Genomic DNA, 82,643 nt, shown 5'->3' with positions numbered 1-82,643 from the left:
CGCCCGCCGCCGGGGGGGTGGGGGGGGGGGGGCCGGCGCCCGGTGCCGTCCGGCCCCGGCCCGCCCCCCCCCCCCCCCCGGCGCCCCCCCGCCCCCCCCGCCCCCCCCCCCCCCCCCGGCGATGATCTGCGCGCGCGTTCGAGCGCCGCCAGCCGGCGCTCGAGCTCCGGCGGCACCGGGGCGCGCTGCCTCAGCACCCAGGGCAGACCCGCCGCCGCGTACCCGAAGGCGCGCACCGAGGCCGCGTCGCGCGGCACCGTGGCCATCAGGTGGGCGGTGCGCCGCAGGGCCGGCCGGAGCGGGCGGCGCAGCCAGGTGAACCAGAGCGTGTTGCGGATCCCCAGGACCCGGCGCGCCGTGCTGTCCCTGGCCGCCGACGCCTGGTGGTGGACCGTCAGGTCCGCGACGTAGCTCAGCCACCAGCCCTGCCGCAGCAGATCGGTGGCCAGGAGTTCCTCCTCGCCGCCCAGCCACAGACCGGGGTGGAAGCCGCCCGCCGCGCGGAAGGCGTCGGCGCGCAGCACGGTGGCGGCGGCGAGGAAGGAGCCGAGGGCCGGTCCCGGCAGGAAGTCCGGCCCGGACAGGGGCGACTCCCGCAGCTCCTCGACGACGGGGTCCTCGGCGCCGGACGGCTCGACGACGATCCGGGCCGTGACCCCGGCCAGACGCGGCCGCCCGTCGAGCAGGTCCGCCGCCCGCCGCAGGCTGCCCGGCTCCCACCAGGTGTCGTCGTCGCAGAACGCCACGTACGGCGTCCGGACCCGGCGCACCGCCAGATTGCGTCCGACCGCGCCCAGGTTCCTGCCCGGCTCCAGCAGCACGACCTCGGGGAAGTCACGCCGGACCGCCTCGGCCGTGCCGTCGCACGAGGCGTTGTCGGTGACGACCACCGAGGGCCGCTCCGGCAGCTCGCGCAGGCGGGCGAGGGTGCGCAGGAGCTCGGCGCGGCGGTTGTGGGTGATCACCACCACCGTGGTCCGGGCGTCCCGCCGCGCGTCCGCGCTCATGCCGGCCCGCCCTGCGGGCGGTCCCGGTCCAGCAGCCGGGCCGCCCGCTCCACCGCGGGAGGCAGGGGCCTGCGGCGCGCGAGGGCGGCGGGCAGGCGCACCGCCAGCTCCCCCAGGGCGCGCCGGGAGCCGGGCTCACCGGCGAGCGCGGCGGCCGTGAGGCCCGCGGTGGCGCGCAGGGCCACGGTGAGGGGGCGGCGCAGCCACAGGGTCAGCACCTCGTTGCGGCGGAACAGGTGCTGCCGTCCGTCACGCCCCCCGGGCGCCGGATGGTGGTGGGCCGTCAGCGTCGGCTCGTACGTCACGCCCCAGTCGGCGGCCGCGAGGTCGTAGGCGAGGAGGGTCTCCTCGCCGCCGAAGAAGAGCAGCGGGTGGTAGCCGCCCGCGCCGAGGAAGGCGTCCCGGCGCACCACGCACGCGCATCCCAGGAAACCGAGCACCGGACGGCCCGGCAGGTCGGGTTCGTCCGGCAGGGGAGAGGCGGCGAGCACGGCGTTCAGCGGGTCCTCCGCCCCCTCGGGGCCGACCAGGGTGCGGGCGGCCACCAGCCCCAGGCGGGGGTACGCGTCGAGCAGGTCCGCCGCCCGGCGCAGCGCGCCCGGCGTCCACCAGGAGTCGTCGTCGCTGAACGCGACGTACGGGGTGGCCGCCTGCCGCACGGCGAGGTTGCGGCCCACGGCGCCGGTGTTCCGCCGGGGGGTGAGGACGCGGGGGGCCGAGGGGTGGCGGCGTACGGCCTCGCAGGTCGCGTCGTCCGAGCCGTTGTCGACGACGATGACGGGCGGGCGCTCCGGCAGCGCGGTCAGGGCGTCCAGGGTCCGCAGGACTCCGGCACACCGGTTCCGGGTGATCACCGCGACGGTGACCCGGTCGTCCGGTGCCTCCCGGACGGGCTCGGCCGTGCGGACGGGGTCAGCGGACACGGGCCTCCTCCTCCCTCCGGGCGGTTCCGCCGGGGCGCAGCAGGGCCAGGGCCGCGGCGGTGGCCTCGTCGGTCCGGATGCGCAGGAGCAGCGGGTCGGGGACGTCGCCGTGCGGATCGCCGGGCGGTCCCGGTTTCCACAGGGCGACGTGCCGGGCGCGGCGGGGCGGACCCCACAGGCGCGGGGACACCGGCCCGAAGAGCGTCACGGACGGCGTGGCGTGGGCCACCGCGAGGTGCGCGAGCCCCGTGTCGCCGCTGACGACCAGCGCCGCGCCCGCCACCAGCGCCGACAGCGCGCCGAACGGCAGCCCGCCGCGCAGCGCGTCGCGCTCCGGCAGACCGGCCCGGCCGGCGACGTCCAGGACCAGCGCGTCCTCCTTCGGGCCCCCGGTGACCACGACCCGGCGCCCGCCGGCCCGCAGCTCCCGCACGAGGGCCGCGTAACGCTCGGCCGGCCAGCGGCGGGACGCGGACTCGGCCCCCGGGTGGACGACCACCGCTCCCGGCGCCGGGGAGGCCCCGGCCGGAGGGGGCAGCCGCACGTCGTCGGGGTCGGCGGCGATGCCGTGGGCCGCGAGGAGGCGGCACCAGCGCGCGCGTTCGTGCTCGTCCGGCCGCCAGGCGGGGGTCCCGGGGCCCGGCAGGGCGAAGGCCAGCAGCCGGCGGGGGGCGAGGGCGGCGAGCGCGTCACGGCTGGCCGGACCGTTGCCGTGGAGGTCGACGGCGAGGTCGGGCGGCGGTCCCGTCCAGTGGGCGAGCGACGGCACGCCCCGGTGCGGCGCCTCGGCCGGCAGGACGGTGTCCACGGTCGCGGTGGCGAGCGCGGCCTCGCGCAGGGCCGGGGGCAGCGCCAGCACGACCTCGTGACCGGGGAAGGCCCTGCGGACACCGCGCAGCGCGGGCACCCCGGCGAGCAGGTCGCCGAGGCCCAGCGCGCGCAGCACCAGCACGCGGGGCCGTCGCCGTACGGACGTCACCCGCGCTCCCGTCCGGGCGCCAGGCCGGCGGGCCGGGGCGCCCCCGCCGCCTTCTCGGCGATGCCGGTGGTGGAGCGGCCGTCCAGGTACGGGAACAGCACGACCTGCCCGCCCCAGCTCTCCACCAGGGGGGCCTCCGGCAGCCGTTCCAGCGCGTAGTCGCCGCCCTTCGCCCAGATGTGCGGGCGCAGCACGGAGAGCAGCCGTTCCGGGGTGTCCTCGTCGAACACGGCGACCGCGTCCACGCACTCCAGGGCGCGCAGCACCCGCAGCCGGTCCGCCACCGGGACCAACGGCCGTCCGGCGCCCTTGCGGCGGCGCACGGACGCGTCCGAGTTGACGCACACCACCAGACAGTCCCCGGTGCGGCGGGCGGCCTGGAGCAGGGCGACGTGACCGGCGTGCAGCAGGTCGAAGCAGCCGCCGGCGGCGACGACCGTGCCGCCCGCGGCCCGGACCCGGGCGGCGGTGCGCAGGGCGTCCCGCGTCGGGTCGCCGTCGGCCGGCGGGAGCGCGGCCGGGGCCGCCGCCGGGTCCGCGGCGAGCGCGCGGACGCCTCCCTCGGCGACGTACCGGGTCGCCGCGTGCACGGCTCCCCGGACGGCGGTCTCGGTGAGCTCGCCGTCCGCCAGCAGTCCGGCGGCCGCCGCGGCGAACCGGTCGCCGGCCCCGCAGGCGTCGCCCTCGGCGGTGACCGGCGACGGCACCAGCAGCGGGGTGTCGCCGTGCGACAGCAGGGCGCCCCGCCCGCCGAGGGTGACGGCCACCGAGGCCGCCCTCCAGGCCCGGACCAGCGTGTCGGCGTCGTGCGCCGCCGTCTGCAGCGGGCCGGCGTCCCCCGGCGGCTCGCCGCCGGCGAAGGTACGCGCCTCGCTCGCGGACGGGGTGACGAGCCGGACGCCGGGCACCGGCGTCTCCCCCCGCGGGTGCGGATCCCAGACGACGGGCACCCGCGCGGCCGCCGGCTCCAGCACCCCGCGCAGCACCTCGGCGGCGCCCCGGCCGTAGTCGGCGACCAGGACGGCACCGGCCTCGGCGACCGCCCGGCGTGCCTCGTCCGTCGCCTCCCGGGCCCGCCCCTCGCCCTCGTCCAGGCGCAGCAGGGGAGTGCCCTCCGCGAGGACGCGGGTCTTGCTGGACAGCGCGCCGGTCAGCGGCAGCCGCACCAGACGGACCCGGTCGGCCAGCAGCCCGGCGAGGCACGCGCTGGCCTCGTCGTCGCCGAGCGCGGTGACCAGGGTGACGGGCCTGCCGTCGGCCGCCGCGAGCGTGGCCGCCAGCGCGGCTCCTCCGGGCCGGGACACGCGCCGCGCCTCGCTGACGACCGGCACGGGCGCGTCGGGAGCCAGGCGCTCGGCCCGCCCGCACAGGTCGTGATCGAGCAGCGCGTCCCCCACGACGAGCAGCGGGGCCGGGGCGCTCATGCGCCGTCCCTGCCCGCCGGGGCCGTCCACCGGCCGGCGTGCGCCGGCCGCTCGACGGCCATGCGCCGTTCCACCCTGAGGTCGAAGGACTCGCAGAGCATGTGGACGGCGACGAGGTGCAGTTCCTGGACGGTGGCGGCCGTCGCCGCCGCCACGCACAGCGCCGCGTCCGCGGCCCCCGCCAGCGGGTTGGGCGCCGGACCGGTGAGGGCCCACACGGTCACCCCGAGACGGCCGGCCTCCTTCGCCGCGACGAGCAGGTTCTCGCTCGCGCCGCTGGTGGACAGCAGCACCAGGACGTCCCCGGCCCGGCCGTGCGCGGCGACCTGCCGGGCGAAGATGTCCTGGACGCCGTAGTCGTTGGCGATCGCGGTCGTGGAGGAGGTGTCGGCGTGCAGGGCGAGCGCGGAGAACGGCGGGCGGTCGTCGCGGTAGCGGCCGACCAGCTCGGCGCTCAGGTGCTGCGCCTGCGCGGCGCTGCCGCCGTTGCCCGCGACCAGCAGCCGGGCGCCCGCCCCGAGCCGGTCGGCGAGGCCGGTGCCCCACCGCCGCAGGACGGGGGAGGCGTACTCGCGGAAGTCCCCGAGCGCCTTCATCAGGTCGTCGCAGTGCGTTGCGTCGGTGACGGTCTTCATCGGACGACTCCCGAGAGCGAGGGGACACAGGACACCGCGCCGTAGACCCGGGTCACGCCGTCGGCGACGCGGTCCCAGGTGTAGCGGGCGAGGACGCGGCGCCGGCCGGCGGCGCCGTACCGGGCGAGCCGGGCCGGGTCGTCGAGGAGACCGCGGAGGGTGGCCGCGAGGTCGTGATCGTCGCCGTCGGGTGCGGCGGGCGGCACCAGGACGCCCGTGACGTCGTCCACGACGGTGTCGAGCTGCCCGCCGACGGCGGTGGCGACGACCGGCGCGCAGCAGGCCATCGCCTCGACCGGGACGATGCCGAAGGGCTCGTAACGGGGGAGGGACAGCACGAGGTCCGCGCCGGACATCAGCCGGGGCATCCGCGCGGGGTTCACCCCGCCCAGCAGCGTCACCCGGTCGGCGACCCCGCTCTCCTCGGCGATCGCGCGCAGCCGCTCGGCCTCCGGCTCGGCGCCCAGCAGGGCCCGCTCGGGCCCGCCCACGACGAGGAGTTCGGCGTCGGGCACCCCGGCCAGGGCGCGGATCGCCCGGTCGAAGCCCTTGCGCGGGACGAGCCGGCCGACCGAGAGCAGCCGGCGCGGCGCGGACGCGGACCGCCGGGCGCCGGCGACCGGCACGAACAGCGTCGGGTCCACCCCGCAGGGCACGACGGACACACGGTCGCGGGGCAGCCCCATGGCGACCAGCTCGCGCACCTCGTCCGCACAGGTGGCGATGATGCCGGCGCACTCGTGGCCCACCGCCGTCTCGATCGCGACGCGCTGCGGCGGACTGGTGTCGGCGGCGCCCTGGTACCGCTTCTTCACCGTGCCGAGCGCGTGGTACGTCTGCACCACGGGCACGCCCGGGGCGCGCGCCCCCGCCACCGCGGCCATCCCGGACATCCAGAAGTGCGCGTGCACCACGTCGGGCGGCTCCGCGGCCCACTCCCGCGCCAGCCACGCGCCGAACTCCGGGATGTACGGCAGGAGTTCGTCCTTGGGTATCGGAGTCGGCGGTCCGGCGGGCACATGCACCACCCGCACCCCGTCCGGTGTGGTGATCCGCTCCGGCAGCCCGGGGCCGTCACGGCGCGTGTACACCGTGACCTCGTGGCCCCGGCGGGCCAGCTGCCCGGCGAGTCGGGCCACGTACACGTTCTGCCCGCCCGCGTCCGGGCCGCCGAGCTCGGCCAGTGGGCTGGCGTGCTCGGAGACCATGGCGACGCGGCCGGCCGTCGGGTGGCTGGGGCTCATCGGGTGACCTCCTTGATCAGGCGCTCCCAGTCGTCCCGGAAACGCCGTTCTCCGTAGCGGGCCTGTACCGCGGCCCGGGCGGCCTCCCCCGTCGCGCGGGCGTGCGCCGGGTCCGCGGCGAAGCGGCGCACGGCGTCCTCCAGCACGTCGAACCGGTTGGAGACCACGCCTGCTCCCTCGGGCACCGCCTCGCGCACCTCGGTGGTGTCGAGAGCCACCACCGGCATGCCGAGGAACATGGCCTCCAGCAGGGAGAGGCCGAGCGACGTCCACCGGACCGGATGCAGGTAGAGGCGGCAGCGGGCCATCGCCGGGTGCAGGTCGCCCTGCGGCAGGTCCCGGCCGCGGCACCGGCCGGGCGGCAGTCCGAGGTGGTCCGCGAGTCCCTCCGTCCGCATGCCGAAGACGTCCAGCGGCAGCGTGCGGGCGAAGCCGGGCAGCAGGTCCGTCCCGGTCGTACGGCCGCGCCGCACGGGCTCGTTGACGACGACCGCGGCGCGCGGTTCCTCGCCCGTCCACAGGCGGCCGGGGTCGATGACGCCGTGTTCGATCACGGTGGTCGGGGCGCGGCCGTTGTCCCACATCAGCCGGTTGAAGTGGGTGACGTGCACGAGCGTGACGTCGGTGCGGTCGGCGAGGGGGTGGCGGGTGTCGACGGCCGACTCGTGCGGGCTGTTGTGCTCGACGTACACGGCGGGCACGTCGACGCCGGGCCGGCGCCCCGTCCACTCCCGCGCGAGTTCCAGCTCGTGCGGCCGCTGCAGCACCATCAGGTCGATCGCGGCCCCGCGCAGCTCGTCCGGGCCCGCCTCCCGCACCGTGCGCGGCCAGTCCCAGGTCCGGGCCCGCCCGAGCCCGTCGGGCCCCCGGTCGGGCGTCACCGGGACGAGGAAGGTGTGCGGGCCCTGGACGAACGACGTCAGCCACGAGCCGTGCACGTGCCAGACAAGGATGTTCATGCGCGCTCCTCGAGGAGTTTCCGCACCGCCTGCACCACGTCCTGGCCCGTGACCTCGCTCAGGCAGGGGTGTCCCGGAACGGGGCAGTTCCGTGCCCTGCTGTCCGCGCAGGGCGCCGTCTGGTCGCCGAGCAGCACGCCGGGCACGCCGTACGGCGCCCAGCGATCCGCCGGGACGACCGGCGCGAACAGGGACACGACCGGGGTGCCGACGGCCGCGGCCAGATGGGCGGGGCCGGTGTTGCCGCACACGACGACGTCGGCCGTGCGCAGGACGCCCGCCAGGGTGCGCGGTTCCGTCCTGCCGCCGAGGTCCACCGCCGTGCCGCCGCTCACCCGCCGGGTGAGGTCCGTCTCGCCGGGGCCACCGGTGACGACCACGCGGTGACCGGCGTCGGCGAGCAGCGCCACGGCCTCGGCGCAGCGTTCCGCGCCCCAGGCCCGGGCGGGCGCGCTGGCCCCGGGGTGGACGACGACGTACGGCCCGTTGCCGGTCAGCGCGACGGTGTCGGGCGGCGGCAGCACACGCAGCCGGCCGTCGTCCCCGGCGGGCGGGAGGAACCCCAGCGCGGCGGCCGTGTCGAGCGCCGCCTGCGCCTCGTGCCGGCCGGGCAGCCGCCGGTGCCGGACGTCGAGCAGGCTGCCGGGGTGGTCGACGCTCTCGGCGCCGATCCGCGCCACGCCGGCCAGCCGCAGCAGCAGGGCCGTGGGCAGGGGGCTCTGGTGGAACGACGTGAGGACGAGCGCGACGCCGAACGCGGCCTCCCGCAGCCGCCGCACCAGGTCCTCGACGTCGGCCTCCCGGACCGGGGGCGGGTCCACGCCCTCCCAGGGCGCCTCCCACACGATCACCTCGTCCACTCCGGGCAGCAGCCGGGCGGCGGGCTCCCCGCGCGGGCCGCACAGCATCGTCACCGAGGAGCAGTGCGCGGCGACCGCGCGGACGGCGGGCCCGGCGAGCAGCACGTCGCCGAAGCTGTCCAGGCGTACGACCAGGGCCCTCATGACCCGCCTCCCGGTGTCCGGGCGAGCACCAGGCGGACGGCCGTCGGCAGGTCGGGCGCGGTGAGCGGCGCCGACGCGACCTCCCGCGGCAGCGTCGCCGCGTTGGGCACCAGCACGCCCCGGGCGCCCGCCGCGCGGGCGGCGAGCACGTCGGCCGCGATGTCGCCGATCACCACGCAGTCCCGGGGAGCCACCCCCAGCCGCCGGGCCGCCTCGACCACGAGACCCGGCCGGGGTTTGCGGCACGCGCAGCCGTCGTCGGGCAGGTGCGGGCAGTACACCCAGGTGTCCAGCCCGCCGAGCACGGCGTCCGCCCGGTCGTTGACGGCCCGCACGTCGGCGTGCGTGAGCAGCCCGCGGCCGATGCCCGACTGGTTGCTGACCACACCGGTCGGGACGCCCGCGGCCCGCAGCAGGCCGAGGGCCTCCCCGGCCCCGGGCATCGGACGCACCCGGTCGGGGTCGCCGTTGTAGGGGACGTCCTCGACGAGGGTGCCGTCCCGGTCGAAGAGGACGGCGGCCACGGGGGTGGGGGCCCGGGACGCGGTGCCCGTGTCCGGGCGGTCCGCGTCCCGGCGCGCGGCGGCCGGGGCCGCGGCACGGGGGTGCACGGCCCGCCCCCGGGCGCCGCCGGCCGCCGCGGGGCGGCCCGTCGTGCGGGGCCTCACGGCCTGCCCCCCACCGGCAGCGCCCCGCGGTGCCGCGCCCGGCCCAGGAGCCAGTGGCCGACCGCGAGCGGGGGGATGAGGACGCTCGTGCCGAGCATGGTGGTGATCTCGTGCCGGGTCCGCGGGCCCGGGCGGATCCGGGCCAGGGCGAACTCGGCCGTGCCCAGCGTCCACAGGGCGCCGGCGACGCCGGCGGCGCGGCGGCGGCCGGCCAGCGCGCAGGCGGACGCGGTGAGCGCGGCGGCCGTCACCAGCACGTGCCGGGGGAGCCGCCCGCGGGGTGCTCCGGCGCGGGTCCACCAGTCGCGGCCGTGCAGCCGGTTCATCAGGGCGTCGTCGGCGTTGCCGCGCTGCGCCCGCACCGACACCCAGCGGTCGGCCGGGCGGACGGGGTGGCGGGTGGTGCGCCGGCCGCGGCGCAGGGTCCACCCGGCCCGGTGGACGCGCAGCGCCAGGTCGGCGTCCTCGCGGAAGGCCCGGCGGAACCGCTCGTCGAACCCCCCGACGTCGGCCAGCACGGCCGTGCGGTACGCCATGTCGGCGGTGGCCCAGGCGGCCTGCTCCAGCCCCGCCGTGCCCCGCTCCCAGTCGGTCGGCCTGCGGTGCGCGGGCAGGGGGACCGTCAGCCGGCCCTGGACGCCGGCGGTGGCCGTGCCGGCCGCGGCGAGGTCCTCCGCGAGGCGGCGGGACCAGTCGGGCAGCACCTGCACGTCGTCGTCGAGGAACACCGTCCACGGCGTGCCGACCGTGCGCCAGCCGGCGTTGCGGGCGGCGGCCGGACCCCGTCCGCCCGTGCGCAGGGTGCGGACCCGTCCGCGCAGCACACCGGCCGCCTCCAGCGGCAGCTCCCCGGAGGCGGTGGGGCGGTCGTCGACCACGACGACCTCCTCGGGCGGGTGGCCCACGGCCGCGGCCAGCGCGCGCAGGCAGCCGGCCAGGCAGGGGCGCCCGATCGTCGGCACGACGACGGAGTAGGCGGGGGCGGCCGGCGCGGCGGAGCCGTCCGTGCGGTCCGTCATGCGAACACCCTCTTCCGGCGGATCGCGAACGGTCCCAGCGCGAGCAGGTCCACGGGCGCGGACCCGAAGCACTCCAGGGCGTCGCGCGGGTCGTCGACCATCGGCCGGCCCGCGGTGTTGAGGCTGGTGTTGACCACCACCGGCAGTCCCGTGCGGCGCTCGAAACCGTCGATCATCCGTGCCACCAGCGGCTCGTCCGCCCGGTCCACGGTCTGGATCCGGGCCGTGCCGTCCACGTGGACGACGGCGGGGATCCGCTCCCGCCACGCCGCGGCGACCTCGTGCACGAACAGCATGTAGGGGCTGGGCAGCGGCCCGTCGAACAGGTCGGCGGCCCGCTCCGCCAGGACCATGGGGGCCACCGGGCGGAACTCCTCGCGCCCCTTCACGGCGTTGAGGCGTTCGAGGTTCTCGGCGCGGCCGGGATGGGCCAGCAGCGAGCGGTGGCCGAGGGCCCGGGGACCGTACTCGCTGCGGCCCTGGAACCAGGCCACCACACCGTCCCGGGCCAGCTCCTCGGCGACGGTCTCGGCGATGTCGTCGGGCTCCTCGTGGGGGACGGCGGCCCGCTCCAGCCACGCGCGCAGTTCGGCGTCGCTCCAGCCGCGGCCCAGGGCGGCGGTCGGCATGGCCTCCACCGTCTCCTTCTGGTGGGCGACGTGCAGCGCCGCGCCGAGCGCCGTGCCCGCGTCGCCGGCCGCCGGCTGCACCCAGACGTGCCCGAACGGTCCTTCCCGGTACAGGCGGGTGTTGGCCACGCAGTTGAGGGCCACCCCGCCCGCCAGCGTCAGGACGTCCTCACCGGTGCGCTCGTGCAGCCAGCGCACCAGAGCGAGCAGCACCTCCTCCAGACAGGCCTGCGCGCTGGCGGCCAGGTCGGCGTGGTCCCGGCTCCACGGGGCGCCCGCCGGACGCGGCGGCACCAGCGAGGACCAGGGGACGGGCCGGGCCCGGAAGCCGCCCCGGCCGTCCGCGCCGACGTGCTCGCGCAGCCGGTCGAGGAAGCGCGGCTCCCCGTGGGAGGCGAGGGCCATCACCTTGAACTCGTCGCTGCTGCGCAGGAATCCGAGGTGCTGGGTGAGGTCCTCGTAGAACAGTCCCATCGAGTCGGGCAGCGACTGCGAGGCGAGCACGGTGAGTTCCCGGTTCGCGTAGCGGCCGGCGAGGTGGGAGCCGCACTCGCCGCGCCCGTCGAGGACGAGGACGGCGCAGTCCGGGTGGGGGGAGGCCTGGCCGGCCGAGGCGGCGTGCGCGACGTGGTGGGGGACGAAGCGGACCTTGGCCGGGTCGAGTCCGGGCAGGGCCTCGGCGAGGAACTCGGGGGCGCGGCGCGCGTAGTCCTGGCGCAGGTGGTCCCAGGGGTCGTCCAGCCCCAGCCGCTCGGCCGGACGGGCGAGCCCGGGATCGTAGGAGTAGGCGACCGCGTCCAGCTCGGACGGGGCGAGCCCGGCCTGCTCCAGGCACCAGCGGGCGGACAGCTCGGGCAGTTCCCAGGCGGAGAAGGGGACGGGCCGCTTGCCGTGCTTACGGCGGCTGAAACGTTCCTCCTCCGTGGCCGCCACGATCCTGCCGTCCATGACGAGGGCGGCGGCGGGATCGTGGAAGAGGGCGTTGATTCCCAGAACGCGCATGCGGTGCCTCCGTGGGCGTGGTGGAAGACGGCTCAGTCCCGCGGTGCCGGCTCCCCGGTCGGCCGTGTCGCCGCGAAGTAGGCGATCGTGTGCTTGATCCCCTCCTCCCAGGGCACCCTGGGCGCCCACCCCAGCAGCTCCCGGGCGAGGGTGGTGTCCGGCCGGCGGCGCTGGGGATCGTCGACCGGGCGGTCGACGAACTCGATGCGTGAGGAGGAACCGGTCAGCTCCACCACCCGGCGCGCCACGTCACGGACCGCGACCTCGTCGCTGCCGCCGATGTTGACCGGCCGGACCGAGTGGCTCGCGGCCACCAGCAGGATCCCCTCCACCGTGTCGTCCACGTAGCACAGCGACCGCGTCTGACCGCCGTCGCCCGCCACGGTCAGGGGCTCGCCGGCCAGCGCCTGGCAGACGAAGGTCGGGACGGCCCGGCCGTCGTGGGCGCGCATCCGCGGCCCGTACGTGTTGAACAGCCGGACGATTCCGGCGTCGGTGCCCCTGGCCCGCACGTGGGCGGTCACCAGCGCCTCGGAGAACCGTTTTGCCTCGTCGTACACGCTGCGCGGCCCGACGGGGTTGACGTTGCCCCAGTAGTCCTCCCGCTGCGGATGCACCAGGGGGTCGCCGTAGACCTCCGACGTCGACGCCAGCAGCAGGCGTGCCCCGTCGCGCTCCGCGACGGACAGCATGTTCCGGGTGCCCAGACTGCCCACGTCGAGCGTCTCCAGGGGCAGCCGCAGGTAGTCGGCGGGGGAGGCGGGGCAGGCGAAGTGCAGGATCAGGTCGTACGGCCCGGTGAGGCGCCCCGGGCACTCGGGCGCCGACACGTCGCACTCGACGAAGCGGAACCCGGGGCGGCCCACGAGGTGGGCGATGTTCCGGTGTGAACCCGACACCAGGTTGTCCACGCAGTCGACTTCGGCACCCGAACTCAGCAGGCGCTCGCACAGGTGGCTGCCGAGGAAACCGGCGCCGCCGGTCACCACGGCGCGACGCCAGGGCGGACGGGGGATCGCTTCGGTCATGGGACACCCTTCAGCCGCACCCGGAAGCGCCGGGGAACGGCGCACGGGGCCCGGGGCGGCACGGGAGGCGGGGGAGACGGTCGAGGAGCAGGACGCCGGGACGCCGGAGACGGATCGCGCCGATCGCCGGCGCCGTCCCGGCCGGACCGCCGTGGTCCCGACGGCCCTGGCGTGGATTCCCGTACCAGTAGCTTTCACATCTTGATCCCCATTGTGCTCACGCACCGACGCACGCGCGACTCATGGGCCACGCCGGCCCCACGGGCGCCAGAGGTACCGCCGTTCCGGTGAGAACCGGTGTCGAGCCCGCGACGCGGGGCACTCGGGCCCCCGGCGGATCCGACCCGGAGCCGTCGTGCCCAGGCTGGAGGTGAAGGACATGGGTCATGGTGGGAACGTCATCGACGAACTGGTGACCGATCACCGCGAGGTCGAGGAGCTCTTCGGCAAGATCGAGGCGCTGCCGTCCGGACACGGGGACCGCAAGCTGTACGCGGACCAGGTCACGATCGAGCTGGTCCGGCACTCCGTGGCGGAGGAGGCCTACCTCTACCCGGCCGTGCGCGAGCACGTGTCCGGCGGGGACGCCCTGGCCGACAAGGAGCTGGAGGACCACGCCGAGGCCGAACAGATCATGAAGGACCTGGAGGGCTGCGAGGCGGGCGACGCCGAGTTCGACCGGTTGATCGGGATGCTGATGAGCGAGATCCGCGAGCACGTGGCCGACGAGGAGGACAACCTCTTCCCCCGGCTGCGGGCGGCGTGTCCCGCGGACGCCCTCGACGACCTGGGCGACAAGGTCCGCCAGGCCAAGAAGACGGCGCCGACGCGCCCCCACCCGTCCGCCCCGGACAAGCCGCCGGCCAACAAGCTGCTGGCGCCGGGCGTCGGCATGATCGACCGGATGCGGGACGCGCTGACCGGGCGCGGCAAGGAGAGCTGAGACCGGCCCCGAGCGTCCGCCGCCCGGGGCCGCCGCACAGGCGGCGGCCCCGGGCGGCGGGACGAGCAGGGGAGGCCTACTGCCGGTGGCGGGCCCGTCGGGCGGGCACGGGAGGCGGGTTCGTTCCCGGGGGAAGGCCCGTCGGCGCGTGCGGCAGCGCGGACCCGTCCCTGACGGCGGGCCCGTGGGCGGGCCGCCGGAGGGTGAGGGCCGGTCTTCGGCGACCGGCCCGTCGACGGGGGCCGGTCCGCGGCCCCCGGGAGGAAGGCCCGCCGTTCGCGGCGGGCCTTCCGCACGTCCGGGTGCCGGGCGGCTTGTGAGCAACCCCACGTGACCGGGCAAGTGCCCGAAGGGCCAAGGCGTTTGCGTTCCGCGGGGCGGTACCGCGGCGGGCGACTCCGCCGCCTCCGCCGCCCCGTCTGCCACGATGGTCCGCGCCGTGACCGATCAGGTGGAGTGACCGCGCAGCGCAGCCGGCGTCCCCCGGTTCCGCCGTTCCTGTGACCTTCGCTCGCCCCTGGGTACCGCACTGTGTCTTCTCCTCCTGCCTCCTCCCCGCCCCCTGCCCCGCACACCGCCGCGCCGCCCGACGCGGCGCGCCCTCCGGCCACCGCCGCCGTCGCCGGGAAGGCGTCCCGTTCGCCGTGGCGGTCCCTGAGGCACCGCAGCATGCGCTGGTGGTCCGCGGCGAACTTCCTGTCGAACGCCGGCACCTGGATGCAGCTCACCGTCCAGAACCTGCTCGTCCTGGAGATCACCGGCTCCGCCGCCGCGACCGGCCTGTCCATGTCGGTTCAGGCCGCCCCCGCCCTCTTCATGAGCATGCTGGGCGGCGCGGCCGTCGACCGCTGGCCGCTCAAGCTCACGGCCGCCGTCAGCCAGGCCCTCCTCGGCGCGGTCGCCTTCACCACGGCCGTGCTCGTCGCGCTGGACCGGCTCGACATGACGTCGCTGATGGTGCTGGCCGCCGTCACCGGCACGATCGCCACCGTGGACGGGCCGGCCTGCGCGCTGCTGGGCAACGACCTGGTGCCCGTGGAGGACGTGCCGTCCGCCATCGGCGTCGGCGCGCTGGTCCACAACGCGGGCCGGCTCGCCGGCGCGGCGCTGGCCGGCATCACGGTGGGCTTCCTCGGCACGGCCGCGGCGTACGCGGCGAACGGGCTCTCGTTCCTCTTCGTGACCGCGGTCATCCCGTTCCTGCGGCCGGCGCCCGGCGCGGCCCGGCGGGGCGGGGCGGGCGCACGGAGCGGGACGGGCAAGGACCCGGCGGGCAGGGCCGTGATCCCGCGGCAGCGCGACCGGCGTGCCGACCTGACCGTGCGGGAAGGCCTGGCCTACTTCGCGCGCCGGCCCCGTCTGGTGGCCCTCGCGGGCATCACCGGCGTCAGCGGCGTCTTCGGCCGGAACTACGGGCTCACCCTCGCGGTGCTCGTCACCGGACCGCTCGCCGGCGGACCGGGCGCCTTCGGCACCGTCTCCACGGTGCTCGCCGTCGGCGGCATCCTCGGCGCGGTCCTCGGCGCCCGGCTGCGCAAGCCCTCGGTCAGGGCCGTGGGCGCCCTGGCCGCCGCGGGTGCGCTGTTGCAGGTGGTGGCGGGCCTATCCCCGTCCCTGGCCATCCTGCTGGTCATGGTCCTCCCTATGGCCGTGGTGGAGTCCGTCTCGGACACCGCCGGCACGGCCGTCCTCCAGACCGACCCGCCCGCCCACCTGCGGGGACGCGTGCTCGGCGTGTGGAGCAGCATCGGCACGGTGTGGGGCCTGGGCGGCCCGCCCGTCCTCGGCCTCCTCATGGAGCTGGCCGGCGCCCGCGGCGCCCTCGTCACCGGCGGCCTGCTCGTCGCCGGCTCGATCGGCGCGGGCTTCCTCCTGCGCGCCCGCCGCACCCCCCGGCCGGTGCCCCTGCCGGCGCCGGGCAGGGAAGCGGCGGGGCGGGCGGCCCTGGAGACGGCCGCCTGAGGCCTCCGGCCGGGACGGGCGACCACGCGCGGACCGGCTGAACGGCCGAACGGCGGGGCGGTGGAGGCGACCGCCCCGCCGCGGAGCGCACGGGCTCACCGGCGCACACCGCGGGAGACGAGGACGCGGCGGACCCTCCACGGCCGCCGCGTCCCGGCCCGGTGCGTGACGACGCCCCGATCCCGGCGGGGCGGTGCGGACCCGTGCGACGGCGGGCGGGGCTCCGTCCTTCCCGTCCCGCGCCCCAGGACGTCGACCGGGGCGGGGCCGGAGTCCCCGCCGCTGCCGCTCCTCCGCGACCGTGAGCCCCGCCGCTGCCGCTCCTCCGCGACCGTGAGCCCCGCCGCTGCCGCTCCTCCGTGACCGTGAGCCCCGCCGCTGCCGCTCCTCCGTGACCGTGAGCCCCGCCGCTGCCGCTCCTCCGCGACCGTGAGCCCCGACGGTTCCGCCACGGAGCCGGGGACCCCTTCGCTCCGGCTCGCGCCGGGAACGGCTCGGCCGGGATCGCGCCGCCGCCCGCTCAGGCGATGAGGGCCTGCCCCGGTTCCAGCAGGGCCAGCAACTGGCCCTGGTGCAGCCCGGCCACGGGGGCGAGGAGGTCGGGGTGGCGGAGCAGGGCCGCGGCCTGGCGGTCGCGGGTGTCGGGGGCGACCAGACGGCGGAACTCCATCGGGATGCCGGTCGTGTGATCGCCGCCGTCCAGGCCGGCCACGGCCAGCGCGGCCAGCTCGGGGTCGGTGAGCAGACAGGCCGCCCAGCTCGCCACGACCTCGTCGACCCAGCTGCGCCAGGCCGCCTCGTCCGCCTCCACGTCGTCGCGTGTCTCCGCGCCGCTGATCCAGTCCAGCCGTGCCGAACCGCCGGGGCCGGCCATGCCGACCAGCGCCGCGTCCATCACGGTCGGGTAGCGCAGCCACGCCGCGACCGTGACCGCCTGGCGGGCCTGCACCTCGCACAGGGCGGAGGCCATCGCGCCGCCGGCGGCCGGGTAGGCCCGCGTCAGCCACTGGGCGGTCGCCGCGATGAGGGGGGAGAGGTCTGCGCGCACTGAGAGCCGTCCGAGCTGCGTACGGGGAAAGGGCCGGAGGGAAACGGTAGCCCGCGGTCCCCGCGGGGGGACATGGCCCGAACCCCACCGGCGGCGTGGCTTCGGCCACACGCGGTCCGGCCGACGGCCTCACCCGGCCGTCCCACGCGGCGGTCCCACCCCATGGGCCCCTCCGGTGTCCCACGGCGACGGCGCCCCCTGAACGAGGGTCCCCCCGGGCGACGGGCCCACCGGGCGGCCGTCCCCCTGAGCGGCGACCTCACCGAGTGGTCCCTCCCACGCCGCACGGCGACGACCCCACCGGGCGCGAACGGCGGTTCCTCCTCGACCGCCGGCAGTCCACCACCCCGGCCGGCTCCCCCTCCCCGGCCGGGGCACCGGGAGTCCCGCGCGCCCGGCGGCGGCACCCGTCCCGGCAGCCGCGCGAACCGGACCGGCCGGCTCGGCGAGGCCGTCCTCCGGTCCGTCCCGCCCCGGGCGCCGGGAAAGGCGCCCCCACTTCGGGCCGGAGTCGAGAAGAACGGGCTCGCGGGCCGTACCTGGTGGCACGAGGGGCCGCCCGCCCCCCGACCGCGCCACCGATACAAGGGACGTACCTCATGAACGCAACCGCTGCCATCGGCGTCACCGGCCTCGGCGTGATGGGCCGCAACCTCGCGCGCAACTTCGCCCGCAACGGCCACACCGTCGCCGTGCACAACCGCAGCGCGGGCCGCACGCGCGCGCTCGTGGAGGAGTTCGGGCACGAGGGCGCGTTCGTCCCCGCCGGGACGGCCGAGGAGTTCGTGGCCGCGCTGCAACGCCCCCGCCGCCTGATGATCATGGTGCAGGCCGGTGCGGTCACGGACGCCGTCATCGACGAGTTCGCCCCGCTGCTGGAGCCCGGCGACATGATCATCGACGGTGGCAACGCCCACTTCGCCGACACCCGCCGCCGCGAGGAGGCCCTGCGCGAGCGCGGCATCCACTTCGTCGGCGCCGGCGTCTCCGGCGGCGAGGAGGGCGCGCTGAACGGGCCGTCGATCATGGTGGGCGGCTCGGCCGAGTCGTACGCCGTGCTCGGCCCGATGTTCGAGTCCGTCAGCGCGCGGGTCGGCGGCGAGCCCTGCGCCGCCCATGTCGGCACCGACGGCGCCGGGCACTTCGTGAAGATGGTCCACAACGGCATCGAGTACGCCGACATGCAGCTCATCGCCGAGGCCTACGACCTGCTGCGCCAGGTCGCCGGCTACACCCCGGCGGAGATCGCGGGCATCTTCCGCACCTGGAACGAGGGGCGGCTCGGCTCCTACCTGATCGAGATCACCGCCGAGGTCCTCGGCCACACCGACGCGGCCACCGGCCTGCCGTTCGTCGACGTCGTGACGGACGCCGCCGGCCAGAAGGGCACCGGCCGCTGGACCGTGCAGACCGCCCTCGACCTGGCCTCCCCGGTCACCGCGATCGCGCAGGCCACCTTCGCCCGCGCCGCCTCCGGCCAGAGCGGCCTGCGGGCCGCCTACGCCGGACTGCCCGGCGGCACCACGCCCCCGCTCAGCCGCACGGAGGCCACCCGGTTCACCTCACAGGTCGAGCACGCCCTGTACGCCTCCAAGGTCATCGCCTACGACCAGGGCTGGAAGATGATCCAGGACGCGGCGGGCGAGTTCGGCTGGAAGATCGACCTGGGCGCGGTCGCCGCGATCTGGCGCGGCGGCTGCATCATCCGCGCCTCCTTCCTCGACCGCATCCGCACCGCGTACGCCGCCGACCCCGAGCTGGTCAGCCTGCTCGCCGAGGAGGAGTTCGCCGCGGAGATCGCCGAGGCGCAGGTGCCCTGGCGGGAGACCGTCGCCTCCGCCGCCCGCCGCGGCATCCCCGTGCCCGCGTTCTCCGCGGCCCTCGCCCACTACGACACCCTGCGCGCCGGCCGGCTGCCCGCCGCCCTCCTCCAGGGCCAGCGCGACTTCTTCGGCGCCCACACCTACGGCCGCACCGACCGTCCCGGCGCCTTCCACACCCACTGGGCGGAGCCGGGCCGGCCGGAGACGCCGTCGGCGTGAGGGGTCTCGTCCGGCCCGCCCCCGACCGGGCGGGCCGGACCGTCCGTCAGGCGCCGGGCGCCGGGTACGTCGGGTACTCCACGCCGGAGACGTGCTGGACGACCCGGACGACCTGGCAGGAGTAGCCGAACTCGTTGTCGTACCAGAGGTAGAGGATCGCGTTGTCGCCCTCGACCTTCAGCGCGCCGGCGTCGACGATCGAGGCGTGGCGCGAGCCGATGAAGTCGCTGGAGACCGCGTCCGGGGCGGTGATGAAGTCGATCTGGCGCTTCAGCGGAGAGGTCAGGGACACCTCACGCAGGTGGTCGACGACCTCCTCGCGGGTGGTCTCCCGGGCGAGCTGGAGGTTGAGGATCGCGATCGACACGTCCGGCACCGGCACCCGGATGGAGCTGCCGGTGATCCGCGCCTTGAGGTCGGGCAGCGCCTTGGCGACGGCGGAGGCCGCGCCGGTCTCGGTGATGACCATGTTCAGCGGCGCGGACCGGCCCCGGCGGTCGGACTTGTGGTAGTTGTCCAGCAGGTTCTGGTCGTTGGTGAACGAGTGGACGGTCTCCACGTGGCCGCGCAGCACGCCGTACTCGTCCGCCATCGCCTTCAGCGGCGGGACGATCGCGTTGGTGGTGCAGGACGCGCAGGACAGGATCCGCTCGTCCGGCTTGACGGTGTCGTGGTTGACGCCGTGGACGATGTTCGGGACGTCGCCCTTGCCCGGCGCGGTGAGGACGACCTTGTCGATGCCGGGCCGCAGGTGCTTGGAGAGCCCCTCGCGGTCGCGCCACTTGCCGGTGTTGTCGATGAGGATGGCGTCCTTGATGCCGTACGCCGTGTAGTCGACCTGCGTCGGGTCGTCGGCGTAGATCACCTTGATCTCGTTGCCGTTGGCGATGATCTTGTTGTTCGCCTCGTCGACCGTGATCGTGCCCTGGAACTGGCCGTGCACGGAGTCGCGGCGCAGCAGCGAGGCGCGCTTGACGAGGTCCTCGCAGGCCCGCCCGCCGCCGCCGCGCACCACGATGGCCCGCAGGCGCAGGCCGTTGCCGGAGCCGGACTTCTCGATGAGCAGGCGGGCGACCAGGCGGCCGATGCGGCCGAAGCCGTACAGCACGACGTCCCGCCCCTCACGGCGGTCGATCTTGTTCGCGCCGGTGGCGCCCGCGACGGCCTCGGCGGTGAAGTCCTCCACCGACAGGCCGCGGTCGTCGGCCCGGTAGGTCGCGGCCAGCATGCCGATGTCGATCTGGGAGGGGCCGAGGTCGAGGGCGGTCAGGGCCCGCAGGAAGGGCAGCGTCTCGGTGACCGAGAGCTCCTCGCCGGCGATCTGCCGGGCGAAGCGGTGGGCCTTCAGGATGCTGACCACCGACTTGTTCACCAGGGAGCGGCTGTGCAGCAGGACGGTGACGTCCCGCTCCCGGTGGAGCTTGCCGATCATCGGGATCATCGACTCCGCGATCTCCTCGCGGTTCTTCCAGTCGGTGAACGAGTCCTCGTTGACAGTCACAGGTATCTCTTTCGAGCTAGGTGGCGCTCATACGATAACCCCCTGCTCATTCGATCATTCAAGCGCCCACCTGTGCGGCGGTGGGAGGTCCGGGTCGGGGCCCGCCGTCCGGGTGAAGCGGGGGCTCAAGTGGCAAAGTGCCTAAGGGAGTTGAGGGCCGCGAGGGGTGTGGGCACCGGGCCGGGCCGGCTCCGGGCGCCGCGGAACGCCGCCGTCCGGGCCCGGCGGCCGGGGAAGGGCGCCGAAAGTCCGCGGACGTCGCCACCGTGCGAGGACTCCGCCGGTGCGGAAGGGGCGATACCAGCTCAGGATAGACGTGGCTGCCCTAGCATTGGCCCGTCACGGGAGCGGGGTCGGCCGTAGCTGCCGTGGCTGATCACGGAGGGAGTGCTGTGTCGAATCCTCGGCTGGGGGAACAGCTCTTGGCCGTCGGCCCGGCCCGGGCCGCCCGGCTCTGTCCCGCTGCGCACGGCAGCCCGGAAGCGCTCTGGGGCGACGTGGACCACCCCGTGCTGACGGAGGTGCTCAGGCAACTGCTGGAGCGGGAGAAGGACCGCGACCGGGTCGCGTTCTACGAGGACAGTCCCTGAGGTGACGCACGGTCCCCGAGGGGGAGCGGCGGCCGCGGCCGACGTGCACGCGTCCGCCCCGTGGCCGCACCGGTTGCTGGACGTACCCGCTCTCCGGCGCGCAGGCACCGCGCCGGTTCCCTTCCACCAGTTCGTGCTCAAGCTGCACAGCCGCTGCAACCTGCTGTGCGGCTACTGCTACGTGTACACCGCGGCCGACACGAGCTGGCGGCGGCGTCCGGCACGCGTGTCGGAGACCGTGCTGACCCGCAGCGCCGAGCGGATCGGCGAGCACGTGGCCGCCCACGGCCTGGACCGCATCCGCGTCGAGCTGCACGGGGGCGAGCCCCTGCTGGGCGGCGCCGACACGGCCCTGCGGCAGGCCGCCGCGGTACGGGCCGCGGTGCGCGCCGCCACCGGCCCCGGGTGCGAGATCCAGGTGAGCGTGCAGACGAACGGCACCCTGCTCACCGCGGACGTCGTCCGGCGGCTCGCGGCGGGCGGCATCCGGATCGGCGTCAGCCTCGACGGCGGCCGCCCCGAGCACAACAAGCGGCGCGTGGACCACGCGGGCCGCCCCTCCTGGGACGCCGCCACCCGCGGCCTCGCCGTCCTCGCCCGCCACCCCGAGGCGTACGCCGGCCTCCTGTGCACCATCGACCTCGGCCTCGACCCCGTCGAGGTCTACGACTCCCTGCTGGAGTTCCGCCCCGCCGCCCTCGACCTGCTCCTGCCGCACGCCAACTGGGCCTCGCCCCCACCCGGCAAGGGCCCCTCCAGCGCGGGCTCGACACCGTACGGGGAATGGCTCGCGCACGCCTTCGACCGGTGGTTCGACGGCGGCCGGTACCGGACCCGGATCCGCCTGTTCACCGAGATCATCGGGCTGCTGCTCGGCTTCCCCGGCGGCGCGGAGGCCGTCGGGCTGTCTCCGGTCGCCGCCGTCCTGGTGGAGACCGACGGCGTCATCGAACAGGTGGACTCGCTCAAGGCGGCCTACCAGGAAGCCCCCGCGACCGGAATGGACGTCTTCCGCCACAGCTTCGACGACGTGCTGGAACACCCCGGCATCGCCGCGCGGCAGCTGGGCGAGGCCGCGCTCTGCGACGAGTGCCGCGCCTGCCCGCTGGTCCGCGTCTGCGGCGGGGGCCACTACGCCCACCGGTACCGGCGGGGCAGCGGATTCCGCAACCCGTCGGTGTACTGCGCCGACCTCGACCTGCTGATCCGGCACATCGCCCGCAGGCTCGAACGCGTCCTGGGCGTGGACCCCCTGCTGTCCGGTTGAAGCCGTTCTGATTGCGGGCGAGTTGAAGCCGCGTCAAAATCTTGGTGTGAGCACCGTCGGGGGAACGGCCGTGGCAGAGGACGTCTGGCGCGCGCAGAGCAGCTGGTCGCAGGCGGCGAACCGGAGCAGGGCGGCGATCGACCGGGCCCGTGCGGTGACGCTCGCCTGCACGGTGGCCGCCGGTGTCCTCGGCGTGGCCGCCTCCCAACTCATGGACCCCTTGCCGGAGCTGGGGCGCACCCTCGCCTTCCTGGCGCTGCTCGCCGCCGGCGCCGCCCCGCTCGTCGCCCGTGGCGCCGCCCCCGACCGGGTGCGCGAGTGGACCCGGCTGCGCTCCGTCTCCGAGGAGCTCAAGCGCCATGCCTACGTCTACCTGGCCCGGGTGTCCCCCTACCGGGACCCGGCCGGCCGTGACGACGAACTCCTGCGCCGCACCGACGCGGTACAGGCCCAGGCGGCCGATCTCACGGCTCTCGTACGGCAGTTCACGCCCGTCGACCGTCCCCTGCCGCCCGTCGCCGACGCGGCCGACTACGTCACGGCCCGGCTGCGCGGCCAGCTCGAGGGCTACTACCGGCCCAAGGCCGACCAGATGGCCCGCCGCGCCCGCCGCGTCGACCGCTCGGGCATGGCCCTCGCGGCCCTGTCGGTGCTCCTCGGCGCGGTCGCCGGCGCCTTCGCCGCCGAGCAGGCCGCGGCCTGGATCCCCGTCGTCGCGGCCGTCTCGGCGTCGGTGGTCTCCCACGGAGCGTCCGCCCGCTACGTCGCCCTGCAGGTCGAGTACAGCACGACCGCCGGCGAGCTGGAACGCATCCTGCGCTGGTGGCAGCGGCTCGGCCCCGCCACCGACGAGGACGCCGACCGGCTGGCGCAACGCACCGAACACGTCGTCTCGGTGCAGAACGAGGGCTGGACGGCCAAGTGGACAGCGGACTGAAGGCGGGGCAAGGGTGGTCAAGGTGTTCATCAGCCACAGCACCAGCGAGGACCCGCGGACCGCGGAGTTGAGGGACGCCCTGGCCCGTGGCCTCGAGGACCGCAGCTACGACGTGCTGCTGGACGTCGACATCCGGCAGCCCGGCCGGCCCTGGCAACTGAAGCTCGCCCGGTTCCTGGGCGAGTGCGACGCCGCGCTGGTGCTGGTGAACGAGGACGCCCTCGACTCGTCCTGGGTGCGCCGCGAGACCAACATCCTGCACTGGCGCAAGACCCTCCACCCGGACATGGTCCTGATCACCGTCCTCGTCAACGACGTGACGTCGGGGCTGCTGAGGAAGTCCGAACTGCGCTACCTCGCGGACGACGACCTGGAACGGGCGACCAACCGGACGCCCGCGCAGGAGGCGCAGCGGCTGCTCGAGGGGTTCCCGGAGATCCGGGCCGCCGACGACGCCGTCAGCAAGTGGCTGTCGAACATCGGCATCCAGCTCAACCACATCCAGGACCCCTCCGTCTTCGGCCGGATGGCGTCCGCGCTGGGCCTTCCGCAGGAGGAGCTGGCCCTGCTCACCCCGGGGCTCGGCCACCTGTTCCTGGCCTCCCAGATGCTCGACACGCACAGCGTCGAGAGACTCGCCAACGCCGTCTCCGAGGCCTGGATGGGCGGCCTGGACCGCAGCCGCGCACGGCAGCTCGCGGACATGGTCCTGCCGGTGTGGATCGACCGGGACGAGGCCCGGCGCATCGTGCGCGAGACGGACGGCTCCACCCGGCGCGTCGTCCTGCTGAACGTGCACCACCCGGAGATCGGCGAGCAGTACCTGGCGCGCGCGTTCTGCGTCGACCTGACGAGGTACTTCGCCACGGGCGTCCCCGGCGAGGAGGACTCCGAGGGACCGCTCATCGAACAGTGCGAGAAGGCGGTGAAGTACTACGTCGGCCTGGACGAGTCCGACGAACTCGACCACCCCGACGAGCCCACCGAATCCGGCCGGTTCTTCCTGGTGCTGGACGCGCGCAAGTGCGACCTCGACATGGTGCACCGGGTCGTCGCCCACCTCCAGGGCAAGGTCCCCTGGCTGCACGTCCTGGTCGTCCCCGGCCGCAGGCCCGGCGCACGCGGGCACTGGCCCGGGAACCCCGACGAAGTGCTGGTTATCGACCCACCGTTCGGGCAGAACCATGAGACTCTGGTCAGGGGAGTCAAGCGGCGTCTGATCGATCGTCTGAACTCCAGGGGGGCGTGATGACGGACCACCGGATCACGGCGGGCGCGGGGGCCGACGCCACGACCGACGTCGAATGGCTCGACACGCCCGACCGCGGCGACGGCCGCGTCTACGTGATGCCGGAGGACCTGCGCTTCGCGGTGCGCGTCGCCCTCGCCACCGGCCGCCCGCTGCTCCTGCGCGGCATGCCGGGCTCCGGCAAGTCCTCCCTGGCACCGTACATCGCCGCCCAGATGCGCTGGCGCTACTACGAACACGTCGTCACCTACCGCACCCAGCCGCGCGACCTGCTGTGGAGCTTCGACAGCGTCCGGCGGCTGGCCGACGCCCAGGTCGCCGTGCGCCAGGGGGCGACGCCCGACGACGCCAGCTACGTCGAGCCCGGCGTCCTGTGGTGGGCACTCGCCCCCGGCTCCGCCCGCCGGCGCGGCAGGCCGGACGGCGCCGAGGTCACCGACCCCTGCCCGGACCCCTTCGAGGAGATCAACTCCACCCGCAGGCCCGACCGGGCCGTCGTCCTCATCGACGAGATCGACAAGGCCGACCCGGACGTGCCGAACAGCCTCCTGGTGCCGCTCGGCTCCCACCGGTTCACCGTCGCCGAGATCGGCCGGGAGATCCGCACCGAACGCCCGGCGGGGGACCGGGACGAGAGCGAGGAGGACCGCCGGGCCCGTCACCTCGTCGTCCTGACCACCAACGAGGAACGCGAACTCCCCCAGGCGCTGCTGCGCCGCTGCGTGGTGCACGTGCTCCCCGAACACGACCGCGCCATGCTGGTGCGGATCGCCGAGGAGCACATGGACCTGTGGCCCGGCGAGGTGACGGACGCCGACCGGGAACTCGCCGACGCGGTGGCCGGCGAACTCATGAAGGTCCGCCAGCACGCCGACAAGCAGGGCGTCCGCCGCCCCAGCACCGCCGAGTACCTCGACGCGCTGCTCGCCTGCCGCTCCCTGGGCATCCGCCCGGCCACCGACGAGTGGCAGCTGCTCACCCGGAACGTGCTGATCAAGCCCCAGCAGATGGCCGGAGACCGCACATGATGGGTGAGGCCTGGCTGGGCGACGTCGCCCGTGCCGCGCGCGCCCTCGACGCCCGCACCCCGGACGACTTCGCCCGGATCGCGGGACTGCTCGGCGTCGGAGGCGGCCCCGTGGACACCGCCGGACAGCCCGGCGCCCAGCAGGGCCGGGGACAGCCGGCCCGGCAGGCGGCCGCCCGGGAGGAACAGTCCGGACCGCGGCCCCCCGAACAGAACCCGCCCCTGTTCGAACGCCGTCCCACGCCCGCCGGGGCCGGCACGGTGACCGTCCTCGTCCCGGTCGAGCAGCAGACCCGCCACCCCACCCGCTGGACCACCGACACCCTGGCCCGCCCCCGCGGCCGCGACGAGGCCCGCACCCGCCTCCCGCACCTCCCGCTGCTCGCCCCGCGCTCCACGGCCGCGCTGCTCACCGTCCTGCTGGCCAGGATCACCCGGGACGGCGAACTCGACGTCGAACGGGCCACCGAGGAACTCGCCCGGGCCCGCCCGCTCACCGCCATCCCCCGGCTGCCCCTGCCGACCCTGCGCTACGGCGTGCAGATCCTCGCCGACACCTCCGCCGCCATGGAGCCCTTCGCCCGGGACGTCGAGGACGTCATCGGGCACGTACGGGCGCTCGCCGGCGTGGCCGGCACCCAGGTCCTGCGCTTCGCCGACGTACCGCTGCGCGGTGCCGGCCCCGGACCCCGGACCACCTGGCAGCGGCCCTACCGGCCACCGCGGCCCGGCGTGCGGGTGCTGATCCTCTCCGACCTCGGCGCCGGAGGGTCCGAGCTCAACCCCTGGCGCGCCACCGAGCAGGAATGGCGCACCACCATCGAGTCCGTCCAGCAGCGCGGCTGCGAGCCCGTCGCCCTGGTACCGCTGCCCGAGCGGCACTGGCCCGACTGGGCGGTCCGCAGCAGGCTGCCGATGGTGGCCTGGGACCGCGGCACCACCGTCGGCAAGGCGCTGGGGGCCAGGCGGTGAGCGTGCCCGCCGGGCCCGGCCGGGAACTGGCCGTGCTGCTGAGCATCGCGGCCCGCATCGAACCCGAACTGATGCGGGCCGTCCGGCTGCGGGCGGCCCGGGGCCTCGACGTCGCGGCCGAGGTCGACCTGTGGTTCGGCGATCTGGTCGAACACCGCGGCTTCGGGTTCGTCGTCCTGGACACCGGACTGCTGGCCGAACTGCGCGCGGAACTCGGCCGCCGGCTGCAGGGGGCGGCCGAGGACGACCCCATCCACCACCTCTGGCCCACCTTCCAGGAGGTGCGCGCCGGGCAGAGCCCCGCCATGATCGCCCAGGAGACGGCGACCTGGCAGGCGGTCAGCGGCGGGCGCGGGGCCGACCAGCGGATCGAGGAGTCCCTCCAGCCCGCCCTGCGGGCCCTGATCGAGGAGGGCCGCGAGGGCGTCGCCCGCTGGTTCCTCGGCGCCTGGGACAGCCTGCCCGAGCGGGTGCGGCGCTCCACCACCGCCTGGCAGCTGCTCACCCTCTCCGCGGTCAGGCTCGCCGAGGACCCGCCGAAGGCGCCGCGGCCCCAGCGCCTGGCGCTCTCCGACGTCGCCGTGATCGCCGAGGGGCTGCCCCGGGTGCCGCTGTACCTGCGGTGGGCCGAGCCCCGGCTGGTGGTCGGCGACAGCGCGCCGGGGCCGGACTCGTTCGCCATCACCGTGCCGGACACCGACCCGCGCGTCGTGGAGCTGGTCACCTCCACCTCGATCCGCACGATCCTCATCGAGCGCGACACGGCCGTCGAGGAGTGGGTCGGCCCGGAGAGCGGCTGGCTGAACACCGCCGACGGCGCGACGTACCTGCTGCCGGGCCCGCCGGTGACGGCACCCCGTCCCGGCTCGCCGGCGGAGACGACGGACTCGGCGGACCCGGCCGGCACCGGAGGGGCCGGAGGGGCAGAGGGGACCGGCCGGACGGAGGCGACGGAGGAGACCGGCGAGGCCGCGGGGGAGAGCGGCGGGGCCGCGGCCCCGGCCGGCCGGCCGGACACCGGCGCGGCCCCCGAGCACCTCCCGGCCACCGGCCACATCAGCATCTGCTACGCCGGCGAGAGCCGCTCCTGGGCGATGTGGACGGCGCGCCAGCTGGAGCGGGCCGGCCGCACCACCACCCTGCTGCACTGGGACACCGCCTCCCGCACCCCCATCGAGTCCCTCGGCGCGCTGCTCGCCGCCCCGGGGCAGGTCCTGCTCCTGGTCAACGAGCGCGCCCTGCGCCCCGACCTGCACACCGGCCGGGCCTGGTCCGAGGCGTTGCGCGTGATCGTGGGCCAGCACCGGGAGCGTTTCGCGGCCATCGTCCTGACGTCCGAGTCCCTCCCCGAGGGCACCGGCCTGCTGCGCCCGGTCGACGTCACCGGACTCGACGAGGAGGAGGCCCGGCGCGCGATCCTGGAACGGCTCGGCGTCCCGGCCGGCGACCCGCCCGCGGCCCCCGACGGCCCCCGCTTCCCCAACGAACCCCCCCAGGTCCTCGAGGCCCCCCGCCGCAACGGCTACTTCACCGGCCGCAAGAACGACCTGGAGGAGATCTCCGAACTGCTCGCCGAGTCCGGCCCCGCCGGGGCGCGGGTCGTCCTGCACGGCATCCCGGGCGTCGGCAAGAGCCAGCTGGCCACCGAGTACGCGCACCGCTACGGCGACGGCTACGACGTCGTCTGGTGGATCCGGTCCACCGAACGCAGCCGCGCCCGCGAGGAGTTCGCCTCGCTCGCCGTCCATCTGGAACTGGCCGCGGGCCGCGACGTCGGCGAGCGCATCCGCGCCGTGCACGCCGCGCTGCGCGAGCGCACCGGGCCCCGGCAGCGCTGGCTGCTGATCTTCGACGGCGCGGACGACGTCGCCGAGGTCCGCGACCTGCTCCCCGAGGGCCGCGGCGACGTGCTCATCACCAGCCTCACCCGGGACTGGGTCAGCCTGCTGGGCTTCCAGGAGTACACGGTCCGGCCCTTCACCAGGAACGAGAGCGTCGCCTTCATCCGCCGCCGGGTGCCCCGCGCCACCGCGGCGGAGGCGGAGCAGCTCGCCGAAGCCGTCCAGGACCTGCCCCTGGTCCTCGCCCAGACCACCGCATGGCTGGCCGCCAACACCGCCGAACCGGTCGCCGAGTACGTCGAGTCCCTCCAGCGGCAGTCCCCGGCCGAGCTGGCGGTGCGGACCGAGGCCGACTACCCCCAGGGCTTCGTGGTGTCCTGGGCGCACTTCCTGAACGCCCTGCGCGAACGCAATCCGGAGGCCGCGGACCTCATCGAGCTGATGGCGATGTTCTCCCCGGACGCGATCCCCGTCCAGCTCATCAACGCCGCGCCCCCCAGCGTCTTCCCGCCCGGCAGCCTCGCCGGCACGGTCTCCGACTCCACCCGGTGGGAGAACGCGCTCGAGGCCCTCGCCGACCTCACCGCGATCCACCTCAGCCACACCCAGGACCCCTCCCTGGAATACGGTGTCGAGTCGGCCCAGATGCACCGGCTCTACCACCGGTTCATCCGCGGCAACCTCGACGCCGGGACCAGGACGCGCCTGTCCGCCGCCGCCTGCGGCATCCTGGCGGCCGCCAACCCCCACCGCCCCACGGACCCGCGCGAGTGGCCGGCCTACGCCCGGCTCATCCCGCACCTGGACCACGCGGGCGCCCTGGAACGCGACGAGCCGAACGTGCGCACCCTGCTGCTGGACTGCGTCAACAACCTCCGGGTGCGCGGCGAGTACGACACCGGTCTGCGGCTGTGCCAGCAGGCGGTGGCCCAGTGGCGCGCCCGGTATCCGGGCACCGACCGGGACATGCTGGTCCTGGTGCACCAGCACGCCAACCTGCTGCGCCGCACGGGCCGTTACCGGGACGCGGAGGCCGTCGGCGCGGAGGTCGTGGACCTGCTGGCGGCCCGCGAGCCCGACGACCTCGAACTCCTGCGCGCCAAGGACGGCCTCGGCGGCACGCTGATGGCGCTGGGCCGTTTCTCGCGCGCGCGGGAGCTGTTCGAGGAGGTGTGGCACGGGCACGCGGCCCGCTTCGGCCGGCAGGGCGACCGCGCCCTGGAGGCGAAGAGCAACATGGCCCTCACCCTGGGCCTGCTCGGCCGCTACCAGGAATCCCTCGACCTGCACCGGGAGCTGTTCGACCTGCGCATCCGCCGCCATGGCGCCGACCACTTCGCCACGCTGTACTCGGGCCTGCACGTGGCGTGGATGACCCGGCTGCTCGGGCGCTACCGGGAGGCGCTCGCCCTGCAACAGCACAACGCCCGGCTGCACAGCCGCACCCTCGGCCCGCACCACCCGCAGACCCTGCGCGCCGAGCACAACCTCGCCCAGTGCCTGCGCCGGGACGGGCTGGTCGACGAGGCCGCGTCCCTCTTCACGAGCGTCCTCAAGCGCTCCGAGCAGCGCCGGGGCGAACTGCACCCGGAGACGCTGATGATGGCGGCCGACCGGGCCACCCTGATCCGCGCCGACAGCCCCCGCGAGGGACACGAGCTGGCCCGCACGGTCTACGACCGCTACCTGCGCCTGCTCGGCCCGGACCACCCCTACACGGCGGGCTCGCTGAGCAACTGGGCGCTGGCCCAGCAGGCCGACGGCGACGAGCGCGCCGAGGCGGAGGCCTCCGCGCAGACCGCCTGGCGGCTGATGACCCGCGCGGTCGGCGACGAGCACCCCTGGACGCTGGGCTGCCGGCTGAACCTCACCGCCATGCTCGCCCGCGCCGGGCGGGCCGAGGCGGCGCTCGCGCACGACGACGAGCTGACCGCCCTCGCGGCCCGGAGCCTGGGGACCCGGCACCCCCTCACCCTGGCCGGGGAGACCGCCCGCGCCCACGACCTGCGCGAGACGGGCCGCACCGACGAGGCGGAGGCCGTACGGCAGGAGACCGTCGCCCTGCTCCGGGACACCCTCGGACCACAGCACCCGCACACCCGGTCGGCGGAGGAGCTCCGGCGCCCGCACTGGGACTTCGAGCCGCAGCCCATCTGACCCGCACCCGTTCGCCCGACCCGCCCACCCCCTCCGAGCCGCAGCCCACCGACCCGCAAGGGCAGGAGACCAGCCGTATGGGAAACCTCAGCCAGCCGAGCGGCGAGCACGTCACCATCAGCTACGCCGGCTTCAACCGGCCGTGGGCGTCCTGGATCGCCCACCAGCTGCGGGCCCGCGGCCTGAAGGCGACGCCGGTGCGCTGGGACCCCCGCGTGGACGTGCCGTTCGAGTCCGAGTTCGGCGGTCTGCTCGCCGCCGAGGGCCGCATCCTGCTGGTGCTGGACAACTGGTACTTCAAGCTGGGGCCCATCCCGGAGGAGGACTGGCAGCGCGTCCTGACCGACCTGGTGCCGCCGCACGCCGGCCGCCTGGCCGCGGTCACCGTCGCCACCCAGGAGGTGCCCGGCTCCGTCGACCTGCTCAGCCCCGTCGACCTGCACGACCTGGACGAGCACGAGGCCGTGCGACGGCTGCTGCGCAGACTCTCCCTCGACCCGGCGCGGCCCGCCGTACCGCTGCCCACGGACGCCCCGCGGTTCCCGAACGAGCCGCCCGAGGTCCTCGACATCCCGCGCCGCAACCGGCGCTTCACCGGCCGGGACGCCGAGCTGGAACGCATCCACGGCCTGCTGACCGCGACCGGAGCCCAGGGCGAGGCCGCCACCACCCGGCTGGTGCTGTACGGCGGCACCGGCACCGGCAAGACGCAGATCGCCGCCGAGTACGCCCACCGCTTCGGCAACGACTACGACGTGGTCTGGTGGATCGACGCCACCCACCGCGCCAACGCCCGGGAACGCCTCGCCGCACTGGCCCCCCGCCTCGGCCTGCCCGTGGGCGAGCGCATCGGCGAGCGGATCCGGGCCGTGCAGGAGGCCCTGCGCTCCGACGCGCGCAGCCACCGCCGGCTGCTGATCTTCGACGGCGCCGACGACGCGCTCCAGCTGGCCGACCTGCTCCCGGACGACGGCCACGGCCACGTGCTGCTCACCTCGACCACCCGGGACTGGTCGGCCGTCCCCGGCATCCGGGAGATCGGCATCCGGTCGTTCTCCCGCGTGGAGAGCGTCGCCTTCGTCCGCCGCCGGGCGCCCCGGGTCACCCCCGGCGAGGCGGACGCCCTGGCCTCCGCCGTCCAGGACCTCCCCCTGCTGCTCGCGCAGACCGCCGCCTGGCTCGACGCCAACGACCTGCCGGTGGCGGAGTACATCCGGCAGCTGCACGACACCCCGCGGTCCGCGCGCATCCAGACCGAGGCGACCTACCCGAAGGGCTTCCAGACCGCCTGGTCGATCACCCTCGGCACGCTGCGCGAGCGGGACCCCAAGGCGGCGATGCTGCTGAACCTGCTGGCGTTCTTCTCACCCAACGAGATCCCCGTCCGCCTGCTCACCGAGGTCCACTACAAGGACCTCCACGACGACCTGGACGAACTCGTCCGCGACCCGCGCGCCTGGCACCTGGCCCTGCGCCGGCTGTCGGAGTACACCGCCGTACGCCTCGACTACCAGCAGGAACTGGCGGACAACCCGGAGGTCGAGCAGGTCCTCATGCACCGGCTCTACCACCGGTTCCTGCGCGAGCAACTCCCGGCCGACGAGGCGAAGCTGTACGCCGAGATGGCCTGCCAGGTGCTGATCAGCGCCGATCCGCGGCGGCCGGCCGACACCCGCGACTGGGCCCGCTACGCCCGGCTCATCCCGCACCTGGAGTTCGCCGGGGCCTTCGAGTCCAACCGGCCGGCCGTACAGGAACTGGTGCTCAACTGCGTCGAGTACCTGCGGGTGCGCGGCGAGTCCCGCAGCGGTCTGAAGCTCTGCGACGAGGTGCTCGCGCACTGGCAGCGACGCCTGGACCCCTCCCACGGCGCCCTGCTGTCCCTCTCCCACAAACGCGGCAACATCCTGCGCCAGGCCGGGCGTTACCACGAGGCCGAACAGCTGGGCCGGACCGTGGTGCGCCGGCTCGCCACCGACAAGCCGGCCGACCACCCCGACCTGCTGCGCGCCAAGGACGGCCTCGGCAGCACCCTGCTGGCGCTCGGTCAGTTCACCCAGGCCCGGGACCTGTTCACGGAGGCGGCGGCGCGCTTCGCCGAGCAGTTCGGCACCGAGGCCCCGCAGACCCTGGCCGCCCGGCACAACCTGGGCCTGGCGCTGATGCTCCTCGGCCGCTACTCCGAAGCCCGGGAGATCCACCGCGAGGTCCTCCAGATCCGCCAGCGCCGGCTGCGCTCCCGGCACATCCTCACCCTGCACTCCGGAGCGGTCTACGCACGCCTGATACGCCTGCTGGGGGACTACCCGGAGGCCACCTCGCGCCTGGAGCAGATCGTCCGCACCCTGCGCCAGATCTCCGACGAACGCCACCCGCAGTCCATCAGCGCCGACCACCAGCTCGGCCTGTGCCGCCGCCGGGCGGGCGCGTACGACGAGGCCAGGGACCGGCTGTCCTCCGCCGCCTTCCGCGCCGCGCAGGTGCTCGGCCCCCAGCACCCCGAGACGCTCGTCGCGGAGGCCGACTACGCGACCTTCCTGCGGGAGCACGGCGAGCTGGGCACGGCCCTGAAGTACGCCGAGTCCGTCGCCGAACGGTACGCGCGCCTGCTGGGCCGCGACCACCCGTACAGCATCGGCACCCGGGCCAACGTGGGCCTGGCCCTGGCGCACGCCGGCGACCGCGACGCGGCGCTGGACCACGCCGGGTCGGCGCACCGGGAGATGACCGCCGCGGTGGGCCGCGACCACCCCTGGACCCTGGGCTGCGCCCTGAACCTGAGCGCCGCGCGCAGCCGCGTCGACGACGTCGAAGGCGCCCACGGACTCAGCCACGACACCCTCATGCGCGCGGGCCGGGCCCTCGGGGCCCGGCACCCGCTCACCCTGTCGGCGAAGACGGCCCTCGCCGACGACCTGCGCGCCCTCGGGCGGGTCGGCCAGGCGGCGGGCTTCGAGGAGGACGCCGTACGGCGGCTCAGCGACACGCTCGGGCCCGAGCACCCGCACACCCGGGACGCACAGCGCCGGGTGCGGCCCTACTGGGACTTCGAACCGCAGCCGCTCTGAGCACGAGGCCGCCGCGAAGACCGCGGCGGAGCAGCCCGCATGCGCAACTATCTGGTGAAACCGGGGATTTGGCGCACAATGGGATCCGGGCACCGTCCGGTTCCGGAACGTCGCGATCCCCCAGGAGCCTGCTCATGAGCACAGGGCTGCCGTCGGCCCACCCCGGTCCCGTCTCCCTCGTCTACGCCGGCGTGAGCAACGGCTGGGCCCGGTGGATCTCCTGGGCGCTGACCCAGGAGGGCTGCGCCGTCCACGAGCTGCGCTGGTCGCCGTTGAGCCGGCTGCCGGAGGTCGGGGAGCTCCACGACTTCTTCAGCCGGCCCGGACGCGTCCTGCTGGTCCTCGACGACTGGTACCTGCGCTTCGACACCGGACGCAACCGGGAGTGGGCGCAGGTGCTGCACCAGGTGATGCCCGGACTGCGCGACCGGGTCGGGGCCGTCACCGTGACCACCCGCGCGCTGCCCGACGAGGCGGTGAGCCTCGGCGCGGTGACCCTGCGCGGAGTGGGCCCCGAGGAGGCCCGGCGCCGGGTGCTCGGCATGGTCGGCCTGGTCCCGCGCCGCCCCTACACCCGCCCGGGCGAGGGCCCCCGCTACCCCGAGGACCCGCCCGACGTGACCAACGCCCCGCGCCGCAACCCCCGCTTCACCGGCCGCGAGGACCTCCTGGACGAGGTGCACGAGGTCCTGACCTCGGGCGACGGCCAGGGCCGCCGGGTGCTGCTGCACGGCCCGCCCGGCGTCGGCAAGAGCCAGACCGCCACCGAGTACGCACGGCGGTTCGCCGGTGAGCACGACCTCATCTGGTGGGTGCCCTCCGCCACGCAGGCCGCCGCCCGCGAGGGCTTCGCGGCGCTGGCCCGGCTGGTCGGACTGGGCGAGGGCGACCAGCTCACGGGCCAGATCGAGGCGCTGCAGCGGGCGTTCGCGAGCGACGAGGGACGCTGGCTGGTGATCTTCGACGGGGCCGAGGACGTCGACGACATCGCCCCGCTGCTGCCCGAGGGCCGCGGCCAGGTCGTCATCACCGCGCAGACCGACGAGTGGACCCGGTACGGCGCCGTGGCCCGCGAACTCCCGCCCTTCGCACGGGAGGAGAGCGTCGCCTTCGCCTGCCGCCGGGCCCCGCAGATGAGCGAGCGGCAGGCCGGGGAACTCGCGGACGCCCTGGAGAACCTCCCGCTCCTCATCGACCAGAGCGCCGCCTGGATCGACGCCAACCCCGCCGCCGACATCACGCAGTACCTCAAGGCGCTGAAGAGGGGCGGCCCGCACGGCACGGGCCCGGCCCCGGAGGTACCGCCCGCCCACCGGCTGGTGTGGGCGCGGACCCTGCGCTCCCTGGAGGAGCGCTCACCCGCGGTGCACGCCCTGCTGTTGCTGCTGACGTTCTTCTCGCCCGACATGCTCCCGGTGCGGCTGCTGCGCTCGGCCCGCCCCAGCGGCCTGCCGCCGCACCTCGCCGGGCTGGTCACCGAACCCGGCGCCTGGGACGCGGCCCTGCTCACCATCTCCGAGCTGACGTCCATGCGGGTGGAGTACGACACGGACCCCCGGCAGGACTTCGTCAGCATCGTCTCGCTGCGGATGCACCGCAGCTTCCGCCGCTTCGTCCGCGCCGGTCTCACCCCCGAGACCGAGCGCCTCTACGCGGCGACCGCCGCCCGCGTCCTGGTCGACTCCGACCCCGGCGAGCCGGGCAACCCGGCGCACTGGCAGCGCTACGCCGAACTCCTGCCGCACCTCGACCCCTCGGGCGCGGCGGAGTCCGAGGACGGGGACGTGCGCCGGCTCCTGCTGAACTGCATCGAGTACCTGCGGGTGCGCGGCGAGTACCAGGACGGCCTGCAGGCGACCCGCCGCGTCCTGCGGTGCTGGCGGCGCACCTCGGGGGCGACCGAGCGCAGCGCCCTGATCGCCGCCGACCAGGAGGCCCGGATGCTCCGCGGCCTCGGCCGGTACGAGGAGGCGGAGGAGGCCGGCCGCGCCATGCTCACCCTCCTCGACTCCACCGGACTCACCGGCACCGAACTGCTGCGCGCCAAGGACGGACTCGGCGGCACCCTCATGGCCCGCGGCCGCTACGACGAGGCCCGCGCCCTCTACGAGGAGGCGGCGCGCAGCGCGGCCGAGCGCGGCGAGCGCTACGTGCCGCAGACCCTGCAGTTCCGCACCAACCTGGCCCTGGCCCTGGGCCTGCAGGGCCACTACGCGGAGTCCTGCGCCCTGCACCGCGAGGTCTACGACCGCCGGGTCGCGCTGCTCGGCTCGCGGGAGCGCCGCACCCTCCAGTCGGGCACGTACACCGCCCGGATGCTGCGGCTGCTGGGCAGGCTGCGCGAGGCCCGCAGCCTCCAGGAGTACAACGCGCACCTGCTGCGCCGCACCCTCGACGAGGACCACCGCCAGACGCTGCTGGCCGAGCACAACCTCGCCCTGTGCCTGCGCCGCGACGGCGACCTGGAGGCCGCCCGCGCACTGATGCGGGAGGGGCGCCGCCGGCTGATCCTGCTGTCCGGCGCCGACCACCCCGACGTCCTGCTGGTCTCCCTGGACTACGCGATGCTGCTGCGGGCCCTGGGCCGGCGGGACCGGGCGAGGGAACTGGTCGAGACGACCGCCGCGGCGTACGCGCACACCCTGGGGGAGCTGCACCCGTACGCGATCGGCGCGCGCAACAACTGCGCGATCCTGCTCCTGGACGACGGAGAGGCCGAGGCGGCGCGGGACCTGGCCGACCGGTCGATGCGGGAACTGGAGGCGGCGGTCGGCCGCGGCCATGTGTGGGCGCTGGGCTGCGCGATGAACTGTGCCTCGGCGACGGCGGTCGCGGGCGACCCGCAGGGGGCGGCGGACCTGGGCAGGGACGCGCTGGACCGGGCGGTCGCCGCGGTGGGCGCGGGCCACGTGCTGGCCGTCAACCTGGAGGCGGGGCTCGCCCAGGACCTGCGCCGGCTGGGCCGGACCGGGGAGGCGGACGAGCGGGAGCGCAGGGCTTTGGCGGCCCTGTCCGGCAGCCACGGCCAGGACCACCACCAGACCCACTACATGCGCTCCGGCGCCCGCCCCTACTGGGACTTCGAACCGCAGCCGATCTGACCCGCGCCCCGTCCCGGCCGCCGGCCGGGGCCGGCCGGGACGGGGCTGTCTCCGGACGGCGCCACGGCGCGGCTCTCTCCCGCAGGGCCGTCAGCCACCGGTACGCGCCCGCCCGTCGAGGGCGAGGCGCCGACGGGCGTCCGTCGGGCCGACGGACGGGTCCGCCGCCGAGACCGCCGGAACGCGCGGCCGAGCCCTTCCTCGCGGACCGCGTCCGAGCGGCACCGTCCGGTGCGGCCCGGTCCTGGCGTACCCGTCCAGCGCGTCCTCGTGCTGCGGCACCCGCGCGGGCGCGGACGACGACTCCCACGCCACGGCCCCGCGCCCCACGGCCCCGTACGTCCTCCCGCGGGGTGACCGGTCCGTGGCCGGCGATCCGCCGCCGGCACGGTTGAGCTTCCGTGAGCCCGGGTACGCGTGGCCGGACCGTGCCCGGACGGATCCCGTCCGGTCCGGACCGTCCGACCACCGCTACCTGGGGAGCTGCCATGGAGACGCCGGCCCACGACGCCAATACCACCCCCGCCGCGCAGGCGCTGGACGCGCTGGCCCACGACACCGGGGACTCGGCGGCGCTGGACACGCTCGCGCACTCCGACGTGCTCGTGCCCGTGCCCGACGACGCCACCGACGAGGACGTCACCAACCCCAGCACGCTGGCGCTGCCCGTGCTGGAGCAGCCCGGCGGCACGCCGGTGGTGCCCGTCTTCACCTCCGAGCCGGAGATGACCGACCTGCTGCCGGGCGTCTCGCGCTACCGCCTGGTGCCGCTCGGCGCCCTCGCCCACCAGTGGCCGGAAGGCGAGCTGTCGCTCTCCATCGACGCGGCAGGCGCCCACCCGCTGACGCTCACCTCGGAGGGGGTGCGCACCCTGCTGGCCCGGTGAACCGCTCCTGCGGCTGACGCGCGGCTCAGCCGCGCAGCATCCGCTCCAGCACCTCGCGCTGGAGCGGCCGCACCTCGCTGTGCAGCGCGCGGCCCTTGTCGGTGAGGGCGACCCACACCCCGCGCCGGTCCTCGGCGCACACGGAGCGCTCCACCAGGCCGTCCTTCTCCAGCCGGCCGATGAGCCGGGACAGCGCGCTCTGGCTGAGGTGCACCCGTTCCACGAGGTTCTGCACCCGGCAGTGTTCGCCCTCCCGGGGCGCCTCGGCGGCGAGGAGGTCGAGCACCTCGAAGTCGCTCGCGCCCAGGCCGTGCGGATGCAGTGCGCGGTCGATCTCGCACATCGTGCGCGCGTGCACGGACAGGATGTCCCGCCACCGCTCCTCGAGGCCCGCCCCGTCCGTCTTCGCTGCCATACCCGCACGGTAACACCGACGGCGCCGTTCGTTTACCGTGCAACTAGTGCAAGCGCACGCAGGTGTACACAGGTGCACGCGGATGTCGCACGGCGCGCACGTCGTCGGCGGACGGGCCGTGGCGGGCCCCGTGCCCCGCCCCCTGGAGCGGTCGTCCTCCGGGAAGCGGGGGCGCCGGTGGCGACATGCCGCGAGGGGCGACCGCTCGTAGCCTGAAGTGGACGTCCGGGTCCGTCGGCGTCCACGGGCGGTCGGTTCGTCCCGTGCCTCCGGCCGAACGGGGAGGTTGTCCCATGAGCGGGCGCTGGACGGCGCGACTGGCTCTGGCGGCGGCCGCGGCGGCCGTCCTGGTGCTGCTGGTCACCGCCGGATTCGCGAGCATCGTGCTCGTGGCGGTGGGGGCGGCCGGTCTGGCGCTCACGGCGGCCGGCGTCTGGTGGACGCTCACCCACGCGGGCTGGGTCAGGCCGGCGGCCGGGCTGCTGGCGGTGGCCGCGCCGGTCACCGTCCTGGTCCTCTACAGCCTCGCCGGACTGCTGTGGGTCGTCCTGGTCTCGCTGGCCCTGTGGGCGCTGGCCGTCTCCGCCGGCCGGGCCGCCCTGGCCGACGGCTCCGCACCCGGTATGCCGGAGCGCTCCGTGGGACGGGCCGCACGGCCCTTCCTGATCATGAACCCGCGCTCCGGGGGCGGCAAGGTGGGGAAGTTCCACCTCGCCGAGCGGGCCCGGGCCCTGGGGGCCGAGGTGGTCGTCCTGGACCCGGCCCACCGGCAGGACGTGGCCGAGCTGGCGCGCCGCGCCGTCCGGGACGGAGCCGACCTCCTCGGTGTCGCGGGCGGCGACGGCACACAGGCGCTGGTCGCCGGGGTGGCCGCCGAGCACGACGTGCCGTTCGTGGTGATCAGCGCCGGCACGCGCAACCACTTCGCCATGGACCTGGGCCTGGACCGGCAGGACCCCTCGACGTGTCTGGACGCGCTGACGGACGGTGTCGAGCTCCGTGTCGACCTCGGCCGGCTCCAGGCCGGGAAACCGGTCCCGGGGGACGAGGGGCGGGTCTTCGTCAACAACGCCTCGTTCGGCGTGTACGCGGCGGTGGTGCAGAGTCCCGCCTACCGCGACGACAAGGCCCGCACCACACTGGAGATGCTCCCCGGTCTGCTCACCCACCACAGCGGCGCGCGGCTGCACGTCCGTGCCGGTCCGCACACGCTGCACAGTCCCCAGGCCGTGCTGGTGAGCAACAATCCCTACCACCGGGGCGACTCGGCGGGCCTGGGCCGCCGGGACCGGCTCGACTCCGGCGAGCTGGGGGTCCTGGGCATCGAGGTGGACAGCGCCGCGGAGGCGACGGACCTGCTGCTGCGAGGGAAGCAGGGGCACGGACTGACCGCGGCCACCGCCGCGGAGGTCGTCGTCGACGCCGACGTCCCCGTCATCCCGGTCGGCGTCGACGGGGAGGCCCTGCTGCTGCCCACGCCGGTGCGCTGCCGCCTGGTGCCGGGGGCCCTGCGGGTGCGCGTGCCGCGGCACCGGCCCGGCGTCCCCCCGGCGCACCCGCCGGTGGACTGGCGCGGAGTACGGCGCCTGGCGCTGACGATGGGCCGGGCCGCGGCCGGCCGCGACACCGCCTGACCGGCGCTCGGAAGGCACCACGACAGGACACCGCGGAACGAGCGGGCGGGCGCCCCCAGGCGCGCCTGCCACACGCGCGCCTGCCACACGCGCGCCTCCGGCACGTGTGTCTGCCGCACGCGTGCCTCCGACACGCGCACCCCCGGCACGTGTGTCTGCCGCACGCGCGCCTCCGGCACGTGCCCCTGCCGCACGCGTGCCTCCCGCCCGCACGCCCCAGGCACCCGCACCTGTCGCAGCGCACCTCGCTCGGCGAGGGGCTCACTCGTCGGGAGCGGAGGGCGGGGCCGCTCCGTCGGCTCCGGGGACGCCGGACCACCCGGTGGGCGGGGGCGTCCACTCCGCTCCGGTGCGTTCACGGTAGGCGGCCACGGCGGCCTCCACGGTGGGGAAGAAGTGGCGCGGATCGATGGTGCGGGTGAGCCCGTACCGCTCGATCTTGCGCCGCACGGGGTCCTTGAGCTCGGCGAAGACCAGGTGGACGTGTTCGGCGTTCAGGGCCTGGTCGAGTTCCTGCAGCATGTCGGCGGCGGTGGTGTCCACGTCGGTCATCGGCTCGGCCGCGACGACGATCCACCGCGGGCGCGGTTCGCCGCTCGCCAGGCGCCGGACCGCGTCGCGGAAGGTCCGGGCGTTGGCGAAGAAGAGCGGGGCGTCGAACCGGTACATCACCAGACCGGGCAGGTGGTCGGCCCGCGGGTAGGAGCGCACGTCGTGGAACCCCTCCAGCCCGCTCACCCGTCCCAGCACCGTGCCGTACGGCCACCAGGCGCGCCGGAACACGTTGAGCACGGACAGGGCCACGGCGATCGCGATGCCCGCCAGGACGCCGAGCAGGGCCACGCCGACGAAGGCGGCGAGCGACAGCAGGAACTCCGTCCGGCGCTGCCGCCACAGCCGTACGCTCCCCGGCACGTCGGCCAGGGAGAGGGAGGCGGTGATGACGACGGCGGCGAGGGCGGGCTGGGGGAGGTCGCGGAACAGGCCCGGCGCCAGCACCAGCACGAGGAGGATCAGCGCGGCCCCCACGACCCCCGTGAGCTGGCTCTTCGCGCCGGCGCGCTCCGCCACCGCGGTACGGGAGCCGCTCGTGCTGACCGGGAAGCCCTGGAACAGTCCGGCCGCCAGGTTCGCGACGCCGACGCCCGCCATCTCCTGGTTGCCGCGCACCTCGTGACCCGTGCGGGCCGCGAAGGCCGAGGCGTTGGAGATCGTGTCCGCCAGGGAGACCAGCGCGATGCCCAGCGCACCGCCGAACAGCGGGGCCAGGTCGGAGAGCCGGACGTCGGGGATCGTGAACGGGGGGAAGCCCTGCGGCAGTTCGCCGACCAGGTCGACGCCGTGCTCGCCCAGGTCGAAGGCCGTGGCCGCGGCGATCGCCAGGACGACCATGACGAGCACCGCCGGAACCCCGGGCAGCAGCCGCTGCAGCACCAGGATCAGCACGATCCCGCCGCAGCCCACCGCGGCGGCGGCCGGCACCACCGACCCCCCGGCGAGTCCCCGGACGAGGCCGGCGCACTCGCCGAGCAGGCCGTCCGCGTCGACCTCGAACCCGAGGAGCTCGGGCAGCCGGCCGACCAGGATGGTCAGGGCCAGGCCGTTCATGTAGCCGATCATCGTCGGTCTGGAGATCAGGTCGGCGATGAAGCCCAGCTTCGCCGCCGAGCCCACGATCATGATCGCCGCCACCATGACCGCCAGGACCGAGGCCAGCGCGACGGCCCGGTCGGGATCGCCGTCCGCCGCCACCAGGGGCAGCACGGTGGCGGCGATCATCGGGCCCAGCGAGGAGTCCGGGCCCAGCACCAGGATCCGCGACGGCCCGCACACGGCGTAGCCGAGCAGACACAGGACGCTCGTGTACAGGCCGGTGATGGCGGGCAGCCCCGCCAGCTCGGCGTAGGCCATGCCCTGCGGCACCAGCAGCGTGGTCAGGACGACCCCGGCCACCAGGTCCTTGACCAGCCACTCGCGCCGGTAGGACACCAGGGCGCGGACCCCGGGGACGGCCCGGATCCCCGGGCGGATCCTCCGGCCCGGCGGGCCCGGGGCGCGCCCGTTCACCCGGCGCCCCCCGGCCGGCGGGCGGCGCGGGCCGGGCCGGCGGGGTGTTCGCCCACGCGTCGGACTCGCGGGGAGGGCGGCGCGGCGGCGGTCCGGCCGCCGGAGGGTGGAGGCGTGCGGTCGCCGGCGGTCACGGCCGTGCCGTTCCGCAACGGTCCGCGCCGGGCCGTTGCGGCCCCTTGCGTACGCATGCTCGACCGTACCGTACGCGCTCCCGCCCGGGCCGTCCCGGAGGGACGGCGCACCGGCCGGCGGGCCGTCACGTCGACTCGCGCCGCACCAGTTCCGTCGGCAGGATCACCGCGGCCGGGTCCTCGCCGCCTATCTGCGCGAGCAGCACCCGGACCATCTCGTTGCTGATGCGGTCCCAGGGCTGGCGGATGGTGGTGAGGGGCGGGCTGGCGGCGGTGGCCGCGGGGGAGTCGTCGAAGCCGCCCACCGCGACGTCCTCGGGGACGCGGCGGCCCGCCCGCCGGAGCGCCGCCAGGACGCCCTGGGCCATCAGGTCGGACGCGACGAACACCGCGTCCAGGTCCGGCGCCCGCGCCAGCAGCCGCTCGGCGCCCGCCTCTCCGCTGGCCCGGCTGTAGTCGCCGGAGACGACCAGCCGTTCGTCGTGCTCGACCCCCGCCTCGGCGAGCACCTCCCGGTAGCCGGCGAGCCGTTCCACCCCGCCCGGGGTGTCCGGCGGGCCGGTGACGACGCCGATCCGGCGGCGGCCGCGCTCCAGCAGGTGGCGCACCATGTCCCGGGCGCCGTCCCGGTCGTCGGCGGCCACGTAGCTCACCTTCGAACCGATCCCGATCGGCTTGCCGCACGCCACCAGCGGCACGCCCGCCTCGCGCAGCTCCTGGGCGATCGGGTCCCCGGAGTGGCTGGAGACCAGCAGCACCCCGTCCACGTGCCCCGCGGTGATGTACCGCGTGATGCGCCGGCGCTCGTCCTCGGTGCCGGCCAGCATCAGCAGCAGCGGGATGTCGTGCGCGGCCAGCGCCTGGGTGCAGCCCCGCAGCAGCACGTTGAAGTTGGGGTCCTCGAAGAACCGCTCCTGCGGCTCCGTCAGCAGGAAGCCGACGGAGTCGGAACGGCCCGTGATCAGGGAGCGGGCGTGCCGGTTCACGACGTAACCCGTCTTGCGGATGGCGGCGTTGACCGCCTCCTGGGCGGTGGGGCTGACGTAGTGGCCGCCGTTGAGCACGCGCGAGACGGTGCCCCGGGAGACACCCGCCTCACGCGCCACGTCGTGGATCGTCGGCGGTTTGCGCCGGCCCCCCGCACCATTGTTCATGGTCATGACTTTACGGCTCCGGACAGCAGGTCCAGGCTCCAGAAGCGCTGAATGACGAGGAACAGCGCGACCAGCGGGATCACCGCGAGGAACGCGCCGGTGATCACCAACGTGTACAGGGCCGGCTGGTTGGAGCCCTGCTCCAGCAACGTGAACAGACCGAGCGTGATCGGGAACCTCTCGTCGTCGCTGAGCATGATGTACGGCAGCAGGAAGTTGTTCCACACGGCCACGAACTGGAACAGGAACACCGTCACCAGTCCGGGGACCATCATCGGCAGCGCGATCCGGGTGAAGATCCGCCACTCGCCCGCCCCGTCCATCCGGCCGGCCTCCACCACGTCGCCCGGCACGGCCGCGGCCGCGTAGATGCGCGAGAGGTAGACACCGTACGGGGAGAGGATCTGCGGCAGCAGCACGGACCAGTAGGAGTCCGTGAGGTCGGCCTGCGCCAGCAGCAGGTACTGCGGGACGGCGAGGATGATCGGCGGCATCAGCACGCCCGCGAGCAGGACGTTGAACAGGGTCTCGCGGCCGCGGAAGCGGTAGGTCGCCAGCGCGTAGCCGCTGACCGCGGACACGCACGTCGACAGCAGGGCGCCGACGCCGGCGTAGAGGGCCGAGTTGCCCATCCACTTCCAGTAGACGCCGTCGCGGTAGGCGTTGAGGTCGCCGATGTTGTCGGCGAAACCGGTGCCCGGCAGGAACGTGAACGTCGAGAACAGCTCGCGTCCGGACTTGGTGGACGCGATCACCACCCACGCCACGGGCAGCAGGCAGTACAGCGCGCCCAGCAGCAGGGTGATCGTCGGGACGAGCGAGATCCGGCCGCGCAGCGGCGGGCGGCCCCGGTCGGCGCCCGTGGCGCCGGCCGCCGAAGGGGCCTTGCGGACGGCAAGAGAACTCATCGGGCTGCCTCCTGCTGGTGGCGACGGTTCGCGGCCCGCAGGAACCCGAAGGAGAGCAGCAGCGTGGCGAGCGCGATGATCACGGCCTGGGCGGCCGCCGCGTAGATGTCACCCGTGCCGAAGGCGTCCCGGTACACCTTCATCAGCGGACTCCACGTCGTGGACACGGAGTTGGTGAGCGGTTTCAGGGTGGTCGGCTCGTTGAACACCTGCAGCGTCGCGATGATCGAGAAGAAGAAGGTCAGCACCAGCGAGGGCGCCACCATCGGGATCTTGATCCGCAGGGCGATCTGCAGCGGGGTCGCGCCGTCCAGCCTGGCCGCCTCGTAGACCTCGGCCGGGATCGCCTGCAGCGAGGTGTAGATGACGATCATGTTGAAGCCGGTGCCGCCCCAGACGGCGATGTTGGACAGGGCGAGGTACAGCGGGCCGCCGTCCAGCAGGTCCGGCTGCGGCAGGCCCAGCTCGTCGAGCACGAAGTAGAAGGGGCTGACGTCCGGCAGGTACAGGAAGCCCCACAGCAGCGCGGCCACCACGCCGGGGACGGCGTACGGCAGGAAGATGGCGAGCCGGGTGAACGGGGCGAGCCGCACCTTCTCGGAGTCGAGCATCAGGGCGAACAGCAGGGCGAGGCCCAGCATCACCGGGACGACGATGCAGCCGTAGCCCAGCACGCGCAGCGCGCCGTCCAGCAGCTCGCTGTCGGTGAGGGCGGCCGTGTAGTTCTCCAGGCCGGCCCAGACCTCCTCGCGGGCGCCGGCGCCCAGGCCGAGCCCGGAGACCTTCACCTTGTGGAAGCTGAGCCAGACCGCGTAGCCGATGGGCAGCGCGAAGAACAGGGCGAAGAGGACCGTCGCCGGGACGAGGAAGGCGTACGGGGCCCCCTTGACCCCGTACGGCTTCCGGCGTGCGCTGGTCACTCGGCGACCTCGAAGCCCTGCTTCTTCATGTCGGCGACCGTGGCGGCCTGCATCGTGTCCAGGGCCGCGGTGAAGTCCGACTTGTTCTTCGCGGCGGCGCCGAAGGCGTCCTTGAAGGTCGTGTAGGCGACGTTCACGTTCGGGCCCCAGGCCGAGGGCGCCGTCGTCTTCGCGATCTCGGCGGCCGTGGTGTAGAAGTCCGCCTGGTGGGAGAAGTAGGCCGGCGGGGTGGTGAAGGCGCCGCTGAGCTGGGCGGAGGTGGAGGCCGGGTAGATGCCGCCCTCCTTGGCCAGCGCGTTGAGGGCGTCGCCGTCGGTGTTCAGCCAGGCGGCGAACTCGGCGGCGGCCTCCTTGTGCCGGGAGTCGGTGGTGACGGCGGTGGAGGAGCCGCCCCAGCTGCCGGTGACGTTCTCGCTCTGCGACCACTGGGGGAGCGGGGCCATGGCCCACTTGCCCGCGGTGTCCGGCGCGGCGGTGGTCAGGGTGCCCGGCGCCCACACGGCGGAGACCCAGGCGATCTGCTTGCCGGTGTTGAGCGCCTTGTTCCAGGCCGGGGTGTACATCGGCTGGTTGTCGATGGCGCCCTCCTCGACCAGGCCGCCCCAGAAGTCGGCGACCTTCTTGGTGGCCGCGTCGTTGATGCCGACCTTCCACTTGTCGCCGGAGGTGGTCCACCACCGGGCGCCGGCCTGCTGGGCGAGGCCCGCGAAGAGACCGGAGTCGTTGGCGGAGAAGGTGGTGAGGTCCAGGTCCGGGGCCTTCTTCTTGAGCGTGCGGGCGGTCTCGGCGAACTGCTCCCAGGTCACCGGGACCGTCAGGCCGTACTTCTTGAAGAGGTCCTCGCGGTAGTAGAACATCATCGGGCCGATGTCCTGCGGCACCGCGTAGACGGCGTCCGTGCCCAGCGTCGTCTGCTGCCAGACGCCGTCGGCGAACTTGCTCTTCGCGTCGCCGACGTCGCCGGCTATGTCCGCCAGCGCGTCGTTGCTGACCAGCGTCGGCAGCGCCTGGTACTCGGCCTGGACCAGGTCGGGCGCCTTGCCGGCCTTGTGGGCGGTGAGGATCTTGGTGACCAGCGTGTCGCCGGACGCCTGCTTCTTCACCGTGACGGTGATCTGCTCCTTCTTCCCCGGCCCCTTGTTCCACAGGTCGACGACCTTGTCCATGCCGGGCGCCCAGGTCCAGTACGTCAGCGAGACCGGACCCGACCGGGCCTCGCCGTCGTCGTCGGACGAGCCGCAGGCGGCGAGGGCGGTGCTGCCGAGCGTGACGGCGACGGCGGCGGCTGTGACCTTGGAGAGTCGACGGCGCTTCGCGTTGGGCATGGATTTCTCCCCTGACCTGGGTTCTCGCCCGCTGCGAGAACCTGCCATGCTTCTGTGAGCGTTCACAGTAGAGAAACATCCCGGACACTTGTCAATGGTTGTTGCTGTGCGGTTATGTTGGGCTCGCACCCCCGATGTTGTGTGTGCACGTTCCCAAATGATCGACCACACGGGAGACACCCATGCCGGACACCACCCCCAGGGGCCTCACCAGGCTCGCCTTCGGTGGGGACTACAACCCGGAGCAGTGGCCGGAGAGCGTCTGGCAGGAGGACGTCCGGCTGATGCGGGAGGCCGGCGTCACCATGGTGAGCGTCGGGATCTTCTCCTGGGCCCTCCTGGAACCGGCGCCCGGCGCGTACGACTTCGGCTGGCTCGACCGGGTCATCGACCTGCTGCACGAGAACGGCATCCGCGTCGACCTCGGCACCCCCACCGTGTGCCCGCCCGTCTGGTTCTACCGCGAGCACCCCGAGGCGCTGCCCGTCACCCCCGACGGCGTGCGCTACGAGTTCGGCTCCCGCGCCGCGATCTGCCACAGCAACGCCGACTACCGCGCGGCGGCGGCCGGCATCACCACACGGCTCGCCGAGCGCTACGGCGACCACCCGGCCCTGGCGATGTGGCACGTGCACAACGAGTACGGCGTCCCCGTCTCCGCCTGCTACTGCGACTCCTGCGCCGCCCACTTCCGCCGCTGGCTGGAGACCACCTACGGCACGGTCGACGCGGTCAACGCGGCCTGGGGCACCGCCTTCTGGGGCCAGCGCTACGCGAGCCTCGACGACGTCAACCCGCCGCGCACCAGCCCCACCGTGGGCAACCCGGGCCAGGCGCTCGACTACAAGCGGTTCGCCGACGCCACCATGCGCGAGAACTTCGTGAGGGAGCGGGACATCCTGCACCGCCTCGCGCCCGGCGTCCCGGTGACCACCAACTTCATGACGGCCCTCAGCCAGTGCGACTCCGTCGACTACTGGGCCTGGGGCCGCGAGGTCGACATCGTCACCAACGACCACTACCTGATCACCGACGGCCGCCGCACCCACGTCAACCTGGCGATGGCCGCCGACCTCACCCGCTCCGTGGCCGGCGGCGCGCCCTGGATCCTCCTGGAGCACTCCACCTCGGGCGTCAACTGGCAGCCCCGCAACCCCGCCAAGGCCCCCGGCCAGATGGCCCGCAACTCCCTCGCGCACGTCGCCCGCGGCTCCGAGGGCGCCATGTTCTTCCAGTGGCGGCAGTCCCGGCGCGGCGCCGAGAAGTTCCACTCGGCGATGGTCCCGCACGGTGGCACCGACACCCGGGTGTGGCGCGAGGTCGTCGAGCTGGGCGCCGCCCTGGACTCCCTCGCCGCCGTCCGCGGCACCCGCACCGAGGCCGACGTGGCCGTGCTCTGGGACTGGCACTCCTGGTGGGCGCAGAACCTCGCCTGGCGCCCCAGCGAGGACGCCGACCCGCGCGAGCGCGCCGACGCCTTCTACGAGGCCCTCTACGACCGCCACCTCACCGTCGACTTCGCCCACCCCGAGGCCGACCTGTCGACGTACCCGCTGGTCGTGGTGCCCGCCCTGTACCTGATGACCCGGGCGGCCGGGAACAACCTCCGGGAGTACGTGGAGAACGGCGGCACCCTCGTCGTGTCCTTCTTCTCCGGCATCGTCGACGAGCACGACGCCGTCCACGAGGGCGCCTACCCGGGCGCGCTGCGCGACGTCCTGGGCCTGACCGTCGAGGAGTTCTCGCCGCTGCTGCCGGGCGGGAGCGTGCGGCTCACCGGCCCGGACGGGACCGAGCTGAACGGCGACGTGTGGACGGAGTTCGTCGTGCCGCGCGGCGCCGAGACCGTGTGGACGTACGCCGACGGCCTCACCGCCGGCCACCCGGCCGTCACCCGCCACCGCCTCGGCGAGGGCACCGCCTGGTACGTCTCCACCCGCCTCGGCCACGAGGGCCTGGACGCCCTGCTCGGCCGGGCCGCCGAGGACGCGCGCCTGGCCCCGCGCGCCGGCCTGCCCCGGGACGTGGAGGTGGTGCGCCGCTCCGGCGAGACCGGCGACCACCTCTTCGTGATCAACCACACCGCCACCGACGCCAAGGTGCCGCTGGAGGGGCCCGGCACCGAGCTGCTGACGGGCGAACGCGCCGCCGGCCGCCTCGCGGTCCCGGCGGGTGCCGTCCGGGTCGTCCGACTCGACGGCTGAGCCGACTCCCCCTCCGCCCGTGGAGCCGCGAGCCGCGGGCGGAGGGGGCCCCTCACCCCGTGAGGGAACCGCACCCGGGTCCCTCGCTCCCCGTGAGGGCACCCCCATCCCCATCACGTCGAAGGGACGACGGACGACGATGTTCCATCCCAGACGCACCCTCAGAGCCCTGCTGGTCCCGCTCGCCGCGGGACTCGCCCTCACCGCCCTGCCCGCGCAGAGCGCCCGGGCGGCCGCCACGCTCACCAACGGCGGCTTCGAGTCCGACGGCACCGGCACCGCGACGCCGGCCGGCTGGTCCACCTACTCGGCGGCCGGCCAGAACTCCGCCTCCTTCACCGAGGCCGGCGGCCACGGCGGCAGCCTCCGCCTGACCCACTGGTCGTCCTCCGCCTACAAGGTCGAGACCTACCAGTACCTCTCCGGACTCACCAACGGCACCTACAAGCTCACCGCCTGGGTGCGCTCCGGCGGCGGCCAGAACTCCGCGTACATCGCGCTGAAGAACTGCGGCGGCGCCGAACAGCGCACCGACATCCCGGTGTCCGCGAGCGGCTGGATCAGGATCGTCACCTCCGTCGCGGTGACGAACAACCAGTGCACCGTCAGCGTCAACTCCGACGCGGGCGCCGGAAACTGGATCAACGTCGACGACCTGACCTTCACCCCGGGCTCGACGGGCCTGTCCGTCAAGGGCTCCGACGTGTCGTCGCTCGTCAAGAGCGAGGCCAAGGGCGGCGTCTACAAGAACGCCTCCGGCACCACGCAGGACGCGCTCGCCGTCCTCAAGAACGCGGGGCAGAACTACGCGCGCCTGAAGGTCTGGGTGAACCCCGCCGACGGCTACAACAACAAGACCCGCGTGCTGGCGGCGGCCAAGCGCGTCAAGGCGCAGGGCATGAAGCTGCTGGTCGACTTCCACTACTCGGACATCTGGGCCGACCCGGGCGCGCAGAGCGTGCCCTCCGCCTGGGCCGGACACTCCTACAGCCGGCTGAAGACGGACGTCTACACCCACACCTACGACGTCCTCGACGCCCTCGAGGCGCAGGGCACCACCGCCGACATGGTCCAGGTCGGCAACGAGATCAACGGCGGGATGCTGTGGCCGGCCGGCTCCACCGACAACTGGTCGCAGCTCGCGGGACTGCTCAACTCCGGCTACGCCGCGGTCAAGGCGGTCAACTCCGGTACGACCGTGGCGCTGCACCTCGCCAAGGGCGGTGACCTGTCCGGCACCCGCTGGTGGTTCGACAACGCCGTGGCCAACGGCGTGAAGTTCGACGCCATCGGCCTGTCGTACTACGGGTACTGGCACGGCACCCTCGCCGACTTCCAGACCACCCTCGACGACGCCGCCTCCCGCTACGCCAAGCCGGTCTTCGTCGCCGAGACGGCGTACCCCTTCCGGCTGGACAGCGAGGACGCGCACGAGAACATCATCGACCTCCCGGGCGAGCTGGTGTCCGGCTACCCGGCCACGGTCGCCGGCCAGACCCGGTGGATGAAGGACGTGGCGAGCATCGTCGAAGCCGTCCCGAACGGCCGCGGCCTCGGCGTCTTCTACTGGGAGTCCACCTGGACCGCCGTCACCGGCAACGGCTGGGACCCCACCGACGCCTCCTCGGGCAACGGCTGGGAGAACCAGGCCCTGTTCGGCTACGACGACCGGGCGCTCTCCTCGATGGCGTGGTTCGGCCACCGCTGACCCGACGGCACGGACCGGCCACCGCCGCACCGTGACCCCGTGACGGGGGCCCGGCCGCCTCCCCGCGGCCGGGCCCCCGCCCCTGTTCCGACAGCGGTGCCGAACTCGCCCGTACGGCAGGGGAGTTGCGATCCTGCCAACGGCGACCGAGCGCGGGACACGGCGGCCCCGGCTGCGCGAGAGTGGAACGGCGCGCCGAAGAGGAGGCCGGACGGAGGGACGACGATGCTGAGGGCTCCCGCCAGTGAGCGGCGGCTGGACATCCTGGAGTGGCTGAAGGAACCGGCCCGGCACTTCCCGCCGCAGCGCCACGGCGACCTCGCCGAGGACGGCGTCACCGCGGACGCCGTCGCGGCGAAGCTGGGCGTGCGCCGCGCGGTCGCGGACGCCCACCTGTCCCTCCTCGCCCGCCTCGGCCTGCTGCGCACCAGGCGGATCCGCCGCCGCACCTACTACCGGCGCGACGAGACGCGGATCGCCGAGGTGGCCCGGATGTTCGAGAAAGGGTGGTGGGAGGGGCGCCCGGGGGCCTGGTGACGCGCTGCGGAAACCTACGGCAAAGGATCACCGGCGGCCCGCACGGCCGGTCCGCCCGCCTGGCACGATGGCCGCTTCCGACAGGAAGGGCAGCACTTCATGGACCGACCCGCGGCTCTCGTCCCCCTCCGGTACGTCACCCTTCCCGACCGTGGACCCGAAGACGTCGTCGCCGACCCCCGAGGCCGTGTCCTGACCGGAGTGTCGGACGGACGGATCCTGCGCGTCGACGGCCTGGACGACCCGCCGACGGCCCGCGTCGAGCGGGTCGGCGAGATCGGCGGACGCCCGCTCGGCCTCGAACTCCTCCCGGACGGCGACCTGCTGGTGTGCGACGCCGACGGAGCGCTGCTGCGGCTCGACCCCGACGACGGCCGCGTCCGGGTGCTGGCCGAGTCGGCGGCGGGGGAGCGGCTGCGGTTCTGCAGCAACGTCGTCGCCCTGGACGACGGGACCGTCTACTTCACCGTCTCCAGCCGCGTCCACCCGCTGCGGGACTGGAGGGGGGACATCGTCGAGCACACCGGCACCGGACGCCTGCTGCGCCTCGCGCCCGGCGACCGGGAACCCGAAGTCGTCCTGGAAGGGCTCCGGTTCGCCAACGGGCTCGCGCCGAGCGCCGACGGGTCCTTCCTGATCGTCGCCGAGACCGGCGCCCGCCGCCTCACCCGCTTCCGGCTCACCGGACCCCACGCGGGGCGGGCCGAGCCGTTCGTCGAGAACCTGCCGGGCTTCCCGGACAACCTGTGGCGCGGCGCCCCCGACGGCCCCGTCTGGATCGCGCTCGCCGGACCCCGCGTCCCCCCGCTCGACCTCCTGCACCGCGCCGCCCCCGCCGTCCGCCGCCGCGCCGCCCGGCTCGCCCTGCGCGCCCCCTACCGTCCCCCGGGCGCCGTCGGGGTGCTCGCGGTCGACGACGAGGGCCGCGTCGTGCACCACCTCACCCGCCGCCGCTCCGGCTTCCGCATGGTCACCAGCGTCTGCGAGGCCCGCGGCCGGCTGGTCCTGGGCAGCCTGTGGGAGCGGGGCATCGCGGTCTGCGAGGCGCCCGGCACCGAATGATCCGGAGTTACCCTGTTGACCGGCCGTGATCACCGCCACCGCGCGGTCACGGGGGTCCAGGCAGGAAGACGCACGACATGACAGTCCCGCAGGCCAGGAGGCGACCCGGTGGCACGGGCCGGCTCCAGGAGGTGGCCGTGGTCGCCCTCGGCGGCGGCCTCGGCGCCGTCGCCCGCTACGCGGCCCTGCAGTGGTGGCCCGCGCGGGCCGGCGGTTTCCCGTGGACGACGTTCTGGGTGAACGTCGTCGGCTGCGCGGCCATCGGGCTGTTCCTGGTGCTGATCACCGAGGCGCTCACCGTCCACCGCCTCGTGCGCCCCTTCTTCGGCACCGGCGTCCTCGGCGGCTTCACCACCTTCTCGACGTACGCCGTCGACCTCCAGGGCCTGCTCGAGGCCGGCCACCCGCGCACGGCCCTGGCCTATCTCGCCGCGACCGTGCTCGCGGCGCTCACGGCGGTGTGGCTCGCGGCCACCGCGACCCGCCGCGTCCTGATCCGGAGGCATCGATGACGAGACCCACCGGCAACGCCCTGCGTCTGACCGTCCTCGTCGGCGAGAACGACACCTGGCACCACAGACCCCTCGCCACGGAGATCGTCCACCGTGCCCACGCGGCCGGTCTCGCCGGCGCCAGCGTCTTCCGCGGCGTCGAGGGCTTCGGCGCCTCCTCCCTGATCCACACCTCCCGGCTGCTCTCCCTCAGCGAGGACCTCCCCGTCGCCGTCGTGATCGTCGACACCGAGGAGCGCGTGCGGGCCTTCCTGCCCCAGCTCGACGAACTCGTCACCGACGGGCTCGTGACCCTCGACGCGTGCGAGGTGGTCCTGCCCCGGTCCCTCCTGCGCCCGGGCGAAGGCGGTCCCGCCGCCGGCCGCGCCGCGCACCGGGGCGGACCGGACGCGCAAGGTGAGAAGAAGGGTGAGAAGTCGTCGTGAACTGGCTGGTGGTCGTCGCCGGCGGCATGATCGGCGCCCCGCTGCGCTATCTCACCGACCGCGCGGTGCAGTCCCGGCACGACTCGCTCTTCCCCTGGGGCACCTTCGTGGTCAACGTGACCGGCTGCCTCGTCCTCGGCACCCTGACCGGGGCCGCCTCCGTCGCCCCCGACCTGCGGCTGTTCCTGGGGACCGGTCTGTGCGGGGCCCTGACCACGTACTCCACGTTCTCCTACGAGACCCTGCGGCTCGCCGAGACCGGTGCGGGACCGTACGCCCTCGCCAACGTCGCCGGGAGCGTGGTGGCCGGGCTCGGGGCGGCGTTCGCCGGCGTGTCCCTCGGCCAGGCCGTGTGGCCGTAGACGCGCCCGCTCCGCACCCGCGCCCGGCAGGACCGGGCCCCGCCCCGCGGCCCACCCGCAGAACTGTGCCGGAGGGCTGACCGGCGGCCGGGCGGAGCGGCCCGTCTCCGTCCCGTCGCCGGTCGCGCGCTTCCCGCCGCCGCCTTGACACCGCCCGCACGCCTGTCCGACCATCTCTTCCGTGCACCTGTCAGACAGCCAGACAGGTGGCCGGGCCCCGCGTCGCGTCAGCGCGCTGGAGGCGGTCCTGGGCCACCTCCGCGGCGCCATCGAGCGCGGCGAGTACGCCATCGGCGACAAGCTCCCCTCCGAGGCGGAGCTCTGCCGCACGCTCGAGGTGTCCCGGCCCGTCCTGCGGGAGGCCCTGCGCGCCCTGCAGACCATGGGCCTCACGGTCGCCAGGACCGGCAGGGGCACCTTCGTGATCGCGCACACCGTCGAGGACCCCACCTTCGGCGACTACGCGGCCGGCGACCTGCTGGAGGTGCGCCGCCACGTCGAGATCCCGGTCGCCGGCTACGCCGCCCGGCGCCGCACCCCGGAGAACCTCGACCACCTGACCCGTCTGCTCGACCGCATGGAACGGGAGACGGACACCACCGCGTGGGTCGCGATGGACACCCTCTTCCACCTGGCCGTCGCCGAGGCCGCCCAGAACCCGGTCTTCCGCCGGGTCATCGAGGAGATCCGCGACGCCCTGGCGCGTCAGTCCGCCTTCCTCAACGAACTGGGCGGACGCCGCGAGCAGTCCGACCGGGAGCACCGCGCCATCCTCGAGGCACTGACCGACGGATCCGAACACGACGCCGTGGAGGCCATGCGCCACCACCTCGACCGCGTCGAGACGGCCCTCACCGACATCGTGCGCCCGCCGCGCACGGACCTCCCCACGGAAGACGGACCCGGGACGTGAGCGAACAGCACGCCCCGGCCGGAGCCGGCGCACGAACCCGGCGCCGGTCCACGACAACCCACCAGTGATGCAGGCAGCGATGTACAGCAGTCCCCGTGCCCCCGCCGACGCCCCCGCGATCCGCGAACCCCTCCATGCCCCCGTCGCCCACCTCGTCCGCGGCGGGATGATCGAGGGCGTCCACCACGGCTCCGTCGTCGTGCTCGGCGCGGGGGGCGAGGCCGGCTTCCGGCTCGGTGACGTCGAGGCGGCCTTCTACCCGCGCTCGGCGCTCAAGCCCGTCCAGGCCGTCGCCATGGTGCGGGCCGGGCTCCCGCTCGACGGCGAGCTGCTCTCGCTCGCCGCCGCCAGCCACTCCGGCGAGGAACGCCACCTCGCCGGGACCCGGCGGATCCTCGAGCTGGCCGGTGTCACGGAGGACGACCTGCGGAACGTGCCGGACATGCCGTACGACCCGGTCGTCCGCGACGCGTGGGTCCGGGAGGGGCGCCCGCCCTCCCGTCTCGCGCAGAACTGCTCCGGCAAGCACGCGGCCATGCTGTACACCTGCGAGCTCAACGGCTGGTCCCTCGACGGCTACCTCCGCCCGGAGCACCCGCTCCAGCAGGCGATCGCCGGGACCGTCGAGGACCTCACCGGACAGCGGATCGCACGGGTCACCGTCGACGGGTGCGGCGCCCCGCTCTTCGCGGTCTCCCTGCACGGGCTCGCCCGGGCCGCCGCCCGCATCACCACCGCCGCGCCCGGCACGCCCGAGGCGCGGGTCGCGGACGCGATGCGCGACCACGCCGAGACGGCCTCCGGCTCCCGCCGGGACGTGGCCGCGCTGATGCGGGCGGTGCCCGGACTGCTCGCCAAGGACGGCTTCGAGGGCGTCGAGGTCGCCGCGCTGCCCGACGGCCGCGCGGTCGCCGTGAAGATCGCCGACGGCGCCGACCGGGCCCGCGTCCCGGTCACCGCGGCCGCCCTCGTCCTCGCCGGCGTCGACCCCGCCCTCCTCACCGCGTTCGCCGGCGAGCCCCTGCTCGGCGGCGGCGAACCGGTCGGCTCGGTCCGCCCGGCGAAGGCCCTCGACCCGGCCCTCGTGCCGGCCGGCGCGTAGGGCTCCGCGGGAGCGGCCGTGTCCGGGCCGTGGCGGCCGGCCGCGCCCGGACGAACGCGGCAACTCGGTGGCGGGCGCCGCGGCCCTGGACCGGTTCACGACGACGGGACCGTCGGTGTGCTGAACCCGGGCCCGCCGACATGCGGTCGAGGGCGAGGCGGCGCACCGGCGAAGATCCTCCGCATGTTCTCGCGCAGGCTCCGCCGCCCCCGGTCCCCCGAACTGCTCAAGGCCTGGGAGTGCCTCGACGCGGGCGACGTCCTCGCAGCGCTGCGCCAGTTGCGGAGGGCCTCCGAGCAGCCCCAGCCCCTCGCGGAGGTCGCCCTCGTGGCCGCCCGGGCCGCGGAGGCCGCCGGCTTCGACGACCTGCACCGGGCCGCCACCGCGCTGAGCGCACAGCCCGGCACGGCACGGACGCTCTACGACTACGGGTACGCGTGCGTGGAGCGCGGAGCGTCCCACCTCGCGATACCCGCGCTGCGCGAGGCGGTGCGCCTGGCGCCCGGCTCCCCGGCGGTCCTGCGCGAACTGGTCTCGGCGTACGAGGACGAGGGCCGGCACCGTGAGGCCGCCGACCTGCTGGCCGCGCGCGAGGGGAGCTTCTCCGAGTGGCCCGACCGCTACCTGCTGGTCTTCAACGCCGTCCTCGCGGGCGACCTGGAACTGGCCCGCCGCCACCACGCGCTGCTGCCGGCCCCGGACGACGACATGTGGCTGCCCGCCCGTGACCGCCAGAACCGGGTCCTGGAGCGCGCGGCGAGCGTCGAGGCGGTCAGCGCCCTGGACCGCGCCGACCTGCGCGGCTGGCAGTACGTCATGGGCGGTACCGTGCTGGGCACGCTCTCCCCGTACGGCTTCGGCCAGGGCACGACGGGCCGGTTCGCCTGCCTCCAGGACACCCACGACACCTGCCTGCAGGGTCTGCTCCGGCTGAAGGCGGTGCTCGACGCGGCGCAGACGCGCCCGCGTTCGGTGTCCCTGCTGCCCGAGCGCGGCAGCCGCATCCTGGGCCTGGCCGCCGCCGAGGTCCTCGGCCTGCCGGCGGAACCCTTCACGGCGGGGCGCCAGGACACGGTCGTGATCGCGTACGACCTGAACGGGATGCACCAGGTGGACGGAGGAGCGGAGATCGTCGGGCAGCTGTTCGACCGTGTCCCGGGGCAGGTGCTCCACGAGCACGCGAGCAACTGGACCGACACGCCCGCCGTCACGCCCGACAGCGTCGCACTGCTCCACCAGGCCGTGGTGGCGCCGTGGGGCGAGCGGATGCGGCACACCGCCGACGGCCGCGTGGAGCGCGACGAGCCCGACGGGCGGCCCGAGTCGGAGATCGCCGCGGAGATCGTGGCCGCCGACGCGACGCCGGACCGGGGCGACGGCGACACGCCCGCGGACCCCGTCGAGCGGCTCACGGACTTCGTCGCGGCCGTCCGCGGCACCTGGCTGCGGGGCGACCGTGCCCGGGTGAAGTCGTCCGGACCGGTCCCCGGTTCGCGCTTCTCCTGACCGGCCGGCGGTCACGCGCACGCGCCGGTCACGCGCAGACCGCCGCACGGAGGGCGGAGCGTCGCTCTCCGGCCACCCGGCGTCGCCACGCCGACGGAGCGTCGGCCATGGCTCTCCCCGTCGATCTCCGTCGTCCGCCGTGCTGGTCCGCGCCGGGCACCCGCGGGTGGCGGGCGCCCTGTACGCGGTGCTGTGCACGAGCGTGGTGCGGCTGTGGTTCGACGACGCGTCCGGCGTCGACGGTTTCCTGGGCGGCAACCTCTACCCGTGGATCACGCTCGGTCTGCTCGTCCGGCTGCCGACGGGTCAGCGCGGGGGGAAGCGGCGTCCCACGGCCCACAGCGCGAGCGCCACGACCGCGCCGCCCAGCAGGGCGGCGCCCGCGATGACGGCCGCCTCGGGCCAGCCGGGCAGCCCGCCGCCGGCGGTGGCCGAGACGGCGACGGGACCGGCGGCGGCCACCGGTGTCCCGGCGGGCCGCGGCCCTGACCGGGGCCCGCGCAGCGCGTCCAGCGAACCCACCGGGTCGACCCGGCCGGCGGCCTCGAAACCCCAGTCGAGCAGCGCGCGCGCCTCCTCGTAGACGGCGAGCCCGCCACCCTCCCGCGGGTTCATCACGGTCACGACGAGGGTGCGCCCGTCCCGCCGGGCGGCGGCGACGAGCGTGTGCCCGGCCTCGCTGGTGTAGCCGTTCTTGATGCCGATCAGCCCCGGGTACGGGTCGACGCCGTCCTTGCCGGTCAGCAGGCGGTTGGTGTTGACGATGGGGTACGGTCCGCCGTCCCGCCCGGGGAACCAGGCGCCCGCCGTCCCGCAGTAGCGCGCGAAGTCCGTGTTGCGCAGCCCCGCCCGCCCGAACACGGCCAGGTCGTACGCCGAGGACACCTGCCCCGGTGTGTCGTAGCCGTCCGGGGAGAGCACCCGGGTGTCGAGGGCGCCCAGCGACCGCGCCTTGGCCTGCATGCGGGCGGCCGTGGTGCGCCAGCCGCCGTTGAGGGCGGCCAGGACGTGCACGGCGTCGTTGCCGGAGCTGAGGAACACCCCGCGCCACAGGTCGGAGACCCGGTACGTCCGCCCCTCGACGACGCCGACCAGGCTGCTGCCGGCGCCGATGCCGGCCAGTTCCTCCCCGGCCACCCGGTGCTGGACGCCCCCGGGCAGGACGGGCAGCACCGTGAGGGCGAACAGGGTCTTGAGGGTGCTGGCGGGCGGCAGCCGGCGGTGCGCGTTCGACGCGGCGAGGACCTCGCCGGTGCGGGCGTCGGCCACCAGCCACGACCGCGCGGAGACGTCCGGCACCCTGGGGGCTCCGGCGTGCGGCCTGACCTGTGTACCGGGGCGGTACAGCAGCGCCGGCCGCGGCGTCGTCGCCCGCGGTTCGCCGGCCGCCCCGGGACTGCCGGGTTCCGCCACGGCGGGGCCGAGGACCAGGGCGCCCGCCACACACACGGCGCAGGCCGACAGCGCGACCCGGGGAGAGAATCCGATCGTCATACGGTCAACGTAGGAACGAATCGGGGCTTCCCCCGCCAGCCCGTGCCGGACATCTCGCGCGTGCACCCGGATGCCGCATGCCGCGTCACCCGGCGCCCCGGCGCCGCGCTCGTCTCCCGGCGCGACGGCCCGGACGACCGGGGCGGGCGGGACGAGCGCGGTGACGGAGCGGGCGCGGCGCCGGGGGTGACGGGGCGACCGGGCGGTTCAGGCGGCCGGGAGGGTCGGCAGGACGCGGCGCAGGAACGCGGCGTTGTCCGGCGTCCCGCGCATCCGCTCCAGGAGCGTCTCCAGGTTCGTCCGGCCGTCGCGGGTCCGCAGCGCGCGGCGCAGGCCGCGTACGGCGGTCAACTCGCCGGGCGACAGCAGGAGTTCCTCGCGACGGGTGCCCGAGGCGTCGATGTCGACGGCGGGGAAGACCCGGCGGGAGGCCGGTTCCCGGTCGAGGCGGAGCTCCATGTTGCCGGTGCTCTTCAGCTCCTCGAAGAAGAAGTCGTCGGCGCGGGAGCCGGTTTCGACCAGGGCGGTGGCGAGGACGGTGAGCGAGCCGCCCTCCTCGGCCGCCCGTGCGGCGCCGAAGAACCGCTTGGGGCCGATCAGCGCGGTCGCGTCGACACCGCCGCTGAGGGTGCGGCCCCCGGCGGCGGCCGCGTTGTTGTGGGCCCGGCACAGCCGGGTCAGCGAGTCGAGCAGGATCACGACGTCCTCGCCCGCCTCGACGAGCCGCTTGGCCCGCTCGACGACGAGTTCGGCGAGCGCGATGTGCTGCCGGGGCGACCGGTCGAAGGTGGAGGCGTACACCTCGCCGCGCACCGAACGCCGCATGTCGGTGACCTCCTCCGGACGTTCGTCGAGCAGCACCACCATCAGCCGGGCCTCTGGGTGGTTGCCGGCCACGGCGGCGGCGATCTGCTGGAGCAGGACGGTCTTGCCCGTCTTGGGCGGGGCGACGAGCAGCCCGCGCTGGCCCTTGCCGACGGGGGCGATCAGGTCGGTGAGGCGTCCGGCGAGACCGGCCGCCGGGTGTTCGAGGCGGAGCCGCTCGTGCGGGTGCAGGGGCGTGAGGTCGCGGAAGTGGCGGCGGCCGCCCAGTTCCTGCGGGGTGCGGCCGTCGACGCGGGTCACGTCGGTCAGCGCGTGCTGCGGGCCGCGGACCCCTTCGAGGAAGTCGCCCTTGCGCAGGCCGAGTCGGCGGATCAGCGCGGCCGGGACCGGGAGGTCGCCGGGGGAGGGCAGGCAGTGCTCGGCCCGCAGGTGTCCCTTCCCGCCGCCGTCGATGTCGAGGACACCGGTGACGAACCGGGCCGGGGGCTGCTGCCGGACAGGGGGGTGTGCGAGTGCGGTGGTCATGGTGGCCGGTCCTTTCGAGGACGGAGGCAGGGGACATGCGGAGGAAAGGGGGGAAGCCGCGAGGGGAGGGGCGTGGACGCACGCCTCCGACGGCGGGGAGCATCACCTCGGGCAGCGGGGATCCCTGCTCACGAGGGGTGCGGGGGAGCCGGTGCGCCGACCGGGAAGGGTGGGCGGAGCGGCGGAACGGAAGGAGAACCGGCATCGGCGCCCACAGCGGGGCGTGCACGGATGCTCCCGGGAGCGTAGCACCGGCCGCGCGGCCGTGGCCAGAGGATGCGCCCGGTTCCTGTCGGGACAACGCGGCGCGGCCCCCGTGCATTCCGCGCCGGCTCGCCCGGGGCGTCCTCGTGCCGCCGGGCGGGGCGGAGGGGACGGCCGCCCTCGGGCGCGAGGCGCTGAGGCGGTTCCCCGCCCACCCCGACGTCGCCGGGGCGCACGGCACCGGGGCGCACGGCACTTCGCGGCTCCGCGCGAGGGCCGGATCGCCTGGGGCCGGCCGCTGACGACGTCCGCGACCCGTGCCCGCGACGGTCACCGCGGCGGTGACGACCACCGCCGGCCGCGCTCTCCGGCCGGCCGTGCCTTCACCGCGCGGCGGACGGCGGAACTCCGCCCGCCGCGCCGGGGAGCCGGCGGACGGCCTGCTCGGCGGTCCGGCCCGCGCCCCGCCGGCTCCGGGCCGGCGCGTGCGCCGGCGAAGACGGCGCCGGATGTCCCCAGACCGTAACGATGCGTGACGACAAGGGACTTGACCGTCCACACTGCCTTATCTTCACACCATGTCCACGCCGCCTCAGTCTCCGCCGCCGGAGCAGCCGTCCGAACCGCCCGCGCAGCCGAGCGCGTACCCCTATCCGCATCCCCAGTCGCCGGGACCGGGCGGAACGGCCGCCTTCCCGCCGCCGGCCGCCCCGACCCCGCCGGGCGGTCAGAACTTCTACGCCACGCCCACCCTGGTGGGGCAGCCGGGTCCGGCCCAGGCGGCCGCGGGGCCGTACCACCAGCCGGGCGGGTACGGCCCCGTGGCCGCCCCGCCGGCCGGGGGCGGTGCCGGCGGAGCCGGGCGGGCGGTGCTGTGGGCCGTCGTCGGCGCGCTGGTGGCGTCCGCCGCCTGGGCGGCCGGCGTCTTCCTGATCGGCGGCCGGGGAGCCGACGCCGACCTGCGCGGCTACACGGCCCCGTCGAACCTCTGCAGCAGCGCGGACTACTCGTCGTTCAAGGACGAGTACCCGCAGGACGACGACTCCCCGACCCACAGCGAACTCGAGGACGCCGCCCTCGACGAGAGCTACTGCAACCTCGGTCTGGAGAAGTCGGGCTCGACCTACTCGGACGCCTACCTCTCGATCGAGGTGAGCCTGCACAAGAAGACGGACCCCGCACCCGAGTTCACGGCCAAGTGGAAGAACTACGCGCAGAGCCGCAAGGGTTACGACGTGGACACCGTCACGGGCATCGGCGACGAGGCCTACCTCGTCAGCGAGGACACCACCGACACCTCCGACAGCGGCTCCATGGACGTCACCCTGGCCGTACGGGACGGCTGGGTGACGTACACGATGAACTACAGCGTCTACCTCTCCTCGTACGACGAGGACGACACCTCGCCGAAGCTGGACGAGGTGACCGACTGGCTGAAGACGGACACCGGGGCCACCCTGAAGGAACTGCGCAGCTGACGCCCGCACGCCGGCGTCCCGCCGGGGGCGTTCCCGCGTCCCCGGCCGGGTCAGGCCGAGCGCGCCTCCGCCTCCTTCACGATCTCCTCGAACCGCGCCCCCATGGCCGCCGCCAGCGCCTGCGCCCCCGACAGCGGCCGCACCATCACGGTCAGCGCGTCGATCAGGCCGTCCTCGTCGACGTGGAGGAAGTCGCAGCCGGTCAGCTCCCGGTCGCCGACCCGCGCGGTGAACACCAGCGCGTGGTCGCGGCCGTCCGCGCCGGCCAGCTCCCGCTCGTAGCGGAAGTCCTCGAACACCTGGGACACGGCCCGCAGGATCGACGCGGTGATCGCCTTGCCCGGGTACGGCTTGAACACGACCGGACTGGTGAACACCACGTCCTCCGCCAGCAGGGCCTCCACGGCGTCGAGGTCGCCCGCCTCGACCGCCTCACGGAACGCGCGCATCCGATCACCTCATAGACAAATAATTGAATAGGTGTCGATGAGAATAATCATCGGCCCTTACCATGTCCACATGTCCCTCAAGTACGCCGTCCTGGCCGCCCTCCTGGAAGGCGAGGCCTCGGGCTACGAGCTGTCCAAGATCTTCGACGTCTCGCTCGCGAACTTCTGGCCCGCGACCCCGCAACAGCTCTACCGCGAGCTGGAGCGGCTGGCGCAGGACGGCCTGATCGAGGCGCGGGTCGTGCAGCAGGAACGCAGGCCCAACAAAAGGATGTTCACGCTCACCGGGGCCGGCCGCGAGGACCTGCGGGCCTTCGCCGCCGCCCCGCCCCGCCGGCCCACCGCCGTCCGCGACGAACTCCTCATCAAGGTCCAGGCGATGGACGGTGTGGACGCGGAGGTCACGCGCGCCCAGATCGAGGAGCGCATGACCTGGTCACGCGCGAAGCTGGCCCGCTACGAACGGGTGCGCGAGCGGCTCCTCGACGGCCGCAGCGAGGAGGAGTACCTGGCCGGGTCCGACCGGATCGGCCCCTATCTGACCCTGATGGGCGGCATCGGGTTCGAGGAGGAGAACGTGCGCTGGTGCCGGCGCGCCCTCGCGCTGCTGGAACGCCGTGCCGCGCTCACCCGGCAGGGATAGGGTGACGCGGATGTTCAGCCCCGAAGGCCCCACGCTGCGCGAACTCGCCGTCCAGGCGCTGTCGTCCGTCGAGCACGGCTACGACCTGCTCGCGCCGAAGTTCGACCACACGCCCTTCCGCACCTCCGACGCCGTCCTGGCCGCGGTCGTCTCGGCCCTGCGCCGCACCGGCCCGTACGATGACGGGCTCGACCTGTGCTGCGGCACCGGGGCGGGCGTGGACGTGCTGGCGACGGTGTGCCGGCGCGGTGTCACCGGGGTCGACTTCAGCGCGGGCATGCTCGACGTGGCCCGCGGGAGCACGCGCCCGGCGGGCCCGCGGGTGTCCTGGGTGCGCGCGGACGCCCGCGCCCTGCCGTTCACGGCCGCCTTCGACCTCGTCGTCAGCTTCGGCGCGTTCGGGCACTTCCTGCCCCGCGAACTGCCCGGTCTCTTCGCGCAGGTGCACCGGGTGCTGCGGCCGGGCGGCCGCTTCGTCTTCCCCGTGGGCGCCCCGCCCCGGCCGTCCTCCCGGGCCTTCTGGACGCTCCTCGGCTTCGACGCCGTGATGCGGGTGCGCAACGCCGTGTGGCGTCCGCCGTTCGTGATGTACTACCGGGCCTTCCGGCTCGGTGAGGTGCGCCGGGAACTGGAGCGCGCCGGGTTCCGCGTGGACCTGCGCGCCCTGCCCGAGTTCGGGACCAGGGACGACGGCAGCCCGCGCGCCCGCGTGGTCGAGGCGCGGCGCGTGAGCTGACCGTCCGGGCTCCCGGCGGGACCGGCCCGCCGGGAGCCCGGACGGAGCGCCGTGCGAGCCGTCAGAGCGCGGCGCTGCGCACCCGTCGTGCGGTGTCCCGGACGGCGTACGGGCCGTCCGCCGCCGGCAGGGTGAACGCGTAGACCAGTTCCTCCTGCCGCACGTCCGTCACCAGGTCGGTGATCTCCAGCGGCCGGGCGTACTGGTCGTGCACGCGGCGCGTCACCCGCAGCGAGCGGCCGCCGTCGCCGAGGGCGAGGGAGTCCCGCTGGTGCAGGGTCAGGCCGGCCCGGCGCATCCAGTCGTAGACGCGGCGCAGTCGGGGCGATCCGGTGGTGCCGGCGCGGTCGCGGTAGCGGGCGAGTTCCGGCACCTCGGCGAGGGCGACCGGGGAGAAGGACGTCACGGCCGTCCGCAGCCCGCGGCCGTCGGTCCCCGTGGACTCGTAGCGGTGGACGAGCGTCGGCCGGTGGGGAGCGAGCCCCAGCGCCTCGGCGTGCTCCGGCGGGGGCGGCTCCCAGCCGAGCGCGGCCCGGTCCACCGCCGTCGGGTCGTCCGACGCCCGGGCGCCCACGGGGAAGACGAGGAAGGACAGGGCGCCGGCCGGAGCCCCGGGCAGGGCCGCGTGCGTGCCCCGCCGGTCGGTCGCGACCAGGCCGTCCCGGCGCAGCACCTCCAGCGCCTGCCGGACGGTCACCCGGCTGACTCCGAAGTGCTCCGCCAACTGCCTTTCGCCGGGCAGGCGTTCACCGGGCGGGATGGTCCCGTCGCGCAGTTCGCCGAGCAACTCCTTCGCTATCCGCCAGTAGATGGGCCGTTCGTGGGGGGTGGTGCGGGCCATGCCGCGCGCCTCCTGGGGGTGCGTGCCGTGCGGGTTCGTGCGCCCCAGATCTAGCATTGGTCTAAACCACGAAGGAAGGGCGGGCGGTCCGATCGGCCGAAACCGGACCGCCCGGACGCCCCCTCACAGTGCGCTGTACACGGCCTCCACCAGCGCCATTTTGCGCGGGTCGTCCGCGATGCGGGGTCCCATCCGGTTCATCACGTATCCGAGGGACACCCCGGCCTCGGGATCGGCGAGTCCGCACGAGCCGCCGAAGCCGTCGTGCCCGAAAGCCCGCGGGTTGGGCCCGTAGGAGCCGTTCGGGCCGCTGAGCCACAGGCCCAGCCCGATCTCCGTCTCGTGCGCGAAGCCGGCGCCCAGCACCAGGTCGCGGCACCTGCCCTGGCCCTCGCGCACCCGCTCGGCCGCCTCGGCGGACAGCACGCGCCGGCCGGCGAACAGGCCCCGGCCGGCCAGGACGCCGTAGAGCGCGGCGACGGCCCGTGCGGTGCCGTGCCCGTTCGCGGCGGGGATCTCGGCGGCCCGCCACCCGGGAGAGTTGGCCGCGTCGGCGTCCGCCGCGGGGTTGGTCAGCGCGGCGATCGCGACGGGCGTCAACTGGCTGAGGACCGCGGCCTGTTCGCTGCTCGACGCGGCCGGCGGACGCACCAGCTCGGCGGCCCGCCCGGCCTCCTTCTCCGGCAGGCCGACGGTGAAGTCGATGCCGAGCGGACCCGTCACCTCCCGCTCCAGGAAGGCCCCGGGCAGCAGGCCCGTGACGCGCCGCACGACCTCCCCGACCAGGAAGCCGTACGTGAGCGCGTGGTAGCCGGACCGGGTGCCCGGCTCCCACCAGGGCTCCGTCGCCGCCAGGCGCGCCGTGGTCAGCTCCCAGTCGTAGAGCTGCTCCAGGCTGTGCGGTTCCCGCAGCCCGGACAGGCCGGCGCGATGGGACAGCAGGTGCCGCACGAGCACCCGCTCCTTGCCCGCCGCCGCGAACTCGGGCCAGTACGCGGCCACCGGCGCGTCGAGGTCGAGGAGACCCCGGTCGGCCAGGACGTGCGCGCACAGCGCCACCGGCCCCTTGGACGTCGACCACACGTTGACCAGCGTGTCCCGCTCCCACGCGCGCGTGCGCGCCGCGTCCGCCCAGCCGCCCCACAGATCGGCGACGGTCACGCCGTCGACGGTCACGGCCACCGCGGCGCCCAGCTCGCCGCGCTCCCGGAAGTTCTCCTCGAACGCGGTCCGCACCGCCGCGAAACGCTCGTCGCAGTGGCCGTGGACCTGTGGCACGTGCTCGGACATGGACCCTCCGTGATCCGCCGGAAGCCCGGACCGCGACGGTGCGGACCGGGCCCCCTGAACGTACCGACTGGTCGGACCGGAGGGAAGGCGGCGTCCGCGTCAGGCGTACGACCGCAGCCAGCGCACCTTCGCCGCCTCGTGGTACGGGCCGCCGCCCTCGTGGTCGTTGAAGTCGTACACCTCGATCGCCTTGTCGTCGCCCGCCCAGGCGTGGAAGGCGGCGAACACGGTCGACGGCGGGCAGGTCTGGTCCTCCAGGGCCACCGAGAAGAGTGCCGGGGCCGAGCCGCGCGCGGCGAAGTGCACGCCGTCGAAGTACGACAGGGTGTTCAGCACGTCCTGCGTGCGGCCGCGGTGCGTCTTGAGGAACAGCCCGATCTCCCGGTAGGGGTGACGGTCCGTCAGGGTCGCCGCGCGCGGGAAGTCGCACAGGAACGGCACGTCCGGGGCGACCGCGACCAGGTCCGGCACCAGGCCGCCCACGGCTATCGCGATGCCGCCGCCCTGGCTCGCGCCGAGCGCCACCGTGCGCGCCGCGTCGGTCAGCGGATGCGAGCGGGCCGCCTCGACGGCGCGCACCGCGTCCGTGAACACCCGGCGGTAGTAGTAGTTCTCGGGCGCGTCGATGCCCCGCGTCATGAAGCCCGGGAACGCCGGCGCGCCGCCCACCGGGTCGGCGGTGGCGCCGCCGCCGCCCCAGGCGCTGCCCTGGCCGCGGGTGTCCATGATGAAGTGCGCGCGGCCCGTCGACGCCCACAGCAGGTGCTCGTGCGGCAGCCCGCGCCCACCGCCGTAGCCGACGAACTCCACGACCAGGGGGAGCGGCTCCTCGGCCGCGGCGGGCAGGGTCAGCCAGGCCTTCACGGGGTGGCCGCCGAACCCGGCGAACGTCACGTCGTACACCCGCACCGTGGCCAGCCCCGTGTCGACGGGCTCGAAACGGGCGTCCAGGTCGTGCTCGCGGGCCTCCTGGAGGGTCTTGGACCAGAACGCGTCGAAATCCTCCGGCGCGGTGGACGCGCTGCGGTACGCGTGGAGCTCCTCGAGGGACAGGTCGAACAGGGCCATGGGCACCCGCCTTTTGTAAAGTGGCCGTACGAATGATCACACCGTACGTGCGCGGTGGGAGCGCCCGGAAGACCCCATGCCGGCCGCGTCCCGGCGGCCGCCCTCACGCCCGCCGCCGGCTCCACTCGGGACCCGTCCGCGCCCACTCCCGGTCCCACTCGTCCAGCCGGTGCCGCAGCGCCACCCGGCGGACCACCGCGTGCCCGAGCAGCACGGCCGCGGCCGTGCCGCCCGCCGCGGCCACGCCCATGGTCAGGGTGTGCTGCCACACCGCCGTGCCGTTCGCCGGCGGACCGACGCTCCGCCCCCGCGTGTCGAACCACACGTCCACCCGGTCACCGCGGTGCGTGCCCGCCGGAACCCGCGCCACGGCCGTCCTCGAGCCCTGCCCGGGCTCCGTCCAGCGCACGGCGACCCGGTACCACTCCTCCTGGCCGCCCTGCGCCGTCGGCAGGGCCTCCGGGGGCCGGCCGACGACCTCGGCCCGCACGTGCCGGCGGTCGGCCTGCTGTTCGGCCACCATCGCCCGCGCGTCGTCGTGGGCCCACTGCCCGGCGACGGCGCCCACCAGCGGGGCGACCACCAGCAGCAGCACCGCGACCACCACCGCGGTCCACGCCTCCACGACGTCCGACCGGCGCCGCAGCGGATTGCGCCGCCAGCGCCAGCCGCGCACCCGGATTCGCATGTCGCCCTCCTCGCGCCGTCACGCGGACGAGTGCCCCCATGGACGGAATACCCCCTTCCGGTGAGATCGCTCAGGGGGCCGGCATGCGAAAAGGGCCGGCGCGCGAAGGGGAGGCGTGCGCGGGGGAGGCACGCCGAGGGGCGGCGCGGCGGCTCCGGGACGCGGGGCCTGCGGTGCGGCAGGACCCGCGCGCGAACGTCAGCCGAACCGTTCGATCCGGATCCGGTCCACCGGCTGCCCCGCCGCCACCAGCAGCCGCGAGGCGTGCTCGGCGAAGGCGTTGGACCCGCACACGTACGCCTCCCAGCCGCCCGCGGGCGGCTCGGCGAGCAGCGGCGCCAGGTGTGCGGCGCCCAGCCGGCCCACGGGCACGCCCTCCGGCGCGGTCCGCGTGAAGACGGGCGTCGTCTCCGGCCCGTACTCGCGCGCGTAGATCAGCTCCTCGGGGCCGCGCGCCGAGACCAGCAGCCGCAGCGGCACGGCCAGGGCGCGCGACCGGTGGTGCCGGACCATCGACATCAGCGGCACGACCCCGGAGCCGGCGCCGATCAGCAGGGCCGGCCGGTCGCCGGGCCAGGCGAAGAAGCCGCTGAGCGGGCCGCGCACCTCGACCTCGTCACCGGGACGCGCGACGGTGTGGAACCAGCCGGAGACCTCACCGCCGTCCACGTGGTCCAGGGTCAGCTCGATGTGGCCCGAGTCGTCGGGCGGGGACGCGATCGAGTAGTGGCGCTGGGCCGTGTAGCCGTCCCCGGCGGTCAGCCGCAGCATCAGGTGCTGCCCGGGCAGGTGCCCCGCCCAGGCCGGCACCGCGAACCGGAAGGTGGCCGCCCGCGGTGTCTCGCGGCGGATCCCGGTCAGCGTGGCCGTCTGCCACACCGCCGCCGCCTGCTCGCTCACGGCGATGCGGCCCGGCACCGCGAAGCGGGTCGGGGGAGCGAAGGCCGGCGGAGGACCGGAGGCCGGCGGCGTGACGCCCGCCGGGGACGTGGAGGTCTCAGTCACCGGAGTACCGCTGCTCCTCCCAGGGGTTGCCGCGCGCGTGGTAGCCGTTGCGCTCCCAGAAGCCGGGCTCGTCGTGGTCGAGGAGGCGCAGGCCCGCGATCCACTTGGCGCTCTTCCAGAAGTACAGGTGGGGCACCAGCAGTCGCGCCGGACCGCCGTGCTCGGCGGTCAGCGGCTCGCCGTCGTACCGGAAGGCGATCCAGGCGCGTCCGCCGGTCAGGTCGGCGAGCGGCAGACCGGTGGTGTACCCGGTGTGCGCGTAGGCGACGACGTGGGTGGCGGTCGCCCGCGGCCGGACCGCGTCCAGGAAGGCGTCCAGCGACACGCCGCCGAACCGCACCCCGAACTTCGACCAGCCGGTCACGCAGTGGATGTCGCCCTCGTAGGCGGCGGAGGGCAGGGCGTGCGCCTCGTCCCAGGTCCAGGTGCGGGGCGCCTCGACCAGTCCGTCGATCCGGAAGGTCCAGTCGGCGGGCGCCAGCGCGGGCGTGACCTCCGCGGAGAGGACGGGCCAGTCGTCGCCCGCGTCGTACTGGCCCGGGGGCAGCCCCGGGTTGTGGACGCGGGGGCGCCCGGTGAAGCCTCGGGTGACGTTCATGCGGCTCCGGCGTGACGATCGGCGGTGGTGTGCTCCGTCCACCGTACGCGCCGTCCGGCGGTGCCCCGGCCCCGGCCTCCCCACGATCGTTAAGCCCGTATGAACTCTCCCGGCTCCCGGGAACAACGCCCCGCCGCCGCCCCTTGCACCAGTCGTCCCGGATCCGGCGGTCCCGCGGTCACCGCAGGTCAGCGGTGCGGCGGTGCGGGGTCCGGCGAAGGAGCGAAGGAGAGTGAGCAATGCCGAAGGCGTACGTCTTCACGCGGTACGGCGGCCCGGAGACCGAGGCGCTCGTCGACGTGGACCGGCCACGTCCCGGGCCCGGTGAGGTGCTCGTCGCGGTGCGCGCGGCGGGCGTGAACCCCGTCGACTGGAAGCAGCGCACGGGCTACCGGCGCCCCGGCGAGACCGGTGAGCGCGTCTTCCCCTCCGTCCTCGGCAACGAGGTGGCGGGCGTCGTCGAGGAGACCGGCCCGGACGTCACCGGCTTCGCGCCCGGCGACGAGGTGTTCGGCACCGCGGTCGCCGGCGGCTACGCCGAGTACGCCCTCCTGGCGGCCGGCGTCACCGCGCCCAAGCCGGCCGCCCTGACCTTCGCCGACGCCGCGACCCTGCCGGTGGCCGCCGCGACCGCCTACGACGGCGTCCACCAGCTCGACCTGCCCGCCGGGGCGACCCTGCTGGTCACCGGCGCCGGCGGCGGTGTCGGCGTGGCGGCCGTGCAGATCGCCCGCGCGGCGGGACTGCGGGTCGTGGGCGTCGCGAGCGACGGGAAGAAGGAGCTCGTGGAGTCGCTGGGCGCCGTGCACGTCTCCTCCGGGCCGGGCTGGGCGGAGCGCGCCCGCCGCGCCGCTCCCGACGGCGTCGACGGCGTCTACGACCTCGTGGGCGGCGAGGTCCTGCGGGAGGCCGCCGTCCTGGTGGACGACCGGGGGAAGCTGATCACCGCCGGTGCTCCGGCGGAGGAGGCGGAGCGCCTCGGCGGCGCCCGCGTGGCCCGGGCCCGTGACGCGGCCGTCCTGCGCGCGGTGGCCGGCCTCGTCGTCCGCGGCGACCTCGACCCGCACGTCACCCGCACCTACCCGCTGGACCGGGCCGGCGAGGCCCTGCGCGAGGTCGAGGCCGGCCATGCCCGGGGCAAGATCGTGATCGAGATCGGAGCGGCGGAATGAGCCACGGGACGTCGGAGTCCGGACGCGCGGCGGAGCCGCAGGCCGGGCCGGGGGGAGTGCCGGGGCCCAGGCGCAGGGCCGGGGCCGCGCCGGAGGCGGCGGCCGGGGCGCGGCACGTCCTGGACAATCCCGCCCTCGCCTCCCTCGCCGGGCCGCACGCGCACTTCGCCGAGCGTCGTGGCCGCGTGCTGCGCTATCCCGTCGACGTCTCCCCGTGGCTGGCCCTGCCCGACGAGCCGGACGCCGAGGACTGGGCCGACCTGGCGGCGCTCGCCGGGCCGGGCGCGGAGGTGCCGCTGCCGGGGTTCCGGGGCGAGGTCCCGGCCGGCTGGGAGATCACCTCCCGGGTCGAAGGCGTGCAGTTCGTCGACGACGGGCTGGCCGCCGCGCCGGATCCCGAGGCGGTCCGTCTCGGCCCCGCCGACGTCCCCGAGATGCTCGACCTGGTCGCCCGCACCCGGCCCGGCCCCTTCGAGCCCCGCACCATCGAACTCGGCACCTACCTCGGCATCCGCCGCGAGGGCGCTCTCGTCGCCATGGCCGGTGAGCGGCTCCACCCACCCGGCTGGACCGAGATCAGCGCCGTCTGCACCGACCCCGCCTTCCGCGGCGAGGGCCTCGCCACCCGGCTGGTCCTCGCCGTCGCGCACGGCGTCCGCGCCCGGGGCGAGACCCCCTTCCTGCACACCGGCGCCGGCAACACCGGCGCCATCCGCCTCTACGAGTCCCTGGGATTCCGGCTGCGCCGCAGGACGGCGTTCCTGGCGGCCCGGGTGCCGGAGCGGCTGGGGGAGGGGCGGGAGGCGGTGCCGGTGCCGTGAACGGGGCGCCCGACCGGTCCGGGCGGGCGCGGCACCGCCCGGCCGTCCGGTGACCCCGTGCCGGACGGACCACCGCCGTCCGGCGGGTCCGGGCGGATGCCGTGCTCCTGTCGCCGTCCGCCGTCCGCCGTCCGCCGTCCGCGCACCGGGACCCGGCGGGCCGGCGCGGCGGGCGGCTCCGCGGGCGACGGGGGCGCGGGACGACGCCGGCTACGACGGTTCCGTCGCCGCCGCGTTGTACCGCACCAGGTACTCCGCGAACCGCTCCAGGTCCTCCCCGGACCACCGCGCCAGCCGCTCCCGGAAGGCGGCGCGGCGGCTCTCGGTGACCTGGGCGAGGATGCGGCGGCCGGCGTCGGTGAGGTGCAGGACCTGCACGCGGTGGTCCTCGGGGTCCTGGCGCCGTTCGATCAGGCCGGCCCGCTGCAGGGCGGCCACCTGGCGGCTGACGGTGGACTTGTCCAGCGCGTAGTGCGCGGCCAGGTCGGTCACCCGGCACGTGCCGCTTCCCTCGAGATGCCCCAGCAGGGTGTACGACACCAGTGACAGCTCGGGATGCAGCCGGCCCGCCGAGGCGCGGGCGCGCCGCGCGAACACCGTCATCTCGCGCTGGATGGTCTCCACGGCCTGCGCCGGTTCCACGGGCCCTCCCTCACTCTCCTGGTTGTACCGTACAACCACCAGGGGGGAAGCGGCCCGAACGGCTTCCCCGTCCGGCCGTTGGGATAAGGTTGCCGTCCGGCTGCGGACGTCCCCAGCCGTGAGCGACCGGGGAGGTGAGACCCATTACCGCTGTGTCAGGCCGGGTGCTCTCCCCTCACGACGGCGCGGACCGCCGCCGCTAGGCGAACCGCGAGAGCGCCCTTCGGCTCCCGAAAGGCTCTCGGCTTCCATGCCCCCACTGTCTCCCCCGTCCCCCTCCCCCTCTCCCTCGTCTTCTCCGTCGTCGGCCTCGGACCCGTTCCCGGCCTCCCCGGTGTCCGCCCCCGACGGCTCCCCGTCCCTCTCCCGTGACGACGTCGTGCGCGCGCTGCGCGCCGCCGGCTGCGTCTTCGCCGAGGACGAGGCGGAGCTGCTCCTCGACGCGGCCCGCACGCCGGACGAACTCGCCGCGCTGGTGGACCGTCGCGTCGCCGGCCTGCCCCTCGAACTCGTCGTGGGCTGGGCGGAATTCCACGGCCTGCGGGTCGCCGTGGAACCCGGCGTCTTCGTGCCCCGCCGCCGTACCGAGTTCCTCGTCGCCCAGGCGCTCGCCCGCGTCCCGCACGCCTCCGTCGTCGTCGACCTGTGCTGCGGCTCGGGCGCCGTCGGCGCGGCCCTCGCCTCCGCCCTCGGCCGGGTCGAGCTGCACGCCGCCGACATCGACCCGGCCGCCGTCCGCTGCGCCCGCCGCAACGTCACCGCCCTCGGCGGCCGGGTCCACGCGGGCGACCTGTTCGAGGCGCTGCCCGGCCGGCTGCGCGGCCGCGTCGACATCCTGGCCGCCAACGTGCCGTACGTCCCCAGCGGCGAGGTCCCCCTGCTGCCCGCGGAGGCACGCGACCACGAGCCCCTCACCGCCCTCGACGGCGGAGCCGACGGCCTCGACGTCCTGCGCCGGGTCGCCGCGGGCGCGGCGCGGTGGCTGGCGCCCGGCGGCTGCCTCCTCGTGGAGACGAGCGAGCGCCAGGCGCCGGACGCCGTCGAGGCCTTCACCCGCGGCGGCCTGACGCCGGCTCTGGTCGTGGACGAGGAGCTGTACGCCCACGTGGTGATCGGGGCGAAGGACCGGTAGGGGCGGAGGTCGGCGCTCCCGTCCGCCACGGGGGCGCCGGGCCGCGGCGCCGCTCCCGCGGGCGCACCTCCGCGCGCCCGCGGGCACGGTCGCGTCACTCCCGTGCCCGCGCCACCAGCAGGGCCACGTCGTCGTGGTTGTCGGGGTGGTGCAGCGCGTCCAGGAGCAGGTCGCACATCTCCTCCAGCGGGCGCGCCGGGTCGTCCAGGAGCGCGAGCAGCGCGTCCAGGCGCTCGTCGAGGGAGTGCCGGCGGGTCTCGACCAATCCGTCGGTGTACAGCACGAGTTGGTCGCCGGGGGCGAAGTCGACGTCGGTCGTGGAGAACTCCACCCCGCCCACGCCCAACGGCGCCCCGGTGGGCAGGTCGAGCAGCTCCGGCGGACGGCCGGGACGGACGCGGACGGGCGGCAGGTGCCCGGCGTTGGCGATCCGGCACTGCCTCCGGCCGGGGTCGTGGACGGCGTACACGCAGGTGGCGATCGAGTGGTCGAGGCCCGAGGTGATCCGGTCGAGGTGCTCCAGCAGCACCGCCGGGTCGAGGTCGAGGGAGGCCAGGGTGGTGGTCGCGGTGCGCAGCCGGCCCATGGTGGCGGCGGCGTCGATGCCGCTGCCCATCACGTCGCCGACGACGAGCGCGGTCTTGCCGCCGTCCAGCGGGATCACGTCGAACCAGTCGCCGCCCACCTCGGTGGTGGCCCCGGCCGGCTGGTACCGGGAGGCCACCTCGAGGCCTCCGGTGACCGGCGGATGGCTGGGCAGAAGGCTGCGCTGGAGGGTGAGGGCGGTGGTGCGGGCGTTCTGGTACCAGCGGGCGTTGTCGATCTGCACGGCCGCGCGGGCCGCCAGTTCGCGGGCGAGCACCAGGTCGTCCCGGCCGAACGGCAGGGGGGTGCGGGTGCGTTTGAGGTCGAGGGCGCCCAGCACCTCGCCCCGGGCGATGAGCGGCACCGCCAGGTAGGAGTGCAGGCCCGCCCGCTCCAGCAGCGCGGCGGCCTCCGGGGACCGGGCGATGCGGACCAGGTCCTCGTCCCCGACCCGCGGCACGAGGACCGGCCGGCCGGTGCGCACGCACTCGGTCACGAGACGGTCGGGTGCGTAGTCGGCGACCTGGCCGGGCACGTCGGCCGCCTCGAGCGCGTGGGGTGCGCCGGCCGCCCGGACGGCCAGCGCGCGGATCACGGCCGGTTCGGTGGGGCCGAGGCTGGTGCGCCGGCCGGCGACCACCGCGTCGAGCAGGTCCACGGACGCCACGTCGGCCAGTTCCGGCACCGCGACGTCGGCCAGTTCGCGGGCGGTCCGCTCCAGGTCCAGGGTGGTCCCGATCCGGGCGGAGGCGTCGGCGATCAGGGCCAGCCTGCGGCGCGCGGCCTCGGCCTCGACCCCCGCCCGGTACTGGGTGGTGACGTCGACGGTGGAGAAGGCCACGCCCAGCACGGTGCCGCGGGCGTCCTCCAGGCGGTACAGCGAGACCGACCACGCGTGGTCCTCGCCGGGGTCGGCGGGCGTGCGTCCGACGGTGGAGCGGTCCAGCAGCGGCACACCGGTGCGCAGCACCTCGCGGGCCGCCGTCTCCAGGGCCTCGGTGTCCAGCCCGGGGAGCAGTTCGCCCGCCGTCCGGCCGATGTGCTCCCGCGCCGGGAGGCCGTTGATCCGCTCCAGCGCGGGGTTGACCGTGACGAAGCGCAGCTCGGTGTCCAGGACGGCGAAGCCGATGGGGGACTGGGCGACCATCCGTGTCGAGAGGGCCACGTCCCGCTCCAGGCGGCGCACCGTGGACTGGTCGGCGGCCAGGCCCAGGGCGTACACCTCGCCCCGGTCGTCCACCAGCCGCATGTTGCGGAACTCCACCAGCCGGGTGGTGCCGTCCTTGCACAGGATCGGGAAGGCGCCCGCCCAGCTGCGCCCGGTGGACATGACGTCGCTGAACAGCTTCACGACCAGATCGAGGTGCCGCTCGTGCACCATCACGTGCGCCGCGAACCGCCCCAGGGCCTCCTTCGCCGCGTAGCCGAACAGTTCCTCGGCCTGGGGGCTCCACAGCACGATCCGGCCCTCGGTGTCGAGCACCACCGAGGCCACGTTCAGCACGTCCAGCAGCCCGCTGGGTTCGGTGGGACCGCCGCCGTCGGCCGTTCCGCCTGCGCTCATGCCACGAACCGCCTCCGAAGGCCGACGCGGCACGTCGTCCCCCGTGCCGACTCCCCTTGTTCCACCGCGCACCATCGTCTTCTCCCACGCCTGGAGCACCGCCTCCCATGCTCCCCCAGGACGGCGCGGCCCGCCGTTCTCCTCGGCGTCCGCCCCCGTCCATCGATTGGTCTGTACATGACCATCACACTCGGACACACTGTCCGCCGAGCGCGCACCCACCCCCCGTCACCGAGGAGACCCATGCCCCTGCGCCCCGCCCGGCGACGCCGTCGCCCGGCCCACGCCGCCCGCGCCGCCCTGGTCGCGCTGGCCACCGCTGCGGCCGCCGCCCTCGGCGCCGCCTCGCCCGCCGCGGCCGCCGACACCTGGACCGAGGTCGGCTCCGACCGCGCCGACCCGCTGACCGAGAGCCAGGGACTGACCTCGGTCGAGGTCCCGGCGGGCAGCCCCAACCGCTACACGGGCATCGGCACCGTCCCCCTCGGCCTGAGCGTGCGCGGCTGGAACCACGTCGGCGACCCGGACGCCTCCTACGACGGCCACTACGTCGAGCCCTACCAGCGGGACTCGGGCGCCTCGAAGATGTTCCGGGTGCAGGCGCCCGGCGGCACCTGGTCGGAGTACGTCCACGCGCTCGGCCCGGGCGAGGCCCTCAACAACTCCTGGGTGGCGATCGCGCCCGGCGGCCAGTGGATGCTGTCGGGCGAGTGGGGCACCATGACCCGGCTGCTGGTCCTCCCCACCCCCGGCGTCAACCCGGCGACCTCGCCCTCGGCGAACCTGCCGCAGGTCTCCACCGTCCGTCTCGACCACGCCGTGCGCGACGTCCAGGGCTGCGACTTCAGCGGTCCGACGACCCTCCTGTGCTCCTCCGACGACCCCGAGGGCGCCCTGTTCGGCGTCACCAAGCCGCTCCTGCGGATCGACCTGTCCGCCGAACCGAACGGCACCTCCGACGTGACCGGCCACGTCACGGCCCTGCGCCAGCTCCCGCTGCGCAGCTCCTGCTCGGGCTCCTTCGAGACGGAGGGCGTCGACTACGACCGGCGCAGCGGCACCCTGCGCGTCATCGTCGTCTCGCCCGGCTTCTGCGTGCTGACGGACAGCAAGACCTACCGCTTCACCCGCGGCTGACGTCCGGCCCGGCGGGCGCCCGCAGGTGGTGCCCGCCCGGGAAAGTGGTGCTTTTCTTGGGATGTGGCACGGTTCGCGGGGAACCCGCGGTACCGCGCCACCGCCACGAAAGGAGCGACCACGATGGACCGCGAGCGATCGCACGAGGAGTCCGTCTCCGTCGAGATCAGCGGATGCAGCAAGGAGGACGCGCGGATCGTGTTCGACACGCTGAGCACGTGCTTCGAGTCGGACCGGGGCCCCGACGAAGCGCCCCAGCAACTCCACGAGACGCGTCCGATGGTCTGGCTCGGCACCTTCGAGGTGACCGACACCCATGACTGCCCGGCGCCCACCCCGCTCACGTCCTCCGTCGAGGCCGACGCGCAGGGCAGCTACTGGGCGATCGAGCGGCTCCGCGCGACGCTGGACTCCCTGTTCACCGTGCGCGACCTGTCCTCCGCCTCCGGGGACCAGGAGAGGGAACTGCACGTCCTGCTCGAAAGCCGGTGACGCCGCGGGGCGACGGTCCTCACGGGCCGTGCGGGCGGAAGCCGGCCGCCCGCACGGCCCGTGAGCTGCGGCACACCGCGGCCAGGCCATTGTGCAACTAGTTGCATAATCCGTGCGCGGTCCTCTAGAACTACGGGGACGACACCGCGCACGGAGGCCTGCCATGAGCCGTTACCCGCACCTGCTGAGCCCACTGGACCTGGGCTTCACCACGCTGCCCAACCGCGTCCTGATGGGCTCGATGCACGTCGGCCTGGAGGAGGCCGAGCGCGGGTTCGAGCGCATGGCGGAGTTCTACGCCGCCCGCGCCCGCGGCGGAGTGGGCCTGATCGTCACCGGCGGCATCGCCCCCAACGACGAGGGACGCCCGTACGAGGGCGGCGCGAAGCTCACCACCGACGCGGAGGCCGAGCAGCACCGGACGATCACCGAGGCCGTGCACCGCGAGGGCGGCCGGATCGCGATGCAGATCCTGCACTTCGGCCGGTACGCCTACCACCGCGACCTGGTCGCCCCGAGCCCCCTCCAGGCGCCCATCAGCCCCTTCCCGCCCCGCGAGCTCACCGACGCCGACGTCGAGCGCACCGTCGACGACTACGCCCGCGCCGCCCGCCTCGCGCGGCAGGCCGGCTACGACGGGGTCGAGATCATGGGCTCCGAGGGCTACCTCATCAACGAGTTCACCGCCGCGCCGACCAACCGCCGCACCGACCGCTGGGGCGGCTCGTACGAGAACCGGATGCGCTTCCCCGTGGAGATCGTGCGGCGGGTGCGCGAGGCGGTCGGCGAGGACTTCATCGTCGTCTACCGGCTGTCGATGCTCGACCTGGTGCCCGGCGGCTCGACGCTCGACGAGGTCGTCACCCTCGCGAAGGCCGTCGAGGAGGCCGGGGCCACGATCATCAACACCGGCATCGGCTGGCACGAGGCCCGCATCCCCACCATCGCCACCTCCGTGCCGCGCGGCGCCTACACCTGGGTGACCAAGAAGCTCATGGGCGCGGTGTCCGTCCCGCTTGTCACCACCAACCGCATCAACACCCCGGAAGTGGCCGAGCAGTTGCTCGCCGACGGCTGCGCGGACATGGTCTCGATGGCCCGCCCGATGCTCGCCGACCCCGACTTCGTCGCCAAGGCCGCGGCCGGCACGCCCGAGGCCATCAACACCTGCATCGGCTGCAACCAGGCCTGCCTCGACCACACCTTCAGCGGGCAGATCACCTCCTGCCTGGTCAACCCGCGCGCCTGCCACGAGACCGAGCTGGTCCTCTCCCCGACCCGGCGGCGCAAGCGGGTGGCGGTCGTGGGCGCCGGCCCCGCGGGTCTCGCCTGCGCCGTGAGCGCGGCCGAACGCGGCCACCAAGTCACCCTGTTCGACGCCGCGAGCGAGATCGGCGGCCAGCTCAACGTCGCCCGCAAGGTCCCCGGCAAGCAGGAGTTCGACGAGACGCTGCGCTACTTCCGTCACCAGCTCGACGCGCACGGCGTGGACGTACGGCTGAACACCCCGGTCACCGCGGCCGACGTCGCCGGCCACGACGAGGTCGTCGTCGCCACCGGCGTCACCCCCCGCACCCCGGACATCCCCGGCGTCGACCACCCGAGCGTCGTCGGATACCTCGACGTCCTGCGCGACGGCGCCCCCGTCGGCGACCGCGTCGCGATCCTCGGCGCGGGCGGCATCGGCTTCGACGTCGCCGAGTTCCTCACCGACGGCGGCGACAAGGCGAGCGAGGACCCGGCCGTCTACTTCCGCCACTGGGGCGTCGACACGGACTACCGGACCGCCGGCGGCCTCACGGCGCCCGAGCGGCCCGCCCCGCCGCGCACCGTCCACCTGCTCCAGCGCAAGACCAGCAAGGTCGGCGCGGGCCTCGGCAGGACGACCGGCTGGATCCACCGCACCGAGCTCAAGCACCGCGGCGTCACCATGGTCCCGGGCGTGCGCTACGACCGCATCGACGACGCCGGACTGCACGTCACCGTCGGCGAGGAGAGCACGGTCCTGGAGGTCGACACCATCGTGCTGTGCACCGGCCAGGAACCGCGCCGCGACCTCTACGAGGAGCTGGTCGCCGCCGGCGTGAGCGCGCACCTCATCGGCGGCGCCGACGTGGCCGCCGAACTGGACGCCAAGCGGGCCGTCAAGCAGGGCACGGAGCTGGCGGCGGCGCTGTAGCCGCCGTCCGGCGCTCCCTAGGATGAGGCCATGTCACTCCCGCACGCGATCCTCACCGCCCTGCTCGAGAAGCCGTCGTCGGGGCTGGATCTGACGCGCCGGTTCGACAAGTCGATCGGCTACTTCTGGTCGGCGACGCACCAGCAGATCTACCGCGAGCTGGGGAAACTGGAGGCCGAGGGCCACATCCGGGCCCTGCCCGCCGAGGGCCCGACGCGCGGGCAGAAGAAGAGCTACGAGGTCCTGCCCGCGGGCCGCGCCGAACTCGAGCGGTGGACGGCCGCGGCGCAGGACCCCAAGCCGCACCGGGACGCGCTGCTGCTGCGGCTGCGCGCCGCGGCCGTCGTGGGCACCGCCGGCCTGGAGGCCGACCTGCGCCGCCACCTCGACCTGCACCGGCGGCAGTTGGCCGAGTACGAGGAGATCGAGAAGCGCGACTTCCCGCCCGGCAACGACAGTGCGCAGTCCAGGTTGCAGCACCTGGTCCTGCGCGCGGGCATCGAACTGGAGACGTTCTGGACCCAGTGGCTGACCGAGGCCCTGGAGGAGCTGCCCGCGCCGGGCGGGCGGGTTCCCGGAGGGGGTCCGGCCGGCCGGGTCTCCTAGAGACGGTGCGGCTTGGAGCGGCGGCGCAGGAACCACACCGCCGCGATGATGCCCGAGCCGGCCATCGCCCCGCCCACGATCATGGTGACCGTGCCGTACTCGCGGACCGTGCCGCCCATGCCGCCCAGGACGCCGCGGGTGGGCGCGGTCGTCGTGGAGATCGTCGGCGTGGACGCGGCGGACACGATCACCGACTGGGTGCCGGCGGTGCTGCCGTTCGAGCACACGACGACGACCGTGTACGTGCCCGGGGTGACGCCCGACCAGGCGGCGGACTGGCTGATGCTCGTGCCGGAGAGCGCCACCTGGCGCCCCTGGGCGAAGTTCGCCTGGCCGCTGGTGAGCAGCGACGCCGTGCCCCAGCTGCCGTTGAGCTGGGCGCACGCGCTGGTCACCACGGACACCATGGAGCCGGTCGTGCTGACGGAGATGCCCGAGACCGCGGAGGCCGGCCGGGCGGTCACGGCGAGCGGCAGCGTGGCGGCGGCTGCCACGGTCAGTCCGGAGCGGACGAGAAGACGGGAAGTGCGCATCGGATGCCCTCCGGCGGCACGGTTGGCGGTACATCCCTTGCGCCGCCGAGGATCGGGTACGCCCGTGCTGCCTCAGGGGCAGCCAACGCGTCCCCGGTCCGGCCCGCACCCCGGCCGCCTCCGGCCAGGTGACGCGTTCCCCCGGACGGCGCAACGGCGCCGCCGGCCCGTCACCGCCGGGAGCCCGTCGTCACCGCCCGCTCCGCCGAGTACGCGCCCCAGGTCCCGTCCGGCAGCCGCGCCCGCAGCCGCACCCGGTGCCCGGCACCGGCCTCCCGCCCCACGTAGAAGCTGTACGAGGCCTCGCCGCGCGGAGGGGCGCCGCCCCACACGAGCGAGGTGGCCGGCTGTCCGTCGAGCTGGATCTGGTACTCCGTGACCACGCCGTCCAGGCGCGGCGGCACCCAGGCCAGGTCGATGTAGTACGCGCCGTCGGCCTGCCGGGTCGTCGCCCGGAACCCCGTCGGCGCGGTGCCCCCGGCCGCGCCGGCCCCGGACGCGGTGGTGAGGCGCACGGGCGCGCTCGCGGGGGAGAGGTTGTCGGCCGCGTCCCGCGCCCGCACGGTGAAGGAGTACCGGGTGCCCGGCCGCAGTCCCGTGACCACCGTCGCCGTCTGCTCCCCGCCGACGCCGTGGATCTTCACACCGCCCTGGTAGACGTCGTAGGACACCACCTCGCGGTCGTCCGTGGACGCGGACCAGGACAGCTGGACCGCCCGGCCGCCGACCGCCCGGCCGGTGGCGCCGCCGGGCCGGGTCGGGGCCGTACGGTCCGCCGCGACCGCCGCCGGGGTGGTCGCCCGCGCCTCCCGGCTGCGCGGCCCGAGCCGGCCCTCGCCGTCCCGCGCGCGCACGGTGAAGACGTACGTCGTGGCCGGCGCGAGGCGGGTGACGTCCAGCATGCGCGCGGAGGCGGGCGCCTCGGCGACCTTCGTGGAGCCCCGGTACACCTCGTACCCGCCGGCCGCGGGGACCGCGTTCCACATCACGTGCACGCTGGTCGCGCTGCCCGCCCGGGCGGTGACCCCGGTCGGGGCGCCGGGCGCCCGTCCCTCGTCGCCGCCGCCCGGGCCCGCGCAGCCGCAGCACACCACCAGCACCCACCCGCACAGCACAACGCGTCGCACGGCTTCGCCTCCCGGCCCGGCACGACGGAATGGTCCGGACCAATATGGCGCGGTGGCGGCCCCGCATCAAGGGGGCGGCGGACGCGCCCCGGGCACCCGGTCCGGCGTCGGACGGCGCCGCCCCCACGCGACCGGAGCGAACGCGGCGGACCAGGACGCCCGACGCCGTTCGGGGCGCCCGGCTGAGCACGAGTCCCGGCAACAGGACCCACTCCTGCTCGGTCTCCAGGAACGGTTACGTATGCTGAGGCTCCTGACGGCTGAACTCCCCGAGAGGACTCGGGAGTTCATGCCGATGGCGCGGACCGCTGTCGTCGCTGATCCCGCGCCGGCGGGACGGCCGGGCGGCCGGCGCCGAGACGGGCGCCGGTCCCCGGCCCCCGTCTCGGCGCCGGAGGCGGACCGGACTGCGGGCCGGCCGTCGTCGATCACACCTTCCGGTAGGCGTACGCCTCCGTCGCCGCCGCCTCCACCGCGTCGAGGTCGGCTCCCGCCGCCGCCGTGACCACCGCGGCCACCGCGCCCTCCAGGAAGGGCGCGTCCACGAGCCGCGTGCCCTCGGGCAGTTCGTCGCCTTCGGCGAGCAGCGCCTTCACGGTCAGCACCGCACTGCCGAGGTCGGCGAGGAGGGCGACCCCGGCCCCGCGGTCCACCGAGGCGGCAGCGGCGGCGATCAGCTCCGCGCTCGTGCCGAGCCCGCCCGCCTCCGTACCGCCCGCCGGAGCCACGGGCACGTCGGCCGCGCCGCCCGCGAGCCCCCGTGCCAGCTCGACGACGGCCGCCGCCACCTGCGCGCTGTGCGACACCAGCACGATCCCGACCCGCCGTTCCTCACTCACCGGCGGCCTCCGTCAGACCCGCGACGAGCAGCGCCGAGGAGGTGGCCCCCGGATCCTGGTGCCCGATGCTGCGTTCGCCCAGGTAGCTCGCCCTGCCCTTGCGGGCCTGGAGGGGCGTCGTGGCGACCGCTCCCTGCTCGGCCGCGCTCCGCGCCGCGCCGAACCCGTCACCCAGCGCGTCCACCGCGGGCACCAGGGCGTCGATCATCGTCTTGTCGCCCGGCGCGGCGCCGCCGAGCTGCATCACCGCGTCCACGCCCGCGCGCAGCGCCTCGGCGAACTGCTCCTCGCTCACCTCGGCCGCGTCCCCGAGCGCCTTGCCCGTCCGGCGCAGCAGCGTGCCGTACAGGGGACCCGACGCCCCGCCGACGGTCGAGATCAGCTGGCGTCCCGCGAGCACGAGGACCGCTCCGGGGGTCTGCGGCGCCTCCTTGCCGAGGGCGGCGGAGACGGCCTTGAAGCCGCGCTGGAGGTTGCTGCCGTGGTCGGCGTCCCCGATGGGCGAGTCGAGGGCCGTGAGCCGTTCCGCCTCGCGGTCCACGGACACGGCGGTGGCCGTCATCCAACGGCGGAAGAAGTCGGCGTCGAGCACGTGATCTCCTTGCCTGGTAGAGAGGTCGGGCGTCGTCGGCGTCCGGTGTGCGCCGACCGTCTCACATGCCCCAGCGCAGTCCCGGCGTCCTCACCGGCGCGTCCCACAGCCGCAGCAGCTCCTCGTCGATCTGGCACAGGGTCACCGAGACGCCGGCCATGTCGAGGGAGGTCACGTAGTTGCCGACGAGCGTACGGGCCACGGCGACGCCGCGATCGTCCAGCACCCGCTGCACCTCGGCGTTGAAGCCGTACAGCTCCAGCAGCGGAGTGGCGCCCATGCCGTTGACCAGGACGAGGACCGGGTTGCGCGGCGCCATGTCCTCCAGGAGGGCGTGCACCGCGAAGTCGGCGATCTCACCGGAGGTCATCATCGCCCGCCGCTCGCGCCCCGGTTCGCCGTGGATGCCGATGCCCAGCTCCAGTTCGCCGGCGGGCAGGTCGAAGGTCGGCGTGCCCTTGGCCGGCGTCGTGCACGCGCTGAGCGCCACGCCGAAGCTGCGCGCGTTCTCGTTCACCTGCCGGGCGATCGCCTCCACCCGCTCCAGCGGCCGGCCCTCGTCGGCGGCGGCCCCCGCGATCTTCTCCACGAAGAGCGTCGCGCCCGTGCCGCGCCGCCCCGCCGTGTACAGGCTGTCCGTCACCGCGACGTCATCGTTGACCAGCACCTTCGCGATCTGGATGCCCTCGTCCTCGGCGAGTTCGGCCGCCATGTCGAAGTTGAGCACGTCGCCGGTGTAGTTCTTCACGATGAACAGCACCCCGGCCCCGCTGTCGACGGCCGCCGCCGCACGCACCATCTGATCGGGCACGGGCGACGTGAAGACCTCCCCGGGGCAGGCCGCCGAGAGCATCCCGGGACCCACGAACCCCCCGTGCAGCGGCTCGTGCCCCGAGCCGCCTCCCGACACCAGCCCCACCTTCCCGGCCACCGGCGCGTCCCGCCGCACGATCACCCGGCGCTCGACGTCGACGGTCAGCTCCGGGTGGGCGGCGGCCATACCGCGCAGGGCGTCGGCGACGACGGTCTCGGGCACGTTGATGAGCATTTTCACGAGTACCTCCTAAGGGCCTTAGCAGGTGGGCTCCCGGCCCGTGTCCGGGCCGGCCAGAAGCGCTTTCTCCAGTTGTCGGCCCCGGCGGTCCGCCGGCGGCCCCGCGCGTTCCGCGCCGGGCCGGACGACGTGTGCCGGCGGTGACCCCTGTGTGCAGTATCGACCTTGCCGATGCGAAGGTCACGCGGGGCGGCATCCCGGCACGCGGACGCCCCGGCGGCCGGCCCCGGAGCCCCGTCCGAGCCGTCGGGAGTCTGGACGGACGCACGGACGATCGCCATGCTGGGAGCGCTCCCAGCATCCCGTCCGAAGGCGTGTCCCCA

At 75.1% G+C, this 82,643-nt stretch carries 70 protein-coding genes and 1 pseudogene (1 of these 71 running past the window's edge); 35 read left to right on the top strand and 36 right to left on the bottom strand.

All coding sequences use genetic code 11. The features are described 5' to 3' along the window. Window positions 1-119: 119 nt before the first annotated feature. From ACH4F6_RS20935 to ACH4F6_RS20880, 12 genes and pseudogenes are all read right to left on the bottom strand, one after another. Window positions 120-1,007: pseudogene (locus ACH4F6_RS20935) on the bottom strand (glycosyltransferase family 2 protein); the annotation flags it as partial. Continuing rightward, window positions 1,004-1,930 (bottom strand): glycosyltransferase family 2 protein, encoded by a 927-nt coding sequence (locus ACH4F6_RS20930; RefSeq protein ID WP_397961752.1) that lies wholly within the window; start codon window positions 1,928-1,930, stop codon window positions 1,004-1,006. The gene ACH4F6_RS20930 and the pseudogene ACH4F6_RS20935, both read right to left, overlap by 4 nt. Beyond that, entirely contained in the window at window positions 1,920-2,909 is a 990-nt protein-coding gene (locus tag ACH4F6_RS20925) for a glycosyltransferase family 9 protein (protein ID WP_397961751.1), read from the bottom strand. Before ACH4F6_RS20925 ends, ACH4F6_RS20930 begins: the two co-directional genes overlap by 11 nt. Further along, entirely contained in the window at window positions 2,906-4,333 is a 1,428-nt protein-coding gene (gene rfaE2, locus ACH4F6_RS20920) for a D-glycero-beta-D-manno-heptose 1-phosphate adenylyltransferase (RefSeq protein ID WP_397961750.1), read from the bottom strand. Before rfaE2 ends, ACH4F6_RS20925 begins: the two co-directional genes overlap by 4 nt. Beyond that, entirely contained in the window at window positions 4,330-4,968 is a 639-nt protein-coding gene (locus ACH4F6_RS20915) for an SIS domain-containing protein (protein WP_397961749.1), read from the bottom strand. Before ACH4F6_RS20915 ends, rfaE2 begins: the two co-directional genes overlap by 4 nt. Then, window positions 4,965-6,212 carry a glycosyltransferase gene (locus ACH4F6_RS20910; protein WP_397961747.1) on the bottom strand — a complete coding sequence of 416 codons (1,248 nt, stop codon included), beginning with the start codon at window positions 6,210-6,212 and terminating at the stop codon, window positions 4,965-4,967. Before ACH4F6_RS20910 ends, ACH4F6_RS20915 begins: the two co-directional genes overlap by 4 nt. Beyond that, the gene (locus ACH4F6_RS20905) at window positions 6,209-7,171 is read right to left on the bottom strand and encodes a glycosyltransferase (protein ID WP_397961746.1); all 963 of its coding nucleotides are present in this window, start codon (window positions 7,169-7,171) and stop codon (window positions 6,209-6,211) included. Before ACH4F6_RS20905 ends, ACH4F6_RS20910 begins: the two co-directional genes overlap by 4 nt. Next, window positions 7,168-8,175 carry a glycosyltransferase family 9 protein gene (locus ACH4F6_RS20900; RefSeq protein ID WP_397961745.1) on the bottom strand — a complete coding sequence of 336 codons (1,008 nt, stop codon included), beginning with the start codon at window positions 8,173-8,175 and terminating at the stop codon, window positions 7,168-7,170. The genes ACH4F6_RS20905 and ACH4F6_RS20900 overlap by 4 nt, the downstream gene beginning before the upstream one ends. Next, on the bottom strand, window positions 8,172-8,699 hold the full coding sequence (locus ACH4F6_RS20895) for a D-glycero-alpha-D-manno-heptose-1,7-bisphosphate 7-phosphatase (protein WP_397961847.1): 528 nt from the start codon (window positions 8,697-8,699) through the stop codon (window positions 8,172-8,174). Before ACH4F6_RS20895 ends, ACH4F6_RS20900 begins: the two co-directional genes overlap by 4 nt. A gap of 140 nt (window positions 8,700-8,839) precedes the next feature. After that, the gene (locus ACH4F6_RS20890; protein ID WP_397961744.1) at window positions 8,840-9,862 is read right to left on the bottom strand and encodes a glycosyltransferase family 2 protein; all 1,023 of its coding nucleotides are present in this window, start codon (window positions 9,860-9,862) and stop codon (window positions 8,840-8,842) included. After that, complete coding sequence (locus ACH4F6_RS20885; protein ID WP_397961743.1) at window positions 9,859-11,493, bottom strand: carbamoyltransferase; 1,635 nt, start codon at window positions 11,491-11,493, stop codon at window positions 9,859-9,861. The genes ACH4F6_RS20890 and ACH4F6_RS20885 overlap by 4 nt, the downstream gene beginning before the upstream one ends. A gap of 32 nt (window positions 11,494-11,525) precedes the next feature. Then, window positions 11,526-12,521, bottom strand: coding sequence for an NAD-dependent epimerase/dehydratase family protein (locus tag ACH4F6_RS20880; RefSeq protein WP_397961742.1), 996 nt, complete (start codon window positions 12,519-12,521; stop codon window positions 11,526-11,528). 379 nt (window positions 12,522-12,900) lie between these two features. Between ACH4F6_RS20880 and ACH4F6_RS20875 the strand changes: the two genes are divergently transcribed. After that, window positions 12,901-13,464, top strand: coding sequence for a hemerythrin domain-containing protein (locus ACH4F6_RS20875; protein WP_397961846.1), 564 nt, complete (start codon window positions 12,901-12,903; stop codon window positions 13,462-13,464). 669 nt (window positions 13,465-14,133) lie between these two features. Continuing rightward, window positions 14,134-15,426 carry an MFS transporter gene (locus tag ACH4F6_RS20870; RefSeq protein WP_397961741.1) on the top strand — a complete coding sequence of 431 codons (1,293 nt, stop codon included), beginning with the start codon at window positions 14,134-14,136 and terminating at the stop codon, window positions 15,424-15,426. 520 nt (window positions 15,427-15,946) lie between these two features. Here the strand turns inward: ACH4F6_RS20870 and ACH4F6_RS20865 are convergent. Then, entirely contained in the window at window positions 15,947-16,474 is a 528-nt protein-coding gene (locus ACH4F6_RS20865; protein WP_397961740.1) for a hypothetical protein, read from the bottom strand. A gap of 599 nt (window positions 16,475-17,073) precedes the next feature. Here ACH4F6_RS20865 and gndA point away from each other — a divergent pair. Further along, entirely contained in the window at window positions 17,074-18,516 is a 1,443-nt protein-coding gene (gene gndA / locus ACH4F6_RS20860; RefSeq protein WP_397961739.1) for an NADP-dependent phosphogluconate dehydrogenase, read from the top strand. A 46-nt stretch (window positions 18,517-18,562) separates the two neighbouring features. Here the strand turns inward: gndA and ACH4F6_RS20855 are convergent, their stop codons facing one another. Continuing rightward, a complete protein-coding gene (locus ACH4F6_RS20855; RefSeq protein ID WP_397961738.1) occupies window positions 18,563-20,017 on the bottom strand; it encodes a glyceraldehyde-3-phosphate dehydrogenase in 1,455 nt (484 codons plus the stop codon). 392 nt (window positions 20,018-20,409) lie between these two features. Between ACH4F6_RS20855 and ACH4F6_RS20850 the strand changes: the two genes are divergently transcribed. From ACH4F6_RS20850 to ACH4F6_RS20805, 10 genes are all read left to right on the top strand, one after another. After that, window positions 20,410-20,607 carry a hypothetical protein gene (locus ACH4F6_RS20850; protein WP_397961737.1) on the top strand — a complete coding sequence of 66 codons (198 nt, stop codon included), beginning with the start codon at window positions 20,410-20,412 and terminating at the stop codon, window positions 20,605-20,607. A gap of 1 nt (window position 20,608) precedes the next feature. Next, the gene (locus ACH4F6_RS20845) at window positions 20,609-21,874 is read left to right on the top strand and encodes an FxsB family cyclophane-forming radical SAM/SPASM peptide maturase (protein ID WP_397961736.1); all 1,266 of its coding nucleotides are present in this window, start codon (window positions 20,609-20,611) and stop codon (window positions 21,872-21,874) included. A 70-nt stretch (window positions 21,875-21,944) separates the two neighbouring features. After that, on the top strand, window positions 21,945-22,811 hold the full coding sequence (locus tag ACH4F6_RS20840) for a DUF4231 domain-containing protein (RefSeq protein ID WP_397961735.1): 867 nt from the start codon (window positions 21,945-21,947) through the stop codon (window positions 22,809-22,811). A 13-nt stretch (window positions 22,812-22,824) separates the two neighbouring features. Continuing rightward, a complete protein-coding gene (locus ACH4F6_RS20835; protein WP_397961734.1) occupies window positions 22,825-24,060 on the top strand; it encodes a toll/interleukin-1 receptor domain-containing protein in 1,236 nt (411 codons plus the stop codon). Beyond that, window positions 24,060-25,088, top strand: a complete 1,029-nt coding sequence (locus ACH4F6_RS20830) for an AAA family ATPase (protein ID WP_397961733.1) — start codon at window positions 24,060-24,062, stop codon at window positions 25,086-25,088. Before ACH4F6_RS20835 ends, ACH4F6_RS20830 begins: the two co-directional genes overlap by 1 nt. Continuing rightward, the gene (locus tag ACH4F6_RS20825) at window positions 25,085-26,059 is read left to right on the top strand and encodes a hypothetical protein (protein ID WP_397961732.1); all 975 of its coding nucleotides are present in this window, start codon (window positions 25,085-25,087) and stop codon (window positions 26,057-26,059) included. Before ACH4F6_RS20830 ends, ACH4F6_RS20825 begins: the two co-directional genes overlap by 4 nt. Next, entirely contained in the window at window positions 26,056-30,057 is a 4,002-nt protein-coding gene (fxsT, locus tag ACH4F6_RS20820) for an FxSxx-COOH system tetratricopeptide repeat protein (protein ID WP_397961731.1), read from the top strand. The genes ACH4F6_RS20825 and fxsT (ACH4F6_RS20820) overlap by 4 nt, the downstream gene beginning before the upstream one ends. Before the next feature lie 77 nt (window positions 30,058-30,134). Next, the gene (gene fxsT / locus ACH4F6_RS20815; RefSeq protein WP_397961730.1) at window positions 30,135-33,125 is read left to right on the top strand and encodes an FxSxx-COOH system tetratricopeptide repeat protein; all 2,991 of its coding nucleotides are present in this window, start codon (window positions 30,135-30,137) and stop codon (window positions 33,123-33,125) included. Window positions 33,126-33,259: 134 nt separating this feature from the next. After that, window positions 33,260-36,226, top strand: coding sequence for an FxSxx-COOH system tetratricopeptide repeat protein (gene fxsT / locus ACH4F6_RS20810; protein WP_397961729.1), 2,967 nt, complete (start codon window positions 33,260-33,262; stop codon window positions 36,224-36,226). 488 nt (window positions 36,227-36,714) lie between these two features. After that, on the top strand, window positions 36,715-37,113 hold the full coding sequence (locus ACH4F6_RS20805) for an SseB family protein (RefSeq protein WP_397961728.1): 399 nt from the start codon (window positions 36,715-36,717) through the stop codon (window positions 37,111-37,113). A 25-nt stretch (window positions 37,114-37,138) separates the two neighbouring features. Here ACH4F6_RS20805 and ACH4F6_RS20800 read toward each other — a convergent pair whose 3' ends face one another. Continuing rightward, the gene (locus tag ACH4F6_RS20800; RefSeq protein WP_397961727.1) at window positions 37,139-37,528 is read right to left on the bottom strand and encodes a MarR family winged helix-turn-helix transcriptional regulator; all 390 of its coding nucleotides are present in this window, start codon (window positions 37,526-37,528) and stop codon (window positions 37,139-37,141) included. A gap of 293 nt (window positions 37,529-37,821) precedes the next feature. Between ACH4F6_RS20800 and ACH4F6_RS20795 the strand changes: the two genes are divergently transcribed. Beyond that, a complete protein-coding gene (locus ACH4F6_RS20795) occupies window positions 37,822-39,162 on the top strand; it encodes a diacylglycerol/lipid kinase family protein (RefSeq protein ID WP_397961726.1) in 1,341 nt (446 codons plus the stop codon). A 261-nt stretch (window positions 39,163-39,423) separates the two neighbouring features. Here the strand turns inward: ACH4F6_RS20795 and ACH4F6_RS20790 are convergent, their stop codons facing one another. The 5 genes from ACH4F6_RS20790 to ACH4F6_RS20770 form a co-directional block, all read right to left on the bottom strand. Next, a complete protein-coding gene (locus ACH4F6_RS20790; RefSeq protein WP_397961725.1) occupies window positions 39,424-41,151 on the bottom strand; it encodes a SulP family inorganic anion transporter in 1,728 nt (575 codons plus the stop codon). Between the two features lie 337 nt (window positions 41,152-41,488). Continuing rightward, window positions 41,489-42,523 (bottom strand): LacI family DNA-binding transcriptional regulator, encoded by a 1,035-nt coding sequence (locus ACH4F6_RS20785; protein ID WP_397961724.1) that lies wholly within the window; start codon window positions 42,521-42,523, stop codon window positions 41,489-41,491. Further along, window positions 42,520-43,425: a carbohydrate ABC transporter permease gene (locus ACH4F6_RS20780; RefSeq protein ID WP_397961723.1), complete on the bottom strand. Its 906-nt coding sequence runs from the start codon at window positions 43,423-43,425 to the stop codon at window positions 42,520-42,522. Before ACH4F6_RS20780 ends, ACH4F6_RS20785 begins: the two co-directional genes overlap by 4 nt. Further along, entirely contained in the window at window positions 43,422-44,345 is a 924-nt protein-coding gene (locus ACH4F6_RS20775) for a carbohydrate ABC transporter permease (RefSeq protein WP_397961722.1), read from the bottom strand. Before ACH4F6_RS20775 ends, ACH4F6_RS20780 begins: the two co-directional genes overlap by 4 nt. After that, complete coding sequence (locus tag ACH4F6_RS20770) at window positions 44,342-45,670, bottom strand: ABC transporter substrate-binding protein (protein ID WP_397961721.1); 1,329 nt, start codon at window positions 45,668-45,670, stop codon at window positions 44,342-44,344. Before ACH4F6_RS20770 ends, ACH4F6_RS20775 begins: the two co-directional genes overlap by 4 nt. Before the next feature lie 182 nt (window positions 45,671-45,852). On the opposite strand from ACH4F6_RS20770, the gene ACH4F6_RS20765 reads away from it, so the two are divergent. The 10 genes from ACH4F6_RS20765 to ACH4F6_RS20720 all read left to right on the top strand — a co-directional run bounded on the left by ACH4F6_RS20765 (window position 45,853) and on the right by ACH4F6_RS20720 (window position 56,001). Next, on the top strand, window positions 45,853-47,874 hold the full coding sequence (locus ACH4F6_RS20765; protein WP_397961720.1) for a beta-galactosidase: 2,022 nt from the start codon (window positions 45,853-45,855) through the stop codon (window positions 47,872-47,874). A gap of 139 nt (window positions 47,875-48,013) precedes the next feature. Continuing rightward, window positions 48,014-49,582 carry an arabinogalactan endo-beta-1,4-galactanase gene (locus ACH4F6_RS20760; RefSeq protein WP_397961719.1) on the top strand — a complete coding sequence of 523 codons (1,569 nt, stop codon included), beginning with the start codon at window positions 48,014-48,016 and terminating at the stop codon, window positions 49,580-49,582. Between the two features lie 225 nt (window positions 49,583-49,807). Next, complete coding sequence (locus ACH4F6_RS20755; protein ID WP_397961718.1) at window positions 49,808-50,119, top strand: ArsR family transcriptional regulator; 312 nt, start codon at window positions 49,808-49,810, stop codon at window positions 50,117-50,119. A gap of 99 nt (window positions 50,120-50,218) precedes the next feature. Then, window positions 50,219-51,181: an SMP-30/gluconolactonase/LRE family protein gene (locus tag ACH4F6_RS20750; protein WP_397961717.1), complete on the top strand. Its 963-nt coding sequence runs from the start codon at window positions 50,219-50,221 to the stop codon at window positions 51,179-51,181. Window positions 51,182-51,258: 77 nt separating this feature from the next. Continuing rightward, the gene (gene crcB, locus ACH4F6_RS20745) at window positions 51,259-51,693 is read left to right on the top strand and encodes a fluoride efflux transporter CrcB (RefSeq protein WP_397961716.1); all 435 of its coding nucleotides are present in this window, start codon (window positions 51,259-51,261) and stop codon (window positions 51,691-51,693) included. Continuing rightward, window positions 51,690-52,118 carry a DUF190 domain-containing protein gene (locus ACH4F6_RS20740; RefSeq protein WP_397961715.1) on the top strand — a complete coding sequence of 143 codons (429 nt, stop codon included), beginning with the start codon at window positions 51,690-51,692 and terminating at the stop codon, window positions 52,116-52,118. Before crcB (ACH4F6_RS20745) ends, ACH4F6_RS20740 begins: the two co-directional genes overlap by 4 nt. After that, window positions 52,115-52,480, top strand: coding sequence for a fluoride efflux transporter CrcB (gene crcB, locus ACH4F6_RS20735; RefSeq protein ID WP_397961714.1), 366 nt, complete (start codon window positions 52,115-52,117; stop codon window positions 52,478-52,480). The genes ACH4F6_RS20740 and crcB (ACH4F6_RS20735) overlap by 4 nt, the downstream gene beginning before the upstream one ends. Window positions 52,481-52,661: 181 nt before the next feature. Continuing rightward, window positions 52,662-53,393 (top strand): FadR/GntR family transcriptional regulator, encoded by a 732-nt coding sequence (locus ACH4F6_RS20730; RefSeq protein ID WP_397961713.1) that lies wholly within the window; start codon window positions 52,662-52,664, stop codon window positions 53,391-53,393. A 79-nt stretch (window positions 53,394-53,472) separates the two neighbouring features. Next, entirely contained in the window at window positions 53,473-54,495 is a 1,023-nt protein-coding gene (locus ACH4F6_RS20725) for an asparaginase (protein WP_397961845.1), read from the top strand. A gap of 183 nt (window positions 54,496-54,678) precedes the next feature. After that, window positions 54,679-56,001 carry a hypothetical protein gene (locus tag ACH4F6_RS20720; protein ID WP_397961712.1) on the top strand — a complete coding sequence of 441 codons (1,323 nt, stop codon included), beginning with the start codon at window positions 54,679-54,681 and terminating at the stop codon, window positions 55,999-56,001. 306 nt (window positions 56,002-56,307) lie between these two features. On the opposite strand, the gene ACH4F6_RS20715 is transcribed toward ACH4F6_RS20720, so the two are convergent. Together ACH4F6_RS20715 and rho are read right to left on the bottom strand one after the other, a co-directional pair. Beyond that, complete coding sequence (locus tag ACH4F6_RS20715; RefSeq protein WP_397961711.1) at window positions 56,308-57,495, bottom strand: D-alanyl-D-alanine carboxypeptidase family protein; 1,188 nt, start codon at window positions 57,493-57,495, stop codon at window positions 56,308-56,310. Between the two features lie 207 nt (window positions 57,496-57,702). After that, entirely contained in the window at window positions 57,703-58,845 is a 1,143-nt protein-coding gene (gene rho / locus ACH4F6_RS20710; RefSeq protein ID WP_397961710.1) for a transcription termination factor Rho, read from the bottom strand. A 782-nt stretch (window positions 58,846-59,627) separates the two neighbouring features. Between rho and ACH4F6_RS20705 the strand changes: the two genes are divergently transcribed. Further along, on the top strand, window positions 59,628-60,527 hold the full coding sequence (locus tag ACH4F6_RS20705) for a hypothetical protein (RefSeq protein WP_397961709.1): 900 nt from the start codon (window positions 59,628-59,630) through the stop codon (window positions 60,525-60,527). A gap of 50 nt (window positions 60,528-60,577) precedes the next feature. Here ACH4F6_RS20705 and ACH4F6_RS20700 read toward each other — a convergent pair whose 3' ends face one another. After that, window positions 60,578-60,976 (bottom strand): nuclear transport factor 2 family protein, encoded by a 399-nt coding sequence (locus tag ACH4F6_RS20700; protein WP_397961708.1) that lies wholly within the window; start codon window positions 60,974-60,976, stop codon window positions 60,578-60,580. Between the two features lie 70 nt (window positions 60,977-61,046). Here ACH4F6_RS20700 and ACH4F6_RS20695 point away from each other — a divergent pair, with 70 nt between their 5' ends. Then, window positions 61,047-61,619 carry a PadR family transcriptional regulator gene (locus tag ACH4F6_RS20695; protein ID WP_397961707.1) on the top strand — a complete coding sequence of 191 codons (573 nt, stop codon included), beginning with the start codon at window positions 61,047-61,049 and terminating at the stop codon, window positions 61,617-61,619. 10 nt (window positions 61,620-61,629) lie between these two features. Further along, a complete protein-coding gene (locus tag ACH4F6_RS20690; protein ID WP_397961706.1) occupies window positions 61,630-62,355 on the top strand; it encodes a class I SAM-dependent methyltransferase in 726 nt (241 codons plus the stop codon). Window positions 62,356-62,416: 61 nt separating this feature from the next. On the opposite strand, the gene ACH4F6_RS20685 is transcribed toward ACH4F6_RS20690, so the two are convergent. The 6 genes from ACH4F6_RS20685 to ACH4F6_RS20660 form a co-directional block, all read right to left on the bottom strand. Beyond that, a complete protein-coding gene (locus ACH4F6_RS20685) occupies window positions 62,417-63,196 on the bottom strand; it encodes a GntR family transcriptional regulator (protein ID WP_397961705.1) in 780 nt (259 codons plus the stop codon). Window positions 63,197-63,319: 123 nt separating this feature from the next. After that, window positions 63,320-64,486 carry a serine hydrolase domain-containing protein gene (locus ACH4F6_RS20680; protein ID WP_397961704.1) on the bottom strand — a complete coding sequence of 389 codons (1,167 nt, stop codon included), beginning with the start codon at window positions 64,484-64,486 and terminating at the stop codon, window positions 63,320-63,322. A 99-nt stretch (window positions 64,487-64,585) separates the two neighbouring features. Beyond that, the gene (locus ACH4F6_RS20675) at window positions 64,586-65,554 is read right to left on the bottom strand and encodes an acetylxylan esterase (protein WP_397961844.1); all 969 of its coding nucleotides are present in this window, start codon (window positions 65,552-65,554) and stop codon (window positions 64,586-64,588) included. A gap of 103 nt (window positions 65,555-65,657) precedes the next feature. Next, window positions 65,658-66,242, bottom strand: a complete 585-nt coding sequence (locus ACH4F6_RS20670) for a hypothetical protein (protein WP_397961703.1) — start codon at window positions 66,240-66,242, stop codon at window positions 65,658-65,660. Between the two features lie 198 nt (window positions 66,243-66,440). Next, on the bottom strand, window positions 66,441-67,160 hold the full coding sequence (locus ACH4F6_RS20665; protein WP_397961843.1) for a ferredoxin reductase: 720 nt from the start codon (window positions 67,158-67,160) through the stop codon (window positions 66,441-66,443). Between the two features lie 79 nt (window positions 67,161-67,239). Next, complete coding sequence (locus tag ACH4F6_RS20660; RefSeq protein ID WP_397961702.1) at window positions 67,240-67,845, bottom strand: sulfite oxidase-like oxidoreductase; 606 nt, start codon at window positions 67,843-67,845, stop codon at window positions 67,240-67,242. Window positions 67,846-68,084: 239 nt separating this feature from the next. Here ACH4F6_RS20660 and ACH4F6_RS20655 point away from each other — a divergent pair, with 239 nt between their 5' ends. Beyond that, the gene (locus ACH4F6_RS20655) at window positions 68,085-69,017 is read left to right on the top strand and encodes an NADP-dependent oxidoreductase (protein ID WP_397961701.1); all 933 of its coding nucleotides are present in this window, start codon (window positions 68,085-68,087) and stop codon (window positions 69,015-69,017) included. Continuing rightward, window positions 69,014-69,838 carry a GNAT family N-acetyltransferase gene (locus tag ACH4F6_RS20650; protein ID WP_397961700.1) on the top strand — a complete coding sequence of 275 codons (825 nt, stop codon included), beginning with the start codon at window positions 69,014-69,016 and terminating at the stop codon, window positions 69,836-69,838. Before ACH4F6_RS20655 ends, ACH4F6_RS20650 begins: the two co-directional genes overlap by 4 nt. 210 nt (window positions 69,839-70,048) lie before the next feature. Here ACH4F6_RS20650 and ACH4F6_RS20645 read toward each other — a convergent pair whose 3' ends face one another. Further along, complete coding sequence (locus ACH4F6_RS20645) at window positions 70,049-70,480, bottom strand: MarR family winged helix-turn-helix transcriptional regulator (RefSeq protein WP_397961699.1); 432 nt, start codon at window positions 70,478-70,480, stop codon at window positions 70,049-70,051. A 250-nt stretch (window positions 70,481-70,730) separates the two neighbouring features. Between ACH4F6_RS20645 and ACH4F6_RS20640 the strand changes: the two genes are divergently transcribed. Then, window positions 70,731-71,612, top strand: coding sequence for a putative protein N(5)-glutamine methyltransferase (locus ACH4F6_RS20640; RefSeq protein WP_397961698.1), 882 nt, complete (start codon window positions 70,731-70,733; stop codon window positions 71,610-71,612). A gap of 94 nt (window positions 71,613-71,706) precedes the next feature. On the opposite strand, the gene ACH4F6_RS20635 is transcribed toward ACH4F6_RS20640, so the two are convergent. After that, on the bottom strand, window positions 71,707-73,761 hold the full coding sequence (locus ACH4F6_RS20635; protein ID WP_397961697.1) for a SpoIIE family protein phosphatase: 2,055 nt from the start codon (window positions 73,759-73,761) through the stop codon (window positions 71,707-71,709). Window positions 73,762-74,004: 243 nt separating this feature from the next. Between ACH4F6_RS20635 and ACH4F6_RS20630 the strand changes: the two genes are divergently transcribed. From ACH4F6_RS20630 to ACH4F6_RS20615, 4 genes are all read left to right on the top strand, one after another. Further along, window positions 74,005-74,898 carry a hypothetical protein gene (locus tag ACH4F6_RS20630; RefSeq protein ID WP_397961696.1) on the top strand — a complete coding sequence of 298 codons (894 nt, stop codon included), beginning with the start codon at window positions 74,005-74,007 and terminating at the stop codon, window positions 74,896-74,898. Between the two features lie 123 nt (window positions 74,899-75,021). Further along, window positions 75,022-75,390 (top strand): hypothetical protein, encoded by a 369-nt coding sequence (locus ACH4F6_RS20625; protein WP_397961695.1) that lies wholly within the window; start codon window positions 75,022-75,024, stop codon window positions 75,388-75,390. Between the two features lie 163 nt (window positions 75,391-75,553). Next, window positions 75,554-77,569, top strand: a complete 2,016-nt coding sequence (locus ACH4F6_RS20620) for an FAD-dependent oxidoreductase (RefSeq protein ID WP_397961693.1) — start codon at window positions 75,554-75,556, stop codon at window positions 77,567-77,569. 30 nt (window positions 77,570-77,599) lie between these two features. After that, window positions 77,600-78,175 carry a PadR family transcriptional regulator gene (locus ACH4F6_RS20615; RefSeq protein WP_397961691.1) on the top strand — a complete coding sequence of 192 codons (576 nt, stop codon included), beginning with the start codon at window positions 77,600-77,602 and terminating at the stop codon, window positions 78,173-78,175. On the opposite strand, the gene ACH4F6_RS20610 is transcribed toward ACH4F6_RS20615, so the two are convergent. The 5 genes from ACH4F6_RS20610 to dhaK form a co-directional block, all read right to left on the bottom strand. Beyond that, window positions 78,172-78,708 (bottom strand): hypothetical protein, encoded by a 537-nt coding sequence (locus tag ACH4F6_RS20610; RefSeq protein ID WP_397961690.1) that lies wholly within the window; start codon window positions 78,706-78,708, stop codon window positions 78,172-78,174. The two genes, ACH4F6_RS20615 and ACH4F6_RS20610, sit on opposite strands and share 4 nt — an antisense overlap. Window positions 78,709-78,878: 170 nt before the next feature. Next, complete coding sequence (locus tag ACH4F6_RS20605) at window positions 78,879-79,835, bottom strand: fibronectin type III domain-containing protein (protein ID WP_397961689.1); 957 nt, start codon at window positions 79,833-79,835, stop codon at window positions 78,879-78,881. Window positions 79,836-80,263: 428 nt separating this feature from the next. Beyond that, window positions 80,264-80,674, bottom strand: a complete 411-nt coding sequence (locus tag ACH4F6_RS20600) for a PTS-dependent dihydroxyacetone kinase phosphotransferase subunit DhaM (RefSeq protein ID WP_397961688.1) — start codon at window positions 80,672-80,674, stop codon at window positions 80,264-80,266. Then, window positions 80,667-81,266, bottom strand: a complete 600-nt coding sequence (gene dhaL / locus ACH4F6_RS20595) for a dihydroxyacetone kinase subunit DhaL (protein WP_397961687.1) — start codon at window positions 81,264-81,266, stop codon at window positions 80,667-80,669. Before dhaL ends, ACH4F6_RS20600 begins: the two co-directional genes overlap by 8 nt. 61 nt (window positions 81,267-81,327) lie before the next feature. Continuing rightward, entirely contained in the window at window positions 81,328-82,320 is a 993-nt protein-coding gene (gene dhaK / locus ACH4F6_RS20590; RefSeq protein ID WP_397961686.1) for a dihydroxyacetone kinase subunit DhaK, read from the bottom strand. 322 nt (window positions 82,321-82,642) lie between these two features. On the opposite strand from dhaK, the gene ACH4F6_RS20585 reads away from it, so the two are divergent. After that, a protein-coding gene (locus ACH4F6_RS20585) for a phosphotransferase family protein (protein ID WP_397961685.1) crosses the window boundary here: on the top strand, window position 82,643 shows a 1-nt sliver of it. 995 nt of this gene lie beyond the right edge of the window; only 1 of the gene's 996 nt is visible here; only part of the start codon is in view: it crosses the right edge, with 1 base visible at window position 82,643; the stop codon falls past the right edge of the window.

The sequence above is a fragment of the Streptomyces sp. NPDC017936 genome (assembly GCF_044328485.1).
In the GTDB taxonomy this organism is placed as follows: domain Bacteria; phylum Actinomycetota; class Actinomycetes; order Streptomycetales; family Streptomycetaceae; genus Streptomyces.
The sequence above is the reverse complement of the archived record's forward strand: the minus strand, read 5'-3'. Positions and strand labels throughout refer to the sequence as shown.

Coding starts and splice junctions, on each gene's coding strand:
- ACH4F6_RS20720 (WP_397961712.1), top strand. CDS start 54,679: ATGTTCTCGCGCAGGCTCCGCCGCCCCCGGTCCCCCGAACTGCTCAAG.
- ACH4F6_RS20610 (WP_397961690.1), bottom strand. CDS start 78,708: ATGCGCACTTCCCGTCTTCTCGTCCGCTCCGGACTGACCGTGGCAGCC.
- ACH4F6_RS20795 (WP_397961726.1), top strand. CDS start 37,822: ATGAGCGGGCGCTGGACGGCGCGACTGGCTCTGGCGGCGGCCGCGGCG.
- ACH4F6_RS20880 (WP_397961742.1), bottom strand. CDS start 12,521: ATGACCGAAGCGATCCCCCGTCCGCCCTGGCGTCGCGCCGTGGTGACC.
- ACH4F6_RS20805 (WP_397961728.1), top strand. CDS start 36,715: ATGGAGACGCCGGCCCACGACGCCAATACCACCCCCGCCGCGCAGGCG.
- fxsT (WP_397961729.1), top strand. CDS start 33,260: ATGAGCACAGGGCTGCCGTCGGCCCACCCCGGTCCCGTCTCCCTCGTC.
- ACH4F6_RS20765 (WP_397961720.1), top strand. CDS start 45,853: ATGCCGGACACCACCCCCAGGGGCCTCACCAGGCTCGCCTTCGGTGGG.
- ACH4F6_RS20625 (WP_397961695.1), top strand. CDS start 75,022: ATGGACCGCGAGCGATCGCACGAGGAGTCCGTCTCCGTCGAGATCAGC.
- ACH4F6_RS20760 (WP_397961719.1), top strand. CDS start 48,014: ATGTTCCATCCCAGACGCACCCTCAGAGCCCTGCTGGTCCCGCTCGCC.
- ACH4F6_RS20915 (WP_397961749.1), bottom strand. CDS start 4,968: ATGAAGACCGTCACCGACGCAACGCACTGCGACGACCTGATGAAGGCG.
- ACH4F6_RS20620 (WP_397961693.1), top strand. CDS start 75,554: ATGAGCCGTTACCCGCACCTGCTGAGCCCACTGGACCTGGGCTTCACC.
- ACH4F6_RS20635 (WP_397961697.1), bottom strand. CDS start 73,761: ATGAGCGCAGGCGGAACGGCCGACGGCGGCGGTCCCACCGAACCCAGC.
- ACH4F6_RS20890 (WP_397961744.1), bottom strand. CDS start 9,862: ATGACGGACCGCACGGACGGCTCCGCCGCGCCGGCCGCCCCCGCCTAC.
- ACH4F6_RS20755 (WP_397961718.1), top strand. CDS start 49,808: ATGCTGAGGGCTCCCGCCAGTGAGCGGCGGCTGGACATCCTGGAGTGG.
- ACH4F6_RS20630 (WP_397961696.1), top strand. CDS start 74,005: ATGCCCCTGCGCCCCGCCCGGCGACGCCGTCGCCCGGCCCACGCCGCC.
- ACH4F6_RS20875 (WP_397961846.1), top strand. CDS start 12,901: ATGGGTCATGGTGGGAACGTCATCGACGAACTGGTGACCGATCACCGC.
- ACH4F6_RS20690 (WP_397961706.1), top strand. CDS start 61,630: ATGTTCAGCCCCGAAGGCCCCACGCTGCGCGAACTCGCCGTCCAGGCG.
- ACH4F6_RS20685 (WP_397961705.1), bottom strand. CDS start 63,196: ATGGCCCGCACCACCCCCCACGAACGGCCCATCTACTGGCGGATAGCG.
- rho (WP_397961710.1), bottom strand. CDS start 58,845: ATGACCACCGCACTCGCACACCCCCCTGTCCGGCAGCAGCCCCCGGCC.
- rfaE2 (WP_397961750.1), bottom strand. CDS start 4,333: ATGAGCGCCCCGGCCCCGCTGCTCGTCGTGGGGGACGCGCTGCTCGAT.
- ACH4F6_RS20900 (WP_397961745.1), bottom strand. CDS start 8,175: ATGAGGGCCCTGGTCGTACGCCTGGACAGCTTCGGCGACGTGCTGCTC.
- ACH4F6_RS20650 (WP_397961700.1), top strand. CDS start 69,014: ATGAGCCACGGGACGTCGGAGTCCGGACGCGCGGCGGAGCCGCAGGCC.
- ACH4F6_RS20800 (WP_397961727.1), bottom strand. CDS start 37,528: ATGGCAGCGAAGACGGACGGGGCGGGCCTCGAGGAGCGGTGGCGGGAC.
- ACH4F6_RS20680 (WP_397961704.1), bottom strand. CDS start 64,486: ATGTCCGAGCACGTGCCACAGGTCCACGGCCACTGCGACGAGCGTTTC.
- ACH4F6_RS20700 (WP_397961708.1), bottom strand. CDS start 60,976: ATGCGCGCGTTCCGTGAGGCGGTCGAGGCGGGCGACCTCGACGCCGTG.
- ACH4F6_RS20905 (WP_397961746.1), bottom strand. CDS start 7,171: ATGAACATCCTTGTCTGGCACGTGCACGGCTCGTGGCTGACGTCGTTC.
- ACH4F6_RS20885 (WP_397961743.1), bottom strand. CDS start 11,493: ATGCGCGTTCTGGGAATCAACGCCCTCTTCCACGATCCCGCCGCCGCC.
- ACH4F6_RS20640 (WP_397961698.1), top strand. CDS start 70,731: ATGCCCCCACTGTCTCCCCCGTCCCCCTCCCCCTCTCCCTCGTCTTCT.
- ACH4F6_RS20655 (WP_397961701.1), top strand. CDS start 68,085: ATGCCGAAGGCGTACGTCTTCACGCGGTACGGCGGCCCGGAGACCGAG.
- ACH4F6_RS20830 (WP_397961733.1), top strand. CDS start 24,060: ATGACGGACCACCGGATCACGGCGGGCGCGGGGGCCGACGCCACGACC.
- ACH4F6_RS20870 (WP_397961741.1), top strand. CDS start 14,134: ATGCGCTGGTGGTCCGCGGCGAACTTCCTGTCGAACGCCGGCACCTGG.
- ACH4F6_RS20615 (WP_397961691.1), top strand. CDS start 77,600: ATGTCACTCCCGCACGCGATCCTCACCGCCCTGCTCGAGAAGCCGTCG.
- ACH4F6_RS20770 (WP_397961721.1), bottom strand. CDS start 45,670: ATGCCCAACGCGAAGCGCCGTCGACTCTCCAAGGTCACAGCCGCCGCC.
- ACH4F6_RS20780 (WP_397961723.1), bottom strand. CDS start 43,425: ATGAGTTCTCTTGCCGTCCGCAAGGCCCCTTCGGCGGCCGGCGCCACG.
- gndA (WP_397961739.1), top strand. CDS start 17,074: ATGAACGCAACCGCTGCCATCGGCGTCACCGGCCTCGGCGTGATGGGC.
- ACH4F6_RS20785 (WP_397961724.1), bottom strand. CDS start 42,523: ATGACCATGAACAATGGTGCGGGGGGCCGGCGCAAACCGCCGACGATC.
- ACH4F6_RS20675 (WP_397961844.1), bottom strand. CDS start 65,554: ATGGCCCTGTTCGACCTGTCCCTCGAGGAGCTCCACGCGTACCGCAGC.
- ACH4F6_RS20750 (WP_397961717.1), top strand. CDS start 50,219: ATGGACCGACCCGCGGCTCTCGTCCCCCTCCGGTACGTCACCCTTCCC.
- ACH4F6_RS20825 (WP_397961732.1), top strand. CDS start 25,085: ATGATGGGTGAGGCCTGGCTGGGCGACGTCGCCCGTGCCGCGCGCGCC.
- ACH4F6_RS20670 (WP_397961703.1), bottom strand. CDS start 66,242: ATGCGAATCCGGGTGCGCGGCTGGCGCTGGCGGCGCAATCCGCTGCGG.
- ACH4F6_RS20660 (WP_397961702.1), bottom strand. CDS start 67,845: ATGAACGTCACCCGAGGCTTCACCGGGCGCCCCCGCGTCCACAACCCG.
- ACH4F6_RS20740 (WP_397961715.1), top strand. CDS start 51,690: ATGACGAGACCCACCGGCAACGCCCTGCGTCTGACCGTCCTCGTCGGC.
- crcB (WP_397961716.1), top strand. CDS start 51,259: ATGACAGTCCCGCAGGCCAGGAGGCGACCCGGTGGCACGGGCCGGCTC.
- ACH4F6_RS20725 (WP_397961845.1), top strand. CDS start 53,473: ATGTACAGCAGTCCCCGTGCCCCCGCCGACGCCCCCGCGATCCGCGAA.
- ACH4F6_RS20910 (WP_397961747.1), bottom strand. CDS start 6,212: ATGAGCCCCAGCCACCCGACGGCCGGCCGCGTCGCCATGGTCTCCGAG.
- ACH4F6_RS20705 (WP_397961709.1), top strand. CDS start 59,628: ATGTCCACGCCGCCTCAGTCTCCGCCGCCGGAGCAGCCGTCCGAACCG.
- fxsT (WP_397961730.1), top strand. CDS start 30,135: ATGGGAAACCTCAGCCAGCCGAGCGGCGAGCACGTCACCATCAGCTAC.
- ACH4F6_RS20715 (WP_397961711.1), bottom strand. CDS start 57,495: ATGACGATCGGATTCTCTCCCCGGGTCGCGCTGTCGGCCTGCGCCGTG.
- ACH4F6_RS20695 (WP_397961707.1), top strand. CDS start 61,047: ATGTCCCTCAAGTACGCCGTCCTGGCCGCCCTCCTGGAAGGCGAGGCC.